The following is a 115,343-nucleotide window of genomic DNA, read 5'->3' on the forward strand; positions in this document are numbered from 1 at the left end:
GCGGCGATCCATCGGCAGGCCTGCTGAGAGTCGGCGTGCGTCCCGGGCTCGGCTCTCACCGGCGATGCCGAGGTAGGGGCAGTGTTCTGCGGGTGCTGCGTACGAGGATGTTATCCAATCGCAGCTGCTGATTATCCGCGAGGCGAATTTTGTCGTAGAGCACAGTGTGCGGAGTTCCGGTCAGCGAGGTGTGACCGGTTGCGGGCGACCTTTTCGGGGGTTTCGCTGGGTGTGGGCGATTCGCCGGCTGCTGGTGACGGCAGCCGACGAATCGGGCGTATCCCGTTGGCTCGCGTCGTGTGGGATGCGCGCGGGCCGTTACCGGTTGGTGCTTGCCGGGAAGGGCCCTGTTCGGCGACTCGTTGCCTGGGCAGCGTTCCGCCGTCAGGGCGGATTACCCGGCAAGGCGGATGGTGAAACCGGTGCAGCGTCAGGACTGATGCGCGTACACGTCAGTTCTGTCGGCGGCCGCGGATTCTCCCGGGAGTGGGGGGCGGTGTTCGTTGACGATTGCCGATGCGCCGCGTGGACGTCGTCTGTGCGGGGTATGGCCATGGACAGGGGAAAGTCGGCGGGAATAGAGAAGGAGAGAGGGCCATGAGTGGGCTGGAATCCGGTGCGGCGACGGGTACACGGGACAAGGACTACAACTTGATCTGGTTCGTCGAAGCGTCGTTGAGTAATGCGTTGCGTATGCAGACCTACATCGACGATGCCGAGCGTGACGGGGACGGCGAAGTGGCCGATCTGTTCCGTAAAGCCCAGAGCGAGAGCCCCAAGGGTGCGGAGATCGGGAAGAAGTTGCTTCTCGACAGGCTCGCCCAGACTGCCGTATGAGTCTGGTTCACCGTGCGTTGGGACTGACTGACCCCACACGGTTGCCAGAGGGGAGATCGTGATGATCAATGTTGCAGTGCTGGTGATCGTGTTGTGTATAGGGTTGGCTGTCGTTGCGCGCCTGGACTTCCGGGAGCGCTGATCGGCTGGGTGTGGCGGATCCGAACTTCCGGTATGCGGTGGTGACGGTCGGGTCTTCGGGGGATGCAGCATCGCACTCGACTCGCAGCCGAACAACCTTTCGCCGGTTGAGGGATGCCTGTCGCAGCGTTCGGGGATAGGAGGCGCGGCGGTGCGTCGCCCGTTTCGGTGCGGTTGGCGACACCAAAAAGTGTTGGAGTGCGGTTTGTTCGGGTCAGGTGTCCACCGTCGTGAGTGACAGAGTGCGGGTGAGGGCCTGTGTGCGACTCACCGAACCGTTCGCCGCGTGGGGTAGTTACCGAGGGGCCGGCGGGCTGAAACATCGGCGGTGGTGTATTCGGATGCGTGATGCGTCAGCATCCGCGGTCTAATGGTGGTTGCGTGGGTGCTGTGGTTCGTCGGGTTGTTTCTCGGGGCGGCCGAGATGCAGTTGGTGTGCGAAGAGAAGTGGGTAGCAGCACCACAATGTGATTGCCAGAAGTACGGCGCAGCCGCCGGCGATCAGGCCTGTGCTTTTGTTGACGACTACATCGAAAGTCAGGGTGAGAACGCCAGTCAGTGCGCCGCCGAGTAGGAGAAGGCCGGTGACGGCGAATCGTTGACCCTGCTCGACGAGGACGGGGAGGGCGTGACGCCTGAAGAGTAGGCGGTGCATGGCGACAGGTGATACGAGCACGATCGTCGCTGCCGTAGACATTGCCAGCGTGATCAGATACAAGTCCTTCTCGAAAGCTTGTAGATCCGAGAAGCGTTGTTGGAAGGGCAATGTCAGGAGGAAGCCGGTGAGGATCTGCATGCCGGTCTGGACTACCCGGAGCTCTTGGAGGATGTGGGACCAGTTGCGGTCGAGACGTTGGGTGGGTGTCTCGTGGCGGACGCGATAGTTCCATTCTGAATCGGCGCGTGGCGGTGCAGTGGCCTCGGGACGCGGTTCGGGGCGTGGGCGTTGCGGCCGGGCTCCGTCGCCGGTTGGTGCGTGTCCGGTGCTCATCTGGGTGAGCTACCCGCTCAGTGCGTGCGGAAAACAGGCTTCCCCGTGCCACGCGCAGGGCTGGGCACCTGCCACGTGAAGGGTAGGCAGTGATTCCTGTGGTGAGTTGTTCGTTGGGATCGTCGTGTGGTTGAGGTAGCGGGTTTTCGCAAGCTGCCCGTATGGGGGCGTTGCTCTGGTAGTCCTATGGGAGAGCCCCCAGGTGATGGGTGTGCGCAGAGCCGAAGGAAGTCATCATGACGCTGCCTTCGCAGGACCCAATTCGTATGGTCCAGACCCGCATCAGCCTTACGGGCAATCGCCTCAACAGCCCTACGGTTCAGCAGCCAATGTGCCCGACTCCCTGACTTGATTACGGGATCACCGACCTGGGGTACGCCGATACGAAACAACGAGTTCGGGAGGCGCTCAACGGATGAAGGATGTCAGAAAGGCGATGACGGAGACAGAGTTGGTCGAGGAGCTGCATCGACTCGAGAATCTCACGAAACGAAACCGATGTGAGCAGATCCGGCTAGAGATCGTGCACGACGAATTGGTCGGTCGCCAGACCGACTATCGCCGAATGGCCAACAACCATTAGTACGGAGTTCGATAATCCGAAAGTACTAGCGCACAGACTATTTCATTTGTCGGCGGCGTACAGCTTTGCCTGATTACCCGAAAGGATTCAGGCAATGCATACCGATTGTGCGGTTTATAATGGAAGGTGCGGGGCGGATAACTGGCCGCGCATCGAAAGAGGGTCATCTGAGTTGTGTGCTCAACGCAGATGGCGTTTCACTGCCCCGGCTCTGATGTGCAGAGCCGGGGTTACGGTTGCGGCACTGTCGAGCCGCCACAGCTGACCGTCCCTGCCGAGTGGTCCGTTCGGGGGCAGATCTGTTGCAGCTCGACAGAATCCCAGCCGTATCGTTCACCGATAACTTATATTATGTCATTCTATATATGAAAGTCGATGCACTGCAATGAAATACATCCACGGTGAACGTAAATCGTCAGTATCGAGTGTTGGCGCTACCAGAGTGAGAGCGGACGTCCCGCAGCCTCGGCCGCAGCGATATGCTCTTCGATGACATCGCTTCTTACGTGCTGTTCGATCCCGGTACGGATCGCGGTGGCGATGGCGCGAGTGCGACCCGCGGGTCCTCGAACGTCGGCGAGTGGGCTCGCGATGTTGCGTCGTCCTCGCTGACCCCAGGGAAGAAACGGCAGGCGACCAAAATGAAGGGCGACGGCGTATCCATGACCGAGATCGCCGAAGTGCTGAACACCGCCCGCAGTACTCTGTGCCGAAACCTGTAGCGGGAAACAACAGTCACGTTGCAATCGATCGGGCTACGACAATCGCCACCGCGATCCGCTCGGTGCCATCCCAAACCTGATACAAGCCAAACCCGGATATCGGACTTTCAAGCGCGAAGTCGCGTGAGCAATCAGTCGCTGCTCCTCTTCCGCATCCATACCCAAATCCTTCTCCGTCCAGGACAGAACCTCAATGGATCAGCGGTCACGAGCTACTGAGGCGGGGTTTGCGTAACGACGGAATTGGCTATCATTTCTTTGCTGCGGCGATTCTGAGTGGTCAGTTCAGTCGCGCACGGCCTGCCTTCCGGCTGTCGACTCGCCGGGGGTGGGCCCTTCCTCTGTACATCGAAATCGGACCCTGATCTCACCCTGAGGGCGGGGTCACCTTCGTTCGTTTGGTGGATTTCTGTCCAATTTGCGAGTTTGCCTGATGCTTGCCGAATACGTTCGATGAGTCGGATTCGATCGAGGGGTCGGAACCGACATGTAGTTGGTCATTCGTGTTGTGTGCTCAGCACGGGTGGCGTTCGATGGGAACCGGTCACAACTTGGCCAGGCCGGGTCCCCAACCTAGCGCCGGTCTGACCTGATCCCAGCCGTTGTATGGGGCACTGAGGATCCAGCCCTCGGTGGCGTACGGGTTCATCCACTTCGGGTGATGTCCGCTGGCGGTGTTGTCGCGACGATGGGGCGAAGAGTTCGCATTCTGAAGGTAAGGGATGGAGTCGGCCTGTGATTCATTCGTGCACATTGCCAATCTTGAACTCCGACCTGCGTTCTTGAATTCCGGCCTACGTTTTGTGTTCTCGATTCGGAACCGCCGACCGTCTCTTGAGGAGTCCTGATGCCCGCTGATTTCGCCGACCGCACCGATTTCGACAATGCCGGCCGTGGACTGGTTGCAACCCTCGAGCCCGCGCAGGTTCGCGCCGGCGACGGTCGGATTGTGTACGACGCAGCAGGATTCGCCCAGGCGACATCAGGAGATTGTCCTGACACAGTGAACCCCAGCTTGTGGCGTCAAGCGCAGCTGACTGCGATCCACGGATTATTCGAGGTCACCGGCGGCATTTACCAGATCCGCGGTTACGACCTGTCCAACATGACTCTCGTGGAGGGCGACACCGGCGTGATCGTGATCGATCCGCTCGTCTCCGCCGAATGCGCATCGGCCGGTCTGGCACTGTATCGAGAGCACCGTGGCGACCGCCCGGTCACCGCAGTCATCTATACCCATTCACACATAGACCACTTCGGTGGGGTGCTCGGCGTTGTCGATGCTGACACGACGGTGCCGATCATCGCTCCTGAACATTTCCTCGAACACGCGGTCTCCGAGAACGTCTATGCGGGCGGAGCGATGTTGCGGCGCGGGATGTTCCACACCGGCATCGTGCTTCCGGTAGGGGCGGACGGAACACTGGGCGCGGGCCTGGGGCCCAGTACGTCGACTGGAACCGTCGGACTCCTTGCACCGACCTTGGACATCACGCACACCGGCCAGGAAGAAACATTCGACGGCGTGCGCATGATTTTCCAAGTCACTCCCGGTACCGAGGCTCCCTCGGAAATGAACTTCTTTTTCCCCGACCACCGTGCATTGTGCCTGGCGGAGAACGCAACTCACAATTTGCATAACCTCCTGACGTTGCGTGGTGCGGAGGTGCGCGACGCCCGTAACTGGTCGCGCTACCTTGCCGAGGCAATCGAGATGTTCGGCTACGATTCAGACGTCGCCTTCGCCTCGCATCATTGGCCTACCTGGGGCACCGACAATCTGATCGGATACTTGACCGAGCAGCGTGATCTCTACGCCTACCTCCACGATCAGACGTTGCGCCAGCTCAATCAAGGTCTCGTCGGCAGCGAGATCGCCGAAGACTTCGAAATGCCGCCGGCCCTCGACGCGGCGTGGCACACCCATGGGTACTACGGATCAGTCAGCCACAATGTGAAAGCGATCTACCAGCGCTACCTCGGGTGGTACGACGGCAACCCCGCGCACCTCTGGCAGCACCCGCCGGAAGGAGCCGGTGCACGCTACGTCCGCGCGATCGGAGGCATCGAGGCGGCCGTCGCGCGGGCCCGCGAGTTCGCCGATGAAGGGGACTTACGCTTTGCCGCTGAGCTGGCAAGCCACGCGGTGTTCGCCGATCCGGGCCATGCCGGCGCGAAAGCGGTTCTGGCCGAAGCGTTGACACGTCTTGGTTACGGTTCCGAGTGCGCAACGTGGCGAAACAACTATCTCGTCGGGGCCAGCGAAGTCGATGGTCCGCCGCACCCCGCTGAAGTCAGCGCCGCCGGGATGGCGTCCGCGCTCACCATCACCCAAGTCTTCGACAGTGTTGCCATCCGGATCAACGGTCCGAAGGCGTGGGACACGACAGCGACGATCCGCTGGCACTTCACCGACGTCGACCAGTCGTATCGAATGGAGCTTTCGAATGGCGTACTGATCCATTACCCCACGGGGCGGTCCGATCCGGCTGATCTCGTAGTGACACTGACGAAGTCGCAGCTGCTCGGTCTGCTGTCCGGCTCTGGTAGCGACGGTATCGCGATGGACGGGGACGCTACGACGATCAGCAGAATTGTTGCCCTGACCGACCGACCAGATCCTGCATTCCCGATCGTCACGCCATAACGCACGAACATTACGAGCCGGATTTCTTTTGGCGAATACGCCAACCACCCCGCTTACTATCTCGCCTACCGAACTGCTTTGGGCGCGCCGCGAAGTACGGGCCCCGAATCGGCGTGGCTCGCGAGAGCTATCGCAGGAACGTGGTGCTAGCGGCGTGCATCAGCCATGCCCTCGCCACCGAAATCACAGCGACACCTGCTGGCGGCGGTCAGCGCATCCGTGGGCGTCGATTCTGCGGGTCGCTCGATGTCCACAACAGTTCCGATTGCGGGCAACGGCTTAGCCGAAGTAACTTTCGGTGACTAGACGGCTCCCGAATGGGTAGACATCAGTACGGGGATAACGCAACACCATGTCCAGCTCGGCGCTAGTGCGGCATTCGAGGCCCAAAGGAAGGCAAAATAGCCACTCCAGCCGTCGAATTAGCATTCGAAAACCCGGCGTAGATGACGCTCTGGCGCCAAATGAGCAGGGGCATAGCGACTGTCGATCACGGTCTTCATCCGCGCCGTCGCGAGGATTTCTATTTTGAGGTGAGAGTTGACGGCATGCATCAAAATCGTCCGGCGCGTTTCGACGGCGTGTTTGCGCTGTCAGCGGGAAGCCTCTCCGGTGTGGTTGTCGGCGCCATGAGTAGCAGCCTTTGGGAGGGGATCTCCACCGGTTCCGCGATTGCCGCAGCCTTTGTACTGGCACGCCTGCTCATACGGAGTTTACCCTGGCCATCGTTGACAGCGGGGGCGTAATCTTCGACCGTTCATCGGTACCGTTTGTCGGATTGGGAGGGATGCAAGCCGAAATCGGGTGGCTCACCCTCGCGCACGAAGTGACCGCCCGCGAAGCTGTCGCCCATGCTCGCCGTCGCGACCCGCCGCGCCTAGGACGCCGGACAGATCGCACCCTCACGGGTGAATCGGGTTTACGGCCGAGTCGAGCGCGCCGCCGCACTGCACGGAATCCGATTCCGATGGTGAACGCGCCGAGGGCAGAGACGATGGTGGATCCGCAGATGTTCACCGGATGCGTTCTCGCGGGATGCCCGAATATCGTGGCCGAGGACGGAGAAATCTGCTCGCAGTGCCGCCGCATCTTCGGCGACATGATCAGGCCCGTATCCGAGCGAGAGTGCACCGAGACCACCGAACCCCACGGCCCGCCGCGACCGGAGCGCAGTTGTTGACCCGACGCAATCAACGGTGCTGGTTGTGCGAGCAACGCCGCACCTGTACCCGGGTCGGTGGGCAGTGGGAGTGCTGCGACTGCACGCGGCCGGTGGAAAGGTGACGCCTGCCCGGCGGCCGGCCACCTTCGGTGTCCCCCGACATGAACTCCGCTGCGCTCCGTTCTGTGAAAAGCATTGATTTGTTTTCACTTCTGGCCTTCCGATTCTCGTCGGCGGTGACCTGCGCGCAACCCCTGGCGGCGCAAGCGCCGGCCGATGGCTCCGAGAAATTTTTGTCACTCGCACGCTCCCGCCAAAATTTTCTCGGCCCAGGGGTGGCACTCCGGCCCCCTCATGCCGACGCGATTCTCCTTTGCCAGAAGGCGAAAAAAATTGGCGGGGCACGAGGCCTGGTCACTGTCACAGCAAGGGGAACGACATGCAGAACATCCGTTTGAGGACCGCCACCGACGTTTTGGCCGCAATCCCGGCATTGCTCGGATTCGTCCCCGTCAATTCCGTCGTGATGATCGCTCTCACCGGATCACCGGCCACCGTCGCGTTCGTTGCGCGCACCGATGTCGTCGGCGCCGATGCGGCAGTTGACTACAGCACTGCACTCGAGCAAGCCGCAGCCACGTCGGTTATCTGGGTTGTCGTCGGCGCCGGTCCGGTGGCAGCCGCCGGACTCGATCAGATCGAGGCAGCTCAGCGCGAGCTCGACAGCAGGGGAATCCGCAGCGTCCGCACCCTTTTCTCGGAGTCTCTTGAGGTCGGAGCGAGGCGGTTCGACACCAACGGCGAGGTGCCTGATTAGCAATGCATGTCCTGCGTCTCATGCCATTAGTTGCCCTTTCGTGGGTTCGCTTCGGCCATGGGCCGGGCATCTTCGTTTCGTCCGTGTTGGCTGACTGGGTTAGGTGACCATTCAGAAGTCGTTTGTCCGAAATGTCGTCCCCATCGGGGACGCTTCAACCCCGAGCTTTCAGCGCCGCCCGCGCCGCATTGAACCCACCCATCCCGTGGACCCCGCCGCCCGGCGGAGTCGCGGACGAGCAGAGGTACACGCCCGGAACCCCGGTGGCATAGGGGTCGAGCCCGAACCGGGGGCGCGCGATGATCTGCCGCGCAGTGTTCGCCCCCGCGGAGATGTCGCCGCCCACATAGTTGGGGTTGTACGCCTGCATCTGCGGCACATTGCGCACGTGGACGCCCACGATCCGGTCCCGGAACCCCGGCGCAAACCGCTCGATCTGACGCGTGACTACATCGGTCGCGTCGCCCGGATAGCCATGCGGCACATGCGCATACGCCCACACGGGATGGATGTCTCCGACGGAACGGGAAGGGTCGGCCAAGAACTGCTGGCCCAACAGAATGAAGGGCTTGTCCGGCATCTGACCCCGAACGGTCTGACGTTCGACAGCAGCAGTTTGCGAAATCGTCCCGGACAGGTGCAGGGTGCCGGCCTTGCGGGCATGCGGATTCGTCCACGGCACGACGCTTCCGTCGGAGTCACCGCGCACGGCGTAGTCGACCTTGTAGGCGGCGGTGCCGTAGCGGAATTTGCGGTAGGCCCGGGCAATGCGATCAGGCTGCCGGCCGTCGAGCAGGCGCCCGGCCGCATCGGGTGCGATGTCGAGCATGACGATGTCGTAGTCGGCGATCTGGGAGTAGTTGGTGACCCAGTTCCCGGTTTCGATGGTGCCACCGAGGCTGCGCAGAATCGAGGCGAGCGCGGCTGCAATTGACCCCGAACCACCTTGTGCCACAGGCCAACCGTGAGCATGGGCTCCAGCAGTGAGCATCGAGCCGACAGCGCTGGACAGGGGAAGGGTGAGCGTCCCGAACATGTGCGCCGCGACGCCACCGAAGAGCGCCCGCGGTTGTGGCGTCTTGAACATCCGCGCGAAACCCGTCGCGGGAAGCAGAGCGCCCGTCCCGAAACGCGCGAGCATCAGCGGGTGCTTCGGAACGTGCACGATCGGCTTGAAGACGTCCTGCACCAACTCGTCGAAGTTCTCGGAGAGGTATCCGAAGACGTCGAGCCACCTCTTACCGTCGACACCCAGTCCCTCAGCGGTCCGGTTGATGTCGCGCCACAGAACCCCGGCGGTGCCGTCGTCGAGTGGATGGACCAGTTGGATCTCGGGCCACAGCCACGTCAGGCCGTGCTTGGCGAGCCCGAATTCGCGGTCGAGTTCCTTGAAGTAGGGAGACGCCAAAGCTGTGGGATGGAAGGCGGAGCAATCGTCGTGGACGAGTCCGTCGACTATGTATTCGCTACTGCGGGTGCCACCGCCGATCTTGTCCGCACCCTCGATGACATGGACGTCGATTCCTGCGCGGGCGAGTTCGATCGCCGCCGCGAGACCGTTGGGGCCACTGCCCACCACTACTGCTGTTGTCATTTGCGCTTCGCCACCCGTCTTCTCAGGTGTGAGCCTACGGAAATTACAGCAATGGCATTCTGCGAGCAAACAATTCAGGCCTAGACCTTGGTTGATCGATCAACTTTTGTTACAGTTCGAGGCGCACTGGCCGCAGCTGATTCTTATCGCTGCGGCCAGTTGTTGCATTCATCGCCCATCGCGCCTGTTTCCTGCGGATTCGGTATCCTGTGAATCGGAACTTCTCTGCACAGACGCAGCTCCGAAATCTGTCGAGGGGCCTTCTGGCTCCCTGCATCGCCGCAGTTCAGAGCAATTATAGGGCTACCTTAGTTGCGCCCGTGCCGGGGTTCTGAATTATCGTTTTCGTTACACGGTTGACTCACAAAAGTTTCAACCGACCGAAGACTCACGTCGCCGGGTGCCAGAACGCACACCATCGCGTCTGCGCAGGGCGGCTACTTCGGTGGTACCGAACACATCGTCGTGTCGGTGCTTTGAAGGACTTGCATTGCAAGTTGATGGCCATCAGCGCTGCTGGTCGTCGGTGCATCTTTATGGCATACGAAGGCTGGGTATGAAGCAACTTCCAGGCCCCCAGGGCCTCTATCACCCGTCCAATGAGCACGACTCCTGTGGAGTCGCATTTGTTGTCGACATGCATGGTCGCCGCAGCAGGGACATCGTCGAAAAGGCGATCACCGCTCTGGTCAACCTCGAGCATCGCGGCGCTGCCGGATCAGAACCCAACACGGGTGACGGTGCGGGCATTCTGCTGCAGGTTCCCGACAAGTTCTTCCGAGCTGTCGTGGACTTCGCGCTGCCCGCCGAAGGCGCGTACGCAACCGGTATCGCATTCCTCCCGCAGGGCGACGCCGATGCACACGAGGCTGCTGCTGCAGTCGAGAAGATCGTCGTCGAAGAGGGCCTGAAGGTTCTCGGTTGGCGCGAGGTCGGAACCGACGACTCCTCGCTGGGCGCACTGGCGCGCGACGCGATGCCGACGTTCCGTCAGATCTTCATCGGCTCCGAGGGTGACAAGTGCACCGGCATGGATCTCGAGCGTCGTGCATACGTGGTGCGTAAGCGCACCGAGCACGAACTCGGCTCCGAAGGCGCCGGCAAGGGTGGCCCGGGTAGCGAGACCGTGTACTTCCCCAGCCTGTCCGGCCAGACGTTCGTCTACAAGGGCATGCTCACCACCCCGCAGCTCAAGGGTTTCTACCTCGATCTGCAGGACGATCGTGTCGAGAGCGCACTCGGCCTGGTCCACTCGCGCTTCTCCACCAACACGTTCCCGTCGTGGCCGCTGGCGCACCCGTTCCGCCGGGTCGCTCACAACGGTGAGATCAACACCGTCACCGGTAACGAGAACTGGATGCGCGCTCGCGAGTCCCTCATCGACAGCGACGTCTTCGGTGGCCGCGAGAACCTGGACAAGATCTTCCCGATTTGCACCCAGGGCGCCAGTGACACCGCTCGTTTCGACGAGGTGCTCGAGATGCTGCACCTCGCCGGCCGCAGCCTGCCGCACGCAGTTCTCATGATGATCCCGGAAGCCTGGGAGAAGCACGAGAGCATGGACCCCGCTCGTCGGGCGTTCTACGAGTACCACTCGGCTCTCATGGAGCCCTGGGACGGACCGGCGTCGGTGTGCTTCACCGACGGCACCGTCATCGGCGCCGTGCTGGACCGCAACGGTCTGCGTCCGTCGCGTCTGTGGATCACCGAAGACGGCCTCGTCGTCATGGCGTCGGAGGTCGGCGTCCTGCCGATCGATCCGTCCACCGTGGTCCGCAAGGTCCGCCTCCAGCCCGGCCGCATGTTCCTCGTGGACACCGCGCAGGGCCGGGTCATCAGCGACGAGGAACTGAAGAACGAACTGGCTGCCGAGCACCCGTACCAGCAGTGGATCGACGAAGGTCTGATCCACATGGACGACCTGCCGGACCGTCCGTACACGTACATGTCGCACGAGCGCGTCGTGCTGCGTCAGCAGCTCTTCGGTTTCACCAACGAAGAGGTCAACCTGCTGGTCAAGCCGATGGCTCTCTCCGGTGCCGAGGCACTGGGCTCGATGGGTACCGACACTCCGATCGCCGTGCTCTCGTCACGCCCCCGGATGCTGTTCGACTACTTCTCGCAGCTCTTCGCTCAGGTCACCAACCCGCCTCTCGACGCGATCCGTGAAGAGGTCGTCACCAGCCTCGGCGCGACCATCGGCCCCGAGGGTGACCTGCTGCACCCGAATGCGGACTCCTGCAAGCAGATTGCGCTCCCGCAGCCGATCCTGCACAACGACGACCTGTCGAAGCTCGTTCACGTCAACGACGACGGCGAATTCCCGGGCTTCCGCAGCGTCGTGATCCGCGGCCTGTACCCCGTCAAGGAAGGCGGCGACGGTATCCGTCGTGCGCTCGAGGGCATCAAGTACCAGGTCTCGCAGGCAATCGAGGGTGGCGCGCGCATCGTCGTGCTCTCGGACCGTGAGTCCACCGAGGACTACGCACCGATCCCGTCGCTGCTCCTCACCTCGGCTGTGCACCACCACCTGGTTCGTGAGAAGTCGCGCACCAAGGTCGGCCTCATCGTCGAGGCCGGCGACGCCCGCGAGGTGCACCACATGGCGCTCCTCATCGGCTTCGGTGCCGCAGCGGTCAACCCGTACATGGCTTTCGAGACCATCGACGAGTTCCTGCAGAATGGCGAGCTCGAGGGTCTGACCCTCGAGAAGGGCATCGCGAACTACATCAAGGCCGCCGGCAAGGGTGTCCTGAAGGTGATGTCCAAGATGGGCATCTCGACGCTCGCGTCGTACACCGGTGCTCAGCTGTTCCAGGTCATCGGCCTCTCGCAGGAGCTGACGGACGAGTACTTCACCGGTCTGCAGTCGCAGCTCGGTGGCATCGGCCTCGACCAGATCGCAGCCGACGTCCAGGCACGTCACGCCGTCGCATACCTCGATCGCCCCGAAGAGCGCGCTCACCGCGAGCTCGAGGTTGGCGGCGAGTACCAGTGGCGTCGTGAAGGCGAGTACCACCTGTTCAACCCGGACACGGTCTTCAAGCTCCAGCACGCAACTCGCACAGGTCAGTACGAGGTGTTCAAGGAGTACACGACCATGGTCAACGACCAGTCGGAGCGCCTTGCCGCTCTGCGTGGTCTGTTCGACTTCAACATCGGCAAGCGGCCGTCGATCTCGATCGACGAGGTCGAGCCGGCCAGCGAGATCGTCAAGCGTTTCTCGACGGGTGCGATGAGCTACGGCTCCATCTCCGCCGAGGCTCACGAGACTCTCGCCATCGCGATGAACCGTCTGGGCGCCCGCTCCAACTCCGGTGAGGGCGGCGAACATCCGTCGCGCTTCACGCCGGACGAGAACGGCGATCTGCGTCGCAGTGCCATCAAGCAGGTCGCGTCGGGACGCTTCGGTGTCACCTCGCACTACCTGAGCAACTGCACCGACATCCAGATCAAGATGGCGCAGGGAGCCAAGCCCGGTGAGGGCGGCCAGCTTCCGGCTCACAAGGTGTACCCGTGGGTGGCCGAGGTTCGGCACTCCACGCCTGGCGTCGGCCTGATTTCGCCGCCGCCGCACCACGACATCTACTCGATCGAGGATCTCGCTCAGCTGATCCACGACCTGAAGAACGCCAACCCGCAGGCCCGCATCCACGTGAAGCTGGTCTCCGAGGTCGGCGTCGGAACCGTCGCGGCCGGTGTCTCCAAGGCACATGCCGACGTCGTTCTGATCTCCGGTCACGACGGTGGCACCGGTGCCACCCCGCTGACCTCCGTCAAGCACGCGGGCGCACCCTGGGAACTCGGCCTCGCCGAGACCCAGCAGACGTTGCTGCTCAACGGTCTCCGTGACCGCATCGTCGTGCAGGTCGACGGCCAGCTCAAGACGGGTCGCGACGTCGTCGTCGCTGCCCTGCTCGGCGGCGAGGAGTTCGGTTTCGCCACCGCACCGCTGGTTGTCTCGGGCTGCATCATGATGCGCGTCTGCCATCTCGACACCTGCCCCGTCGGTGTCGCGACGCAGAACCCGTTGCTGCGTCAGCGTTTCAGTGGCAAGCCGGAATTCGTCGAGAACTTCTTCATGTTCATCGCCGAAGAGGTTCGCGAGCTTCTCGCGGAACTCGGTTTCCGCACGCTGCTCGAAGCCGTCGGCCAGGTCGACATGCTGGACACCACGCGCGCTCTCGATCACTGGAAGGGAAGCAAGGCAGGCAATCTCGATCTGTCGCCGATCCTGACCCAGGTCGAGTCCGCGTTCATGGACCAGGACGTCCACTGCACCGGCACGCAGGATCACGGTCTGGACAAGGCACTCGATCAGCAGTTGATCGTCTCGGCCCGCAACGCACTCGACAAGGGTGAGGCGGTCTCCTTCGAGTCCGCGATCACCAACGTCAACCGCACGGTCGGCACCATGCTCGGCCACGAGGTCACCAAGGCGTTCGGTGGAGAGGGCTTGCCCGAGGGCACCATCGACATCACGTTCACCGGTTCCGCCGGTAACAGCTTCGGTGCTTTCGTGCCCAGCGGTATGACCCTGCGCCTGCACGGCGACGCCAACGACTTCGTCGGCAAGGGCCTCTCGGGTGGACGCATCGTCGTACGCCCGCCGCTCGATGCAGCGGAAGGCTTTGTCGCCGAGGACAACATCATCGGTGGCAACGTCATCCTGTTCGGCGCCACCAGCGGCGAGGCTCTGCTTCGCGGTGTCGTCGGCGAACGCTTCGCAGTCCGTAACTCCGGCGCCACTGCCGTCGTCGAGGGTGTGGGCGATCATGGTTGCGAGTACATGACGGGTGGAAAGGTGGTCATCCTCGGAGCCACCGGACGTAACTTCGGCGCCGGCATGTCCGGTGGCGTCGCGTACATCTACAACCCCGACAAGGCATTCGAGAAGAACCTCAACACCGAACTGGTGGACCTCGAGGATCTTTCGGGCGACGACTTCACCTGGTTGAAGGGCGCCATCGAACGTCATCGCGACGAAACCGGCTCCGAGGTTGCAACGCGCATCCTCGCTGACTGGTCGCAGCAGGTGGGTCACTTCGCAAAGGTGATGCCCCGCGACTACAAGAAGGTTCTTTTGGCCATCGCGGCCGCAGAGAAGGATGGCAAGAACGTGGACGAGGCAGTTATGGAGGCAGCTCGTGGGTGATCCAAGCGGCTTCCTGAAGCACACGTCGCGCGAACTTCCGGTTCGCCGGCCGGTGCCGTTGCGCCTGCTCGACTGGAAAGAGGTCTACGAGGAGTTCCCGAAGGAAACCCTCAAGACCCAGGCCAGCCGTTGCATGGACTGCGGAATTCCTTTCTGCCACAACGGTTGCCCTCTCGGAAACTTGATTCCCGAGTGGAACGACCTGGTCTACAAGGACCACTGGCACGACGCCATCGAGCGTCTGCACGCGACCAACAACTTCCCGGAGTTCACCGGTCGACTGTGCCCCGCACCCTGTGAGGCGTCCTGTGTCCTGGGCATCAACCAGGATCCGGTCACCATCAAGCAGGTCGAGGTCGAGATCATCGACAAGGCCTTCGACGAAGGGTGGGTCAAGCCGGTTCGCGCCGCGCACGCCACCAACAAGAAGGTTGCGGTTGTCGGCAGTGGTCCGGCCGGTCTGGCTGCAGCGCAGCAGCTGACCCGCGCCGGTCACGCAGTGACGGTCTTCGAGCGGGCAGACCGCATCGGCGGCCTGCTGCGCTACGGCATCCCCGAGTTCAAGATGGAGAAGCGGCACATCGACCGCCGTCTCGAGCAGATGGAAGCCGAAGGCACCGTCTTCAAGACCAACGTCAATGTCGGCGTGGACATCACCGCGGACGAGCTGCGTGAGCAGTTCGACGCAGTGGTTCTGGCCGGCGGCGCCACCGCAGCTCGCGATCTTCCGATCCCGGGCCGCGAACTGGACGGCATCCACCAGGCGATGGAGTTCCTGCCGATCGCCAACCGCGTGCAGTTGGGTGACCTCGACGCTCCCACCATCACCGCTGAGGGCAAGAAGGTTGTCATCATCGGCGGCGGCGACACCGGAGCGGACTGCCTCGGCACCTCGCACCGTCAGGGTGCGGCCAGCGTCCACCAGTTCGAGATCATGCCGCGTCCGCCGGAGACTCGCGCCGAGCAGACTCCGTGGCCGACGTACCCGCTCATGTTCCGCGTGGCTTCGGCTCACGAGGAGGGCGGCGAGCGTCTGTTCTCCGTCAACACCGAGAACTTCGTCGGTGAAAACGGCAAGGTCACCGGTCTCAAGGCTCACGAGGTCGAGATGAAGTCGGGTCGCTTCGAGAAGGTCGAGGGCTCGGACTTCGAGCTCGAAGCCGATCTCGTGCTCCTGGCCATGGGCTTCGTCGGTCCCGAGAAGCCGGGTCTGCTCACCGATCTCGGTGTCGACTTGAACGAGCGTGGCAACGTCGCCCGCACGTCGAAGTGGAACACCAACGTCGACGGCGTGTTCGTGGCCGGCGACATGGGCCGCGGCCAGTCCCTGATCGTCTGGGCCATCGCCGAGGGACGTTCCGCAGCAGCCGCTGTGGACACCTACCTCGAGGGTGTCACGGCCCTTCCGTCACCGATCCACCCGACAGCGGCTCCGCAGCGCTAGAGGCTCTCACAAAGCCGCACCCCACCGCATTCGGTGGGGTGCGGCTTTGTTTCTGCAAGCAATTCGCACGATCTGTAACAAACCTTCATCAATCGTGCATCGGACAGACACAACGCCCAGACAGTATGATTCCGGAGCACCGATAGTGGTGTATGGGTTGCTGAAGGTAAAACAGGGGAGTTTCATGCGTGCGAGGCGTCTCGTTGCGGTGTTGTCGGCACTTGCTGCGGCAGTAGTGGTACCGGTTGTCAGTGCTCCCGTGGCCTCGGCTGATCCCTGCCCCAGCCTGTACGTCGTGGCCATCCCGGGAACCTGGGAGCCCTCGGGCACCAGGCCCGGCGCCGGCATGCTCGCCCCGGTGACCAACGGGCTTCCGGGCTCCGTTCGCACCGATTACGTCACCTACTCGGCGACGGCCTTCCCGTGGGAGTCCAACGTCTACGCCAAGTCGAAGCAGCAGGCCGTCGACAATGCCCGCGGCATGATCGGCGCCATGGCCGCCTCGTGCGGTGACACTCGCTTCGCCATCGTCGGATACAGCCAGGGCGCCGACGCGGCAGGCGATCTCGCCGCCGAGATCGGAACCGGCATCGGCGTTGTCCCCCCGACTCGCGTCGAGGGCGTCGGCTTGCTGTCCGATCCCCGTCGTTCCGAGTCCGACGTCCTGATCGGCCCCGCTGTCGGCGGTAACGGTGCCAGCGGCCCTCGCATCGGTGGATTCGGTTGGCTGTCAGGCAAAACGGTGACGCTGTGCGCGGTCGGTGACCTGTACTGCTCGACGCCGAAGGACGATTTTGTGATGCGCCTGGCCGGATTCATGGCTCAGGCGTCCGATCCCACTCCGGCCAGTGCGCTCGCGCTGCGCGACGAAGCGGCCGTGATCGTCAACGATCTGATCACCGCAGGCGGGCTCCCCGCTCTGATGGCCCAGCTCGATCCGGGCGCGAATTCGCGTCGCATCGATCAGCTGGTCGACTTCTACGGCTCGCAGGTCCACACCGACTACACGCGTTACGTCGTTGACGGCGCAGGCAATTCGGCTACATCCTGGCTGCACGGCTGGTTGGCCGGCAAGGCCTGATCAGCAGTACGTCTGCTCCGCCGTGTCGACGTAGATCTCGGCAATGCGCTGCGAGGACATCGGCGTGATCTGTGAGTACACCTCGCCGACGGAGTTGAACTCCGCCAGCACTTCGGACCGAGGCATACCGTCAGCGAGAGCCTTGCAGGTGCCGTCGGCGTAGAGGATCTCTGCGGAATCCATTCCGGCGGGAGGGATCCCGGCCAGACGCAGAGCGGCGATGTACCGCTGCCCCTTCTCGCCGGCGTTCGCGACGATCTCTTCCGGTGACCGGGCGTCGATCGGTGAGTTTGCCGGTGGCGCTACCTGTGGCGCCACCGGCAGCGTTACCGGTGGGGGCGTCGATTCGACGGCGCTCGGCGCGGCTTCCGGAGTTGCGGCGGGTGGGCTGGTCGCCAGCGCCGACAGGGACTCGGGGGCAGCTGAACTCGACGTTGCCGCGATCGACGTGCTGGTGGCAGCAGATGTGGATTCCGCTGCGTCGCTGTCGGATTGGCTGCTGCAGCCGCTGAGGAGTAGGCCCGCTGCCGCGACGCAGAGGACCAGTCTGTTCGTGTTCATCACCCGTGAGTGTTACATACCGTACCGCTTATTTTGTCCGTTTTAAGGAAACTCCCTTTTGCCCTGTTTTTAAGTCGAAGTCCTGTGATATACATCTGTTCAGTTGTTACTTGTGAGTAGGAGCACACCGCAAAGACCTTGTCGGCGGCGGTCGAAACACAAGCAATGACTGCGAGTTTCGTCCCCCATCACATAAACGGCAGGGAGAAATCAGTGCAGAAATCTCACAAGAACGGCAACAGACGTCTCGGCACGCGCGTGGCCGTCATTGCAGGTACCGCAGGTGCGGTCCTCGCGTTCGCGGCGCCGATGGCCTCGGCTCAGGATCCGGTCGACAATTCGATACCCGGTGCCGCAGTGTGTCCGGCTACTGCCGAATCCTGTGTGTCGGTTGTGGTTCAGAGCGGAACCTTCGACAACAACGGCTTCAACCTCCCGATCGGAAAAGGCGACATGATCATCGCCGCCGAGGCCGGCTCCGGTGAAGGTGAGTCCACCGTTCTTCTCCCGCGCGACGACGGACACCACGGTGTCTACTCCAAGCCGTTGACCGTTCCGGGTGGAGTCCTCGGAATCGACCTGCCGTTCGGCAATCTGTTCGGCCTCGCCGCAGTCACCGCCGAGGTGGAGGCGACCGCTGCCCCGACCCTCAACGGCATCATCACCGACATGGATCTGAGCATCCCGGTGCGGATGAAGATCAACAACGCGTTCCTCGGCGACAACTGCTACCTGGGCTCCGCGGCTGCGCCGGTGAATCTTCGTCTCGCGCCTGACCCGTCGGTGGTACCGACCTACACGGTGCTCCCGGACAATGCACTGAAGGTGAGCCCGGTCGGGAACCAGGCCACCGGCTTCGCGCTGCCCGCCGCCAGTGGTTGCGGACCGTTCGGAGTGCTGAACCCGATCGTCAACTGGCGAGCAAAGGTACCGGCCACGTCGGGAACCTCGCTCAGCACGATCTCCGACGCCTACCTGTACCCGGGCGGCCTCACCGGTAGCGATCCTCTCGACGATCTCGGTGGCGGAACAGGATCCAGCGGTTCCAGTGGCTCGAGCGGTTCGTCCGGAAGCTCCGGTTCCTGAAAAATCGGAAGCCTAGACGCAGCGGTGGTGACGGAATGTCACCACCGCTGCGGCGTCCGACCTGTAATAACCTGTGCCTCAGGGTGGGCGAAGGCGGCACTCCATCAGGAGCACCTGCGCGGCCACGAAATCACAGGGGAGTCCTCAAACATGTTTCGAGACAGCGTTCTTGCCGGTCCGGTCCTGCGCCGGGGTGTGACGGCACTGGCAGTTGCGGCCGCAGCCACCATGTTTGTCGGTACTGCAGCGACGGCGGAGCCGGCAGCAGTTGTAGGTGAGGTGTCCGCGGACTCCATCGCGGCAGCCCGTGCGCAGGCCATCGGAACGACGGTCACCGTCGTGGGAACCGCGACTACGCCGTCCGGAGTGTTCGAATCCAGCTTCTACGACAAGGGCTTTGGTCTCCAGAGTGGCAATTCGGGCATTTACATCAGCGATCCGAACAATTCCGGGGTTGTTCTCGGCGATCGGGTTCAGGTCACCGGAGTCCTCGCGGATCAGGAAGGCCTGCTCGTCGTCCGCCCGACTACCGTCGAGGTAATCGGCACGACTACCCAGATCAGCCCGGCGCGACTGCCCCTCAATGCAATCGGTGAGGGCAGTGAAGGTCGTCTCGTGACGGTGTCCGGAATCGTGAGCGGACCCGTCGTCGACGATCTGCCGTACGGCCACAAGATCCTGGTCTCGGGCGCCGAGGGAAACACCGTCATCTTCGTCAACACACAGACGGGAATCGACGTCGATGCCGTCGCCGTCGGACGCCCGATCACCGTCACCGGTTTCAGTGGCCAGTACGCCAGCACCTACGAGGTTCTTCCCCGCTCGGAAGCCGATGTGCAGCAGGGTTTCACGGGCAGCCTGAGTTTCGGAAGCTGACCTAGATCTCGAACCGAGCTCCGACGCGCATCGACCCGGGAGACAACCGGCTGATGGTGCGTCCGAGCTTGGCTTCGACGGTCACGGGTACGACGGCCTTGTTCGTGCGAACGGCTTTCACGATGGCACTGGCCACTCGATCAGGAGTGAAGTTCCGCTTGCGGTAGAAGTTGTCGACCTTGGTCTGGTTCTCGAGCTGCTCCTCGGCGGTCGTGCCGGCGAACTCGGTGGTCTTGAGGATGTTCGTGTGAACGAGGCCGGGACAGATGGTGCTGACGCCGATGCCGTGTGGAAGCAGCTCTGCCCGTAGGCAATCCGAGAGCATGAATACCGCTGCTTTGCTTGTCGAATACGCGGTGAGGGCCTTCTGTGGTGTGTACGCGGCGGCCGAGGACAGGTTGACGACGTGCCCACCTGTTCCGCGGTCGATCATCATCGGGGTGAATGCCCGGCAGCCGTAGACAACTCCCCAGAAGTTGATGTCCATGACGCGCTCGAACTGGCGCTGCTCGGTGTCGGCGAACGTTCCCGAGAACCCGATTCCGGCGTTGTTGACGACGATGTCCGGTACGCCGTGATGTGCCGCGACGGTCTCCGCGAACCGAATCACGGCCTGTTCGTCGGACACGTCCACCTGATAGGCGTGGGCGCCGCCACCGAACACTGCTTCGGCGCCGCCCGCTTGCGAAGGGATGTTTACAAGTGCCGCAGTGTCCTGCGCGCTTTCGAGATTGATGTCGGAGACCACGACGATAGCTCCCTGGGCGGCGAAGGCGAGGGCCGTTTCACGCCCGATGCCGCTGCCCGCACCGGTGATCACCACCAGCGTGCCGGTGAGATCGCGCAGTCGACGCTGCAACTTCGTTCCGCGTCGCCAGCCGGTGACGTCCTTGAGTAGCCCCATTGGTTGCCCTTTTCGTGTGTACGTTTGTGGCGTGTGTCTCTAGCTGACTTCCCCTCTGCGAAAGGTATCCGATGAGCGAGCTTCGTGTAGTTGCAACCATCCCGGCCAAGTCCGGTTCCGAGGACGACGTCCGATCGGCTCTGACAACTCTCGCGGAGGCGAGTCGGTCCGAGGACGGCTGTGTGTCGTACGAGTTGTTCGAGTCAGCGGCTGCGCCCGGCACGTTCGTCACGATCGAAACTTGGCGCGGGCAGGAGGAGTTGGACGCTCACATGCAGTCCCCGCATCTGCAGGCCGCGCTGGCCGCCGCCGGACCACTTCTCGACGGCGCTCCGGCGATTCATCCGTTGAAAGGCGCCTGAATCAGAATGAATTCCTGACCTTCGCTAAGGGTCTGACCTGCGAATGTCGCTCGAAAACTGACCAATCGTCGCGCTCCATTCCACTGAGCGGGACCTGCGACTAATACCTGTGCCTTAAGTCACAAACTGTCTCGACAATGCTTCACATCACAGTTTCTGACCTGGAGGTTTTGAATGAGTCGCAGTTCTCGGCGCGGTCACCGCAAGGTTGCCGCCGTCGCGCTGGCAGTCTCCGCCGGCCTGTTCGTCTCGTCGTGCGCTGACAGCGGGAACGGGGGTGGGAGCGGCGACGCACCGGACTCCGGTTCGGGATTGTCCATCGGCCCGGTCAACGAGCAGTCCGGCGAGGGCGATCCGGTCAAGGGCGGCACCCTCACGTTCAGCGGGTACTCCGCCGTCACCAATCTCGATCCGGCGAAGACTCAGATCGCCGGTTCGGTCGCCGGTTCGGAGTTGGGCGCGATCTACGACACGCTCCTGCGGTACGACCCGGCATCCAAGGAATTCGTTCCGAAGCTCGCAGAGTCGATGGAGCCGAGTTCCGACTTCAAGACGTGGACCCTCGAACTGCGTGACGGTGTGAAGTTCAGCGACGGGACGCCGGTGGATTCGGCGGCCGTCTCGGCGAGCCTCAATCGCTACGTCACCAACAAGGGACCGCAGTCGAGTCTGTACGCGTCGAAGGTCGCGTCGGTAGACACTCCGGATCCGTCGACGGTCGTCTTCAATCTCGTCGACCCGTGGACCGGTATCGAGTCACTGCTCTCGACGGGCCCCGGCATGATCGTCGCGCCGAGCGCCCAGCAAGGTGATCAGTTCACCCCGATCGGCGCGGGTGCCTTCACCCTCGAGAAGTTCGCTCCCAACGAGGAATTGATCCTCGACGCTCGGGAGGACTACTTCGACGGTGCCCCGAACGTGGACAAGCTGCGGTTGATCAGCATTGTCGGTTCGCAGTCCACCACCGAATCGCTCAAGAGCGGCGGCACGGACGTCGCATACATGCGTTCGCTACCGAACGTGCTGGATCTGATCGACTCCGGCTACCCGGGCTTCGTCGACATTCCGTCGCTGTCGTACCTCTCGCTCGTCAACACGGCACCCGGTCGTCCCGGTGCCGACGTGCGCATCCGTCAGGCATTGGCGCTCGCAACCGATCCCGTCGCACTCGACAACCGACTCAACGAGGGCAAGGGTCTGCCCGGACAGGTCATCTTCCAGGACACCTCCCGCTGGCATAACGACGTCGCTCCGATCGGCGTCGACACCGCCAAGGCGAAGCAGCTTCTCGACGAGGCCAAGGCTGACGGTTACGACGGCAAGATCACATACCTGACGCTGCAGGAGAATTCGGCGCAGGCGATGGCTCTCGCACTGCAGTCGATGGCCAACGCCGTCGGATTCGATTTCCAGATCGAGTACGTCAACTCGGTTGCCGACGTCGTCAAGCGTTTGTACGCCGACCGCGACTTCGACATGGCAACAGGTTCCGCCAGCCTCGCGGAAGCCGATCCTTTCGAGCGTCTGTACTCCAATCTCAAGTCGGGTGGACGAAACAACGCCACGAGCTTCTCCGACCCCGAGATGGATACGCTGCTCGATCAATTGGGTGTCGCGACGTCGACCGACTCGAAGATCGAGGTGCTCGCCAAGATCCAGGAGCGCGCCAATGAGGTTGTGCCGTGGCAGGTTTACGGCAACACCCCGTGGCTCGGTGTGTGGGGACAGAACGTCCACGGCATTCAGCAGAGCCTGGACGGAATCATGTTCTTCGACAAGGCCTGGAAGAACTAGACACCTGAATGACTGAATGGACCCGAGAAGCGTCCCTGCGGGGACGCTTCTCGGCATCAGAGAGTGGGATAGATCAAGAAGTGAGATCGAGGGCAGCGCGGACGATGCTGTCGGAGTCGAGGCCGTGGTTTCGGTAGACGTCCTCGAGCGAACCGACCTGACCGAACCGGCTCACTCCGAGCGCAGCACCCGGAACGTTGTTGATTCCCGTCAGGAACGCGAGGGTGTGCGGGTGCCCGTCGAGAACGGTCACCATCGGCGCGGACCGGCTACTCGGAAAGACCTGATCCAGGATCCACGACGGACCGTCCGCGAGACCGCGCCGAGACTGGAGTGCTTCGAAGAGCAAGCCGGGGCTGGTCACGCAGACGACGTCGGCGGAAATGCCCTGCTCGCCCAGTCTTTCGGCTGCGACCAGTGTTTCGGTGACAGTGGCACCCATGCCGACCAGGGTGACGGCCGGATCAGGGTTGTGCCGCAGTGTGTACGCGCCGGCCACCACCTGACGTCGACGGCGTTCTCGCGCAGCCGGATCGGTCGGTACCGCGGCCAGGGCCTGATCGACCGGACGGGTCGACAGGCGCAGGTACGACGAGCTGCCGTCTGGTCGGCCCAGGCGTCCGATGCTGTCGAGGAGCGTCCACTCCACGTCGACGGCGAATGCCGGTTCGAAACTGGTGCAACCCGGCTGTTCCAGTCCGATGGACGGGGTCTTGATCGACTGGTGCGCACCACCTTCGGCGGCCAAGGTGACGCCCGACGGAGTGCCGACCATGATCGACTGTCCACCGGCGTAGATGCCGTACGACCACGGTTCGAGAGCCCGCTCGATGAAGGGGTCGTACATCACGCCGATAGGGAAGAGTGGCTGGCCCCAACGACTCCAGGTTGCACCGAGTTCGCCCATCAGTCCGACCAGGTTGGTCTCGGCGATACCGAGTTCCATGTGCTGACCGGTGGGCTTCTCACGCCAGTGCATGATCGTTTCGGCGTCGTCGGCAAACCAGTTGTGCCGCTCGTCGGGGGACCAGACCCCGACCTTGTTCAGCCAGCCTGCGAGGTTGGTGGTGGAACTGACGTCCGGGCTCAGTGTGACAACACGTTTCGCGGCGTCCGGCGCTTCGCGGCTCAGGTCGAGTAGTACCCGGCCGAGAGCTGCCTGAGTGGTGGACGTGCCGGAGGGCGTACGGCCGATGTCTTTCGGAACTGCCGGGGGCACCAGATGCTCCACCTTCGGGCGAGTCAGGCGCCCAGCGGTTTCGGCGCAGATGCGGCCGGACGGGCTGTCGGTCTCGAACTGTTCCCAGGGCTTCGACGGATCCATGCCGAGTTCCGCCGCCAGGTGCTCGAACTGCTCGGCGGTGAGCAGCGACGAGTGGTTCTGCGGATGACCCTGCGTCGGCAGACCCCGACCCTTGATCGTGTACGCGATGATCACGGTGGGACGGGTGTCGTCGATCTGTGCGTACGCCTCTCGCAGAGCGTCGAGGTCGTGGCCACCGAGATTGCGGATGGCCTCGAGCACCGTGGCGTCGTCGAGGTCGTCGATCAGCGCCGTGATCGCGTCGGCGTCCGCCGCGTCGCCGGGCAGTCTCAGACGTACCTCGTCGGCCGTGCATCGCAGCAGGCGCTGGTACTCCGGATTCGGCATGTCCAGGATTCGTTCGCGCAACGCGGTGCCGCCCGGCCGGGTGAACAGTGATTCCAGCAGCGCACCGAACTTCACGGTGATGACCTGCCAGCCGGCACCCGAGAACATGCGCTCCAGGCGGGTTGCCGCGATGTTCGGCACCACCCGGTCGAGTGATTGGCGGTTGAGGTCGACTATCCACACGATCTCACCCAGTTCGGCAACCGAATGATCGAGAACTGCTTCCCACACCGCGCCCTCGTCGAGTTCGGCGTCACCGACCAGGGAGTACTGACGCCCGGTTCCGGCGCCGCCGAGGGAGGCGTCGACGTATCGGCGAGCGATGGCGCCCCAGATGGGAGCCGTCGCGCCGATGCCCACCGAACCGGTCGAATAATCCACCGGATCAGGATCTTTCGATCGACTCGGGTAGCTCTGCAGGCCCCCGAATTCGCGCAGAGTCGTCAGGTAGGACTCGTCGAGTTCACCGAGGAGATAGTTGATGCCGTGGAGCACCGGCGCCGCATGCGGCTTGACGGAAACCCGGTCGCCGGAACGAAGTTGGCCGAACCACAGGGACGTCATGATCGAGACCATCGACGCGCACGAGGCCTGATGGCCGCCGACCTTGAGCCCGCTGGGATTCGGACGGACACGGTTGGCGTGATGGATCATCGCGGTCGACAACCACAGAACGCGCTTCTCGATCTCCGCCAGTGACTCGGGAGCGTTCTGGTCGATGTTGGGGCTGTTCACGGCCGGTCCTGCCTTCAGTAGTGGACATCGATCACCGCACCGCCTGTACCCCAGATCGTGGGGCCGACGATGTGGTTGTGATGTTTGGCAGGACTTCCTGAGGCCGAACCGTTCGGTGCGGCAAAGTCCAGCCGCACCTGTCGATCTGTTGTGCAGATTCTGCGTCAAAGTCCATCATCGGCATACAGATTGAGCAATAGCTACCCGGTGGATTGAGCAATGTGCGCAACACCGAGGGCTGTGCGCCGTGACAGGTGGGCACTATGCGCAGTGCACCGCCAGTCGCGCGCGGTCAGTCCATCAGGTCGTGGACGTAGCACCAGCGCCAGGATTCGCCGGGCTCGTGTGAGCGCATGACCGGGTGCCCGGTTTCGCGGTAGTGGTTGGTGGCGTGCTGATGAGGGCTGGAATCGCAGCATCCGACGTGGCCGCAGGACAGGCACATGCGCAGGTGAGACCAGTTATCCTCGCCCAACTCGGCGCACTCCTGGCAGACGCCGGGCGTCAGCGCCGCCGGGTCTGTTTCGGGCGCATTGGTTAGTTCCTCGCAACCGGTGGGAGCGGGTGCGGGCCGCTGTGTGCGAGCTGCTGCTCGCTTCAGGATTTTCTTCATCGCCTTCCATACTGCATGCTGCCAGGGTGAACGGCATATTACTGGGGGTTGTAGTAGCGGCGTTGCTGGTGGCGGCGGTCGCGCGAAGGTTCGGGCTGTCTTCGCCGCTGATCCTCGTCCTGGTCGGTTTGATCGCCTGTCAGATACCGGGTGTTCCGGAATTGGAACTCGATCCCGACCTCGTCCTGTTCGTCGTGTTGCCTCCACTTCTGTACTCGGCAGCACTGGACAGTTCATACCTGGCTTTGCGCTCGAATCTGCGTCCGATCGGATTTCTCGCGGTGGGGCTTCCCCTGGCGACGACGGCTGCGGTGGGCTTTGTCGCCTACCTGATCGTGCCGGAGTTCTCGATAGCGGCTGCTCTGGTTCTCGGCGCCATCGTGGCGCCGCCGGACGCGGTGTCCGCGAGCGCAATCGGACGCAAGCTCGGCCTGCCGCGCCGAATCATGACCCTGCTGGGCGGGGAGAGCCTGCTCAACGACGCCACCGCTCTGACGGCGTACAAGGTCGCTCTCGCGGCTGCCGTCGGTACGGGTGCGACGCTGATCGGCGGCTTCGAGACCTTCCTCGTCGCGGCGGTCGGTGGAACGGTGATCGGCCTCGCGGTGGGGTTCGTCATCTCGAAGGTTCGCGGCAAGCTCCAGGATCCGGTGATGGAGAGCGGAATCGGATTGGTGGTGCCGTTCTTCACCTACCTGGCTGCGGAAGAGGTCCACGCGTCGGGCGTCATCGCGGTCGTCGTAGCCGGATTGTTCCTCGGCCAGCGCTCCACCCGTGCGAGTTATGCGACGCGTTTGCAGGACACGGCAGTGTGGAGGGCCGTCGACCTGATCCTGGAGTCGTTCGTCTTCCTGTTGATCGGTCTCCAATTGCCCAGTGTCGTCAACGGATTGCAGGGGTACAGCACTTCGATCGTCGTCTGGGCGTCGGTTGCCGTTCTCGTGACCGTCGTGGTGGTGCGGATCGCCTGGGTGTTCCCGTTCACGTACGTACCGCGCTGGCTGTCGCCGCGTATTCGAGCGAGGGAGCCGGAGATTTCGGCGCGGGCGGTGTTCGTCGTGTCGTGGGCCGGTATGCGAGGGGTCGTGTCGCTGGCAGCTGCCTTCGCCATTCCGCTGACGGTCAACAGTGGGGAGGACTTCCCGGGGCGGTCGCTGATCCTGTTCCTGACGTTTGTCGTCGTGGTCGGCACGCTGTTGCTGCACGGCCTGACGTTGCCGTGGGTGATCCGTGTCCTCGGCGTGCAGGGGGACGAAGAGCAGTCCGACGCCCGCGCCGAGGCGGCCGCTCAGGACAAGGCTGCACGGGCCGCTGCGGCGCGGCTGGACGAGTTGGTCGGAGCCGACGCCGACGACGTCCCTCAGGTCCGCAATCGTGCCGCGGACATCTTGCGAAGCTGGAACACCCACCGCGCGAACTCGGCGTGGGAGCGACTGGGACGCAGCGACGAGGATCTGGGGGAGAGCCCGTCGAACGCCTTCCGCTCGCTGCGCCTCGAGATGATCGATGCCGAGCGAGGCGTCTTCATCGCCGAACGCGATGCCGGCCGGATCGACGACGAGGTCCTCCGGAAGGTACTTCGCGAGCTCGATCTCGAGGAAGCGACGCTCGACCGGGACTAGACCGGCTGGTCTGCTGTCCACGAAGGTAACCGCTGGCCAGGGTCGGTTTACCTGACTGTTGAGGCCTGCAACTTAACCGATTCCACTGAGCGAGACTCGATCCAATTTTCTGTGCCTCCCATCACAGACTGTTTCGTGTTCAACATCACGTCACGGTCTTACCCCGCCTTGGAGGCATTCGAATGAGTCGTAGTTCCCGCCGCGGAAGTCGCAGATTGGCTGCGGCTGCGCTGGCGATCACCGCAAGTATGTTCCTGGCGTCGTGCGCCGACAACGGCTCGAGCAATGGCGGCGGCGAATCCGCTGATTCCGGTTCCTCGCTGAAGATCGGCATGGTCAACGAGCAGGCTGATCCCGGCACTCCCACCAAGGGCGGCACGCTGACGTTCAGCGGTTACTCGGCGGTCACGACTCTCGATCCCGCGAAGGCTCAGGTTGCCGGCGCCACCGGTGGCAGCGAGCTCAGCGCCATCTACGACGTGCTCATGCGTTACGACCCCATCGGGCAGAAGTTCGAGCCCAAGCTCGCTCAGTCGCTCGAAGCGAGTTCGGACAGCAAGACCTGGACGCTGAAGCTCCGCGACGGTGTGAAGTTCAGCGATGGTACAGCTCTCGACTCGAAGGCCGTCGCCGACAGCATCAACCGCTACGTCACCAACAAGGGACCTCAGTCGAGCCTGTGGGCTTCCAAGGTTGCCTCGATCGACACCCCAGACGCGACGACCGTAGTCTTCAACCTCGTTGATCCGTGGACAGGCATCCAGTCGATGCTCGCCACCGGACCCGGCATGATCGTCGCCCCGAGCGCCCAGCAGGGTGACCAGTTCACCCCGATCGGCGCCGGCGCCTTCACCCTCGAGAAGTTCGCTCCCAACGAGGAACTGCTGTTGGCTGCTCGCCCCGACTACTACGACGGCGCACCGAACATCGACAAGCTCAAGCTGATCAGCATCGTCGGCGCTCAGCCCACCGCCGAAGCACTCAAGACGGGCGGCATCGACGCCGCGTACATGCGTACGCTCACCCCGATCCTGGATCTGATCGAGTCGGGTTACCCCGGCTTCGTCGACATCCCGTCGCTCGGTTACATCGCCAACGTGAACATGGCCCCGGGCCGCCCGGGCTCGGATGTCCGTGTCCGCCAGGCGATGGCGCTGGCCGTCGATCCGGAGACGCTCAACACCCGCGTCAACAACGGCAAGGGACTGCCCGGCCAGGAGATCTTCCAGGACACCTCGCGCTGGCACAACGACGTCGCACCGATCGGCGTCGATCCCGCCAAGGCGAAGGAACTGCTCGATCAGGCCAAGGCCGACGGCTACGACGGAAAGATCACCTTCCTCTCCATCCAGGAACCGTCCGCACAGGCGACGGCTCTGGCCATCCAGGCGATGCTCAACGCAGTCGGCTTCGACGCTCAGATCGAATACGTCACCGGTGCAGGTGATCTGGTCAAGCGGATGTACGCCGATCACGACTACGACATGAGCACCGCAGCACTGAGCCTCGCCGAGGCCGATCCCTACGAGCGTCTGTACACGGGCATCAAGTCCGGTGGCCGTAACAACGCGACCGGCTACTCCGACGCCGAAATGGATGCTCTCCTGGACAAGTTGGGCGTCGCAACCACCGACGAGGACAAGAAGGCAGTCCTGGCCCAGATCCAGGAACGCGCCAACGAGACCGTCCCGTGGCAGGTGTGGGGCAACGTCGCCGCACTCGACGTGTGGAACCAGAACGTTCACGGACTCGAGCAGAGCCTCGACGGAATCGTGCTCTTCGACGGAGCTTGGAAGTCCTAGAGAGCCTGAAGTTCACAGCCGGCCCCGCGCCCGTATTGCAGCGGATCGGGGCCGGCTGCGAACGAAGAAATGAAATCAGAGGAACTGCTGTGTATTGCGAGCTCGCTGTCCGAAGGAGACGAAATCGATGAACATCGGCGCAATAGGTAAGAAATTGGGCCAGCTCGTCATTGTGATCCTGATCGTCAGCTTCGGAACCTTCGTGCTGGCATCACTGATCCCCGGCGATCCCGCTGTCTCCGTTCTCGGTGAAGGCCGAACGCCTGCCGAGTACGAGGAAGTTCGGCAGCAGCTCGGACTCAACGATCCACTCCTGGTTCGCTATTGGGACTGGCTGACCAGCGCTCTCCAGGGCGACCTCGGCAACTCGCTCGTTCCCCCGCAGCAGGACGTCCTCACCGCGATCAGTTCCGCTCTCCCCGTCAGCGTTCAGTTGGCAGTGATGGGTCTGGTCATCGCACTCGTCGTCGCAGTTCCGCTCGCACTCTGGTCGGCGCACCACGAAGGCGGCGTCATCGACCGCGTCATCAGCGCCGCGACATTCGGTGTTCTTTCCGTCCCGAGCTTCCTCGCCGGTCTGTTGCTGATCATGGTCACCGTCAACTGGCTCGGCTGGTTCCCGCGATCACAGTGGGTGCGCATCGGCGACAGCCTCTCCGGAAACCTCTCACACGCAATACTTCCCGCGATCACCATCAGCCTCCTCGAGATGGCGATGTTCACTCGCGTTCTCCGATCCGACCTGGTGACGACGCTCCGTGAGGATTACATCCTCGCGTCGAAGGCCAAGGGAATGCCCACGCTGCGAGTGCTTTTCAGTGACGCGCTCCGCCCGTCGTCGTTCTCGCTCATCACGATGATGGGTCTGGCTCTCGGCGGCATGATCGGCAGCACCGTGATCGTCGAGACGCTGTTCTCGCTGCCCGGAATGGGCACGCTCATCGTCCGCGCAGCGCAGCAGGGTGATTCGCCGATGCTGCTCGGCGCGGTGGTCGTGATCGCGGTCATCTACGTCCTCGTCAACAGTGCGATCGATGTTCTGTACACCTATCTTGACCCGAGGAGTCGTCGTGTCCATGTCTGAAGTGACGCCAGACGGAGCGGCCCCGTCGCCGGCCCCGTCCGAGGTGATGACATACCGGCAGCAGACAGTCCTGCTGGCTCCCGGTCCCGTCGAAACGCTGGAACAGCCCAAGAATCTGGTCCTGATCGGATCGATTCTCACAGTGGTCGGCGTTGCGCTGCTCGGCACCGCACTCTTCGGTTCAGCGATCATGATGACCGTCCGCATCGTGCTCGCGCTCGTTGCCCTGGTTTTCCTCTTCAAGGGTCTCGGCAAACTCGGTACGTCCAAGTGGGGCAGTCAGTTCGATCTCTCGTACTGGTTGGCGTGCATCTGGCTGGTCGCGCTGATCCTGGCCGCGATCTTCGCGCCGCTGCTGCCGCTCGGTGAGTACAAGGACACGGTCAAGACCTTGGCCGAGCCGGGCTTCGCCTCGCCGAGCCTGCTCTCCGATCATCCGTTGGGTACCAACAACTTCGGTCTCGACCTCCTCGCCCGCGCCCTGTTCGGTGCGCGCGCTTCCTTGACTGTCGCCATCTGCGCCGTGCTGATCGGCATGATCATCGGTGGCACCATCGGCGTCATGGCCGGTTACTTCCGCGGCAAGGTCGACGCAGTCGTCGGAATCCTGACCAACTCGCTGCTGGCCATTCCTTCTCTGGTGCTGCTCATCGCACTGGCCGCGGTGCTCACGTCGAACCTGCGCAACATCACCCTCGCACTGTCGATTCTCTGCATTCCCAGCATGGTTCGAATCGCCAGGGCAAACACCATCGTCGTCGCCCAACGCGAGTTCGTGCTTGCCGCGAGAGCCATGGGCGCCACCAAATGGCGCGTCATCTGGCGCGAGCTGGTTCCCAACGTCCTCGTTCCCGTCGCCGCGCTCGGACTGGTGGCCGTCTCCGGCCTGATCGTCGCGGAAGCATCACTGAGCTTCCTCGGACTCGGTATCGCACAACCTGATCCGACCTGGGGCAACATGATTGCGGAAGGTCAGGGCGGGATCGTGGAGAAGCATCCGTTCATCGTCCTGGTACCAGGCGTCTTCCTCTTCCTGACGGTGTTCTCCTTCAACCTCATCGGCGAGAAGTATCGGAGTAAGCTGTGACCACTTCAGCTCAGCACGGCGTTCCGCTGCTGCAGGCGGACAACATCAGAACCGTATTCGCCACTCCCCGTGGCCAGTTGCGAGCAGTCGACGGTGTCTCGATCCACGTCTCCGCCGGCGAAACTCTCGGCATCGTGGGTGAATCCGGTTCCGGCAAGTCGGTTCTCGGGCGCACCATCATGGGACTGCTCCAGAAGGGTCCGGCTCTCGACATCAGCGGGACGGTGACGTTTGCCGGCCGCGACATGTCGACGATGAAGAAGTCGGAGATGAAGCACTTCTGGGGACCCGAGATCGCCATGGTCTTCCAGGATCCGATGACCTCGCTCAATCCGTTCAAGCGCATCGGTACCCACATCACCGAATCCTTGAAGTTCCACCTGGGTCTGAAGAAGGACGCGGCCCGCGATCGCGCAGCGGAACTCTTGTCGATGGTGGGTATCCCCGAGCCCAAGCGTCGGCTCGACCAGTACCCCCACGAACTTTCGGGCGGTATGCGACAGCGCGTGGTCATCGCGATGGCCCTGGCCTGCGAGCCGAAACTGCTGATCGCGGACGAGCCGACCACCGCTCTCGACGTGACGGTGCAGAAGCAGATTCTCGATCTGCTCGCCTCACTCAACGACAAGCTCAACATGGCCGTCATCCTGATCAGCCACGACCTCGGTGTGGTCTCGGGTCGATCGGATCGCGTCGCTGTCATGTACGCCGGTTCCGTCGTGGAAACGTCGGCGACCGAAGAGTTGTTCACTCGTCCTCGCCACCCGTACACCGAAGCGTTGATGGCTGCGATTCCGCGACTCGAATCACCGACGCACACAGTGCTGCAAACAATTCCGGGTGGGCTCCCGGACATGACGAAGCCGATCACCGGTTGCCGCTTCGCCGCTCGCTGCCGGTACGCCCAGGACGACTGCCTGACCGGCGACCCGGCCCTGGCTCCCGGCGGCCCGGGGGACAACACAACCGAAAGCCACACGTTCGCGTGCCACTACCCGGTCGACACCCCTGAAGGCACAACGGCATTGGTCGCCAACGAGAAGGCCGGCACTACCGCAGCGGGCCTGACGCTCGCGGTGAAGGAGATGGTCTGATGACTGCATCAGTGGATACCAGGAAGTCCGAGACGGTGGACGCGGCCCTGACGGTCGAGGACTTGGTCGTCGAATTCAACGTCGGCAAGGGCCAGACCGTTCACGCCGTGTCCGGGATCAGCTTCACCGTCGCTCCGGGCGAAACCTTGGGCGTGGTTGGTGAATCCGGCTGTGGCAAGTCCACGGCGGGCCGGGCGATCATGCAGTTGCCCTCACCGACGTCGGGCTCGATCCGCCTCGGAGAGACGGAAATGACGGCACTGGGCGCGGAAGAATTGCGTCGCAGCCGCACTCAGTTGCAGATGATCTTCCAGGACCCGATCTCCTCCCTGAATCCCCGTCGCAAGGTCAAGGCTCTCATCACCGAGGGTCCGTCGATCTGGGGTGGAAAAGACAAGGCTGCCATCGAAGCTCGGGCGCGCGAGGTTCTTGCCGAGGTCGGGCTGGACCCGGACATGGTGTGGGACCGAACCCCACGCGAACTCTCGGGTGGTCAGTGCCAGCGCGTGTGCATCGCCCGCGCATTGATGCTCGACCCCAAGGTCCTGATCTGTGACGAGCCGGTCTCGAGTCTCGACGTCTCCGTGCAGGCGCAGATTCTGAACCTGCTCGAGGACGCGAAGAAGCGTCACGGGCTGTCGCTGCTGTTCATTGCGCACAACATGGCCGTCGTGAAGAACATCAGTGACCGCGTGATGATCATGTACTTGGGCCGCGTCTGCGAAATCGTTCCCGCAGAAGACATGCAGAACCGCGCGCTGCACCCGTATACGCAGCTACTGCTGGCGTCGATTCCCGATCCCGACGCCACCGTCACTGCGGCGCAGAACGTCGAGCAGAAGGTCATCGAACTGCCCTCGCCGCTCAATCCGCCCAGTGGCTGCCGCTTCCGCACGCGGTGCCCGCTGGCTACTGATCTCTGCGCCGAGGTAGTTCCCGAGCTGCGTCTCGTCGAGGGCGGCCATCAGGTGGCGTGCCACAACGTGTGACTACACGCGAAGCATGTTGCGTACGTGACCGGTTTCGTTGATCGACCCGACCCTGCGGCTTCCGTTTCGCGACACGAGAATGCGCGTGACGGACACGTACTCGATCGGGAAGGTCAACGGGCGCTCCAGTCCGAGCAGTTCCTGCAGAACGATGTTGACGACGCCGCCGTGGCAGAAGATCGCCACGGTGGCGTCGTTGTCCGTTGCCGCGACTATCTCGTCGATCGCACCGAGGACTCGCGCACGAAAGGCGTCGCCGTCCACCGACTCGGGGAGCCAGCCGGCTTTGATGCGCGCATAGGTTTCCGGCGCCCGCTCCAGGACCTCGTGCATCGGGATGTAGTGCGGCTGCTCGTAGTCGTATTCCGCCAGACCCTCGCGCTGGGTGACCGGAAGGCCCAATATCTGCGCTACCGGGGCTGCGGTCTCGAGTGCGCGCTTTTGCGGGCTGCTGAAGAGTCCGGTGATCCGGTACGGCGCCAGTGCTGCGGGCAGCCGTAGTGCCTGGGCACGACCTTCGTCGGTCAGCGAGGGATCTGCGCGGCCTTCGGTGACCTCGGCCAGTTCGGGGAGCGCGTGTCGGATCAGGAGTAGTTGCACCTACGTCACCTTGCCATGTACAGATCGAACGCCACCACGAGGTTTCGGCCGTCGCGTTTTGCCTGGTACATCGCGTTGTCGGCGATATCGAGCAGAGTCTCCATGCCCGGCATCGCGCGATCGGCCCAGGCGACGCCGATACTGACCGTTCCCGCGAAACCGCGAATGGATCGCGCGTGGGCCTCTTGCGCCTCTCTGATGCGCTCCGCGAGCTGGATGGCTTCCTCGAAGGTGCAGTCGGCGGCGGCGACGGCAAATTCTTCACCACCCAGTCGGCCGGAGAGTCCCAGCCCTTCGGTAGCGGCGAGGAGGGTGTTTCCGAACTGTTCGAGGACCGAATCGCCGGTGAGGTGGCCGAGGTTGTCGTTGATCGATTTGAAGTGGTCGAGATCGAGCATCATGACGGCGATTGGTCGTTGCGCCGCGTGCTGGGCGTCGAGGAGTTCCTGCGATTGGGTCCAGAACGCGTGGCGACTCAGCGTTCCGGTGAGGGCGTCGCATTCGGCGATGCGTTGGAGTTCTCGCTCAGCGCGCCGCTGTGCGCCAGTGGCGACGGCTACGGCGATGGGGGAGAGTGCCATCAAGATGACGGAGATCCGGGTGGTCACCCCCTCACTGAGTAGGTGCACCGGATCTGCCAGTGCCAGACGTCCCTTACCCGCCATGACCAGTGCCCACGCGCTCCATCCGGCTGCCAGGAGCGAGGTGCTGAACAGTGAGACACGCATTGCGCACCACAGGAGCGCCGGCATCGGCAGCAGCAGCGCAAGGGCTCCCTGGACCTCCAGGGCGAGTGGCAGACAGGCCAGGAGAGCGGCCAGAGGTGCCAGGATCTGTGCGAGCCGCCTCAAGCGCAGACTCTGCCGCACGGACGGCCCGCAGGTTCTTCGAATGTGTTCGAGCGTCGGTGCCGACAGAACGATCGGCAGCACGATCAGATACGTACACAGATCGGCGAAGAACCACCCCACCAATTCCGTTGCCGCACCGCTTCCTTCGTGGAGTTGAGTGCGTAGTGCGCTGGCGGACCCGGCCGTGAACGACGCCAGAACCGAGATGAGGAAGATTCTGGCCGTGTACTTCGTCTCGGAGATTCGCCGTGGAAAGCAGCCGAGCAAGTTCGCGGCGATCAATCCTGTCGTGACGCCGACCAGATTGATCGCATTCAGTTCGAAGGCCCTCTGCACGGGGCTTCCGGTCGCAAGATCCGCCGTCAGCAGCGCGGCGCCGCCGACAGCGAGTCCGATCGGCGCAAACGAGCGCGGGTTACGGAGGAGAATGCCCAGAAGGATCGCGTTGGCGGGCCAGAAGGTCGACAGAAAACCGGGCGGACGGGCGGCGATGCCCGCCAGGGCGACAACGAGGATCGCCACGAAAATCAGGCACGAGCGCACCCGACGTGTCGAACGGTCCATGGTCAGCCTGTCGTAGAAAGCAGAAGCTGTCCGAGACTAGCAATGATCCGGCTACTGTCCGAGTTGTAACTTTAAGTGTCATCCCCGACGGTTCGGCTGCGTGAGGCGCCGAATCAAGTTCGCCAACTCCTCGGGCTGATCGATCATCGCGTGGTGATGTGCCGGGCGCAGGACGTGAAAACTCCCGCCGAGGTAGGTGGCGAGTTTCTGCTGCTTTGCCATCCAGGCGATGGACCAGGGAGTGGTGTGGCCAGTGTGTGCGGCGACGACGCTGAGGTCGATGTCGGGCAGTGGATGCTTGCTCGAGCGTCGTAAAGCGGTGAGCTCCAGCGCCATATCGGTGTACGCGACGTATTCGATCATCGCCGCTTCCAGATAATGAGGCTCGCGGTAGATCTTCCGGACCCATTCGAGAGTGGCTTCGGACGACCCACTCGGCGGCACGGACTGGTTGAGGATCTTGCGCGTCGTCGTACCGAGGAGTCGTTGGAGCCCGGTGGTGCTGAACGAAGCCGCGGCGGCTCGGGAGGCGATCAGCAGCAGGTCGCGGGGGAAAAGACGTTTCGGCTCCTTCTCGGCACTGGAATCGAGGAGGAGCATCCCCGCCGCCCGATCGGGGAACAGGCGCGCGAAGCCTTCGACGTAGAAGCCGGCGATGGAGTGGCCGACCACCACGGCCGGACCACTCAGTCCCAGAGTGTCGAGCACGTCGCGGATCCGCTGAGCTTCGCCGCGGACGGTCGGAACTTCGGAAGTAGGCTCGCTGAGCCCGAAGCCCGGGCGATCGAAGCGGACGACGGTGTGATCCGACTGAAGATGACGCGCGCAGTCATCCCAGTCGAACCAATTGCCCGCCAGCCCACCGCACAGGACGACGACGGGGCCGTCGCCCTCGGCAAGAACATGCAGTCGGCTCTCGCCGACCTGCAAGATCTCGCCCGGTGGTTTCACGTGGAACAATTCCGGCACGCGAGAATCCGGACTACTGACGCGGTTTCGCGAGGGGGAAGGCCAGCGTCTCGCGGATGCTGCCACCCGTGATCAGCATGACGATTCGGTCGACGCCCATCCCGAGACCACCCGTCGGCGGCATCGCGTGTTCGAGGGCTTGGAGGAAGTCTTCGTCCAATTCCATCGCTTCCGGGTCGCCGCCGGCCGCGAGCATCGACTGCTCGGTGAGCCGGTTGCGCTGATCCACAGGGTCGGTCAGCTCGCTGTATGCGGTTCCGAGTTCGACGCCCCACGCCACCAGGTCCCACTTCTCGGCGACGCCGGGGATGCTGCGGTGCGGCCGGGTGAGCGGCGACATCGAGGTGGGGAAGTTGGTGTAGAACGTCGGGAACTCCGTGTAGTCCTCGACCAGATGCTCGTACATTTCCTGCGCGATGGCGCCGGTATCCCAGCTGGACTGGTACGGGATCTCGTTGGCGTCGCACAACTTCTGCAGGTCTTCGAGACTTGTCTCGGGGGAGACGTCGACACCAAGTTTTTCGGCGACGGCGCCGTGCATCGTCTTCACCGGCCACTCACCGGAGATGTCGACCTCGACCAGTTCGCCGTCCGGGCCGGGACGCATGATGATCTCGCGACCGAATGCTGCGACGGCCGCCGCCTGGATCAGCTCGCGGCACATCCGCATCATGCCCTCGTAGTCGCTGTGGGCTTCGTATGCCTCGAGGATCGTGAACTCGGGATTGTGTTTGAAGTCGACGCCCTCGTTGCGGAACACGCGGCCGATCTCGAACACCTTCTCCATACCGGCGACGCACAACCGCTTCAGGTACAGCTCGGGTGCGATGCGGAGATAGAGGTCGAGGTTGTACGCGTTGATGTGTGTCAGGAACGGAGCGGCATTCGCGCCGCCGTGCACCTGCTGCAGAATCGGGGTCTCGACTTCGAGGTATCCGCGACCACCGAGTGAATCGCGCAGCGACTTCACGACGGCGCTTCTAGCCTCGAGAAGTTCGCGGGCCTTCGGGTTGAGGGCGATGTCGAGGTACCGCTGGCGGACGCGGGTCTCGGGATCCGAGAGGCCCTTCCACTTGTCCGGCAGCGGGTGCAGGCACTTGCCGTTCATGCGCCACTCGACGGCGATGAGCGACAGCTCGCCCTTGCGGCTGCGCCCGATGGTTCCGCTGACTTCGATCAGGTCACCGAGATCGAACTCGGCAGCGAACTCCGCCAACTTCTCGCGGCCGACGTTGTCCTGGTCGACCAGAACCTGGATGTCGCCGGACCAGTCGCGCACGTCCGTGAACACCACTCCGCCGTAGTCGCGGACCCTCAGCAGGCGTCCCGCGATTCGCACGCGGGTGCCCTCCGGTGACTTCGCTGCGGCCGCGATCGTGTGCGTCGGTGGATAGGCGACGGGGTAGGCGGCGATCCCTTCGTCGGCCAGTTGCGCGAGCTTGTTCATGCGCACGCGGACCTGCTCGGGTCGACGCGGACCGTTGGTCGTGAACGTCGGCGCCGAGTCCGGCGGGCTGCCGTCGGCGTGCAGTCCTTCGGACGTCACCAGAGCTGCGGGCACTGCCGCATGCGTACCGGTGTGCTTGACGACCTGGCTGGACTTGCGCCCGAAACTGGGCAGCACCACAAAGCCTTCGGCGATGGCCGACGCGAATCCGACGCGCGGCAGTTCGCGGTTGTCCTCGAAGCAGAGGAAGCGCGGCGCCCAATCCGGCTGGTATTTCACGTTCGAGCGGTACAGCGCTTCGAGCTGCCACCAGCGGGAGAAGAAGACGAGCACCGAGCGCCAGATGCGGAGGATCGGGCCCGCGCCGATGCGCGAACCTTCCTCGAACACCGAGCGGAACACGGCGAAGTTGAGCGAAACTCGCACGACGCCGATCTCGTCCGAACGTGTGGCCAACTCCGAGACCATCAATTCGACGACACCGTTGGGCGCCGTCGGCTTACGGCGCATCAGGTCGAGCGAAACACCGTTCGGTCCCCACGGCACGAGCGAGAGCATGCCGACGACGCTTTCGTCCTCGGTGCCTTCACCCATGACGGCTTCGACGAGGAGGCAATCGCCGTCGAGGTGATCGCCCAGTCGGCCGAGCGCCATGGAGAAGCCGCGCTCGGTGTCGGTGTCGCGCCAGTCGTCGGCGCGGATGATGACGGCCGCCATGTCCTCTGGCGGGATGTCGCGATGGCGTCGCATCCGCACGGTGACGCCGTGACGCCTGACGCGGGTGACCGCCTGGCGCACCGGGCGCATGTCGCGTCCGTTGAGATTGAACTCGCGGGTGCGCAGGATCGCTTCGTCGCCGAGCTGCAGGACGCTCAGGCCCGCCTTCTTGTATGCCGTCGCCCCGGTTTCGCTGGCGCCCATGACGGCCGTCGCCCAGCCGTACTGCGACGCGAGCCCCTGCCACGCTTCGATGGCGTGCGGCCACGCTTCGGGATCACCGATGGGATCACCACTGGCGAGGCAGACGCCGATCTCGACGCGGTACGTGATCGCGGCCTTGCCGCTCGGCGCGAAGATGACCGCCTTGTCGCGGCGGGTGGCGAAGTAAGCGAGAGAGTCGTCGGCACCGAAGTTCTGGATCAACCCGCGGATCGCGGACTCGTCGTTTCCGGTGAGGGCGTTGTTGGAGCGTTGCGCGCGGAAGAGCGTCATGACGGCGGCGAGGAGCGCGATGGCACCGAGGAGACCGAGGACCGTGTTGACGAAGACACGCGGGTGGCCGTCGAACACCTCGTTGTCGACCGAAGCCGCCGCGGTGACGCGGTTCAAGGCCCACAGGAATCGCTGGTTCTGCGGTAGGTCGCCCGGGAAGAGTTCGACAAGGCCCCAACCGATCACGGTCGCGACAGCCATGCCGCCGATCAGCACGCCGAGTGCTTTCCAGCCGGCGCCGCGTCGTACGCGTGTGTAGAACTCGGGCCTCGCCGCGATGAGGATTCCGATCACGACAAGCAAAACGACAACGGCCACGGCGTTGTTCGGGTTCTTGTCGACGATCGCGGAGGCGATGTTGGTGAGGGTGATCAGTGACAGGTAGATCGTCAGCAGCCACCAGGCGATGCGCTTGCGGCTCGCGAGGGCGGCGGCGAGCAGGGCGACGACGAGCGCCCACGACAGGCTCGTATCCGGTGCGTCGAAGTAGTAGCTGTCGATGTATTCGCGTGGGACGCGGAGGATGTGCCGCAGTACCGGCGAGATGCTCCACAGGAACACCAGTACGGAGAAGACTCCGAGGATCAGTCCCGAGATATGGGGAACCTGGCTGAACCGCCCTTTGCGGAATCGACGCGCCTGGCGCGGATTTTCGGGTGGCGATTCCACCAACTCTGCAGTGGTGTCCGATACCTCGGTCAATGGTGCCATCGAGCTTCCTCTCCTACCGGTCGATCAGATCCTCACGCTAAGTGTGGTCTGTCGTGTCCAGTTTTGTGGGAGGAGGAAGATGATTGACATGACCGACAACATTCCAGCAGTACCCATCCGCGACGAAATGATTCGGCTCGGTCAGTTTCTCAAGCTCGCGAACCTCATCGAATCGGGCGCGGAGGCGAAGGAAGTGATCGCCGACGGCATGGTTTCGGTCAACGGTGAGGTCGAAGATCGTCGGGGCCGCCAGCTTCGTGACGGCGATGTCGTCGAGATCGGCGGGATGGCCGCCAAAGTGGAAGCCCCCGCCTGATCCCGCGACTTCTGACTAGCTCTCGCGAACGACGACGCCGTCCTGGTCGCTGTAGACGATCTCGCCGGGGTTGAAGGTGACTCCGCCGATTTCGATCGGCACGTTCTTCTCGCCCGAACCGGTTTGCGTGCTCTTGCGCGGGTTGGTGCCCAAAGCCTTGACGCCGATGTCGAGGGTGCGCAGGATCGCGGAGTCGCGGACGGCTCCGTTGACGATGACGCCGGCCCAGCCGTTGTCGACGCCGCGGCCGGCAATGATGTCGCCGACCAGAGCGGTGTGGATGCTCGCGTCACCGTCGACGACGAGGACTCCGCCGTTGCCCGGTTCACTGAGGGTCTGCTTCACGAGCAGGTTGTCCTGGAAGCACTTGATGGTCGTGATGGGGCCGGCAAACACTTCACGTCCACCGAACTGGGTGAACTGCGTGTCGCAGCTACGGATGTCGGGTCCGATCTCGTCGGCAAGGTCAGCGGTCGCTACAGGCTCGGTCATGCCCCACAGGATAGTCGGCGAGGTTGGCGCCTAGTTGTCGTCGGGGAGTATGCCGTTCAGCACTATGTCGGCAAGAGAATCGGCAAACGGTCCCGGGTCCGAGACGTCACGAACCGACAGCGCGAAGATGGCCGCGCCCGCCATGATGTCGAGAAGAGCGTCGGCGTCGACGCCGCTTCGGATGTCGCCGCGCTCTCTCGCCGCCTCGAGTCGACGGTTCAGCTCGACGCGGACTCCGGCCAGTTGCCGCACCACGAGAACGTCGCGTAATTCCGCGTTTGTTCGCACTTCGCTCATCAATCCGGGAGCAGCGGCTCGTGTGGCGGGAGCTGCGAACAGAGCAACCGCGCCGTGCACCAGCGCGCGGATCTGATCCGTGATCGTGCCCTCGGTGCCGAGTTCGGTGTCGATGTCCGCGCCCTGTTCGACGTCGAGTACGGGATAGATCGCGTCGTTGACGATGTGTGCCTTCGACGGCCACCGACGGTAGATGGCTGGACGTCCTACTCCCGCACGCGTGGCTATGGCGTCGATGGACGTGCCCGCGTACCCCTTTTCCTCCAACAGTTGCCTGGTCGCGTCCAGTACTGCGTCGTCGATTGCAGGGTTTCGCTGCGGGCCCAGGCGGTGCTGAGTTTCGGAATCTTTGGACATTTTGGGCAAATCCCTTGCGGTATCGCTGTGATGGCCGTTACATTCTGTCACGGCTTTAGTCGATACATATTGTATCGACAATCGGCACGTGCGCATCGGCGCCACCGAACCACGAGGAGTGGTGATGAACCTTCGAACCGAAACAGAAACCTCCGGCGAAGATCCCGACTACGCCGAATTTGCCAGGCCCGGCGAATCCCGCAACGACCCGGCGGAGATGCGGCGCAGCCTCGAAGGCTGGCTCGCGACCGTGCTGTGGCGAGGTTCGAAACCTTCCGTGACCTCGGTCGAAGTGCCGGCCGCGAACGGCATGTCCAACGAAACTGTGCTTTTCGATGCGACGTGGATCGAGGACGGGATTCGAGCCGAGCATCGCTTGGTCGCCCGTATCGCCCCGCGGGACAGTGCGGTACCGATCTTTCCGTCTTACAACCTGGACCAGCAGTTTCGGGTCATGAGCGCCGTCGCCGCTCACACGTCGGTGCCGATCCCGCGGGTGTACTGGTCCGAGAGCAACCCGGACGCGCTCGGCGGCGAGTTCTTCGTGATGGAACGGCGTGAGGGCGAAATCCCGCCCGATGTCATGCCGTACACGTTCGGATCCTGGCTCTCGGAAGCTTCGGCCGACGACTGTTCTCGACTCCAGCAGTCATCGGTCCGGGTGCTCGCCGAGCTACACGCTATGGCCGATCCGCACCTCGCACTCCCCGAGTTGTGCCGCGATGGTGCCGAACCGACTGGGGCAGAAGCACTTCGCGCGCACCTCGAGGACCAGCGGCGCTATTACGAGTGGGCAACAGCCGACGGACCAGGATCTCCTTTGATCGAGCGCGGTTTCGACTGGATCGAAGCGAACTTTCCCGTCGATGCCGGTTCCGCAGTGCTCTGCTGGGGTGACTCGCGGATCGGAAATGTCATCTACCGCGACTTCGAGCCGGCGGCGGTCCTCGATTGGGAGATGGCCACACTGGGGCCGCGTGAGCTGGACCTCGGCTGGATGATCTTTCAGCACAGGTTCTTCGAGGATCTCGCTGCCATGGCCGGACTCCCCGGAATGCCGGACTTCCTTCGTCGCGAGGACGTGGCAGAGGCCTACGGCTCGCTTTCCGGCCACCCGGTTGCGGATCTAGATTTCTACATCCTTTACGCCGCGCTGCGGCACGCGGTGATCATGTTCCGAGTCCAAAGCCGCGCAGTGGCTTTCGGTCAGGCCGAATTCCCCGACAACCCGGACGAGATGATCCTGCACCACAAAACACTCGAAGCCATGCTCGACGGCACCTATTGGGAGTCGCTCGCAACATCCCCGCTCACAACAGGAGATGCACGATGACACTGTCCCCGCTCGACGACTACCCGGTACATCAGATCGCCGAGACCATCCGCCACGTGGGCACCTCGGATCGAAACTTCTACGACCGTTACTACTTCAACTGCCATGCAGGCGTCGACGGCGACACCGAGCCACTGTTTCTCATCATCGGTCTCGGTCAGTACCCCAATCTTGGTGTATGCGACGGCTTTGCGGTTCTTCGGCGCGGCGATGACCACATAGTCTTCCGGGCATCCCGAGCCTTGGGTGACGATCGTATGGACCTGTCAGTAGGCCCGCTGCGAATCGAAATCATCGAGGGTCTGCACCGCCTACGTGTGGTGTTGGACCCGAGTCCCGAAGCGCCGGACCTGAGCTTCGACCTCACCTTCGAATCCGACGGTCCGGCTAATCTCGAGGCCAGACATTTCCATCGCCAGCTCGAACGAGTCACCTTCGACACGCAACGATTCGTGCAGACCGGAACATGGTCCGGATCCTTGACCGTCGACGGCGACGTCATCCCGGTCACCCCGGAGACGTGGCGGGGTAATCGCGATCGGTCCTGGGGTGTGCGACCGGTCGGCGAAGCGGAACCGCCTGGACGCAAGGCAGATCCGGCGATAGCCGGCAGTCAGAACTTCTTCTGGATTTACTCGATCATGCAATTCGGCGACTTCACCATCGTCACGATCGTCCAAGAAGATCAGCAGGGACGCCGAATCCTCGAAGATGCGACTCGCGTCTGGGCGGACCGCTCGCGCGAGCCGGAGTGGTTGGGTCGACCGGACCACCAGCTCACGTTCATTTCCGGTACTCGCGAGGTGAAGAGCGGAACTCTGTACTTCCGGCGCCCCGGTGCACCAGGCGAATCCGACCACATCCTGGAGATCACCTGCGAACCGATACTGCCCAACTACATCGGTGTCGGCACGGGCTACGGACTCGAGCAGGATTGGCGCCACGGGATGTGGCAGGGCGAACTGGTGGTTCAGGGCCTGCGAGAGAAGGTTTCGGACATCGAACCGTGGAAGAAGATGCTGTGCCCGGTCGACAACTTGGCTCGGTTCACCCTCGTCGAGGACGGCGTAACCCGCACCGGGACAGGCCTGTTCGAGGTAGCAGTGATCGGACCTCACCAGCGGTACGGATTTACCGGCATCGGTGACGTCGCTCCGTAACTCCAGATCACCACACCACAAATCCCAAACTACAGAGAAAGGCACTGCACATGTCCACACGCACACGAATGTTGTTCGCTCGCACTGCGAAGGCTGCCACACTTGTTGTCGCCGGAGGCCTGTTGTTTGCCGCTCCCGCCACGGCCATCCCGCTCGACCTGGGCTCTCTCAACACAGGCTCGCTTGGAGCGGTCGATCTCGGCTCGCTCGATCCTGTCCTCGCGCCGACACCGAACTTGGCCTCCGTGGCCAACTTTCGCGACGTCGCCGGCAACGACGGTAGGGGATACGCCACCGTCGACGGCTCACACCTCAAGCGCGGCGTCATCTACCGGTCCAATGCGCTGACCGCGACCACCGACGCAGACAAGACGACACTCACCGGCCTCGGACTTGCCGACGCCTATGACCTGCGCGGCGCAACCGAGATCTCCAACCCGTTCATCGGTGGCGCGGACAAACTCCCGGACGGTGTGACGTACACGAACATCCCCATCGAGTTCAAGGATCTCACTCAGCTCGCCACAACTATCAAGTCGCCGGAAGAGGCCAAGCAGTTCTTGGTCGACACCAACCGCAGTTTTGTCACCGATCCCGTTCGCCGTGCCGGCTTCAAGCAGGTCCTCTCGGACATCGCTGCGAGTGACGGGGTGCAGTTGTTCCATTGCACCTCAGGCAAGGACCGCACGGGTTGGACCGCGATGTTGCTGCAGTCCATCGCCGGTGTCCCCGCCCAGACGATCATGGACGACTATCTGTTGAGCAACACCTACCTTCAGGCGACCAACGAGAAGATCCTTGCGCAGATCTCTCAGGCCCTGAGCCCGCAGGTGGCGACCAATCTCGAGCCGGCCCTCGGTGTCGACGCTTCGTACCTGGAAGCTGGACTCGCGCAGGTAGCCAGCGATTACGGAACCGTTGACGGTTATCTCACCGAAGGTCTCGGACTCACTCCGGACACGATCGCGCTTCTGAAGGCCAAGCTGGTCGGCTAGTTTCTCGCTGCTAAAACGCTTGAACGAACGAGTACCAGTCGCCGTCGAACTCCTGGTATCCGATCTCGCCGTCGCGGCGGGGCTTGCCGAGATATGGTGCGCCGTCAGGTAAGTACGCCAATCCGATCGAATCGATTAGACCACCCTCGATGTGGAAGCGGCACCCGTTGCCGACGGGCCAGACCTGCAGGACCCGGTAGACGCCAATTGTTTGGTTGTCCATCGACTTCTGGCAATCCGCGGCCACTGCTTCGAGCGAATCTTTCGACAATGCAAACGCAGCACGCGAAGGGACGGACAAGGTCACGAGCGCACCGGTGACGAGCACGATCACCGGCGCGATCGTGCTCAAACGCAGAGTTTTGTACTTCATCCAGCCAATCAGGCTGAGTATCAACCACACTCCGCCCAAACCGAGCAGTACTGAGGCTGCGAGCGCAAAGAACGGAAAGTACACAACCGGCGGCATGAAGGACCACACGATGACGCCGCATGTGAGAGTGACAAGCACTGCGGTGACAATCGCTGTCACCTTCCACCAGGATGCCGGACCTCCACGCTCAGTTGTCGGATCACCGTCAGTCATCGGACAACCCTTGCACAACGCGGTAACTGCGGAGCGGCAACGAATGGAATTGTTCCACTGATTTACGTCGTGGTCGTCCTGCGTGGATCCGAAAATTGAACACTTTCGGCCCGGTCAGTGCGCTGACGCCTGAGGGTATGGTCGGATTGTGAACCAGGATCTGATCATTCGCCGCTACGTATCCTCGGATGAGGATGTGGTCGTCGACCTGTGGTCGCGCGCTGCCCGTGAAGCCCATCCGTTCCTTGCGGGTGAGGGGACGGGCGAACGCGAGCAGAAGATGCGAGAGGTTTATCTGATTCAGGCCGACAATTGGGTCGCTGAGCACAACTCCGCTGTCGTTGGACTGTTGGGAATGATCGGCTCCGAAATCGGGGGACTGTTCGTCGCGCCGGCGTCACAAGGGTTGGGCGTCGGGCGGGCGTTGGTCGAACACGCCACAACCATGCACGGCGAGGTGACACTCGAGGTCTACACCCTCAACGATCGCGCCCGCAGGTTCTATGCGCTGATGGAGTTCGAAGAAGAGGGGCGTCGACACGACGCCGAGACGAACCATGAATTGATCACCCTTCGTCGTACTGGTCGCGACTCCTCCCTCATCTAGGCATGAGAAACGCGAATCAGCCCGGGTGCCAGGAGTTCCACCACTCCACGATGGGAACCTGCTTACGCTTGGGCCTGCTGGTCTGCCTGCAGGTGCTTGACCGGGCATCCCGTGGGGAAGGTGCCGAGGTCTTCGACCTTGTAACCGCTCGGGTAGCTGCGGATGTTGGGCAGTTCGCGGGCGAATTTCCGCTTCGTACGCACGGGGAAGAACCGCAGCAGGCGCGCGCGGACCTTCAGCGCACCGCGTGAGACGACGCGCATCGCAGTGCTCGGGTGCCTGTAGTGGAAGGCGTCGAGTAGGTGATCGTCCATGAGAGCGAAGGCGAATCCCTTGACCAGAGCCTTCGGTGCCAGGTTGTTGGGCGGGAAGGTGCACATCAGGTCGAGGGTGGAATCAGCGACGGCTCGGGCGCCGGGATCGAATGAAAAGTGTTCGCGCTCATAGTCGTCGAGAAGTTTGACGAAGCCCTCGTAGGTGTCAGGAGTGTCTTTGATGTTCATGTACCGACCCAGGTGGCGGTAATAATTCGTCGACCCGACGATCTCGTTGTCGGTCATCTTCCGCCAGCCGTACTCGTCGAGCCATCTGACCGGCGTGACGACGAAGGTGGCCAGGACATAGAGCATGTCGTCGTTGGAGATGTCGTACGAGCCGTGCATCTGATTCATTCGACGCACGCTCTTGCGGCCTTCGGTGCTGCTGAGGCCGTGCTCGAGGATGGCGTCGAGGATCAGGCTGGTGTCGTCGTAGCGCTTCTGAACCTTGTCGGTGAACTCGCCTGTGGAGAAGAGGAGCTTGCCGATCGAGGGGACAGCGTATGTGCGGAACAGTGCGAAGCTGAGCGCCTGATTGATGTCCCAGGGAAACTCTTGCGCCGCGAGAATGCGCGACATCTCTTCGTAATCGGTTTCGGGATCGAGTTGATCCGTGCGACTGCGGAGGTCGTAGCGCTTCATCTGAACACTCCCTGGGACTGGTCTGCGCGCGGCAGAGATAGGTGTGAGCTGCACCACCGACTGTAGTTCTGACAACACGCGTTGTCTAGGGGGTGTGAATAGTCGTCTTTCCTTCGTTTCGGGCGTTGTACCAGGGGTATCCGGAAAGTGTTGTCGACCCGAGGAGCAGCTATGAGCGTCACACGCACGGCCGGGGTTTTTGCGGCCATCGGACTACCGATTGCCGCGAGCGTCATGTTCGCCGGAGTCGCCTCGGCTGATCCGCCCCACCCTTTCGGCGGCGCCGCCGTCACTATCGGGTGTCCGAATCAGGGGTCGCTGGCCTCGTTGACCGGGCTCACCGGCCAGTCCGGGCCAGAATCCAATCCGCCCATCGCCAAGGGTGACATTCGCTTCGATTCGTTCCCGGCCGCTGCACCCATCCCGGCGGCGGGTCAGGTGACTGTTGCGTGGGTCAACACCGACACGGGCAAGTCCGGAATCGTCGACCTGGTCGGTACTTATCCGTACCTGTCCGCGACGGTGAACACCGGCGTCGGCAATGTCGTTGCGACGGCGTTCGGTTCGATCAACTGGGGCAGTAGTCCCATCTGCCAGTCGAATCCGACGATCGGCAGGTTCATAGCCTGATCTTGAGCCTCATCGTCGCGGCCTGGACGGGCACAGGGTTGGCGGTATCGCGTGATTATCTGTCATCTCGGAGATACCGCCGGGTCCGTCCCATCCCATATTCTGAAACATGTTAGGTGAAAGCATATTTCAGGGATGGAAAAGGTGGCGACGTGAACGGGTCGAGCGCGCGTCAGTTGATGAGCCAGATGCTCGTCGAAAAACGAAACAGTCTTGCGCCCGAAAAGGTCGGCATGCGCTGCGAGGGTGCTCGCCGAATGCACGGCCTCAGTCGGCGCGATGTCGCGCAGATTGCCGACATCAGCTTCAATCACTATCAGCGGCTGGAACAGGGTACGTCCGTTGGTGTTTCGGCTCCGGTCATCGTGGGGATCTGCGACGCCTTGTTGATGGAAGACGACGAGAAGGCGCGCATGCTGGCATTGCACCAGGTATGGGCGCGCCCTCGTCGACCGCTGGCTGGATCCCGAGTTGCCGGATCTCAGGCTGCCGGTGAAATCTCCGGCAGGCAGCGGGCCAGTTCGTCCGGCGTGTAGAAGAAACTTCCGGCGCTCACCGGAGCGCACGGGGCAGCAAATGCTGTCTCGCGCTCGTTGTAGAGCATTCGGACCAGACGCTTACCCTCCGGTCCGGCGTACACGTCCCACTGCACGTTGGCGGCCATCGGGCTGACCTGCGATCCGCGCCAGGGGTTGTTCGCATAGGTGTAGAGGTCGCCCTCCGCCTGCGAGACGGTGCTTCCCGGCAGTTTCAAGAGTGCCGCGAAGGGGATGATCGTTTCTGCGTGTGCAAATCGGAAATCCGCTCCCGGGACGGCGTCGTCGCCGGTATGTTTCTGCAGGCCGCGCAGGAACTCGTCGCGCAGGACAGTTGCCATCCGGTAGGTGACGTCTTCACCGGTGAAGCCCGGGCCCTTGGCGTAGAAGTCCTCGGCATCGTTCGTGTATGCGAGCCACTGCGCGTCAGCAGGTTCGATGAACCGCTCGAAATTCCACTTGCCTTCTTCGGCCATGCCCGGAGTGATGATGTACGTGTTGTACAGCATGTACGCGGCGTCGACTTCGTTGTCGATCGTGCTGGAACCCTTGCCACGGTCGACGAGTGAGAACTCGCCCGCGCTCAGGCGGTTGACGAAGTCCTCCGAGTAGAGCCTGAGCATCATGTGCCGTGAGACCTCGAGGGTGCGCGGCAGATCGGCGATCTGGTCGTCGACGGCTTTCAGTCGAGGATCGGACTCTTCGTAGTCCTTGTAGTCGGCATTCGCATCCGAGTCGTGGAAGTAGAGGAGATCGGCATCATTCGTCACCGGTGCAACATCATCGGCGACGGCTGGAAACGCACCGGTCAGCCCTTGCGCGAAGTTCTCGGCGCTGTCCACGGCACGGTCCACACCCGACGAGGTCAAGGTGATGGTGCCCTGTTGCGCTGCGATGGCGTCGAACAGTTGGGGGAGGCGTTCAGTGACCCGCGCGCCGAGCTGTCTGTGTTCGGTGATCCCGCGTCCGCTGAGGTTGCCGTACCCCAGCTTCTTGTTGGCGGCCATGAGATCACGGAGGGCCGGGCCGAATTCCTTGCCGACGGGAGTCAATGCGTTCTCGGCTTCGGCGATTTCCCACAGCTGCAGGCTCAGGTCGTCGTACTTCAGGCTCGACAGTGCTCTGGAACCATGGCGCGCAACACTTTCCGTGTACACGGGGGAGTATCCCGTCGGCGGCGCCTGATAGTCGGCGATGCGCTGGCCGGGAGTGTAGGGCGTCTTGGACGTGAAGCCGCCGTCGCTGACGGTTGGTATCTCTGTCGAACCGGAGCTCGAACCGGCGTCGAGCGAACCGAACGGTGACGCCGTGGCGATGGACTGGACGCTGCTGGTGACAAGCACTAGTCCGACAGCGCCGGCAGCGGCCAGCACGCCGAAGCGTGAGCTTCGCATGGTGAGTTGATCCTCTCCGTCGGTGCCGAGGTGACACGACGGAAGGAAAGTTAGAACAGCTAAGCGTCCGAATTGCACCTATTTGCCCATGTGCAGATGGACGCGGGGTTACAAGTTTCGGATTCGCAGAGCTCAGGAGGGTTTGGCGGCAATCCCGATCGACACGGAGAGCGACAAAGCGATGAGGGTCATGGCCAGCCACTGGTAGCTCTTGGGCGTGGGCTGCTTCTTACGTCCGAACTTGCTCACTGATGTCTCCCGTTTGTCCGTGGGTACTCAGCACATATTACTGTTCCATTACCCCAATGGCGCGGTCGACCGGAAACTGTGCGCGATCAGACAGCAGGCGGACCGCGAAGTCCGCCCGCTGCCCCGCGATCAAGAGATCGTGCGCAGTTCCCGTCGCAGTATCTTGCCGGTGACGGTCTTGGGCAGTTCCTCCACCAGCACCACGGAGCGTGGGTACTTGTACGCCGCCATCCGCTGCTTGCAGTGATCGATCAGATCTTCCGGGGTGACGGACGCCCCCGCGACGAGGCTGACAAACGCCTTCACCGTCTCACCGCGGTATTCGTCGGCGATCCCGACGACTGCCGCCTCACGGACTGCGGGATGCTCGGCAAGAACGTCCTCGACTTCGCGTGGCCACACCTTGTAGCCGGACGCGATGATCATGTCCTTCTTACGGTCGACGACGTAGAACCAGCCGGCTTCGTCCATGAACCCCACGTCGCCGGTGTGGAACCACCCGTCGCGAATGGCCGACGCACTCTCCTCCGGCTTGTTCCAGTAACCGCGCACCACCTGTGGACCTCGGACGACCAGTTCGCCGATCTCTCCGATCGGCAGGACCGCACCGCCCTCGTCTTCGATGCGGACCACGGTGTTGGGTACGGGAACGCCGACAGACAGTGCTCCGGATGTTGGGTCGACCGGCGTATCCGCACCAACGGGAACGGCATGGGTCGGCGACGTGGTCTCGGTCAGCCCGTAGATGTTGTGCAGCGCAGCACCGGTCATGGCGCGGACGGCCTCGGCGGCAGTCGGCGAGATGGGTGCGCCGCCGGAATACAGCAACCGCATGGAGGAGAAGTCTTCCGGCGCGCAACCCGGAGTGTTGAGCAGTGCCGTAAAAGCAGTGATGGCGCCGACTGTGAATGTCGGTTGGTGCTCACGAATCGCGTCGAGCATCACCTCGGGCTGGAAGCGATAGGCAAGCACCAGCGGCATTCTCGCCAGGACGGACACCGCGATGTGACCGATCAACCCCGTGATGTGGAAGAGCGGTGCAACTCCGAGAACCGTGTCTTTCGGGGTGAGCCCCAACCAGTCCCGGTACACCTGGGCGTTGAAGGTCATGTTCGCGTGAGAGGTCATCGCTCCCTTCGGCGGACCTGTGGTTCCCGACGTATACGTCAGTACCGCAATGTCTTCCGGTGCAGCGTCGGTAGTGATCGGATCGCCGAGACGATGCTGGTCGATCAGCGTCGCGAGATCGTCGGTACCGAGGTCCTTCTTCACGATTCCGTCGAAAATCCTCGGATCGTTGCGGCTTTGGTACTCGAGTTCCGAGGTGGTGATGACTCGCCTGACCGGCGAGTCGGAGACGACGTTGCGGCCGACGGACTCGTAGAGCCCCTCGAGAGCGATCAGAACCGCTGCTCCGGAATCTTCGAGTTGGTATCCCAGTTCTCGTTCACGGCTCATCGGATTGATCGAGACTGCGACGCCGCCGGCTTTCCAGATTCCGGCGAGGGCGAGCACGAATTGCGGAACGTTCTGCAGGAAGAGTGCGACACGGTCTCCCTTCGCCAGACCACCTGCTCGTAGTGCGCGGGCCAGGGCGTCACTCTGCTGATCCACTTCAGCGAAACTGAGTTGACCGTCGAAGTACTTCACAGCCGTGGCGTCCGGATCAGAGCGGACCGCCGCTGCCAACATTTCGAGCATTGTGGGCTGTTCGACGTCGATGTCGGGGGGAACGTCGTTGCGGTACAACGCCAACCAAGGGCGATCTTCGTATGTCATTTGATGGCAACCGGATTCACGGGAGAGCCGCTGGCCTTGGCAACCTTGAGCGGTGCGGCGACGTACAAGAACGTGTACTGGCCGTCGGACGCGCAGTCCGCGGCCAGCTTCTCCAGATCGCAGATCTCGGTGAATACCACTCCGAGGTTGCGCATCAATGCGTTGTGGAGAACCAGTGCCACACCGTTTTCGGGGTCGGTGGTGACCTCGTTGGCAATGGTGTCGGTGACGAGGTTCGGAATCTCCATGTCCTGGAACCACTGGACGAGTTCGGGGCTGTAGATCAAGCCGGGCTCGCAGAAGCCCTCGTAGAAGGCTTCGCCCTGGTCGAAGAACAGCTTGAGGAAGTTGGTGCGGATGACGAGAATGTCACGCTTCTCGATGGTGACGCCCTGCGCTTCGGCACAGGCCAAAAGATCATGGTGCGTGAAGGTTTCGGCCTTGTCGAGGTTTTCCTTGCCGCGGAACTTCGCCATGTCGAGAAGTACTGCGCGTCCGACGACGCCGCGGTCGGCAATCGGTTCGACGCTGGCCTTCTCCAGGCCGCCGACAGTGGTATCAGCGGAGTATCCGTTCCACAGGGCGCCGTCGTACCAGACGTGGCCGAGTGCGTCGTACTGCGTCGAGCCCTGCAGGAACGCGTCGATCTTGTCGTCCGCGTAATGCAGGCCGCCGGGGAAGTTGGGGGCGTCGTCGCCGTCCCAGCTGCTCTCGTCGAAGATCTGTGTGCGCTCGGCAGGGCTGCGTCCCGGCCACACCGGATCACCCTTGGGGTCGCCGATGAGCCGTTGAAGCGTGAACACGGAACCCTGCTTGATGGTTCCGACGCCACGAAGCACCTGTCCGGCGTCGAGGTAGTTCAGTGAACCGACCTCGTCGGACTCTCCCCACTTGCCCCAGTTGCTGGGTGCGTCGCGCAGGAGTTCTCCAAGATATGGCGCCTCGGTCATGGTGATTCGATCCTCTCGCTACCGACACCGAACGATCGCTCGGGCGGACCTGGGTCTTTGTGATCCACATCATGTTCAGGCCGATAATCAGTAGTCAACAGGTTCACCGATTGCCGTGGTCATCGCATTGTTGGAAATCCAATGTTCGGGAATACTGAACACTGTGACCGAATTCGAGAATGCCGTCCTGATCGGAGCGTCGATCCGGCAAGCGCGGCGTCACAGCGGGCTCTCGCTGCGTGAATTGGCCAGGCGTCTCGATGTCAGCCCGGCTACCCTCAGCGCTGTCGAGACCGGAAAGACCAGAGTCAGCGTCGACCGGTTGGCGGCAATCGGCGGGATTCTCGGAGTGCGTTTCGACGCTCTGCTCCCGGCTGCGATAGTGCGTCCGCCGGAACAGCCGCGATGGGGAGGCGACGACGCCGACCCGGACGCACATTTTCGCCCGAACGAGTGGCGAAGGTTCGGTCCGAGTTCGTTCGATCCGGTGTTGGCTGCAGCGCTCGCGGAGATGGTGAAGACCGGATATCACGGCGCTGCGATGCGTGAGATCGCCAAACGTGCGCAGATGAGTGTTCCGGGTCTGTATCACCACTATTCCAGCAAGCAACAGATGTTGGCCGAAATTCTCGACCTCACCATGGCTGAACTGAACACGAGATCGTTGGCGGCTATCGACGAGGGCGAAAGTCCCTCCGAAAGGCTGGCTTTCCTCGTCGAATGTGTGACCTTGTTCCATATCTATCGGCGTGATCAAGGATTCCTCGGCGCCAGCGAAATGCGCAGTCTCACAGCCGAGAACAGGTTGCGCATCACGGAATCACGCAACTACCAGCAATGGTTGATGACGAAGCAGGTGGACGACGGAATCGCCGCCGGTGTGTTCGGGACGGATCGGCCGCGACAGGCCGCGCGTGCAATAGTCGTGATGTGTGTCTCTGTCGCGCAATGGTATCGGCCGAGCGGACCACAAACGCCCGAGGAAATTGCACGCGACTACGCGCGTTTTGCACTGGATCTGGTGCGCCTTCAGCGACCGTGACGGACGTCATCCGGTTCGGGTGATGCGCCAGCGGGCAAAGGGGTCCATGCTTGGAAGGTATCCGTACCGCGACTCGAGTAAGGAACGAAACCCAATGTCTTCCAAGCTGTCTCACAAGGCCTACATGATCGGTGCCGGCATCGGAAACCTCTCGGCTGCCGTCTATTTGATTCGAGACGGTGAGTGGAGCGGTGAGGACATCACCATCATGGGGCTGGACATGCATGGAGCGAACGACGGCGAATCTGCCGCTACCTTCCAGCACCAGTACGGTCATCGCGAGCTGGGCAACGACGCGGGCTTCATCAATCGTGGCGGTCGCATGCTCAACGAGGAGACCTATGAGAACCTCTGGGACGTGCTGAGTGTGGTTCCGTCGCTGGACAACCCGGGAAAATCGGTGACGGATGACATTCTCGATTTCGACCACGCGCATCCAACGCACGACGTCGCACGATTGATCGATCGCGACGGCATTCGCAACAAGGGTGAAAACGACTACAAGCACATGCAATTCGACAACAAGGATCGGTACTTGTTGACGAAGCTGATGACGATGCCGGAGTCGGACGAGGCAAAACTCGACGACATCAGTATCGAGCAGTGGTTCGAGGACACTCCGCACTTCTTCACCACCAACTTCTGGTACATGTGGGAGACCACATTTGCTTTCAAGCGGGTGAGTTCGGCGATGGAGCTGCGCCGGTACATGAACCGAATGATTCTCGAGTTCAGTCGCATTCAAACTCTTGCCGGTGTCACCAGATCCCCGTACAACCAGTACGAGAGCATCATCTTGCCGATGCGGGCCTTCCTCGAAGGCAAGGGCGTGAAGTTCGTCAACGAACTGAAGATCACGGAGTTCGTGTTCAAGGACACCCCGCTACGAGACGAGATCATCGTGACGGGACTCGATTACGAAAACGTCCGCACCGGTGAGAAGGGCCGAATCGACGTGGCGGAGGGCGATTTCGTCTTCGACACCAACGGCAGCATCACCGACAGTTCTTCGATCGGCGATCTCGACACCCCGATCGTCGAAGACATGGGATACGCACCGAGTGCGCTGCTGTGGAAGCAGGCCACCGAGCATTTCTACGATCTCGGGAATCCCGACAAGTTCTTCGGGGACCGGGCGCAGAGTGAGTGGACCAGCTTCACCGTCACCACTTCGTCACACGAGCTCATCAACGAGATTTCCCGAATCACCAAGCAACTCCCCGGAAATGCGCTCAACACATTCGTGGACTCGAACGTGCTTCTCTCGATCGTGGTCCACCATCAGCCGCACTACCACGCGCAGAAGGAGAACGAAGGAGTCTTCTGGGGTTACTGTCTGTTCCCGCGCAAGGACGGCGACTACGTGAAGAAGCCGTTCATCGAGATGACCGGGCGGAAAATGCTGGAAGAGACGCTCGGACACCTCGAGGCGCTCGACGAGAGCGGTGCGCTCGCCGCGCGTCGACAAGAGATTATGGACAGCGTCGTGAATTCGATTCCCAGCCATATGCCTTACGCCAGTGCGCTGTTCAATCGGCGCGCCGTCGGCGACCGGCCGCTGGTGGTGCCGAAGCACTCCAAGAACCTGGCGTTCATCAGTCAGTTCGCGGAGCTGCCGTTCGACATGGTGTTCACCGAGCAGTACTCGGTGCGCTGCGCTCAGGTAGCCGTCTACAAGTTCCTGGGGATTCCAGAAGACAAGCTCACCAAGATGCATCACTACGAGAAGGATCCGAAGGTCCTCGCCAAGGCCGCAGTGACGATGTTCCGCTGAGGGGTGCTCAGCGACCGTGCCGCTTCTCGTAGTCCTCGCGAGTGCGATCGGCACGGCGCTGGGCCTTCTCGTCGAGCAGTTCGGGATCGAGTCCGTGGCTCAGCAGGCGGTGACGGCGGTAGATGGTCCCGAGCGCCACGACGAAGTACGCGAGCGGGATGAGCAACAAGGCCATCATGGCCAAGGGAATCCAGATCGGTCCCGGGATCAAGAGGAACAGCAGAAGAATCAGCGTCGCCGGCACGGTGAAGCGGATGATGTAGCGGGCCTGGGCACCCGGTCCGACCAGATCGTTCCGCACCCAGTCCTGGTACCGGTCGGGGAGCGTCTTCCCCAGGAGGTATCCGCAGTACTGAGGAAAGTTCGGGCGAGTCTGTTCGGCCATGGCATCCAGGATAGTGCCTGGTACTGCCGCTTACACCGGTGCCTTGAACGTGCGTCGGTAGGCGCTCGGTGAAACGCCGAGCGCCTCGTTCATGTGTTGACGCATGGATGTCGCAGTCCCGAAGCCGGTTCGAGCAGCAATCGCATCGATCGACAGATCGGATTCCTCCAGTAGTTCCCGCGCCCGATCGACACGTCTGCTGGTCAACCAGCGGTTCGGTGTGGTTCCGACTTCGTCGCGGAATCGACGGCTGAACGTGCGGACGCTCATGTTGGCGCGCGTCGCCAGGTCCGCCAGGGTGATCGGGTCGTCGAGATGTTCGAGGGCCCAGTGCCGAGCGTCGGCAGTCGATTCCGAAGGCTTGTCGGCCAGGGGGCGTCGGATGTACTGAGCTTGGCCACCGTCGCGCCACGGCGGTACGACGCAACGCCTCGCGACGGTGTTCGCCACTTCCATGCCGTGGTCACGCCTGACGATATGCAGGCAGAGGTCGACTCCCGACGCCACCCCGGCCGAGGTCAGGATGTGGCCTTCGTCGACGAACAGCACGTCCGGATCCACGTTCACCTTGGGATAGACACGCTGGAAATGGTCGGTGTTGCGCCAGTGCGTCGTGGCGCGGAGTCCGTCGAGCAGACCCGCCGCGGCGAGGATGTACGAACCGGTGCAGATCGAGACCAGCCGAGTGCCCGGCTGGATGTGTTGGAAAGCTGCGGCCAACTCGGGGGAGAGGTAGCCGTCTTCGTAGGCCGGACCCAACTCGTACGACGCGGGGATGACGACGGTGTCGGCGGTGGCGAGCAACTCGCTCCCGTGGTCGACCGAGATGCTGAAGTCTGCGTCGGTCTGCACGGGATTGCCGTCGACGGTGCACGTCAGGATCTCGTACAGCGGCCGATCCTCGACGTCGAGGGCACGTCCGAAGATGCGCGCCGGGATGCCGAGTTCGAAGGGGATGACTCCATTCAGAGCCAGTACGACGACGCGATGCGGACCAGACATGGCTTGATTCTTTCATATATTGGCAATCTGGCCACTGTTCTCGATCGAATCCGAACTGCAGAATTCTCTCTGTGACTTCTGAGACCGCTCTCCCCGAATCAGGCCAACAGCAGGTGAGCCCGCCGCGCTTTCACCGCGCCTGGTCCGTCGCGATCGTGGCATTCCTGGCGTTGGTCGGTGCGGCGAGCTTCCGCGCTGCCCCATCGGTGCTGATCGATCCGCTGCACGAAGATTTCGGGTGGTCGCGCGCCAGCATCTCGGCGGCCGTCTCGGTCAACCTGATTCTGTACGGGTTGACCTCGCCGTTCGCTGCTGCCCTGATGGAAAGGTTCGGCATCCGGGCGGTTGTCACTTCGGCGTTGGCGCTCATCTCGCTCGGCAGTGGTCTCACCATCTTCATGACCTCGAGTTGGCAGCTCATTCTGCTGTGGGGTGTCTTCGTCGGTCTCGGTACCGGTTCGATGGCGCTGGCGTTTGTCGCCACCGTCGTCGATCGCTGGTTCGTCGAGAAGCGTGGTCTCGTGACCGGCATCCTGACGGCCGGTGGTGCTGCCGGTCAGCTGGTGTTCCTTCCGGTCCTGGCGAAGATCGCCGAAACGTACGACTGGAAGAGCGTCGCCTTCACAGTTTCGTTTGCCGCACTGGCCGTTGTGCCGTTCGTTCTGCTGTTCCTGCGTAACTATCCGTCAGACGTGGGTACGACGCCTTACGGAGCGCCCGCCGATTACGCCCCACCAGCCAAGCCTGTCTACCAGCGCGGCGGCGCCGGAGGCCGGGCGATCTCGGTGCTGGTGATGGCGTCGAAGACCAAGGTGTTCTGGCTTCTCGCCGGTACCTTCGCGATCTGCGGCGCGAGCACCAACGGCCTGATCGGCACGCACTTCGTCCCGGCGTCGCACGACCACGGAATGCCGATCACCACGGCCGCGTCCCTCTTGGCGTTGATCGGAATCCTCGACATGGTCGGCACCATTGCTTCGGGTTGGTTCACCGACCGGATGGACTCGCGAAAACTTCTCGGCATCTACTACCTGTTCCGCGGAATCTCGCTGCTCTTTCTGCCGTTGTTGCTCGCCAACACTGTGAATCCACCGATGATCGCGTTTGTCATCTTCTACGGGCTCGATTGGGTGGCGACGGTTCCGCCGACCGTCGCGCTGTGCCGTCAACACTTCGGCGCCGACGCTCCCATCGTGTTCGGTTGGGTGCTGGCATCGCACCAGATCGGTGCGGGTCTGGTGGCCTTCTTGGCCGGCCTCGTTCGTGATCAGATCGGCTCGTACGACGCTGCCTTCTTGGTGGCCGGCGCGCTCTGCGCGATCGCCGCAGTCATGTCGTTGTTGATCGCAAAACGTCCGAAAGAGGCAGTATTGGTTGACTCTGTCTGATTCGGCACTGTGATCGGTACCACCGACGGGGTAAGTTGTGTGTAACTCCAAGAACTACTCACCAGTAGGGGTACTGAAATGCCTGCTCCGTCCGCTGCGACCTTCTCGCGGCTCGCCGATCTGATCGCCATCGACAATGTTGCCGATCGCCCGACGAAGTCCATCACCGAGGTGTTCACCGGCAAGGAGCTGGCGACCATCCCCGTCGGCACCGCCGACGACGCACTTGCGGCCATCGCCCGTGCCCGCGTCGCCCAGAAGGAATGGGCCAAGCGCTCCGTCCTCGACCGCGCTGCCGTCTTCCACCGCTACCGCGATCTCATCCTCGAGAACCGCGACGCCCTCATGGACATGGCTCAGGCCGAGACCGGAAAGTCGCGTACCGCAGCTCAGGAAGAAGTCCTCGACATCTCGATGACGTCGCGTCACTACGCACGTGTGGCGCCGAAGCTGCTGCGCCCGCGTCGCGTCTCCGGCATGCTCCCGGGTCTGACGAAGACCGTCGTCCGCTACCAGCCCAAGGGCGTAGTCGGCGTCATCTCGCCGTGGAACTACCCGATGACGCTGGCCGTGTCCGACGCCATCGCCGCGCTGCTCGCCGGTAACGCCGTTGTCCTCAAGCCGGACAGCCAGACGCCGTACTGCGCGCTCGCCTGCGTCGAACTGCTCTACAAGGCGGGTCTGCCTCGCGACCTCTTCGCCGTGGTTCCCGGGCCGGGCTCCGTCGTCGGCACCGCCCTGGTTGAGAACACCGACTACCTCATGTTCACCGGTTCCACCGCGACCGGTCAGCTCCTCGCCGAGCAGGCCGGCCGTCGGCTGATCGGCTTCTCCGCCGAACTCGGTGGCAAGAACCCGATGATCGTCGCGGCCGGCGCAGACCTGCGCGAGGTCACCGACGCCGCTGTGCGTGCGTGCTTCTCCAACTCCGGTCAGCTGTGCATCTCCATCGAGCGCATCTACGTCGAAGAGTCCATCGCACCCGAGTTCATCCGCATGTTCGGTGACCGCGTCAAGAAGATGAACCTCGCCGCCGGATACGAATTCGGAATCGAGATGGGCAGCCTCGTCTCCGAGGCGCAGGTCAAGGCAATCTCCGCTCATGTCGACGACGCAGTGGTCAAGGGCGCCACCGTCATTGCCGGTGGCAAGGCTCGGCCGGACATCGGACCGCTGTTCTACGAGCCCACCCTGCTCACCGGGGTTCCCGAAGACGCCGAGTGCTACCGCGACGAGACCTTCGGGCCGCTCGTCTCGATCTACCCCGTCAAGGACGTCGAAGAGGCCATCGCTGCGGCCAACGACACCGAGTACGGCCTCAACGCCAGTGTGTGGGCGGGAAGCAAGGCTGCCGGTGAAGCCATCGCAGCGCGCATCCACGCCGGCACCGTCAACGTCGACGAGGGTTACGCACCGACCTGGGGCAGCACCGCAGCACCGATGGGCGGTATGGGTGTCTCGGGCGTCGGTCGTCGTCACGGCGCCGAGGGGCTGATCAAGTACACCGAACCGCAGACCGTTGCCACCACTCGCGTCATGAATCTCGGTGGACCGCGCGGACTTCCGGCCAAGGTGTGGGCAAAGCTCATGCCTCACGCCATCAAGATCATGTCCTGGGTTCCGGGCCGGTAACGGGTGGAAACCGCCAGCGCGTACATCGAGGCAACGCCGGTATCGGTGTGGAAGGTTGTCAGCGACATCGAAGGTATGGGTCGCTTCAGTCCTGAAAATACCGGTGGAACATGGACTTCCGGAACTCCGGGCACTGTGGGTGCAAAGTTCAAGGGCACCAACAAGCATGGTCTGATTCGGTGGAGCACGCACTGCACGGTGGTCGACGTGGTCGACTGCCGGAGGTTCTCCTTCGAATCGGACGAGCCGAAAGCGCGGTGGACCTATGTGCTCGAGCCTTCGGGAACGGGCACCGTGCTTACCGAGACTCGTGAGATCTATGCGACGCCAGCGCTTTACGTGCGCATGATGTCGGGTAGCGGCCTACTCGGTCGGGGTCGAGATCAGCTGATGCAGACCGGAATGGAAACCACCCTGGCGCGCATCAAGGCGTTTCTGGAGAGCTAGAAACTGACACAAGTGGGGCTGCACTCGATTCGAGTGCGGTCCCACTTCTGTTGTTGGAGATCTAGTTTGCAGTGCTGATGAGCGCAGCGTCGATCAGCGCGGTGTAGACACGCTCCGGTTCTTCGGCGATGCGATTGAGTACGTACAGCCACCACTGTGTTCCGAAGATGACGTATTCGCGTGTGGTGAAGCCCGCTCCTCGGAGTGCGTCCAGTTGCTCGGTGCCGAGGCCGAGCAGCATCTCGAACTCGACGTGCTCGCCTCTGAGCTTCGAATCATGTTCGGCGCGTAGTGCTTCGAGGATGTCACGGTCATGTGTCGCGATGGAGACCTGGTGACCCGAGTCGACGATTCGGGCTGCGTAGTCGAGATACGCGCTGCGCAGTTCGGCACTACCGCGTGGGTAGGCGACGGACTCGGCTTCGAGGAAGGCGCCCTTTACGAGACGGATGCGACCGGGTCGGTCCAGCAGAGCGGTGAGATCCTTTGCCGTGCGGTGCAGTCGGGCCTGAACGGTGATCCCCACGTGAGTGAACCGCTCGGCCAGTCGCGCGTGCATGTCGAGGACCAGGTCGGTGCGGTCGGACGCTTCGGCGGAGATGATCAGCTCGGCACCGGCGCGTTCAGTGGTCTCGGCCAGGCGCACGACATTGCGAAAGCACTGCTCTGGATCGATCACCAAGCCGATGTGCGAGAGGTCGAACGACACGGTGCTGTCGACGCCCGACGTTCCGATCCGTTCCGCCAATTCCACGAACACATCGGTTTCGGCGTTCGCGAGTTCGGGATCCCGGACGCTTTCCCCGGTGTATTCGATGCTCGCCTTGTGTCCTCGCGCGAAGATCGAGGGGAGTCGGTCGAAAGCGTCGTCGATGGTTTCGCCGCCGATGTAGCGAGCGGCGACTTTCCGTGCGAGTGCTGCCGTCGCAGCGTCCGCCATGGTGCGTTCTTTCAGGGATTCGTCGAGTGCGAGGCGGCGTAGGACGTCCGCGGCCTGGGCTTGTAGATCCGTGTTCACGGCTTCAGCGTATCCGGACGAGGGTGCGGGAATTATTCTACGAACCCTTGCGTTCGATCTATTGTCGATATATCGTCGATACGTCAAACAAACACAGACAGTCCAGGAGGACAACATGTACGCCCCACACAACAACCCAGAAATGCAAGAACGTCGCGAGCATGGCCGCCGAGGCCCGCATCGTGGACACGGTTTCCGTCGAGGATTCGAGGGCGAGCGACCCGAGGGTCGCTTCGAAGACCGAGCAGAAGGACGCCCCGAAGGCCGGCGCGGTCGACTTGACCAGCGCGGACACGGTCGGCCTCACTTCGGTGAAGCCGGCGCAGCGCTCCGTCCCGCGATGGGCCTACTCCGAGGTGCCGCTGTCGCGGTAGCCGCAGGTGGGACCGCCGAGCAGGTAGCCAAGGCCGAGGCAATTCTCGCCGAGGCACGCCGAGCACTGTTCGAGATGCTGGCGGAAAAGCCGGCTGACGCGCAGCAGGCTCACGCAGAATCTACCGCCACGCTGCCGGCAGAGTGATCACGGCGCTCAGGCGCCGACGGTGACTTCCTCGCTGTTCATGCCGGAAACGTGGCCGTCGGCGCCCTCTCGCCAGTACCCGACAACATTGTGCTTGTCGCGAGCAATTCCTCGAACTTCCCTCAGATGCTTACGAATGCGACGGCTTGTTGCGCTTTCGCATGCCACCCACGCGTAGATGTCGGCCGATTCGGATTCGGGAAACTCGACCTTCTCCACAGCCTCGAACAGTGCGCTCGGCGCCTTTCCGAGGCCACTCCCCACGAGCCACGTGTACGTGACGTCGCCGCGAGTGACAAATTCCTGTCGATCCTCTTCGGTTTCGACCTCGATGATCGCCTGTGCGACATCGCCTTCACGAAGTTCTTCGACAATCCTGCCCAGTCCGGGGAGACCCGTGGCGTCTGCGACCAGCAGCTGCCAGCGAGGACCCGCCGGTGCTTGGTAGTGGGACCGCGAACTGTCCGACCAGAAGACGCCTAGTAGGTGACCTGGTTCGGCCCGCAGGGCCCAATCCGCTGCAATACCGCCAGGGTGCACGACGAAGTCGATGTCCAGACGTCGGCCGCCGTCGTGCACCTTGCGCACGGTGTAGTGCCGCCACGGTGGCTCGGTTCCGAGATCGGCCTTGCCGTAGTCGGGATTGTTGAAGTAGTCGTATTCTGCTTCTGTTTCACCGGGTTTCGGGAACGCGAGGTCGATGCGCTCGTCGCCTTGTCCGCCGGTCGGCCAGTGCCAGTCGCCTTCTGCCTCGATGCTGATTCGCCGCATGTGCGGGGTCAGGGACGTGACGGTGACAACGCGGGCGGGTTCGCAGAAAGACATGCCTCGACCCTATGGGTCCGGCGTGTCGAAGTGGAGACAGATGCTGTCGCAAGACGGACATCGAGCGCAGCCGAAAAGGCCAGCGTATGCCCCGGGGCATGATTCTTCCCCGGTGCACACGCTGGCCTTTTCAGTTATGTCGGTTCACGCCGCTGTCGGTGGGCTGTTCCCGCCGATCGGCTGCTGATACGGATCGATCGACATCGGTGGGTAGAACACCGATTTGCGATCCGGGCCGATCTCCACCCGCCACTCCGTGTGGTGCAGCGTCCGATGGTGATGACCGCACAACAAGATCAGATTGTCGAGATCTGTTGGGCCGCCATCGTTCCAGTGAACAATATGATGGGCATCGCACCACCCCGATGGTGTCCCGCATCCCGGAAACGCACACCCACCATCACGAACCGCCAACGCCCGCCGCTGGGGTACCGTCGCGGTCCTTGCTTCTTTGCCGCAGTCGAGCGGAACACCGTTCTCGTCCAGGAGGATCCGGGTGACGGTGCAGTCGCACGCCAGCATCCGGGCAGTATCGATACTGATCGGGCCCACCCAATCCGCCCACGCGAAACCCAGTTCCTGAGTCGACGGCAACATATCCTTCATTGCTTTGAGGTCGGTCATGTCTTTCGCCGACGCAGTCACCGTGATGTGCGGTTTCACCCCGCCCTCGATCGGACCCAACCCCGCCCGCTCATACCGCCGCAGTAGTTCGCAAAACCCGTCCGCCCGCCGTAGCGCCGGCGTGCGGGTGTCCTTGACCCCGTCCTTCTCCGGTGTCGGAGTCGACAGACTCGACAACAACGTGATCAGACGGGCCCCGTTCACAGCATCCAGATCACCCTTCACCGACACGCGCCCGTACAGGCCTTTCGAGGCGTAGAACTCGTTACGCTCCGAATCCTCGCCGACCGGGACGCCGTCCTCGCGCTTGCCGTACTGCTTCTCGATCCGCCGGATCGCCGCCCGCACCGCATCGCAATCCGCAATGTTCTGCGACGCCAAACCCAACAGGATCCCGCGAGCCTTGTCCACATCCGCCGGCGTCATGTTCTTGGGCGGATGCTGACAAAACGACGCCACCTGACGGGCTTTCAACGCATCCACGTCACCACGATGAAACGCATCCGCCACAACAGGTTCGAGCATCAACAACCGCGCCAACCCGACCAGCAGACTGCACTCACCGATCTCCAGATTCGTCGAACCATGCAACCACTGCGCGATCGCCCGAAAACCCTTCCCACCGAGAACCTCCCGGGAAAACATCTCCACGATCAGCAACACCATCCGCGACTGCAACTCGTGCCGGACACGCACCAGATCCAGAACCTCACCCTTGAGGTCCTCGCCATCCAGTTGCCACGCATCCCGACTGTCCATGCTCAAAGTTTAATCGAACAAAGTTTCGAACACAAGAGAATCGCAGGCGAAAATAGCTGCTGTTCAGCTACTTTCGACAATTCGGGCAAATGTCAGATCGAACCCAGCTCCCGCGCACGAGCTACCGCCGACGTCCGCGACTTCACTCCCAACTTGCCGAAGATGTGAACCAGGTGCGACTTGACCGTGGTCTCACTCAGGAACAGTTCTTTGCCGATCTCTCGGTTGGAGCGACCCGCCGCCACCAACTTCAGAACTTCGATTTCCCTTGGGCTGAGGCTGGTTTCGGGTTTGCGTACCCGAGTCATGAGCTTCGACGCGATGGCGGGGGAGAGAACGCTGTCCCCGCTCGCAGCGGCGCGGACGGCTGACAGCAACTCGACCGGTGGTGTGTCCTTGAGTAAGTACCCGCTGGCCCCGGCCTCGACAGCGCTCAAGATGTCTGCATCCGTGTCGTAGTTGGTCACGACGAGTACGTGCGGCGGATTCGGCAGCGCGCACACCGCGCGGGTGGCGTCGACGCCCGTCTTCCCGGGGCCGAATCGCAGGTCCATGAGCACGAGGTCGACCGGCGTGGTGGCGCAGAAGGCTATGGCTTCCTCGGCGGTGCCCGCTTCGCCGACTACCTCGATGTCGGCTTCGCTTTCGAGCAGCGCTCGTAACCCGGCGCGCACGATCGCGTGATCGTCGGCGAGCAGCAGGCGGATCACGGTTCGCCGACTTCGAGAGGAAACGTCACCGCGACGGCCGTGTGTCCCGGCTCGGACTCGATGGAGAAAGTCCCGCCCTGCAGTTCGACGCGCCGGCGAATTGCATTGAGGCCGAAAGATTCCGCCGGGCCACGTTCGAGAACTGCCACGTCGAAGCCGCGACCGTTGTCGACCACGTCGAGGCTGACGGTGTCATCGGAATAGGTCAGTGTCACAGCCATTCTGGTTGCATCGGCATGGCGGAGAACATTGGACACCGCGCCCTGAGCGATGCGCACCAATGTTGCTTCGAGGGGCATCGGCAGCCGCACTGCCTCGCCTTCGACGACGGAGCGCGCTTCCAGTTCAGGACTGCTCGCGCGTTCGCAGATTCGACGAAGCGCGTCGGCGAGCGACTGACCGTCCAAGGCCGCGGGCGTCAATTCGGCTATGAGTTGGCGGGTTTCGGCAAGACTGTCCGCGGCAGTTTCCCGTGCGAGGCTGATCTGACGGATGGCCGGGCTGTCCGGATCGGCGCGTTCGGCAGCGTGAAGGAGCATCTGGATGCTCGAAAGTCCCTGGGCCACGGTGTCGTGAATCTCGGCGGCGAGTCTTTCACGTTCCGCGAATTTTCCGGCATCGCGAGACGTCGACGCCAATTCTTCACGAGTATTCATCAACTCGTCGATGAGACGACCGCGCTCGGCTGCCTCGCGGTACAGCGCTTGATATCCGAGGCCGATTGCAACCGCTACGGCAGCGCCGATGATCGGGCCGACGGCGCCGGCAATCGTCCATCCACGATGCAGGCCGGTGCCGACCACGGCGACAGCCGTTGCCGCGGTGACGGCGAGAAGACTCCAGGGGCGTCGCAGAATATGGAGATAGAGGAAGAAGAGTCCGAACGCGAGGTAGGCGGCGTCGGCGGATACCGCCATCGTCGCGATCCAGACGAGGGTCAGCACGGCCAGCCACCAGCGGGCAGCGTTGCCGCGCAGCCTTTTGGCGACCCCGAAAAGATAGACGGCAACAAAGATCACGGCCAACGCGATGATTGTTGCGGTCAGGTCGGATTCGTCGATCAGCGCTCGAAGAAACACCACACCGGCCAGCGCCATGACAAGGACATGCAGGCCCAGTTGTAGGCCGGCGAAGACAGGCGTGAGCGGCGATCGGTGCATCTCGCCCAGCTTAGCGAGGTTCGGGCCTGGTTCATCCATCAAAAGTTGTAAACCGGGATGGTTCTTTCGAGCGCTGGAATGTCGATCCGAGGTGCGATGGAAAGAGTCTGCATCCGCGAGAGCGTAGAGGCAAGCACAGGAAAGGAATTCACAGTGTTTGTCGCAATGAGGGACTTACGGGCAGCGCGAGGTCGTTTCGCGCTGATCTCCGTCGTGGTTCTGTTGGTTGCACTTCTGGTCAGTTTTCTCAGCGGGTTGACTGCAGGACTTCGCCATCAGAACGTGTCGGCCATCGAGGCCATGAATGCCGACACGGTGGTGTTCGCCGACACCGGAGCCGGGGCGTCGTTCGACGAGTCGGCGCTCACGCAGGACCAGGTCAACGCTTGGACCTCCACGTCGAAGGACGTCGATCCCATCGGAATCGGTCGCGGGAAAGCGGGATTGGCCGACGGAAATCAGAAGTCGGTGGCCCTGTTCGGCGCTGATGGCGGTTTCGGTGACGTGACGCCGTCGGCGTCAGGCACGGTGGTGTTGAGCGAAGGTGCCGCCCGCGAACTGGGGGCGGGCGCCGGCGATCAGGTGAGCGTCGGTACGAAGCAGTTCACCGTCAGCGCCGTTCGCGGTGACGACTGGTACAGCCATTCGCCCGTCGTCTGGATGACGCTCGACGACTGGCAGGCGGCCAATCCGCGCGGCGGAGTTGCGACAGTACTGGCTGTCACCGGAGCCTCTGACGCTTCCGCAACGGACAAGGCGGCTGCGACGACGTCGACGACGGTCAGCGGTTCGCTCGACGCGATCGGTTCGTACAAGTCGGAGAACGGGTCGTTGACGTTGATGACGCTCATGTTGTTCGCGATCTCAGCCCTGGTGATCGGTGCGTTCTTCACGGTGTGGACGATCCAGCGAACTCCGGACATCGCGACGCTGAAAGCGCTCGGTGCGACTACCGGTTCGCTGGTGCGCGACGCGCTGGGTCAGGCGCTCATCGTTCTGATTGCCGGTGTCACCGTCGGAATCGGGCTGACGGCCGTGGCCGGATCGCTGATCGGTGACGCCATGCCGTTTGTCCTGGACGCATCCACCACCGTCGTACCTGCCGTGGCATTGATCGGGCTCGGTCTGCTCGGCGCGGCCTTTGCACTTCGATTCCTCTCGACCACCGATCCACTCACAGCATTGGGGAGCGCACGATGACCATGACAACCGGCACCACAGTTCTCGACATCCAGAACGTCGATCTGACGTTTCCCGATGGGCAATCGCGGGTGACGGCGCTGGACGACGTGTCTCTGCGACTGCACCGCGGCGAGATCGCCGCGATCACCGGGCCCTCGGGTTCGGGCAAGTCCAGCCTGTTGGCGGTGGCGTCGACGCTGATCCGTCCGGATTCCGGGCACGTCTATCTCCGGACGCCGGAAGGCAGCACCGACATCGCTGCGCTGAGTCGGCGGGCGGCGTCGGAGCTGCGACGCTCGTCGATCGGCATCGTCTTCCAACAGTCGAACCTCGTGTCTTCGCTGACTGCACTGGAGCAGCTCGAGGTGATGGCGCATCTGGGGCAGTCCGTGTTCACGTCGCGGGCCCGTCGCAAGGCCGTGAAATCAAAAGCGATGGATTTGCTGGACGCTGTCGGGCTCGCGGATCAGAGCGGAAAACGGCCGTCCCAGCTGTCGGGAGGGCAGCGACAGCGCGTCAATCTCGCGCGAGCATTGATGAACGATCCGCAGCTTCTCGTGGTCGACGAGCCCACGAGTGCGCTCGATCAGGAGCGCGGTGCCGCTGTCATGGATCTGATCATCGGGGTGGTGCGGGAACGCGAGGCGGCAACCCTTCTCGTGACACACGACCGAAGTCACCTGTCTCGGATGGATACTGTCTATCGTGTTGTTGACGGTTCCTTGGCGGAGGATCAGGAGGCGCTCGCGGCGTGACTCAGGCGGGCACGATTCGGGCATTCGTCACTGCATCCGGGCGGGAAGTCAACCCGCGATTTGCTGGGCAGTTAGACTGTTGTCGACTCGGGCAACTTGAGAGGACGTGTTATGGAACGCCGCCGCAACGTTGCGCAGCCGCCACAATCGCCGATTGCGGATCTGGAGCAGATGCCTGCCCTGATTCTCCTCGACAGGCTTCCGGTGCCGGTCATGGCCGTTCACCGCGATGGCAGCATCGTTTTTGCCAACCCGTCTTTCGCTGACATGCTGGGATATCCCAAGAAGGCCGTCTCGGCGTTGCGTTTGCAGGACATCCTCTACGACAAGGATGCCGACGACGTCAGTGCAGAGCAGGCCCATCGTGAACTGAGTTCCGAGCCGGGCTCGGTCAAGGAGTTCGTGCACTCCGACTCCACGTTGGTGCGCGCGACGGTCAGCCAGTCTCTGCTCCGACGGGGCGACGACACGATCACCCTTGCCGTCCTCCACGATCTGACGGAGCGCCTGTGGAACAACCCACGGCACATCGACGACAAGCCCACCAAGTAATCCCAGCTACTTCCGGGATTTGACGGTTCGGTCCAGGCCGAGGGTGGCGGCAAGGGTGTTGACCACCCATTCTTCGTACTGTTGGCCGGTCCAACCCGCGCCGACCACGAGGTCTGTGTAGGTCTCGGGACTGAGCAGCGTGAGTGCGACGTTCACAGCTGTTTCGAGGTCGACGGTTGGCGCTTTTTCGACGATGCCGACCATCAGATGTTCCTGCACCGTGCGTCTCTGAGTGCGGTTGATTTGCCACAGACGGGCGGCGTCCTCGTCGGCGGAAGCTGCGGCCCGCAGTGCCAGCAGGATGTCTGCGGTGCGTTCCAGAATGAGCCGTCCGTGGTGAACCTGAATCCGGAGTTGTCCGAGTGGATGTGGGGCGCCGAGTGCTGCCGCCACCCACGGACGGTCGAGAGTTGCCGTCTTTTCCTCGTCGCCCGCAACGGCCACGTCGAGTAGTGCTGACAGCACGCTCGGCTTGTTGCCGAACACAAAATAGACACTCTGCACCGACACGCCCGCCGCCGCGGCAAGCTGCTTGATCGTGGCGGCCGCGTAGCCGGGATCGACAAAAACCTCACGCGCTGCCTCGATGATCTTGCGCCGCGCCGACGTGTCTTCCCGAAGAACCTCAGTCATGATTAGAGTTTAACTCTAGAGTCGAACTCTAGCGACTCGGGAGGCGAAGTAATGACGAAGGTTCTTGTACTCGGTGGCTACGGTGCCGTCGGGATTCCCCTGATGAAACAACTCGCGAAGGTCCCCGAAATCTCCGCGTACTCCGCCGGCCGTGACCCTGCCCGCGCGGACGTCGTCGTTGATCTTAAAGAACCAGGCGCGTATTCGACTGTGGTTCGAGACTTCGATGTCGTGGTGAATGCGTCGGGTTTCGAGGATGTTCGCCTGGCCGACGAAGCGGTACGCGGTGGGGCGGCATTCGTCGACATCACGGCGACCTCGAGCTACTGCGAAGAATTGGAAGCGGTCGACGGACCCGTTCTGATGGGCGTCGGGTTGGCGCCGGGATTGACCAGTGTCCTTGCAACCGAGGCGCATCGACTCGGCGACGGACCCGTGGACATCCTGATCGGCCTCGGCGGTGGAGAACTACACGGGCCGGCCGCAACGGCGTGGACGTACGGGATGTTGGGCACGAGGTTTCCTGATCCCGACGGACGATCGATTCGCAACTACACCGGGATGAAGACGTTTCGAATACCGGCCGATGCGACCGGCTACCGCACCGGTCCTGCTGTGCGGGCCGACTTTTCGGACCAGCATGCGTTGACGCGAGACCTCGGTGTTCCGGTCAGGACGTACCTGCGATTGGACACGTCCACCGCGACGCTCGGACTTGCGGCCATGACGTGGGCACCCGCGCTACAGAAGGTCGTGCCGAAGAAGCTGTGGGGCTCGGATCGTTGGGTAGCGATGGCCCGAGCGGATACCGGCCCGGCGCTGTGGGTTTCGGGGCGTAGCCAGTCGGTCGCGACGGCAGCTATCGCCGCGCGCGCCGTGCAGGTGATTCGGGATGCCGCGATCTCGAAGCCGACGTGGTTCCACGCGGTGGAAACCACCGAGTCGTTGCAAGCGGCGGTTCCCGAACTGTCAGTGCGGCAATGGGATGGTGCGAGCCGATCGTCCGGCAAGACTGTCCACTAGTCGGGGCGAGCCGAGAAACGGCAATCCGGCGGCCGCATTGGTGAGACAACCGAGTACGACGACGCGGACGACGTGCAGGCCGGCGTGGAGAACATCAGTTGTGGTGAGATCGACCCATGCCGGCCGGAAACCGGCTGCCGTCAGAGCGCTTTCGGTGCCGGCGGCTGATGTCAGAGAGTCGAGTCCCACCTCGCCGACGACGGCACCGACCAGCTCACTCTCGAATCGTGCTTGGATCTCCGGGTCCAGGTGAAGTTGCAGGTGGCATCCGTAGTCCATCACGTCGGCAAAATCCGATCGGTAGGCGCCTGCATAGCTTCGGTCAGCTCGCCAAGGCGCAAGCGGACTGGTCGGGGAGGCCGCGGCTCGACCGATGCCGCTCTCCGGGTTGTCGTAGTCGGCGGAAAGCAGCTGCAGCTGAAGCGCTTCGCCGAGTGACTTGAACGCAGCCGTCTGCGCTTCTTCGTGGCAGGCGGTACCGATGGTCGAGTATCCGGTGAGTCCGTCGTGGACGAGGGCGCCGAGCACCGGGATCCCGAAATCGCTGTCGAATGACAACCACCTGGTCGAGAGGGTGCCGTGATTCCCCAGTCGCCGAAGCACCTCGGGAATGCCGGTGACGATCCGAACGCCGCGTCTTCCGTTCCAGGACAACGTCATCGCGTCTCGTTCGACTATCTCGCGCAAGGCATTGTCGATTGCGAACTTCACCGAGGGTCCGGCGGCGAGACCCGCCTGAGCCACCGGAGAGATCGCCGGACCCGTCCGGGCGACGAAATGAGGATACGAACCCCAGACGAGTTCGGCCGGTACCCAGATATCCGAACCCGTGATCAGGTCGGCTCCGCGAGTCCAGTCCATCTCCAGATCGTCGGTTGGTTCGACGAACGGGAACTGTGGCCGCGCGTACTGGGCAGTGTCGAAACGCGCGAGTTGTGACAGGTCGATGCTTGCTCCGATCAACGCTTCGGCGGACTCGCGGACGATCGGTTTGGCGACGATGTTGCCGCAATACCGTTCCACCGCTTCGCCTATCGCAGCTGCGGTAGGCCGCGCACGGTCACCCAGATCGAAGCAATATCCGGCGCCGGCCGAGTCACTGGACCAGGGTGAAAAGCGTGCTGAATCACTGACATACGAGTGAATCAGCTTGAACTCGGGCGGAAAGTGCTGGGGAACAACGGCGTCGACCAACTCTCGAATGATCCCAGTTCGGCGGTCGACGAGCGAAGATGTCATGCGAGGGGGACCGGCAGATGCAGATGGGTGGTCGATGCGCTGGTCAATCTGCTACCTCCAAGAAGGGGAAAAGCTGCTGGGGCGTTGTTGTACAGGCCCGGAGTCAGGATGCGGACGACGTGCAACCCGGCAATCGAGATGTCGCCGGTGGTGAGATCGACGGAAATCGGCTGGTGTCCCCGTGACATCAGAAGCGCTACGAGAGAAGCCAGATCCAACGGCGCTTCGTCGGGAATCTCTGATACCGAGAGTGTTTCGGTGTAGTCGAAGAGATGTTCCTCTGCGGCCAGGGCCATCACGGGATCGAGATAGAGTTGGGCGACGGTCGGCAGATCGACGATGTCTTTCCATTGCGGATCGAACTCGTCCCGGTAACGACGGTCGGCCCGAAAGGGTTTGTACAGGTGCGCCGGCAGCGTTCCGTCCGCCACGCTGCGCCAGGTCGGCCCGTCGGGGTCGGCGAGGTCGATCGTGATGGCAAGTACGGCATACGCCTCGACAAGCGCCTTCGAGACTGCCGCCTCCACCGTCGGTCGACAAGCTGTGCCCAGCGCGACCAGTCCACGTCGGTCATCGCGGATCCACGCTGCGGCGACGGGAATGCCGAAGGGGGAGGGAAGCAGCAGCACTCGAACGCTCCGGGTCTGGCTCTCCAGATCCCCGAGTTGGCGGTGCGCAGGCAACCGCTCCCAGTCGGAAAGCTCGATCGCCGGCTGTGACCGGTCCCCGCACCACCACAGCGCGGTGGCATCGCGTTCGAGAAGTTCCAGCAGAGCTGACATCTCGGCCTCGTCGCGTGAGCGTCCCGCTGCGATTCCGGCGTACTGCAACGACGCGATCGGTGGCTCGCAGCGACGGGTGCCTGTGTAGTACCCGAGATAAGTCAGGGCCGCAGGCACGTAGGTGGGCACCTTTTCGTCCATGGTGTGACCCAATGCCCAGCGAATGTTCAGATCAGAGGTGAAGGGAACAAAGGGGAATCCGGGAAGGCGGTACTGATCCTCGCTGTACAACGCAAATTTCGCCGGATCGACGACCCGTGAGCCGGCCAGTTCCAGCGCTGATGCACTGCTGCGGACCAGATCTTCGGGGACCACGTTGCCGCAATATCTTTCGACGGCCTCACCGGTTGCCGCCCCGCGGGCCGCTGCATCGTTGCGTATCGAAGCCCCGAATCCGTAAGGGTCCGCGCGAAACAGTGAACCGCTGCCGCCGAAGTTTCTGGTGTCGGCCACCCTCGCGGCCCAACCGACCCAGCCCGTCGGCATGTCCGAGCGAATGTGTGGTTCCAGTGAGGTCAGCACGCCGCTCCGGGCGTCGACCAGCAAGTCATCCACCGTCAGTTCCTCCGAGTATCGGCAGGGTCAACGACCCGGAAAATGATTGGTGCAGTGCGGTACTGCGTGTTCCTCGATAGCGATCACCGTCTCCGAGATTGCGTGCGAGGCGGGGGAAGTCCGATCCGGCGATCCGCAGCGACAAGACATCACCCGCGCGCACTGTGTGCAACACGGGATCCAGATCGATTGTCACCATCGTCGGCTGCAGGCTGACACCCGCGCCACGTGCGATCGATCTGGTGACTCCAGCGGGATCGACGACGCTCAGTTCGGCGATCCAATCGGCTTCGCCCTCGGGCGAGTGCACTTTCAGCTCCACCGATGGTGTTCCGGAGAGTGCGGAGTCGTGCTTGATATCGAAAGTCAAGACAACACAGTTGTTTCGGTCCCGTGAGGCGTCATACAGGAAGCTGTAGGCCGCATCCTTGCGATCTGGTTCGAGATGAACGCGATTCGCACCCGTGACATACGGTTCGGTCGACCATTCGCCGACACCCCGGTCGAATACCCGATTGATGGTCAGGGGCCGCGCAGCGAATACCGATTCCATCCACTCGACCTGAAGGCGGCCGAAACTTGTCTCGCCGACCATTCCAGGGCGGAGGTCGTGCGCCCAGGGGCCCACGATCAAACTCTGCGGCCCGCGCCCCACGGACGTGAAGTGCCGCAGTGTCTCCCGAATCATCGCATCGTCCCAACCGCCGATGTGCAGCCCGGCGATGTCGAGTTCGGAGAGTTCGTCCGCGGACACCAGATCATCGCCACCGAAGTCTTCGCGTTTACGAGCGCGAAGGATCGGCGTCAACCAGCCCGGTGAATCGGAGGTCAGGCCGACCTCCTCGATCATCGACTGCACCGGGAGATGTTCCAGCAAAGACGAATCCGAACGCATCAGTTCAGGGATGAAACCCTCACGAGAGGAAGACGAATCTCCGTGCTCGCCCCACCACGCCAGATGCTCGGCGAGGAGAAGTATCCCCGAGGGATCACGTTTGACGCGGTCGCTTCCGATGGTCGGCACCTTGGAGACGACGCCGTCTACACGAAATGACCGATCGGCGCTGTTGGTCTCGGCAGCAAATGCCCAGGCGGTTCCGGCCGCATACGAAGCCCCGCTTGCGATGACGCACTCCGGTGTCCACGGCTGATCCTGCAGCCACTCGGCAAGGGCGGCGCTGTCCTCGCGCTCGTGGACGTACGGTACCCAAGATCCGGTGGAATCGTGCCGTCCACGTACGTCCTGACAGATGAAGGCAATTCCTCGTGATCGCCATTCGAGCCCCTCCGCCAGATGCCATCCACGCCCGTACGGGGTGCGGATCACGATCAGTCCCCGCGGTGAAGAATCCGGTGGGAGAAGCACATCCGTAGCCAACGAAGAACCGTCTGCCGCCGGGATCTTCACTCCGAGTGAGATCACCGGAGCGTCGGCGCGGGTTCGAGAACGCCGCCGGGCAGTGGTAGCACGGGATGGCGAGTCATCATGAGGGTTCGCGGATTCATCCGGATCTGGTGGTGAAGGTGTGATGGCGGTGCGCCATGTACACCAGCCACGACGTCCGAACATGCAAGCGCACTGGCCATTGCGGCTGCGGTGGGTTCAAGTTCGAGCGGGCGAGGTTCGCTGCCGGCGAGGTGATTCCACAGTGCCTGCAGATGATTCGGGACGCGCGACGCGGCAAGCCGTCGACCGCAGACGTCCCGGTAGCTTGCGCTGCCGATACCGTCGAAGAAGGGTCCGATGCAGATCTCACCCAGCTCCGCGTGGACGGTTTGCCACGGTGTTTGGTTTCGGCGGCACCAGGTATCGAGTTCCGACCACTCGTCGTGAGGAGGAGCCCCGGCAACCGACAGTACGAGGTCCGACGACGCAACGTCGTCTTCGATTGGCGCAGTGGTGGATACGACCTCGAGATGCGGAAGAGCCTTGGAGAGCAGGGCGATGCAAGCATCGGCAACAGGTCCGATCCCGTCCATCAGCACACGCTGTGGACCCGGAATCTCCGGCGCTTGACCCGGAACAACCAGCACGCCGCGAGAGACGAGGGCGTCGGCGATCTCGATAGCTCCCGGGCCGAGCACCGAACCAGAGCGCCTGAGAAAGTTGTCGAGTTCCGCGAGGTCTTCGGCCGGCGCGCCGATCGTGACCGCGTTCTCGTCCGGTGTCAGGTAATGCCAAGCACCATCCGTGGTCGGATACAGCTGGTGTCCGTCGGCGAGGGCGTACACGGATCTCCTTGTCGGTGCCCGCACCCGACGAGTCGGATGCGGGCGGGGTCATCGGCAGATCAGACTGTCGAAACAGTCTGGATCAGGGGAGGTTTCAGCTCTGGAAGCTGAACGGGTTGTCGACGAGGGCGTTGGTGCCCACACCCTGCAGAGCGTGTGCGGACGTTGCCTCGGCAACCGGCTCGAAGGTGAACGGGTTGTCGACGAGAGCGTTGGTGCCGACGCCCTGGAGTGCATTGGCCGGAGCCGAGTTGGAGACGCTGTCGAACGAAATGTTGCTCATTGTCATCCCTTCCGTAATGGAAACCATTTCCATTACGATGCCACCGTACGAAAGATCGCGACGGAGAGCAACAGGTACAAGAGAGTGCATACATGAGCGAGACCCCGACGACGGGATCCGTCGAAGCGCAACCACATGTCTTTCGGGACAGATCGTTTCGATTGTTCTTCACGGCTCGTACGATTGCCGTAGCCGGTGCGGCGGTCACCGGAGTGGCCATGCCGATCCTGGTGTTCGACATCAGCCGGTCTCCGTTTCTCACCTCGCTCGCGGCTGCGGGGACGGTTCTGCCGTATCTCGTGTTCGGCTTGTTCGCCGGCGCCGTGGCAGACCGAGTCAACCGGCGGACGGTCATCCTGTGTGCGCAGGCCCTAGCTGCACTTGCTTTGGCGAGTATTCCGGCAGCGCAGGCACTCGGCGTATTGACGGCGTGGCATGCCGTCGGCGTATCGATGTGCATTGGAACGTGTTTCGTGTGGTTCGACGCCGCTGCTTTCGGAGCGCTGCCTGCTCTGGTCGGTCGGCAGAGGATACCGGCGGCCAACAGCGCGCTGTGGACGTCCAGCACGCTGATCGATGTTGTCTTTCCGGCGATAGCCGGCGTGCTTGTGGCCTCGATCGGCCCGGCCTACGCATTGGGTGCTGATGCACTGGCTTACGTACTGGCCGGGCTGGCCATGGCCTCGATCGGAGCCTCGTTTTCGATGACTCCTGCGGCGCCGAAGAAGTCGGGAACCGGAATTGCGCGTGACATACGCGAAGGCCTCAACTTCCTCTGGCAGTCGCCGCTTCTGCGGGCCTTGACCGGCGTCGGCTTCGTCAATTCGCTGACGCAGGGTGCGGTTACGGCGCTCCTGGTGGTGTACGCATCCGAGAGGCTTGGGATTTCGACGTCGAGTCCGATGATCGGCGCCGTGTGGACGGCCGTCTCCGTGGGTGGAGTGGTCGGGGCAGTCTTGCTCCCACGCCTACCGGCGCAGTGGCCGGTCGGGGCGATCACGGTCGGGGCGCTGACCATCGGCCCGGTGGTGCTGTTCGTCGTTGCGACAACCGGCAATACCGGCGCCGCGATCACGGCGCTCGTCGTCTACTCCGGCTGTGCGACCGTCACCATCCTCAATGGCATCGGTGCACGTCAGCGCCTGACTCCAGATCGTCTGCAGGGGCGCGTGAACACCACGGCGAGGATGGTCGCCTGGGGTGGTTCGCCGGTCGGCGCCTTGATTGCCGGGGCAATCGCAGGACGCTGGGACATCGGCACCGCCTACCTCGTTGCGTGCATCTTTGCGCTGGTCGGGGCGCTCTTCGCGTGGGCGAGCGCGCTGCGGACCGACCCTTATCCGCACAAATGAGCATGTGACTATTAATGAAAACGACTGTCGTTATGGTTAGATCCACCTGTTCATGACTGCGAACCCCACCGACTCAGGAGTGCGATGACGCTGACCAGCGAGGCAGCACCACGAGTGCCGTCGTGTCCACATCCCGTCGGTGAGCGCGGGTACGTCCCGTTTCTGTTGGCCACGGCGGTTGTGCTTGTCGCGGTCTCCACCGTCGCGGTGTGGTCGGGTGCCGCGTCGGTGTCCTTTGCCGACGTGTTCGCGGTGTTGTACGCACACGTCGGCGGTCCGCCGGTCGACCCGCTGCTCGATCGGATCGTGTGGGGATTGCGGGTACCGCGCATTCTGATTGCGGCATTGGCGGGCGCCGGATTGTCGTTGGCCGGCGCCGTGCTGCAAGCGTTGGTGCGCAACCCGATTGCCGATCCGTACATTCTGGGCGTGGGTTCCGGAGCATCCTTCGGTGCAGTACTGATCATGACGACCGGCATCGGCACCGGCCTGTCGATCGGTGTCCCGGTGGCAGCCTTCCTGGGGGCCATGATCTCCCTGATCGCGGTTCTCGTACTGGGTCGGCGAGAGGGAATGCTCGTCCCGCTGCGCATGGTCCTGGCCGGAGTTGCCATCGGCTATCTGCTCTCGGCTGCAACAAGTTTTGTGCAGTTGCGCGCCGATCCGAGTCAGCTTTCGGGAGTGCTCTTCTGGTTGCTGGGCTCGGTGAGCGGGGCCAGTTGGTCGGATCTCGGTGTGCCCGCCGCGGTGATCACCGTCTGTGCGGCAATTCTGTTGACACAATCGCGCCAACTCAACGCGTTGGCCATGGGAGACGAGAGCGCGCAATCGGTCGGCGTGGACGTGCGCCGTACCAGGTTGCTACTACTGGTGATCGCGTCGTTGCTGACCGCGGTTGTCGTATCCGTCGCCGGGGGAATCGGTTTCGTGGGGCTGCTCGTGCCGCACGCCGTACGACTTCTGGTCGGTTCCGATCACGGCAAGCTGCTCCCCGCGACCGCGTTGGTTGGTGCCACCTTCCTGGTGATCGTCGATCTTGCGGCTCGGATGTTGGATGCGCCCAACGAATTACCACTCGGGATCATCACCGCCGGATTGGGTGCACCGTTCTTCCTCTGGTTGCTTCGACGGGACGGCGGTGCGCAGTCATGAGATTGTCGGCCAGCGGAATTCACGTCGTTCGGGGCGGACGCCTCGTGGTTTCGGGTGTAGACCTCGAAGCGCCCGAGGGAAGCGTGGTCGGACTCGTCGGACCGAACGGCAGTGGAAAGTCCTCCCTCCTGCGCGCGTTGTATCGCTCGATGAAGCCTCGAAGCGGAATCGTGAAGGTGGACGAGGTGAATGTTTGGGACGATCTCTCGCCTCGATCGGCGGCATGCATCATCGGTGTTGTGGGGCAGGAGCATTCATCCGATTTCTCGTTCAGTGTCCGCGAGGTGGTTGCAACGGGTCGGACGCCGCATCACAGCGCGTTCTCTCGACTCGGCGAGATCGACCGAGACATCGTCAGCGCCGCACTGGTGCGAACCGGCATGCAGGGCTTTGGATCACGTCTCTTCGCCGAACTGTCCGGCGGAGAAAAACAGCGTGTGATGTTGGCCCGGGCGATCGCTCAACAACCGTCGGTGCTGGTCCTGGACGAGCCCACCAACCACCTCGACATCCGTGCTCAACTCGAATTGATGGAATTGGTCGCCGAACTCGGTACCACGACGATTGTCGCGATCCATGAACTCGCTTTGGCCGCAGCGTATTGCGACTACGTCTGTCTGCTCTCCGGCGGGGTAGTTGTCGCGACAGGACCAACGGCCGAGGTCCTCACCGAGGACCTGCTGTCCGAAGTATTCGGGGTTCAGGTGCATCTCGGCACTCATCCGTTGACCGGGCGCCCCCTGCTCTCGTTCGCACCTCCGCTCCTACACACGAAAGAAGCAGTGTCTTGAAATCCTCGATACGTACTGCCGCGCTGATGTGCTCGGCCGTTACCGCCACTGCAGTACTGACCGCATGCGGAAACTCCATGGCGGATTCGGCGGCGTCGGCGTCCGAGAAGATCACCGTCACCAATTGTGATCGCGAGGTCACGGTGCCCAAGACGGCGGAGCGGATTGTCTCGCTGTATCCGTCGATGACGGAACTTCTCATTCAGCTCGGCGCCGCCGACCGCATTGTCGGACAATCGAATACCGACCTCTCTCCTCCCAGCCCCGAACTCGCTGATCAGTTCGCGGCCGTGCCGGTACTGAGCACCGGAGTTCCCGCGAAAGAAGCATTGCTCGACGCCCGTCCGGATCTGATCGTCTCCGACGGGGAATACTGGTTCGACGGTGACCGATTGCAGACCATGGACGAATTGCGTGACCTCGGCATCCCGATCTTCGTGAACAGCGGCTACTGCCACAAGGCCGTCACCGAAGGGCGGATCGACGACGTCTGGTCCGACCTCGACGGTCTCGGCGCCTTGACCGGAACAAGTGACGCGGCAGCAACCCTCCTGACCGACGGCAAGAAGTCCCTCGCAGCAACCGAGGCATCTGTCGCCGGGCAGGAGCCGGTTCCCACTGTGATGGTTCAGGTTTCGGAGGGACAGTCCTATGCTCTGGCCAGGGGCCTCTACAGCAGTGTGCTCGAGGCCGCCGGGGGAAGCAATCTTTTCGAGAACGACCTTCCCGACGGAAAGTACTTCGGCCAGGTAGCCACGGAATCGGTGCTCGCGAAGTCGCCGAAGGCTGTCCTCGTCGTCTACTCCACCGAGTCGGCTCGGGAATCCACCCTGGATGCTGCGCGGACGGCATTTGCCGGAACCCCCGCCGCGGCGTCGAATGCGATCTTTGCCGTTCCGGAGGCGTGGTTCGCCGGCGAGTTGGTCTCGATCGACGGGGCCGGCGAGGTGTCTCGCCTGCTGCACCCGGGTTCGTGACCGCACTCGAGCGAATCGAGGCCGTCGTATCGCTGCATGCAGTGTTGGACCGGACGGTGAGTCCGTCGGAGCTACCGTTCGACGAGCATGCACTGCCGCCGGTGACGTGTGAATCCGTGGAACTGCCGGCCGCGACGCCACTGCCGGCCTGCGGGTTCGCGGACGTCTTGCAGGCACGGCGGAGCCGCTACGACCCCGCACAGACGGCACTCCGAGCAGGCGAGCTGTCAAACGTGTTGCACCACAGTGTTGTCAGCAGCCCGACGGCGGGCGGGATGCGCGAACTGACGCTGTCGTTTGTTCTCAGCCGACCCGGAGACGAGCTCGGAGCCGGGGTATACCGATATGCCCGAGGCCGTGCCGAAGCTGTCCGGCCAGGCGACGTGCGAGAGCACCTTCGAGCGAGCCTTCTCCAACCCGAGTTCGTCGACGTGTTCCCGGTTCTTCTGTTTGTGGTCGCCGACGTCGAAGCTCCGCTCGAGAAGTACGCGATGCGGCACTACCGCACGATGCACGTGGATGCCGGTGTGCTGGTTCAGAATCTGTACCTCGTGACCGAGGCGATGGGACTTGCGGGCTGCGCCATCGCAGGATTCACGGATGCGCGAGTGGCATCTCTGTTGAATCTCGCGACGACGCAGCTTCCCGTCATGGCTTTTGCACTCGGGAGGCGCAGCTAGGTCAGGCGAGAATACGTGCCTTCTGGGTCTCGAACTCGGCCTCGGTCAATACTCCCGCATTCTTGAGTTCGCCCAGCTTGGTGAGCTGTTCGAGCTTCAAGTCCATCGATGCTGCCGGAGCTGCCTGCGGTGGCAGGGGTGGTAGATCGGGAATCGGCGGCACCGGCTGGGCCTGCGCTGCGCGAGCCTGATCTTCGGCGGCCCAACGGGTCCGCTGACGGCGCTGAACATTGCCGTGAATGGAGCTTGCGACGGCTACCCGGCCGGCTCGCCTCAAGAAACTCATGCGTCCTTCTCCGTATTGCCTGGTGCGGTGTTGTCGAGTGCGGTGGCAAGTTCGTCCAAGCTCAGGTGACCTTCGGTGACAATCTTTGCGCCGCTGCGTGTCCACGCGTCGATCACCGGCAGTATGGCCAGTTCCTCGTAAACGAGCACGGCGGCAACACTACCGGTGGCCAACTCGTCACCAACGGCGGCGATGTCGCCGGCGTCGAGCAGTCCGGAGGCTGCGCCGTCGAACTGCGCCAGATCGAAATCTGCGAGTTCGAAGGTCGATGCCGGTACGACGGCCACTGATCCATCGGCGGCTTTGGTGACGAACTCGAGGTCGAGGATGCGGATCACGCCGGAGTCGACGAGAGTGAGCAGCTGCTCGAATCCTGCGGAGGTCGGTGCACCGCCGGGAAACTCGACGGCAACGTATTCGATCGGACCGAATTGGTCTTGGTTGGACATCGGTTACTTCTTGCCCTTCGTGGGTTGCGGTTCTTCCAGAGCAGGTACTTCGTCGGGCATGCGGCCGGCCGGAATGATGGCGAGCAGGGAGAGTCCGGCGAGGACGAGTAGCGAGGTTCGCAGGGCGCGCAAGCGCGCTTCGGTGTTGATCCGGATGGCTTCGTCGATCTGTGCTTGTGTCGCCGAGGTGTTTTCGAGCGTCACGACGAGTTGATCGTTGGGGACGAAGTTGACCTGGTCGAGATTGATCCCGGACTCGACCTTGAGTGATGCCGGGATGGTGGGGTTGTCGATCAGCTGCGAGCTGACGAGGGAACCGAGGATTCCGACGGCGAAGACGCTGGCCACCGCGATGCCGACGCTGCCGGACATGTTGTGTACCAGTCCCCGCCAGGCACCGACGTCGCCGGCCAGTTCCTTGGGAGCTGCGGTGAGGAGGGTGTTGAACACCAGCGCAACGATGGCGCCCTGCCCGAGGCCGAGGGTGATCAGTCCGATGACGACAAAGATCTGATGCCAGTCGCCACGAATGGTGAAGGCCAACAGGATGAGTCCAGCGGCAACGACGACGAACCCGGCTCGTGCGATCAGACGCGGGGAGTACGTCTTGTACAGACGCGCGACGACGGTGCTCGCGATGAAGATCGAAAGTGTGTACGGGATGATCGAGAACGACGTCTGCAAGCTGCTGCGGCCCTGGATGATCTGCATGTACAGCGGAATGAGGAAGTTGGCCGCGGTTCCCACGAACATCATCGTCGCCATGCAAATCGTGGTGGCGCGCTCGGCGCCGGTCTTGAGGACGTCGAGGTTGAAGAGCTGAGGCTTGTTTTGCGCCTTGCGGCTTCGCGTCCACTGGAAGAATCCCTGCGCGCAGATGGTGCCGAGGACGATCAGGATGGCCGCGGGTGAAACACCGATGACCGAGAACGGCGCAGCGTCGGTGGCCAGGATGACGCCCCACGAGTTCAGGCCGCTGAAACCGAAGCTGAGCAGGATGACGGCAACGGCAGCAATGGCGGCGCCGGCCCAGTCGATGGTGATGTCCTTCTGCGGGGGAACAGGTTTGACCCGGAAGCTCAGGATCAGGTTGACCACCGCGAGAGCCACGACGAGGGCGAACGAGTATCGCCACCCGATCGTCGTCGCGAAGGAACCGGCGATGAGCAGCGCCAGCACACCGGCCGCCGGGATTGCTGCTGCCAGGTAACCGATGGCCTTTGCCTGCTGATCGCCACTGAAGTTCGTGGCGATGAAGACCGTCAACGCAGGAGCGATGAGGGCGATCACGGCGCCGGATGCAGCTTGGGCCACGAACAGCATTGCCGGGCTCTGACTCAGGGCGACCGCGGCCATTGCGAGGCCGTGAATCGCGACGGCAATCTGGAAGACCAGACGCGTTCCGTAACGGGCGCCGATCTTGGCCCCCAACAGAATGAAGGCAGCCATGGCGAAGGTGCCCGCGGTGATCGCGGTGCCGACACTTGTTGCGGGCGTGTCGAGATCGGTGGTGATGCCGGCCATCGAGACGGTCAGGGCGTTGACGGCGAACGACGCCTGAATCTGGGTGAGGACCACCACGATGAGTGGTAGCCAGGAGGCGGTGCTCACGGCGGCCGTTGTGGCGGCCGCGCCAGGCTTTACGGACATGATGGGTCACGCCTTCCTCGACACTGCGTGTACTCGCGACGTGCCCGGATCAGCCACGCACGGCTACATTAGCCGGAATTGTGCTGAATGGTCGCCTGCAAGTGGTTGGTTTCTTCGCGGTAGACCACCATCTCCCGGTGCAAGGCGCGCCGGAAGCGCGGTTGCTCGGCCAGCAGTACCGCCAGCACGGTCAGCAACAGCCACGTCGCGGCCGCGCTCGCGAGGAGCAGCAGGACCGGAATCCACGGACCGCCCATCTGCTCGAGCAGCGTCGTCTTTGCCCAGACGCGCCAGTAGAGCATCAGATTGACGATCAGTCCGACACCGTACGAGATGACGAAGGACAGCAGGAACTGCTTCCACGTGCCGTCGTGGCGCCGCGCCGTCATCGGTTCTGCCCGCAGCGGCAAGCTCACCGACATCACGTTCGCGACCCCCAACCAGAGCAGGATCATGGTCAGCACCTGGCCGCACGCCTTCACCAGGTCGGCACTGCTTCCGGAGCGCCACGCGAGGACGGCGCTGAGCAGGAACCCGGCGCTGCCGACGAGGAGCAGCATCACCGCGTTTTTCGCGACGAGCACGTGCCAGAGCCTCGTTCCACCGGACAACGCAGCGCGCACGCGGCCGGCGTCGAAGCTGAGCGCATTGGTGCACACGACGCTTCCGACCACACCCGAGAGTGCGTACAGCGCAAGATAAGGCAGTCGATCTTCCTTGGCGTCCCACTGGAAGAGGCGAATGAATGCCAGGTACGCCAAGCCCATTCCGAGGCTCAGCCCCAGCCGAAATGCGATCGACCGAGGCTTACCACTCACCACGTGCCGTGCTTCCTCACGGATCCGGGAGCCGAGATCCTGCACGTGCCGGACGACGGGGTTGCCCGAGTTCAGCGGGACGTAACCGCGGATCGCGGCGGCGACGGTATCGGTGTCACCGGCATCGAGCGCGGCGACGCGTGCTTCGAGAACCGCAAGGTGGGCGGCGCGCAAGGCTATCCGTGCGGTGGTCACCGCGGCGACGGCGTCGGCCTCGGCCTGCGCGGCGGTGCCGATGCCGGCGTCGGCGGGCAGTGGCGGCTGCAACGTCGTGATCAGTTCGAGTTGACGCGCCATGTGCGGCGACGGTGACAACCCGCTGTACGACGGTCGGCTCAGCGCTGATCGTTCGTCGTCGAGCGAATCACGGACGGCCGCGGCAGCCTTGCGGACGGCTGCCGGGTTGTGCCAGCGCACCGACCGGGCGTCACGCTCGGCGGCGACGGCCCGGGAGGCAACCTCGGTCAGATCCTCGACCGCTGTCAATGTCTGCTCCACTCGGTTTAGGTTGGTTTCATGACCACCAACTCGGAAAAGGAAGATCTCCAGCGGTACCTGCAGGCAGCACGTGATGCGCTCGTCTGGAAGCTCGACGGGCTGTCGGAGTATGACATTCGGCGCCCGATGACCCGGACAGGGACCAACTTGTTGGGTCTGGTCAAACACATGATCGGCGTCGAGCTCGGGTATTTCGGTCCTACGTTCGGCCGTCGGGTTCCCGATCTCCCCGCGTGGTTGCGTTCGGAGGAACTCAACGTCGACATGTGGGCCCGCGCCGACGAGTCCACTGCCGACATCGTCGAAACCTATCGCCGCACCTGGGCTTTCGCCGACGCCACGATCGAGGAGCACGATCTGGACGCCCCCGGCTTCGTGAAGCACTGGCCGGAGGATCGTCGCGACGTCACACTGCACCGGATACTCGTTCACGTTGTCACCGAGATCCATCGGCACGCCGGCCACGCGGACATCGTGCGGGAGCTGATCGACGGCGCCGCTGGGATGAAGGCGGGCGACAACAATCTGGCTCCCGGTGATGAGGCGTGGTGGGCCGAGTACACCGACCGTCTGGAGACGGCGGCACGCGAGGCCCACCACGCCTGAACTACTCGAATACCGCTGCTGCGCCGATCACCACGACAACGATCACGAAGTTGATCAGTAGCAGTGGCCAGACGAAGCGCAGGAACTTGTCGTAGCCGACCTTCGCCATGGCCAACCCGCCGACAACGACGACGTTGGTCGGGGCAACCATCAGCATCAGGCCGTGGCCCATCTGGAAGGCGGTGATGACGAGTGCTCGGCTGACTCCGGCAAAGTCGCCCAGCGGCGCGAGCAGCGGCATCGCCAGGGTGGCGTGACCGGAACTGGACGGGATCAGGAACGCCAGCGGGATGTTGACGAGCATCACCAGGATCGCGAAGACCCCCGCCGAAGCGCCGCTGACCAATTGCTCCATCGCGTTGAGGATGGTGTCGAGGGTTTCGGTGTTGGTCATGATCACCGAGACGCCGCGAGCGAGCAGGATGACGATCGCCGGTCCGACCATGTCGCCGGCTCCACGCGTGATCAGGGAGACGATCTTCTTCTCACCCATCTTCGCGACTATGCCGACGAGAACGGCGGCGAGGATGAACAGCATCGCCAATTGCGGGAACCACCAGTTCAACTCGAACCAGTAGGGCTCGGTTGCCGTGACGTGATACGCGTCGTACTCGGCCGGACCGGTGGTGGCGCCGAAGATGCTCGACCACGGGATGACGGAGAAGATCATCAGTCCGAAGGTGAGTCCGGTGATGAGCAGTACCAGCTTCTGAGTTCCGGTGAGCTTGCCGTCGATGTCCACCGGCTCGGCCGGCTCTTCGTCTTCGTCGTCCGCGATGTCGAAGCCGACAAGCGACTTGGACGGATCCTTCTTCACCTTTGCGGCGTAGCGGAGAACGAATACCACTGCCACAGCGGTCAATACGATCCACAGGATCACGCGCAGCACGATGCCGTCACCGATGGAGACGCCTGCCTCACCGGAGGCGACGCCGATCGAGAACGGATTGACGGTCGACGCCATGTTTCCGACCAGAGCGCCGAGGATGATCATGGTGGCCGCGACCATGCGGTCGTAGCCCAGTGCCGTCATCAGCGGTATGAGCAGGGCGTAGAAGCCGAACGTCTCGACCGAGAAGCCCATTGTCGAACCGAGCAGTGAGAACAGCACCATGATGACGGTGATGAGCAACCAGCCCTTGTCGCTGAGCTTGGTAGCGAGTTGGGAGACAGCGGTTTCGAGACTGCGGGTGGCAAAGCTGACCGAGATGAACGCACCGAGCGCCATGATGAAGAGGACTACGCCGACCGAACCGAAGAGCCGTCCGATGTTGTCGGTGTCGACGAACCCGGTGATCGAATCCTGTACGCCGTAGAGGCCGTTGACGGGGGAGAGGATCAGTTGCTGGATTCGTTCCCAGAACGACAGCGGAGACGTGACGGTTTCGAAGCTGCCGGGAACGGGTGAGCCGTCCACGTCGACGCCGAAGCGTCCGGCCGGAATGAACAGTGCTGCAATCCATACCAGGACGGTGACGATCGCGAGCATCGTGACCGCGCCGGGGAACTCGAACTTCTTCTTGGCCGGAGTAGGTGCGGACCCCGTGTCGGTTTCGGTGCTCATTTCTTCCCCTCGAAGGTGTCGGCGTACTCCTGGAAGAACAGTGCTTTGGCGACGACGGCCTTCTCGAGCTCGTCGAGCAGGACGCGTTCGTTGGGGCCGTGGATGTTCGCGTAACCGTCGGTGGCGCCGAACAACAGCTTCTCGGCGGTGGGCACTGCTGTATCCAAGGCCATCACGAGGGGGATCGAGCCGCCGCCTGCCATCAGCCCGGCCGGCTCACCCCACGACTGCGATAGTGCAGACAATGCCGCGTCGAAGGCCGGTCCACCTTCGGCTGCCGCAAACCCGTCGCCGGTTTCTCCCGCGGTGACGGTCAGTTGCAAACCGAAGGGGCGCAGGGCTTCCAGGTGCCGGACCAGAGCAGCCTGCGCCTCGGTGGCAGGTTGGCGCGGGTGTACGCGCAGATTGATCACGGCGCGGGCCGTGCTTGCGACGGCGTTGACCGCACCGTCCACAGGGGGAGCGTCGATTCCCGTCACGGTGATGGCCGGGCCCGACCAGATGCGTTCGCCGATGCCGCCGGTTCCGAGCAGCGGAAGCCCGTCACGGATCTCGGCGAGGGTGCGGAACTCGTCCTCGGTGTATGAACTGCCGGTCCACGGTTCGCGCATGAGGCCGTCGACCGCCACGTCGCCGTTGTCGTCGTGCAGCGACGCCAGTGCGCGGATGAGCGCGAGGCGGGCGTCCGGTGCGGCGCCGCCGTAGAGGCCGTTGTGCTTGTCGGCTCCGAGAGTGGTGAGTTCGACGATCACCTGGGCCGATCCGCGCAGTGCGACGGTCAGGGTCGGTGATCCGGGTCGAACGCTCCCGACGTCGGCGATGACCATTGCGTCGGCCGCAAACAATTCGGGGGCTTCCGGCGGATAGTTGTCGAAGGGGCTGCCGAATTCTTCCTGGCCTTCGATGACGAGCTTGACCGTCACTGGCGGCTTTCCGTCGAAGACGCGAAGCGCGCCGATCATGCCGATGACGTTTGCCTTCGAATCTGCCGTACCGCGGCCGTAAATCGCGCCGTCACGCTTGCTCGGTTCGAAAGGCGGTGAATCCCAGAGTTCGACGTCGTCGGCGGGAACGACGTCGTAATGCGAATACATCAATACGGTCGGGGCTCCCTCTGGACCGGGAACTGTTGCAATGATGACCGGCGCAGTTTTACCTGTTATTTCGAGTTTCTCTATCTTCGTGACTCCGGACTTCTCCAATAGAGAAACGATCAGGTCGTGAGCCTCGAACAGGGGCTCGCTGGGGAAACCTTCTGTTGCTATCGACGGAATACGAACAAGTTCGACGAGTTCCGACTCCAGTGCCGGCATCAAAGCTGCAACTGTTTCCTTGATTGTGGAATAGGAGGGCGAGGCGGATTCTTCCGGCACGGAATTGACTCCTTCTGGGAAAGGCGAAAAACATTAGAGGCAGAGTCTTACACCCGATATGCGGGGTGTGAAAGGGTGACCCGAACAAAAAGCCGAAGTGGGGCGCCGGGCTCGCGATTCTTGACATTGACGTCAACGTCAACACACACTGTGACGGTGACCACCAGTGAAACGCAGGAGCGAGCGCGGACAGCCCGCAAACTCGGCGACGGTCCACGCCGTGCCGGACTGCTCGACACCGCTGCCCTCTGCTTCGGCGAACTCGGATACGACGCCGTGACGGTCGAGACGATCACGACCAGGGCTGATGTGTCCCGGGCGACCTTCTACGCGTACTTCTCGTCGAAGGACGAGGTCTTCCGCGCCGTCGCCGAAATGATGTGCCGACGCTTCCTCGACGCTCAGCACATGGAGGGCCCGGCGGCCGAGGATCTACGCGAAGTTCTCCGAACGACCACGTCGGCGTTCATCACGGCCGTGTACACCTACGGTGACCTGCTCGCGGTGATCGAGCATCGGGCGCGGGTGGATTCCGAGGTCGAGCGCAGTTGGTCGGCGGTTCGCGAAAAGCTCGTGAGCCGCTACGTCCGCTTTGTCGAACGGATTCGACAGGTTCACGACGTAGATCCCTGTGTTTCGCCCCCGGTGCTCGTTCAGATGATCTCGGACGCACAGATGGCCGGTGGAGCACGACTGAGTAAGGCGAGTGTCGAAGAGCAGAACCAGTTCATTGCAGATATGACGACGATGTCCGAGCGGTTGATCGGGTTCGAAGAGTCGAAATAGATTTTTTTACGAATGGAGTGATCGGTGGCAGAACAAGACGTGCTCGAAGCGGCTCTGGCGGAGATCTCTGCGCTGCAACACGCGCATTGGCCCGCCGGCATTCCCCGCGCCGTCGAGTATCCGCTCGAAGGTGGGGGACTTGTCGATTACTTGCGGCATTGGGCGATCGAGCGGCCGGATACTCCTGCCATCGTCTTCTACGGCCGGGTCATTACGTATTCCGAATACGACGAGCTTTCGGATCGTTTTGCCGGATGGCTGCTGTCACTCGGAGTCGAACGCGGCGATCGCGTCGGCGTTCACCTGGTCAATTGCCCTCAGTTCCATATCGCGATGCTCGGCATTCTCAAGGTCGGTGCGGTTCACGTGCCGATCAATCCACTCTTCCGTGAACATGAATTGATTCACGAACTCAACGATGCCGGCGTCAAGGTCCTACTGACGCAGAACACCTTCTCGAAGTTGGTGAAGAAGGTTCGCTCACAGACTCCACTCGAACACGTCGCGAAGACTGCAGTGTCGGACATGCTGACGGCGATCCCGACCGTCGAACTGCCCTTCGAGGTCGACGATCCGCGCCTGAGCGACTGGCAGTCGATCATCACCAGTGAGCGGGCGACTCCTGTCGCCACCGAACTCGATTCCCTCGCCGCCCTGAACTACACGGGCGGAACGACGGGAATGCCCAAGGGCTGTGAGCACACTCAGCGCCACATGGTTTACACCGCGGCCACCGCGACGCTTGCGGGCGGTGACCAGGTGGGTGCCAATCCGCCGGTGTCCCTGGTGTTTCTGCCGATCTTCTGGATCGCAGGTGAGGACTTCGGCATCCTGGTTCCGCTCGTCAACGGCGGAACCGTGGTCCTGCTGAATCGTTGGGATGCGGAGACCACGCTCGACGCTGTCGAGGCTTACGGCGTGACCTCGCTGGTCGGAACTGTCGACAATTACGTCGAACTGATGGACACGCCAGGATTCGCGGAGCGAAATCTCTCGACACTCCAGAACGTCATGGCAGTTTCGTTCGTTCTCAAACTCGATCCGGCCACGCGCCAGCGGTGGCGCGAGGCTACCGGCGGCGTTCTGCGCGAAGCGAGCTACGGCATGACCGAAACCCACACCGCGGACACGATCACCCTCGGCTTCCAGGACGGCGACTACGACCTGAAAAGCGAGCCGGTGTTCTGCGGAATTCCGGTGCCCGGCACCGACGTTCTGATCGTCGATCACGACGGCAGGCCGGTTCCCGTCGGCGAGCACGGGCAGATCATCGTGCGCAGCCCATCCATCCTTTCCGCGTACTACCGCAACGAGGGGGCCACCGCCGACGCCATCCGTGACGGCTGGCTGCAGACCGGTGACGTCGGAAAGTTCAGTGAGCGTGGCGGTTTGCACTATTTGGCGCGGAACAAGGAAATGATCAAGACCAACGGCATGAGTGTCTTTCCCTCCGAGGTGGAAGCGCTGCTCATGCTGCACCCGGCGATCGAAAAGGCTGCGGTGGTGCCGAAACCGGACCCGGACAAGGGGCAGGTGGCTTTTGCGTTTGTCCAACTGGTCGAGGGTTCCGACACTGTGGCCGACGAGATCGTCTCGTGGGCGAAGGAGAACATGGCCACGTACAAGGTGCCCGAAGTGGAAGTGCTCGAGGCGCTTCCGATGACAGCGACAGGAAAGGTGCGCAAGGGCGATCTGTTCGAGCGCACTCAGGGGGACAAGTGAGACTGCTGATTGCGAACCGCGGCGAAATTGCGCTGCGGATCATTCGAACTGCCCGTGAACTCGGGATCGAGACGGTGTCGGTGTACGCCGAGGACGACGCGTCCAGTCCGCACGTCGCGGCGGCCACGGAGTCGGTGCCGCTCGGAGCGTCGGGCGCATCCGCGTATCTCGATCAGGGGGCTTTGCTGAAGATCGCGGCCGAAACAGGCGCCACGCACGTGCACCCAGGTTACGGGTTCCTCAGTGAGAACGCCGAATTCGCGCAGGCGTGTACCGAGGCGGGCATCGTCTTCGTCGGCCCGGACGCCCAGGTTCTCCGGACTTTCGGCGACAAGGCCAGTGCCCGCACCGCGGCTGTCGACTCAGGAGTGCCGGTCCTGCCGTCGACATCGGCGAACGCCGACCTCGACGAGGTGCGTGAATTCTTCGAGCGCAATTCCCGCGGGATCATGATCAAGGCGCTCAGCGGCGGCGGTGGCCGCGGCATGCGCGCGGTGCGTGACCCGAAAGCACTCGACGACGCGTACCGTGTGTGTGCGGCCGAAGCCCAGTCGGGATTCGGCAGTTCGGCACTGTTCGCCGAGGTACTCAGTGAGCACGCTCGGCACATCGAAGTGCAGATCGTGGCGGCACCGGGGCAAGGTGGAACCCACGCGCTCGCTCTGGGTGACCGCGATTGCAGCGTCCAACGTCGCCATCAGAAGTTGATCGAGGTTGCGCCCGCGCAGGGGCTGTCGGGGGCCCTGCGCGATCGTCTTCACGCTGCGGCGGCGAGGCTGTGCGCCGAGGTCGGCTACCGCGGCATCGCGACGGTCGAGTTCCTCGTCGAGGAACGCGGCTTCGTCTTCCTCGAGGTCAATCCCCGAATTCAGGTGGAGCACACGGTGACCGAGGAGGTCACCGGAGTCGACCTCGTCTCCGTGCAGCTCGCGATCGCGGACGGAGTTCCGTTCGAGAACTTGGACTTGCCAACAGGGATCATCGCTGTCGAGAAGGGCTCGGAGACAGTCGGATCCGTGGCAAACGCTTCGGGAATCGCGATCCAGACCCGCGTCAACATGGAAACCATGACGCCGGACGGCAATGCGTTGCCCTCGTCGGGCACGCTCGACAACTTCACTCCTCCGGGCGGGCCCGGCGTGCGAGTGGACACCTTCGGTACGGTCGGACTCTCGCCGAGTGCGCGTTACGATTCGCTCTTGGCAAAGGTGATCACCCACACGCGTCGATCGGATTTCCCTGCCGCGGTGCGCAAGTCGATTGCCGCTTTGAGTGAGTTCGCCATCGGCGGCGTAGCGACCAACATCGAGTTCCTGCAGGCAATACTGTCGGACAAGGACTTCCGCGACGGCCTGGTCGACGTCGACTGGTTGGGTTCTCGATTGGCGGACCTCGTCCCCGACGTTGGCCCACAAACGCCCTCCTCGTCTGTGGACGTGGCACCGGACGAGGATGTGGTCCGTGCACAGATGGCGGGCATCGTCGTCGAACTCGCGGCAGTCGGTGACGGCGTCCATGCGGGTGGCCAGGTTGCCGTCCTCGAGGCGATGAAGATGCAGCATGTTCTCTCGGCGCCCGGTGATCTCGAAGTGGTCCGGGTCCTGTCGTCACCGGGGAGGTCGGTGGGTGCGGGCGAACCGTTGCTCGTCGTCCGTAGTGCAAGCGCGGGATCGAAGCTCGCCGAGGTCGACGAGGTGGACCTCGACGACGTGCGTCCCGATCTCGCGGAGATCATCGCTCGCCACGAGGTGACCCTGGACCCGGCCCGGCCCGCAGCCGTGGCGAAGCGTCACAAGCTGGGACGCCGGACTGCTCGCGAGAACGTCTACGACCTGGTCGACGACGACAGCCTGGTCGAGTACGGCGCTCTCGCGCTGGCGGCGCAGCGGAGTCGGCGAAGCGAGGAAGACCTGATCGCCAACACTCCTGCCGACGGGTTGATCGGCGGAGTGGCGACCATCAGCGGCGGCGAGAGCGTCGTGATCTCGTACGACTACTCGGTGCTCGCCGGTACCCAGGGCATGCGCAATCACGCCAAGACCGACCGCCTGCTCGAGATCGCCGATCGCAAGCGAGTTCCGGTGGTGCTGTTCGCGGAAGGTGGCGGCGGTCGCCCCGGTGACACCGACGCCGGCGCCGGGGCGGGCCTCGAGCTGGGAACCTTCCGCGCCATGGCGGCGCTGAGCGGGCGGGTGCCCATGGTCGCCGTCGTGTCCGGGCGCTGTTTCGCAGGCAACGCGGCCCTGGCCGGCGCGTGCGACGTCCTGATCGCGACACCGGACGCCAACATCGGGATGGGTGGTCCTGCCATGGTCGAGGGCGGCGGGCTCGGAAACTTTCGCCCCGAGGACATCGGCCCCATCGACGTGCAGCGCCGCAACGGCGTCGTACACCTGGTCGCTGACGACGACGCTCATGCGGTGGCGCTGGCCAAGCAGTACCTCGGCTACTTCCAGGGTGCGAGCGGAGAGTGGACCGCTCCGGATCCGCGGCTCTCGCGGCATGTGGTGCCGGAGAATCGCCTGCGCTCGTACGACGTTCGTGGAGCGATCGACGCAATCGCGGACGTCGACAGCGTCCTGGAACTGCGTCGAGACTACGGACGCGGTGTAGTAACCGCACTCGTTCGTGTCGAAGGAGTTCCGTACGGTGTGCTGGCGAACAGCAGCGAGCATCTCGGCGGCGCGATCGACGCGGAAGCCTCGGACAAGGCTTCGGATTTCCTGGAACTGCTCGAAGCGCACCGCATCCCTCTGGTGACGCTGTGCGACACACCGGGATTCATGGTGGGCCCGGATTCGGAGGAGGAGGCGACGGTTCGAAGGTTCGGCAGGTTCTTCGTTGCCGGTGCTCGCCTCACCGTGCCGTTCGGAACGATCATCCTGCGCAAGGGTTACGGGTTGGGCGCCATGGCAATGGCCGGTGGTTCCTTCCACGCCCCCGAGTTCACGGTCGCGTGGCCGACGGGCGAGATCGGGCCGATGGGTCTGGAAGGTGCTGTGCGTCTCGGTTTCCGCAAGGAACTCGAGTCCGTCGAAGATCCGGTGGCTCGGGAAACGCTGTTCGGTCAGTTCGTGGAACTGGCCTACGCACAGGGCAAGGCGCTGATGGCGGCGACCACGTTCGAACTGGACGACGTCATCGATCCGGCCGATACCCGCGGATGGATCAGACAACTCTGCAGAAACAGTTGAGATCCTGCTGATTCGAGCTGTTGCCGCACGTGGGCGGGGCAACTAGCCTTGCCCACGTGTCGGCTGCGCGAGATAACGTCCTGATCATTCATTGGCACGACCTGGGGCGGCACCTCGCGAGTTACGGTGTCGCCGGGGTCAACAGCCCCCATCTCGACCGGCTGGCGGCAGAAGGCATCCGGTTCACCGACGCACACGCGACGGCGCCGCTGTGCTCGCCTTCGCGCGGATCGCTCTTCTCGGGCAGGTATCCGCACAACAACGGTCTGATCGGGTTGGCGCACCACGGCTGGGAGTACCACGCTGAGGTGCAGACGCTCCCGCAGATCCTCTCCGACAACGGTTGGTACACCTCGCTCTTCGGCATGCAGCACGAGACTGCGTATCCGAAGCGACTGGGCTACCACGAGTACGACGTCACCAACTCGTTCTGCGACTACGTGGTTCCGCGTGCCCAGAACTGGCTACGACGCTTCCCGCCCGAGCCGTTCCTGCTCACCACGGGATTCTTCGAAACGCATCGCCCGTACCCCGCCGATCGCTATACCCCGGCGGACACCGCAGCCCTGGAGGTCCCCGGATACCTTCCGGACGTGCCACAGGTGCGCGAGGATCTGGCCGAATTCCACGGCAGCGTAGAGGTGGCCGACGCCGCGGTGGGGGAACTGCTCGCGACCCTCGAGGAAGAGGGGCTCGACGAGAACACCTGGGTCTTCTTCCTCACTGATCACGGCGCGGCGTTCCCGCGTGCCAAGTCGACGCTCTACGCCCCGGGTACCGGTATTGCCTTGATCGCTCGGCCTCCCGCGCGGTATCGCAGTGGCGGAAAGGAATACGAGACACTGTTCAGTGGTGTGGATCTTGTTCCGACCATTCTCGATCTGCTCGGAATCGACGTCCCCACCGAGGTGGAAGGGCGCTCGCACGCCGATGCCCTCGTCGACCGCGGAACTGAACCGTCCGAACCCGTTCGTACTTCCCTGTTCACGGAGAAGACCTTTCACGACAGCTTCGATCCCATTCGTGCGGTGCGAACCAAGGACTACAGCTACATCGAGAACTACGCCGTCCGCCCGGCTCTGGATCTACCGCTCGACATCGAGGACAGTCTTTCCGGAAAAGCGCTCGGCACCGAGCATCTTGCGGTACGCGCACCCCGGGAGCTGTACGACCTCCGTGCCGACCCGGACGAGAAGATCAATCTGATCGATCGACCGGAAGTCTCGGCAATACAGGCGGAATTGTCCTCGCAGCTTCACACGTGGCGCGCCGAAACCGACGATCGTCTCCCGGACGAGGCATTGGGAAGCGCGATGGCGGTGCACCGCATGGCGGCGTACCTCGAGAAGATCGGTGTCCGACCCAACGTGCGGTCCGCCTACAGTGCGGACCGCGGTTACCTCGAGTCGGACACCGAAAATCCCTAGGGCCTTGCGGCTTCGCGCTCTTCCAACAATGCGATGACCCGCTCGACCAGCTCGTTGATGTCAGCGCCGGTTGTGTCGAATGCCAGGTCCGGCTCCTCCGGCGTCTCGTAAGGCGCGTCGATTCCGGTGAGCCCCTTCAGTTCACCCGCCCGCGCACGAGCGTACAGGCCCTTGGGATCTCGACGTTCGCATTCTTCGACGGGAGTGGTGACGGCAACTTCGAGGAAGGTGAGTCCGGCAGCTTCGTTGAGAGCGCGCGCAATTGCTCGATCCGAACGCAGCGGCGAAACCATCGACGCGATCGCCACGACGCCGGCGTCGGCGAACAGTCGAGTGAGATGACCGACGCGTCGGATGTTCTCGGCTCGGTCTCCCGGCGAGAACCCGAGATCGTCGGAGATACCGTGGCGGACGTTGTCACCGTCCAGCAGATACGCGGTGCGTCCCGCGTCGACGAGCGCACGTTCGACAGCGACTGCGACGGTGGATTTTCCGGATGCAGGTAGGCCGGTCAACCAGATCGTCGCGCCCCTCTGGGTGGTAGACGCCCATCGCCGTTGACGTTCGAGTGAGGACGGATGCCACTTGATGTCGTTGCGGGTCTGCTCGCCGGGAACGACGACGCGTGGTTCGAGAATGGTGCCGGCGCCGACGGTGTCGTTGCTCTGCTCGTCGATCAGGATGAAGGCGCCAGAGTCCCGATTGTGGTCGTAGGTGTCGGCGACCACCACGGAACTGGTTCGGAGCGTGACCGTTCCGATGTCGTTGAGTCCCAATTCGACTGGGCTGTCCTGCTCGTCGAGCGTTTCAGGATCGAGACGGGTGTGCAGTTCTTGGACGGTCGCTCGCACGGTCCTGGACGTGTGTTTGAGCGCTATCCGATCGCCCGCGCGCAACGGTGTGTTGGACAACCAGCAGATCGTGGCTTCGAGTTCTCGGGCCAGAACCGGCAGATGAGCCTGCGCACCGCCACTGACCAGAACGTCGCCACGTCCGACGTCGATGTCGTCGGCCAGTTCCACCGAAACCGACAGTGGTGCAACGGCAGTACTGCGGTTGTCGTCGAGAGTATCCAGACTGATCACGGTGCTCTTCGATCCGGACGGCAGGACCACTACCTCGTCTCCGACGCTCAGTGTGCCTGCCGAAATTCGGCCGGTGTACCGGCGCCGATTCTGCGGATCGGGGCGCGAAACCCACTGCACGGGAAGCCGAAGTTCCTCGATGTGGGTCGCGGGCGCATGGAGTTCGACGCCTTCGAGGTACTCGAGGAGCGTCGGTCCCTGGTACCACGCGGTGTTCGCGGACCGCGTCACGACATTGTCGCCGGCTTTCGCGGAGACCGGTATGGCGAGTACGTCCTCGCGTCCGACTTGCCGCGCCAAGGCCCGCAATTCTTCCTGCACCTGAGCGAATCTCGCTTCGTCGAAGTCCACCAGATCGATCTTGTTCACCACGGCTACAAGGTTCGGAACACCGAGCAGTGCGGCGATTCTGGCGTGCCGACGCGTCTGACGCAACACGCCGGTCCTCGCGTCGACCAGCAGGACCGCTACGTGAGCGTTGGATGCTCCGGTGAACATGTTGCGCGTGTAGCGTTCGTGCCCCGGGGTGTCGGCGAGTACGTAACTTCTGGTCGGGGTGGAGAAGAATCGGTACGCGACGTCGATCGTGATGCCCTGTTCACGCTCGGCACGTAGTCCGTCGGAGAGTGCAGCCAGGTCGGCGACACCGTGCTCGTCGGTCACGGAATCGAGGTGATCGGTTGGCAGGCTGTCGGTGTCGTGCAACAGTCGTCCGATCAGCGTGCTCTTGCCGTCGTCGACGCTACCCGCCGTTGCCAGCCGCAGGAGTTGGCGAGTGATGGTGGTCGTCATCAGAAGTAGCCCTCACGCTTTCGGTCTTCCATCGCGGCGACCGACGTTCGGTCGTCTGCGCGAGTCTCGCCTCGTTCGGAAACCGTCGCGGCCGAGATTTCGGTGACGACGTCGTCGATGGTGGTGGCATGAGATCGAACGGCGCCGGTGATGGTCAGATCGCCGACGGTTCGATATCGCACCCACTCGGTCGTTGCCGCGGCGTTCTCGGCGTCGGTGCTGAATTCGGAAGCAGCGAGGAGCATTCCGTCACGCTCGAATACCCTCCGCTGGTGCGCGAAATAGATGGACGGCAGTTCCAGTTCCTCCTGGGCTATGTAGCGCCAGATGTCGAGCTCGGTCCAGTTGCTCAGCGGGAAGACACGAACGGACTCGCCGCGTCTGATCCGACCGTTGTAGAGCGACCACGGTTCGGCCCGTTGCGCTCGCGGGTCCCACTGGCCGAACTCGTCACGGAAGCTGAGGACTCTTTCCTTGGCGCGCGCACGTTCCTCGTCCCGGCGGGCGCCGCCGAACGCGGCGTCGAACCTTCCAGCTTCGAGAGCGTCGAGCAGGGTTCTGGTCTGCAGGCGGTTTCGCGATCCGCTGGTCTCGGTCGACTCCTGCACTCGACCCTGGTCGATCGAATCCTGAACGGAAGCAACCAGAAGTGTGTGCCCGCCCTCCTTGATTCGGCGGTCGCGAAATTCGATGACCTCCTCGAAATTGTGACCGGTGTCGACGTGCAGGACCGGGAAAGGGAGTGGGGAGGGCCGAAACGCCTTCTCGGCCAGACGAAGCAGGACTATCGAGTCCTTGCCGGCCGAGAAGAGCAGTGCCGGTCTCTCGAGTTCTGCCACCACCTCTCGAATGATGTGAACCGCTTCGGATTCGAGAACTCGGAGTTCGTCGACGACATCGGTGACGGTGCTCATGTGACGGGATATCCGTTCTGTTCGGCGTCGATGCGATAACGCTGCACCCATTCGCGGGATCGTCCGTCGCTCTGACGACGCAGCGGCGGTGGCGGGGCCAGTTGTCCGTCGAGGCCGAGGGAGATGAGGGTTTTTGCGACCACGGATTGCGGGTCTTCGGTGAGATCGCGGAACCCGACTTCGATGGGAGAGATGTCCTCTTCCTCGAACCAACGCTTCCATTGGCGTTCCTGCTCACCGAGAATCGTCACCAGGTGCGCGATTCCGACTGCGTTGTACTGCGCACCGTCCGAGAGATTCGGTGGAGTCGCGTCGTCGCGCCAAACCTGTGTCTGCACGGCGCGCCACATCGACACAGCTTGAGCGACGACATCTTCTCGATAGACATGGATGAACTGCAGGTCGTGATCGAGGGTGTCGTGGAGTGCGGAACGTAGGTCCGTCCCACTGCGCCAGGGCAATCCGGCCGCGCGATCGAGTAGGAGCGGCGTCTGGTTCCACATCAGCTTGCCACCCCAGACTCCGTTGGGGGTTCGGCCGAGTTCGAGAAGTTGTGTGCGCCACTGTTCGGAGGTGCGAGTGTCCGGCGTGCCCGGGTGGAACGGGGCGAGCAGACCCAGGACGGACTCGTCCGTGACGTCTTCGAACCACTGCCTCGGTTGCGGCGATCGCGAGGTCTCGGGGAGGTACTGGAAGAACTCTTCCGGCTCACCCGCGACCCCGGTTGCTCGCAGGGATTCGACCAGCAAAGTACTGCCGCTGCGCTGCGAAGCGCAGACGAGAAACGAGCGTTGGGCCTCCGTCATGCGAGCAACGCTAAGGGGGGCCGGAAACCGCCGCAAGCTGGGAAAATAAACTCACGTAGAGGTTAAATCTCGACGTGAAACGTTAAATGTGCGGGTCACGAAATGTCGCGCTGAGGCACGTCTTACGCAGTTGTCGCAAGGGCCGCGGCAAGCCCGAAGGCGATGGCCATGAAGACAACTTCACCGATGGCGCGACGCAGGGATCCGTCCGAACTCATGCGGTGTGCAGCGCTCGCGACCACCCATGTCCGGCGCCACCACCATCCCAGGGCGACGAGCAGTCCGATCGCCACGATCTTGGCGAGGATCACCCGGCCGTATGCGGTGTCGTAGAAGGCGGAGAGTGAGTCGAGTCGCACGACGGCGTTGACGATACCGGTGACGACCAGCGCGAGGACGCATCGCCAGGCGAGAGCGGAGTACTTGGGCAACCAGATCGCCCAGGCACCGCGCGACGGTACGGCAAGCGCGAGTGCGGCGAGCACGCCGAACCACAAGGCCGCAGCGAGGACGTGAACGGCGTCGAGGATCGATCCGAAGCTCTGCTGCGCCATGTGCCCGGTGATCGGGCGGGCAGCGAGCGCCAACGCGGAGACGACCAATGCCGGTGCGACGGGCACCGTCTCGGGATTGGTGAATCCGTAGATGCCGTAACAGACGACGGCAAACGCGCACGCGATGATCGCGACGCCGACGCGGCCGACGTTGACCTCGGAGACGAATGCGCCGAAGTGCCCGATGGTCAGCGAGGTGACCGGGGCGCCGTCGGCCGCTGCGGCATTGAGCACGAGGAGCGTGATCTCGGCGACGAGCCACACTGCTGCCACCGCGGTGAGCTGAGTCCACATGACGGCGGGGGTTGTTGCCGGGCGGCGTTCACTGCGGCCCATCCAGGCGAGCGTCGCGATGCCGAGCGTCAACGAACCACATCCGATCGCGAGAACGCGGACCGTGCTCGACGATTCGGGTCCCGACGGGCTGGCGAGGCCCCAGGCGATCAGGACTCCCAGCAGAGCTGTGGGTACGGCAAACAGCAACCACCACCTGTTTGCCGTACCCGTCACGCGATCAGCTCGACTTCGGCTTACGGAGCACGAAGAACAGCGCACCGCCGAACACGACGACGCCGGCGACGATGAAGATCCACACCGGCATGCTGCCGGACTCCGACTCACCCGTACTCGACGCGGCGGCAGCGCCGGGAGTGCCCGACCCCGCCTCGGTGAGGGTGAACGTCAGGGTTCCGTTGACGGGGTGACCGTCAGCGGAGGTGACGCGGTACGCGATGGTGTAGACGCCGGTCGGCCCGAGATCGCCGAGGTCTGCACTGACAGTGGGTCCTTCGACGGACGGATCGCTCTTGGTCCAGAGGTTGCCGTCCGGGCCGGTGACCGTCAGCGCCGCGAACTGTGCCTGCAGAGCCTCGTTGAACGTGACCGAAACCGTGTCAGGCGCAACCTGAATGGACGCACCGTTTTCCGGGTTGGAGCCGACCACCGCGGAGTGTGCACTGGCCGTGCCCATTCCGAGCATCGTGGCCAGCATCGCGAGCATGCCGACGGCGATGACCTTGATCCGGGTACTCATCAGCGCTTGCTCCTGACCAGTGCGCCGAGGCCGAGTGCAGCGCCCAAAGCGCCGAGCACCAGGCCGACGCCGCCTAGCCAGCGGGCGGTGTTGTCCGACGAAGAGTCAGCGGCTTCGGATGCGGCGGACGTCTCGGCAGTGTTATCGGCAGAGGGGGCTCCGTGGGCATCGCCGGTGGACGCGGCGAGAGTCAGCGTCGGGGCGGGCTTGTCCGGCTCGCTGCCGTCGGCAAGCTCTTCCTGATCCCAGTTGACGACGTTGCCGTCGCTGTACGTCTGGACGGCCTTGAACTCGACCTCGTCCTGCTCCGGCAGCGGGCCGGCAGAAAGGACGAACTGCTGGAACTGGCCGGGGGCGATTCCGACGCCGGGGTCGGCGGTCCACGTCACGGACTTGGCGACCAACGAGGTGGGGTCCTTCTCCACGACGGCGGTCCAGCCGGGCATCGGTTCGGTGCGTGCCGACTTGAGGTCGGGGAGCGCCACCGTCAGCTTGGTGGTCGAAGCGGTGTCGGATTCGGTGGGCACGCGGAACGTGAGAACGGAGTATCCGCCCTGCGCAGCTCCTGGTGCGACAACGCTGACGTGTGCTGAAGCAATTCCGGCGGCCAGCAGCACGGCGCTGCCGGTAGCGACGGTCGTGACAACCGCGCGCGAAATCAGGGTGTTCTTCATGTCGGGAAGTGTCCTCTTGGTCTGGTGAAGGGGTGGGGCGTTCTACGAATCTTCAGACCAGGGCAGGAGGACCGCGCCGCGAGATGCTGGCGCGAAGTAGAGCGTCGACAGGTCCGTGATGGATTCCGGTCGAGACGGTGTGGCCGCGGGAAGTGACAGCGGCGGGAGCCAGAGACGCCAGGACGACGTGGAGAGCGTGGGTGACAACGCGGTAGAGGCGCTCGGCGGCCAGGACCGCCACCGCACAAGCGACGGTGGCACCGGCGTGAGCACCGAGCATCACCAATCCCGGAGCGGGCGAATGAGCGTGCTCGGAGAGCGTCATGGTGGTGTGCGCGGCCAACTGACCCAGACCCAGAGCAACGATCAAGGCAGCGGGCCCCCGTGAGAGGGCGGGAAGGGTGGCCGTCACGGCGCCGACGGTTGCGCAGACGGCGAGCAACAGGGTCAGCGACGACGACTGTGGCAGCTCGCCTCCGCCGATTCCATGCGCGGCAACAGCGAGAGCAGCCGAAGCGGAACCGACAGCTGTCCCCCGGAGGGTCGCGGTCTGCTCGGCTGCTCTCACTGGCGTTCTCAGGTCTAGCGCACGCCGAGACGTGCGAGCAGATCTGCTTCGACGCCGTCGAGTTCGGAAGAAATCGCCTGGTGAGCTGCTTTACGGCGAGCCTGCGGCATCTGCTCGGCAGCGCGAACTGCCGTGCTGAGGTCGCCGAGGCGCTCACGGATGGCGGCGGCGAAACGCTGCGTCTCCGCGTCGTCGGGCTTGCGGCTGAGGATCTCGGTGACCGAGCTCTCGGCGCCGGCGATACGAGCGCTCAACTTCGCGCCGTGACCGGTGTAGTCACCGAGCTGGTCGACGGCGATGCCCATCTTCTGTGCACGCGTGGTGTCGAGCTGGGCGCGCACCGCCGTGGCTGCGCGGTAGGCGATCGGCAGGAGAACGGGGGCAAGCAGACGTGCCACTCCCAGGTACTTACGCACCTTGGCGACGGTCAGGCCCTGATTCGCAGCGGCCTTCTCCTGCGCCTTCAGGGTCGCGATCTGCGCCTTTTCGATCTTGTGCTGTGACTCGATCTCGGCTTTCTCCAGCTTCTTGAGCGACTTGGTCTCGACCTTGTCGCGCTTACGCTGGCTCTTGGCGTTGAGCTTCGCCTCGACCTCAGCCTTGTGCTTGAGAGCCTTTGCCTCCGCCTTGCGGGTGGCACGAGACTTTCGCTTCTTGAACAACCCCATCGAAAAGGACCCCGTTTCCAGGTGTTTGTGTGTTGCCAGGTACCTGCGCTTCGGCTTCAGCCTAGGGGAGCACATAATCTTCGTCATCGTGTGTTCCGTTAACAACCCCGCGCCCCAGCTCCCGATCATCGATTCGGGGGCGTTGACCCGATGCCGTCATCGGGTGCGTCTGGACGGGTTGTTTCCCGGGAAATCGGCTTCGGAACCCGTCGACACCGGCATCAAGCAGCGCCAGGATGCCGCGATCGCGAAGCGCGCGGAGATCGCCGAACTCGTGATCGGTGCTGCTCCCGAGCGTTGGGTGAAGATCAACCCCGACCAATCGGCGTCGGCTCAGGCTCGTGACACTCTCACTGCCTGTGAGGCCGGCGCAGACCGGATCTGGGGCGCGGTCTTGCCGGTCGAGCGCGACACCGGACGCAAGGGCCGCTGCGAAATGCTGATCCGTGACGACGAGGGTGGCGGGTACATCCCCGTCATTGTCGTCAATCACAAGGTGACCGATCCCGGCCAGGGCGCGATCACCTCGGGGCTCTTCGAATGGGAGCCAGCGGCCGATCCCAAACGCAAGGTCCGCAGTCAGGTCCGCGATCAGATGCGCGTCGCGCAGGTCTATCGGATGCTCGAGCGTCGTGGGCTGGCGAGCCCATCGCTGACGGCAGGCGCGATCGGATACAACGGAGACTGCATCCTCGTCCACGACCTCAGCGCGATTCTCGACGATTACGACGAGCGTTTCGCCGACCGTATCGCTGTGGCCCGCGGTGAGGTGCTGACGTCTCCGTCACAGGTGAGCGAGTGCAAGTCGTGTCCGTGGTGGACCGAATGCAAGCAGGAGTTGGTTCGCAACCGCGACGTCAGCCTGGTGGCTGTCGGATCGCGGGCCGAGCTTCTGCGCGACGTCGGCTGCAACACGATCGATCAGCTGGCCGCCTGGGACGGTGAGCCGCTCGAGGATTGGCCGCACGGAAATTTCGACGACGCAGTCGTGATCGCCAAGGCGTGGTTGGCAGATGCTCCGTTGGTGCGGCGGTTCGAGAAGATCTCGGTGACTCGGGCGGACATCGAGATCGACGTCGACATGGAGAGCTATCAGGAGCACGGCGCGTACCTGTGGGGGACGTTGCTCAATGTCGGTGGCTTCTCGATGTATCGAGGATTTGCGACGTGGGATCCGTTGCCGACGCGTGACGAGGCGCGGTCGTTCGCAGAGTTCTGGGGCTGGCTGATGGCGGAGCGTGCCGCGGCCGCTGCTTCGGGTAAAACCTTTGCCGCGTACTGTTATTCGCGTTCAGCCGAGGACAAGTGGTTGTTGGATTCGGCGCGCAGGTTTGCCGGTGAACCCGGGATTCCGAGTAAGGACGAGATTCGCGAGTTCATCGACAGTCCGCAGTGGGTCGACATCTATCAAGCGGTGAGTGATCAGTTCATCTGCCCGAACGGCAAGGGGCTCAAGAAGATTGCGCCCGTCGCCGGCTTCAACTGGCGTGACGCCGAGGCCGGGGGTGAAGCGTCGATGGCGTGGTACCGCGAGGCGGTCGGCTACGACGGTGAGCCGGACGAGACGCAGCGGACACGCATCCTGCAGTACAACGAGGACGACGTCATTGCCACCAAGGTCCTCCGTGAGTGGATGACGGACCGCGCGGAGAAGGAAATTCCGCTGGCTTCCGAGTTGTAGCGCTGATCCGTTCTGTCGCGATTGTCTGAAACATCCTATTGAACAGTATGTTTCAACTCGTAGTTTCTCGTCATCGTGTGTCCGGAACCCGCATCCGCGCTACCTTCATCTGGTCGGCTCCACGATGGAGGGTGTTGCATGCTGAGCAGGCTGACTTCGAGTGCGAGCGACGCCGAACTGTCTGACGTCGAGCGGCGCGACCTCTTCGCACGCCAGATACTGCAGGTGACGACGGTCGCGCCACTGGCCAACATGGTCAATGTACTCAGCGTGTGCGCTTTGCTTGTGTATGTCGTACCCCCCGGTCACAACGAGTTTCGGGTGATCTGGGGTTCTGCGGCCTTCTTGGTCGTCCTCAATTCGGTGCGCGTCTGGATACCGCGAGTCGTCCTGAAGGGCCGGTACACGCCCAAACATACGACGAGGTACGACTACTGGGCGCTCATGCTCGAGGTGATCCTGCTCGGGCTTCTGCTTGTCGTTCTCGCCGCCGCGATGCTTCCCGTGACGGACAACTCGCGAAAGCTTGTGCTTCTAGCGACATTCGCCGGAGTCATGGGCGCCGGCGCCGTAGCATTGTCGACGGTTCGGTCGATAGCGGTAGCGTGGATTCTGGTGCACAGCATCGGATTGCTCGTCGTTATCCTGCCCAAGAGAACTACGGAATACGCTGTCCTCTCGTTCCAGTTGGTCGTTTACTCGGTGACACTGATTATCGGCGTCGTGTACCTCTGGGCGTCGTTCCGAAGTCGTTGTCTCGCCGAGTTCGAGGCTGCTGCCGAGCGCCAGACGGTCAGTTTGCTTCTCGACGATTTCGAGGGTGGGTCACGCGACTGGCTGTGGGAAGTCGACACCACCGGGACGTTGTCGCACACCTCCGCTCGGCTGTCGCAGATCTCGGGAGTTCCCGTCTCCGAACTGCGAACCCTGTCGCTGCGCGGATTGTTGGATCGGCTCGACGTGGGTTCGACGAAGAGTGGCCGAGCCGCGGTCCAGGTCATCGGAGATCACCTCGACCGCCTCATGCCGTTTCGAGAGGTCGTCATTCCCGTTCGTGTCGACGGCGTCGACCGATGGTGGTCTCTGTCGGGTCATCCCAGGCTATCCGAGGCCACGGAGTTCGTGGGTTGGCGAGGCGTGGGCTCGGACATCACCGAGAAGTACAACTACGAGCGGCGAATTCTGTGGCTTGCTGCAACCGACGGACTGACCGGGCTTCCGAATCGCCGGACGTTCGGCTCGGAGCTGTCCGACGCGCTCGGCACCGTCCGAACCGGCGAGGAAGTCCTTGTCGGAATCCTCGACCTGGACAATTTCAAGTCGGTGAACGACACGTTAGGGCACCCTGTCGGTGACAAATTGTTGATTTCCGTTGCTGCACGGCTCAATCGGGTGGTCGACGGCGCCATGTGTGCGCGAATCGGTGGTGACGAATTCGGCGTCGTCTTGCGGGGAACAGGGGACGGCGAAGAGGTGTTCGCTCGCTATCTGGATGCATTGCGTGAGCCGTTTTACGTGCGGGGGAATCGCATCGAGGTTCGTGCATCGATCGGCTATGCCGGCGCACCCGCAGATTCCGAAGATACGGACACGCTTGTCATGTCCGCCGACCTGGCGCTGTATGCGGCAAAATCCGCCGGCAAGAACCGGGTAGGAAGATACTCACCGGTGCTGCGGGCGCGGGCCAGGGAGCGAGCATCGGCCCTGCAAGAACTTGGGCTTGCGATCGAGTCTCGGCAGTTCGAGCTGTACTACCAACCGCAGGTTCGTGCGGACACCGGCCGCGTCGAGGGTTTCGAGGCACTGCTTCGCTGGAATCACCCGGTGCGGGGCGTGCTTGCACCGCACATTTTCATCGATGTCGCGGAGGAGACCGGCTTGATAGTCCCTCTGGGGCTTCAGGTACTGAACATGGCGTGCGCCGAAGCCGCGACGTGGCCCGACGACACTTACGTGACGGTGAACGTCTCTCCGGTGCAACTGATGTCGTCCGGGTTCGGATCGGCCGTGAACGATGCGCTGGAGGCAAGCGGTCTGTCCGGCAAACGGCTTCAGCTGGAAATCACAGAGACGGGAGCAGTGGAGGAGCTTGCCGTCGCCGAGTTGGATCGCCTGCGTGCCACCGGAATTGCGATTGCCCTGGACGACTTCGGAACCGGCTATTCGTCTTTCGAGAGTTTGAAGAAACTGCCGTTGGACATCCTCAAGATCGACCGGTCGTTCATCACCGAACTGAGCGAGGGTGATTCGGCAGTTGTCACTTCGGTGGTCGAGGTGGCGAAGGCGCTCGGTATGCAGTCATTGGCGGAAGGCGTGGAGACGGCCGACCAGCTGAGGCTCTTGCTTACCGCCGGTTGCGAATTGGTTCAGGGTTACTACATCAGCCGACCGATGCCGGCGAAGGAAGTGGCCGAGTACCTCAGCGCAACTGCCCACTCTAACGGTGGGTATTTTCATTCGTTCTGACAACTGTGCGCCTTTATTAACCGCGGGCGGTTAATAAAGGCGCACAGCAGGGAGGTTAGCGCGGCGCCATGCGCAGTGCGCCGTCCATGCGGATGGTCTCGCCGTTGAGGTAGTCGTGCTCGACGATCATCTGCGCGAGCTGCGCGTACTCGGACGGCTGGCCCAGGCGGGACGGGAACGGAACGCCGGCCTCGAGGCCCTTGCGGTACTCGTCGGTGACGCCTGCGAGCATCGGGGTGTCGATGATGCCGGGAGCGATCGTGTTGACGCGGATGCCGAACTGCGCAAGGTCACGGGCAGCCGGAACCGTCATGCCGTGCACGCCGCCCTTGGAGGCGGAGTACGCGATCTGGCCGATCTGGCCTTCGAAGGCAGCAACGGAAGCGGTGTTGATGACAACGCCGCGCTGGCCCGACTCGTCGACGGCCTCGGTCTTGGCGATGGCGTCGGCGGCCAGGCGCATGACGTTGAAGGTGCCGAGCAGGTTGACGGTGATGACCGTGCGGAACAGCTCGAGGTCGTGCGGACCCTTCTTGGACAGGATGCGTCCGGCCCAGCCGACACCGGCACAGTTGACGACGATGCGCAGCGGGGAGCCCGACTCGACGATCTGGTTGATCGCTGCTTCGACCTCTTCGCCGCTGGTCACGTCGGTGGGGATGAGGGTGACGCCGGCGGGGACGTTGTCGCCTGCGCGCTCGATCGACGCGGGCAGATCCAGGCCGAAGACGGTAGCGCCGGCGTCGGCGAGGCGCTTGGCTGTTGCGGCGCCGAGGCCTGATGCCGCTCCGGTGACCAGTGCTGCGGTTCCCTTGATTTCCACTTCGTGTGCTCCTCGAGTTAGCGATCGGTAAGGCGGTGGTACGTGTCGAGAACCATAACGCGAGGGTGTATGTGAGGGCGAACGCGCGAGACCCGCGTAGGGCTGGGTACCTTGGACGCGAGGTCTGAGAGCAAAGCACCGGACGAGAGGGGACCTGCGTGAGCAAGGCGCCTGTGCGTCCCGCCGCTTCTGTCGAGAATTTCGAGCGGTTGCAGCGCGACCCTCTCTTCGAAGATCTTGCCGAACTGATTGCCGAGGTTCTCTCCTACGCGTTCGACGCTCCGGCCGCCGTCGAGATCGAACAGTGGACGATCAGTTGCCTGCCGTCGACCAACCGATCGGCGGAGCGCCATCGCTTGTTCACGCTCAATATCGGTCCGATGGAGATTCTGAGCGTCGAGTGCCATCTGGTCGGCGGTAAGCCGATCGAGCACGTCATGTCCGTGTACGTATCCAGTTCGGCACTGGAATCGCGAACCGGCTGCAGCATCGAAGAACTCGACGCCAAGCACGATCTGGTCGCCATCAGACGCACCGAGTTGGCGTCCGCCGACGGCGACGGGACCGTGATCGACTGCAGTCTCGAGGACTCGGATGCGTTGGAACAGTTTGCTCAACTGCCCGTCGACATGACGACGGTTCGTCCGCTCGCGGAGCATCTTGTTGCCAAGGGCAAGGGCCCATTTCGGCAGTATCACAACGCCGGGTTCGCCAAATATGTACTGGAAAGGTCGCTCGACCATGCTTGATCAGTTGCCCATCCGACTCCCGCGTGTGCTGCGAGACGGGGACGATGACGGCGCGGTCGACGTGCTGCAGGAATATTTCACGAGGCCGCTCCGAAAGACCGGTTATCTCCGAACCGGTGCGTTGTGGGATTCCTGGGATCCCAGTGGCAATCGCGATCGTGATGCGAACATCTTCACCGCGGAAGATCTTGTTGCGGTGACTCTTCTGTCGGTTCAGGTTCCGGCGCAAGGAGCCTTCTTCCTGCTCGGGGAGAACAATGCCGAACTGAACCGACTCCTGGCGGACGTGGGCCCGGATCGCGATCTGTCGAACGAACCCGATCCCTTCACTCCGGAATCCCCGGTGTGGCGGTTGGAGACGGCGCTTCGAGAGATTCACGGCGTCGGGCGAACCATGGCGTCCAAACTGATCGCGCGCAAGCGTCCGCGACTCTTCCCGATCTACGACGACGTCGTCGGGCGGGAGTTGGGAACGAAGGCTGCCCATCTGGAACCGGTACGAGAGGCCTTGCACGACGGAGAATTACACGTGCGATTGCTCGACTTGCGAGTTCGGGCCGGACTGGACGATGCCATTCCGGCGATCCGGGTGTTGGATGTGCTCGCGTGGATGCAGGGTAAGGGATACAAACCGGCACTCTAGCTTTCTTGTCGGTGGGTGGGTTTATTGTCGAATGTATGTTCGATAACGGGTCGACGGGCGGTGTGGGGGCAGTCGTCGATGACGGCCGTCCTGTCGTCGATCCACTCATGTTGCCGGACATGCTCTTTGCGACGGCGCAGAGCGAGAACATGCTAGCCGCGCAAAAGGTGCTCGGTGCATCCATGTTGTCGGAGTCGAGATTCAACGCCGAACTCGACGTGTCCGGTGATGTCGACAAGGCGTGGCGGATCGCATGCAACGAGATCGCGGTCATGCTCACGTGCTCGCGTCGTACTGCCGAAGTCCACATCGAGATCGGTGATGCCCTACGGGAGTTCCTTCCGCTCACCAAGGTCGCCTTCGCTGCCGGCGAGCTGGACTATGCGCGTGTGCGCAAGATTGTCGACGGACTCACCGGGGTCGACCCCGAGGCGATCGCAGCACTCGAGCGCCGGGTACTTGCCTCGGCGCACCGTCTTCCGCCCGGGCAACTGGAGCGCGACATCGAGCGCCAGCTCTTTGCCTACGATCCGGATGCTGCCGCCGAACGTCGCCGGAAGATGCTGGAACACCGCGATGTTCGCACGCGAGCAGACCGTCACGGACTCGCCCAGTTGCAGGCAACACTCAGCGCGACCGAGGCCGTCGAAGCGCTTGGCCTGATCAACGAGGCCGCCGGAAGCGTCTGCAACCACGATCCACGAAATGTCTCGACCCGTAGGGCCGACGCACTGGTCGCTCTGCTGCACGGCGAACAGGGGCTGACTTGTCAGTGTGGCAGCGAAACGTGCGAGGCAGCATCCACAGCAGCTCGATCGACTGCATCCTCACGTCGGAAGCCGTTGTTGCACATCGTGTGTGATCTGGCGACGCTCCTCGGATTGACGTCAGATCCCGCGAGCATCGACGGATACGGGCCGATCGATCCTGATTTTGCTCGCGAGCTCGCCGCTGATTCCACCTGGCAGGCCTTGTTCGTCGATTTCCGCGCCCAGGCCGCGGGGAATCGACCGCGTCGGCAGCATGCTCCCACTGTCCCGCCGCTTGTCACCCGACGTGATCGCCCAAGTCGCGAACCGAACGGCTGCGGGGATCGGATTCGGGCAATGCAACGGTTGGTCGCGCGATCCCCGGACATCGTTCGAAGATCGGATGGGCATGGCACCCAACCCGATCCGCCTCCCGGCGCGCTGACCTATGCTCCGGGAGCGGCTCTGGCCGCATTGGTGCGGGCCGTCGACGGTCACTGCCGGTTCCCTGGTTGTTCGGTGCCCGCGAACAGGTGCCAACTCGACCACATCACCGAGTTCGATCCTTCCGATCCGAGACGCGGTGGGTGGACCATTGCGAGCAACCTCCAATGCCTGTGTCGTCATCACCATCAGGTGAAGACATACAGGTTGTGGACGCCGGTGATGCTGGAGGACCGTGCCATTCACTGGACCGATAAAACCAGCGGGTTGACGGCTGTCACGGTTCCGGAGAGGATCTGACTTCGAAGATGGTCTCCAGACCGTCTTCCTCGTCCCACTGCTCACCGACTTCGCAAAAATTGTACTGGCTGATCAGATTTCGTGATGCGATGTTGTCCGGACTGATGGTCGCTCGAACGGTGTGTACTTCGGATTCGCGACTCGCGACGTCGAGAAGTATCTCGAGGGCGGCCCGTGCGTAGCCCTGGCGCCGGAACGCCGGGTCGATGCGATATCCGACCTCCACCATCCCGCGCGCATCGGGGCGACCGTGGAATCCGGCCAACCCCACCGGCGTCGAGGTGCGGGCATCGACTGCGATGCGGGTGATCCACGAGCTGTCGAGGGGATTCTCTGCTATCTGCTTGCTACGGTAGCGCCACAAGCCCTGGCATTCTTCGCCGAGGAGATACGGGGTCAGGAGGTCGGGTGCGAGTTCCATTGCAAGAGTGGCGTTGTCTTCACCAAGTGCGTGGAGGGCGAGTGATGGAACCTGGACCAGTTGAAGTCCACGTCCGCCGAGTGTCCAGGGTAGTTCGGTGACTGTCACAGGTCGGCGATCGGCGTCGACAGCGTTATGTCGACGCCGATGCTCCGGAGGTTGCCGTCGAGAACCTGCCAGATGGAGCGTTCGAGGAACTCGGCCAATTCTGCGCTGGTCACATCGGAACCCGGCTGGCTGAGCCAACGGTTGACGCTGACGTCGACCAATCCGATGACGCCGAAAGCCAAGGGCTCAGCCATCTTCGACGGTTTGCCACGGCTGGTGAGGATCGTGCCCAACAAATTTCCCAATTGGACGGCGATTGCCGTCTTGGTTCCGGTCACCACTTTCGAACCGGTGGCCCGCGTACTCGGCGAGCCCTTGCCTAAAAAGTGGTGCAGTCGTGGATATTTCACAATGTACTGGAGGTAGGTCTCGACGGCCCGTGAGATGGCCTCGCCGACGGTGCCTTGTGGAGTGAGGGTGGGGGTCAGGTCGGTCATCATCATCTCGAGGATGCGGACTCGCAGCTGCTCGTCGAGGTCGGCTCGATCCTTGAAGATCCGGTAGACAACGGAACGGGGGACGTCGGCGCGCTCGGCGATCTGCTGGACGCCGACGTCGGCGCCACCTTCGTTGACTGCATCGAGTGCTGCGTCGAGGATCCGCGCTTTGCGCTGCTCCTTGTGATCGTTCCAGCGAGTGCTGCGCCCGTCGGGCTGCGCCGACTCGGCTGTTTTTGTCATAAATCGAACGATACTCACCCCGCCATTGACTGGACAAGATGTCTCACATACTTTGGTGGGACAGCGTGTCACACACAGATACCGTTCTCTTCAGGAGTGGCAATGAGTAACAGGGTTTTTGTCGTCGGCGTCGGCATGACGAAGTTCGAGAAGCCGGGAGCCCGCGAGTGGGACTACCCCGACATGGCACGCGAGTCGGGTACCAAGGCGCTCGAAGACGCGGGTATCGACTACACCGAGGTCGAGCAGGCATACGTCGGCTACGTCTACGGCGAGTCCACCGCAGGTCAGCGCGCTGTCTACGAGCTCGGTCTGACAGGTATCCCCATCGTCAACGTGAACAACAACTGTTCGACGGGATCGACCGCGCTCTACCTCGCCACGCAGGCGGTCAAGAGTGGTCAGGCCGACTGCGCACTCGCGCTGGGCTTCGAGAAGATGCAATCCGGGTCGCTCGGATCCACCTACGACGACCGCGAACAGCCCCTCATGCGGCACCTCCTCGCTCTCGCCGAGCTGCAGGAGTTCGCGATGCCGCCCGCTCCGTACATGTTCGGCGCGGCCGGCGTCGAGCACATGGAACGCTTCGGAACCACTGCCGAGCAGTTCGCGAAGATCGCCGTCAAGAACCACAAGCACTCGCTGAACAACCCGTACGCCCAGTTCCAGGACGAGTACACCCTCGAGCAGATCCTCGAAGCACGCCAGATCCACGGGCCGCTCACCAAGCTCCAGTGCTCGCCCACCTCGGACGGATCCGGTGCGGCGATCATCGCCAGCGAAGCATTCGTCGAGAAGCACGGCCTCGCTGCTCAGGCGATCGAGATCGTCGGGCAGGCCATGGTCACCGATATGAACAGCACTTTCGAGGACAAGAGCGCCATCAGCCTCGTCGGCGCAGACATGACCCGCAAGGCCGCCGAGAAGGTGTACGCCCAGGCCGGGATCACCGCCGACGACGTCGACGTCATCGAACTCCACGACTGCTTCTCCACTAACGAGTTGCTGACCTACGAGGCACTTGGACTGTGCGCCGAAGGTGACGGCGGCAAGCTCGTCGACGCCGACGACACCACCTATGGCGGACGCTGGGTGGTCAACCCGTCCGGCGGCCTCATCTCGAAGGGCCACCCCCTCGGAGCAACAGGCCTCGCGCAGTGCGCCGAACTCACCTGGCAGCTCCGCGGAACCGCGGACAAGCGTCAGGTCGACGGCGCGAAGGTCGCCCTCCAGCACAACATCGGACTCGGCGGTGCAGTTGTCGTGACCGCATACAAGCCCTACGCACGCTGAATCACACCCTCAACCCGCTAGCTATCCACTAGGAGTTTCATCATGGCTTCCGTTTCCGTCTCCGCCGTACTGCCCGCATCCCCCGAGAAGACCTGGGATGCGCTCTCCGATCTGTCTCGCTGGGAAGAGTGGCTCACCATTCACCAGGGCTGGAAGAGTGAACTCCCCACCGAGGTGGCTTTGGGCGCCAAGTTCACCGAGGTCGTCTCCGTGATGGGTATGGCCAACAAGATCGAGTGGACCGTCGAAGAGGTCGAGGTTCCGAAGATGGTCAAGATTGCCGGTACCGGAATGGCCGGCGTCACCGTCGAATTCGTTCTCTCGGTCGAGGCCGACGGTGCGGGTTCGAAGGCAACCGTCGACGCCAGCTTCAAGGGCACCATGATCGTCGGGCCGATCGGCAAGGCAGTTGCCAAGAACGCCAAGGCTGATCTCGAGGCCTCGCTGGCCAAGTTCGCCGAGCTGGTCGGGTAACGGCTCGATGACGACACCGAAGACCAACGCGGTCGAATTCGATACGTCCGGGCTGGACGTATGGACCGATCCGGAGCACTTCGAGGTGACAGCCGAGCGCATCGCCGAATATGCCGCTGCCACAAACGACCCCATCGAGCGACACCTGAAAGGTGAGATCGCTCCGCCGGTCTTCGCGGTGGTACCCGTCTTCATGTCGATGGCACCCGCTGCGCTGTCGGTGGCGCCGGTCGAACTGCTGATGAAGCTCGTTCACGGTGAGCAGGACTTCCTGTTCCACCGTCCGATCTACCCTGGCGACCATCTGGTCGCTCGCGCCAAGCCCATCGGATTCGAGGGCCGGGACAACGGGTCCACCGTAGTCATCTACGTCGAAACCAAAACCGACAAGGGTGAATTGGTCAACGAGCAATGGATGACAGCGTTCTTCCGCAAGGTCGACGCGGGCCCCGGACTGGGCGAGAAGGCTCCCGAACACCGATTCGACGACGCTCTTCGCGCTGGTAGTCCCGCAGCGGTGGTGAATCAGCACATCGACGAGGACCAGACGTTCCGGTACTCACCGGCTTCCGGCGATCCGATGCCGATCCACCTTGACGAGGAGATCGCTCGGATGTCCGGGCTCCCCGGAATCATCAACCACGGACTGTGCACGATGGCGTTCACGTCGTGGGGAGCCCTGACCGAACTGGCAGGCGGCGAGACCGAGCGGTTGCGCCGTCTCGCAGTGCGATTCGCGAAGCCTGTGCTCCCGACCCAGGACATCGAGACGGTGTTCTACAAGTCGGGTTCGGCAGACGGAGCCACGTCGTACTCGTACGAAACCAGCGCGGTCGGTGACCTGGTCATCAAGGACGGCCTCGCGGTCATCGCCGACAAATGAGTCTTCATGTCCGACAACTGAACTGATGGGAATTTGAACTGATGGGAAGTCTCGACGGTCGCGTAGCGATCATCACCGGAGCAGGACGCGGCATCGGCCGTGAGCATGCGCTGCTCTTCGCTCGTGAGGGTGCGAGCGTCGTGGTCAACGACCTCGGCGGCGCAAACGACGGTTCCGGTGCAGATGCCGGCCCCGCGCAGCAGGTAGTCGACGAGATCGTTGCCGCAGGCGGCAAGGCCGTTGCCAACACCGACAACATCGCCACCTGGGACGGTGCCGAGGGCCTCGTCAAGCAGGCCGTCAGTGAGTTCGGCCGACTCGACGTCCTGGTCAACAACGCCGGCATTCTTCGTGACGCCTTCATCGCGGGTATGGACGAGAGCCAGTGGGACGCAGTCATTGCCGTGCACCTCAAAGGGCACGCAGCGACACTGCACCACGCTGCCGCATACTGGAAGGACCAGAGCAAGGCAGGCGAGACCGTCAACGCTTCGGTCATCAACACTGCTTCGGCTTCGGGTACCTTCATGCCCAATGCGGGCCAGGGCAACTACGGCGCCGCCAAGGCGGGCATCGCAGCCCTGACGTTGGTGGCCGCTGACGAGCTCGATCGATACGGCGTGCGCGTCAACGCAATTGCGCCGATCGCGCGTACTCGACTGACGCTGGCGACACCCGGTATGGGTGCGCTCTTCGCGGCCGAGGTCCCCGAGGGTGAGTTCGACGCGTTTGCGCCGTCCAACATCTCGCCGCTCGTGGCCTATCTCGCGGCGGCGGACTGCAAGCTCACCGGCAAGGTGTATGCCGTTCAGGGTGGGGCCATCACGGAACTCGCCGGCTGGCACGGTGTGAACACCATCGAGAGCGAGGGTCCCTGGACCACCGCTGACCTCGCAGAACGACTGTAAGCGCATGGCACGCAACGCATACGAACTCGGCCTCGGGCTGAGTGAGGAGCACACCGCGCTTGCAGATTCGGTGCGCTCCTTCGCCGAGCGCACCATCACCACCGAGCAGGTACGCGCGGCCGTGGAGTCGCGGACCGAGGACAAGTTCCCCCAGTTCTGGACGGCACTCGTCGGGCAGGACCTTCTTGGGCTCGCGGTTCCGGAAGAGCAAGGTGGTCACGGCGCCGGCCTGCTGACCTTGGCGGTGGCACTGGAAGCATTGGGCCGCACAGTCTCTCCCGGCCCGTTCGTTCCGACGGTATTGGCAAGTGCCGTTCTCGGTGTCGCCGATTCCAAGGCGGGACCCGAGTTCCTGCCCGGTCTGATCGACGGAAGTCGTACGGCAGCAGTCGCCTTGGGTGCACCGTTGGCGGCCGAGTCGTCGGACGGTGGGTACAAGATCACGGGCGCACTCGACGGTGTGCTCGGTGGTGAGCACGCCGACGTACTTCTGGTTCCGATCCAGTTGCCCGAGGGCGTTCGCTACGCGGTGCTCGAGAGCAGCGCAGTCGCGATCACCGTGCAGGACAGCATCGACGTGCTGCGCGGTAGTGCGCGGATCGAAGCTGACAATGCTCAGATCAGCGCCGAACGGGTACTCGACGGTCTCACCGAGGCGCGGGTACGGTCCATTGCCGCAGTCGTTCTCGGCGCCGAAGACGTCGGCGTCATGTCCTGGTGTGTTTCCACTGCGTCGGAGTACGCCAAGACCCGTGTGCAGTTCGGGCGACCCATCGGCCAGTTCCAGGGCGTCAAGCACAAGTGTGCGCAGATGGGCATTGCGCTCGAGCAGGCACGCGCCGTTGTGTGGGATGCGGCAAGCGCATTGGACAAGGGCGACGACACGGCAGATTTTGCCGCCGACATCGCCGCAGTCATCGTGCCGGACGCCGCAGTGCAGGTAGCGCAGGACTGCGTGCAGGTTCACGGCGGCATCGGATTCACGTGGGAGCACGACGCACACCTGTACTACCGCCGCGCGCTCTCGATCCGCGGCATTCTCGGCACCCGCGAGGATCGAGCCAATCGTGTTGCGCAGCAAGCACTTGACGGTGTCAGCCGGGCTTCGGTTCTCGAACTGCCGCCGGAGGCAGAGGAGATCCGCGGCGGCATCGCGGCCGAGCTTGCCAAGTTGGTCGAGCTCGACGAGGACGACCAGCTGATCGCGCTCGGCGACGGCGGCTGGGTTCAGCCTCACCTGCCGAAGCCGTACGGGCGCAGCGCCGCTCCGCTCGAGCAGATCGTCATCTCCCAGGAGATCAAGGCTGCGGGTATCTCGATGCCGCAGCTCCTGATGGGCACCTGGGCCGTGC

At 63.0% G+C, this 115,343-nt stretch carries 104 protein-coding genes (2 of these 104 running past the window's edge); 56 read left to right on the top strand and 48 right to left on the bottom strand.

What is annotated here, in order from left to right; translation table 11 throughout:
- Positions 1–59 carry the 5' portion of a hypothetical protein gene (locus ACVZUB_RS00315; protein ID WP_256082775.1) on the bottom strand. It extends 67 nt beyond the left edge of the window, so only the first 59 of its 126 coding nucleotides appear in the window; its start codon is at positions 57–59; the stop codon falls past the left edge of the window.
- 538 nt (positions 60–597) lie between these two features.
- Here ACVZUB_RS00315 and ACVZUB_RS00320 point away from each other — a divergent pair.
- Positions 598–837, top strand: coding sequence for a hypothetical protein (locus ACVZUB_RS00320; RefSeq protein ID WP_042445260.1), 240 nt, complete (start codon positions 598–600; stop codon positions 835–837).
- Positions 838–1,345: 508 nt separating this feature from the next.
- Here the strand turns inward: ACVZUB_RS00320 and ACVZUB_RS00325 are convergent.
- Positions 1,346–1,969, bottom strand: a complete 624-nt coding sequence (locus ACVZUB_RS00325; protein WP_223304630.1) for a DUF6328 family protein — start codon at positions 1,967–1,969, stop codon at positions 1,346–1,348.
- Positions 1,970–2,384: 415 nt separating this feature from the next.
- Here ACVZUB_RS00325 and ACVZUB_RS00330 point away from each other — a divergent pair, with 415 nt between their 5' ends.
- From ACVZUB_RS00330 to ACVZUB_RS00350, 5 genes are all read left to right on the top strand, one after another.
- Positions 2,385–2,552: a hypothetical protein gene (locus ACVZUB_RS00330; protein WP_156888899.1), complete on the top strand. Its 168-nt coding sequence runs from the start codon at positions 2,385–2,387 to the stop codon at positions 2,550–2,552.
- 479 nt (positions 2,553–3,031) lie between these two features.
- Complete coding sequence (locus ACVZUB_RS00335) at positions 3,032–3,274, top strand: helix-turn-helix domain-containing protein (RefSeq protein ID WP_054781540.1); 243 nt, start codon at positions 3,032–3,034, stop codon at positions 3,272–3,274.
- 847 nt (positions 3,275–4,121) lie between these two features.
- The gene (locus ACVZUB_RS00340; RefSeq protein ID WP_063315320.1) at positions 4,122–5,921 is read left to right on the top strand and encodes an alkyl/aryl-sulfatase; all 1,800 of its coding nucleotides are present in this window, start codon (positions 4,122–4,124) and stop codon (positions 5,919–5,921) included.
- Between the two features lie 787 nt (positions 5,922–6,708).
- Positions 6,709–7,101 carry a hypothetical protein gene (locus ACVZUB_RS00345; RefSeq protein ID WP_054781538.1) on the top strand — a complete coding sequence of 131 codons (393 nt, stop codon included), beginning with the start codon at positions 6,709–6,711 and terminating at the stop codon, positions 7,099–7,101.
- A 421-nt stretch (positions 7,102–7,522) separates the two neighbouring features.
- Entirely contained in the window at positions 7,523–7,900 is a 378-nt protein-coding gene (locus ACVZUB_RS00350; RefSeq protein WP_063315319.1) for a DUF4192 family protein, read from the top strand.
- A gap of 154 nt (positions 7,901–8,054) precedes the next feature.
- On the opposite strand, the gene ACVZUB_RS00355 is transcribed toward ACVZUB_RS00350, so the two are convergent.
- Positions 8,055–9,494, bottom strand: a complete 1,440-nt coding sequence (locus tag ACVZUB_RS00355; RefSeq protein WP_482628060.1) for a phytoene desaturase family protein — start codon at positions 9,492–9,494, stop codon at positions 8,055–8,057.
- Between the two features lie 556 nt (positions 9,495–10,050).
- On the opposite strand from ACVZUB_RS00355, the gene gltB reads away from it, so the two are divergent.
- The 3 genes from gltB to ACVZUB_RS00370 all read left to right on the top strand — a co-directional run bounded on the left by gltB (position 10,051) and on the right by ACVZUB_RS00370 (position 17,174).
- A complete protein-coding gene (gltB, locus tag ACVZUB_RS00360; protein ID WP_482628061.1) occupies positions 10,051–14,649 on the top strand; it encodes a glutamate synthase large subunit in 4,599 nt (1,532 codons plus the stop codon).
- The gene (locus tag ACVZUB_RS00365; protein ID WP_003943594.1) at positions 14,642–16,093 is read left to right on the top strand and encodes a glutamate synthase subunit beta; all 1,452 of its coding nucleotides are present in this window, start codon (positions 14,642–14,644) and stop codon (positions 16,091–16,093) included. The genes gltB and ACVZUB_RS00365 overlap by 8 nt, the downstream gene beginning before the upstream one ends.
- A 184-nt stretch (positions 16,094–16,277) precedes the next feature.
- On the top strand, positions 16,278–17,174 hold the full coding sequence (locus ACVZUB_RS00370; RefSeq protein WP_007735797.1) for a cutinase family protein: 897 nt from the start codon (positions 16,278–16,280) through the stop codon (positions 17,172–17,174).
- On the opposite strand, the gene ACVZUB_RS00375 is transcribed toward ACVZUB_RS00370, so the two are convergent.
- On the bottom strand, positions 17,175–17,735 hold the full coding sequence (locus ACVZUB_RS00375; RefSeq protein WP_482628062.1) for a DUF732 domain-containing protein: 561 nt from the start codon (positions 17,733–17,735) through the stop codon (positions 17,175–17,177). It lies immediately after the preceding gene.
- 213 nt (positions 17,736–17,948) lie between these two features.
- On the opposite strand from ACVZUB_RS00375, the gene ACVZUB_RS00380 reads away from it, so the two are divergent.
- Positions 17,949–18,821, top strand: coding sequence for a hypothetical protein (locus ACVZUB_RS00380; protein ID WP_003943530.1), 873 nt, complete (start codon positions 17,949–17,951; stop codon positions 18,819–18,821).
- A gap of 150 nt (positions 18,822–18,971) precedes the next feature.
- On the top strand, positions 18,972–19,697 hold the full coding sequence (locus ACVZUB_RS00385) for a hypothetical protein (RefSeq protein ID WP_064073640.1): 726 nt from the start codon (positions 18,972–18,974) through the stop codon (positions 19,695–19,697).
- Between the two features lies 1 nt (position 19,698).
- Here ACVZUB_RS00385 and ACVZUB_RS00390 read toward each other — a convergent pair whose 3' ends face one another.
- Positions 19,699–20,601 carry an SDR family NAD(P)-dependent oxidoreductase gene (locus ACVZUB_RS00390; RefSeq protein ID WP_003943614.1) on the bottom strand — a complete coding sequence of 301 codons (903 nt, stop codon included), beginning with the start codon at positions 20,599–20,601 and terminating at the stop codon, positions 19,699–19,701.
- A gap of 71 nt (positions 20,602–20,672) precedes the next feature.
- Here ACVZUB_RS00390 and ACVZUB_RS00395 point away from each other — a divergent pair, with 71 nt between their 5' ends.
- A complete protein-coding gene (locus ACVZUB_RS00395; protein ID WP_003943546.1) occupies positions 20,673–20,963 on the top strand; it encodes a putative quinol monooxygenase in 291 nt (96 codons plus the stop codon).
- Positions 20,964–21,137: 174 nt separating this feature from the next.
- Complete coding sequence (locus ACVZUB_RS00400) at positions 21,138–22,757, top strand: ABC transporter substrate-binding protein (RefSeq protein WP_042453342.1); 1,620 nt, start codon at positions 21,138–21,140, stop codon at positions 22,755–22,757.
- 73 nt (positions 22,758–22,830) lie between these two features.
- Here ACVZUB_RS00400 and ACVZUB_RS00405 read toward each other — a convergent pair whose 3' ends face one another.
- Both ACVZUB_RS00405 and ACVZUB_RS00410 read right to left on the bottom strand, forming a co-directional pair.
- The gene (locus ACVZUB_RS00405) at positions 22,831–25,143 is read right to left on the bottom strand and encodes a transketolase-like TK C-terminal-containing protein (protein WP_081557163.1); all 2,313 of its coding nucleotides are present in this window, start codon (positions 25,141–25,143) and stop codon (positions 22,831–22,833) included.
- A gap of 292 nt (positions 25,144–25,435) precedes the next feature.
- The gene (locus ACVZUB_RS00410) at positions 25,436–25,756 is read right to left on the bottom strand and encodes a UBP-type zinc finger domain-containing protein (protein WP_081557164.1); all 321 of its coding nucleotides are present in this window, start codon (positions 25,754–25,756) and stop codon (positions 25,436–25,438) included.
- 26 nt (positions 25,757–25,782) lie between these two features.
- On the opposite strand from ACVZUB_RS00410, the gene ACVZUB_RS00415 reads away from it, so the two are divergent.
- The 6 genes from ACVZUB_RS00415 (at position 25,783) to ACVZUB_RS00440 (ending at position 33,434) form a co-directional block, all read left to right on the top strand.
- On the top strand, positions 25,783–27,378 hold the full coding sequence (locus ACVZUB_RS00415) for a Na+/H+ antiporter (protein ID WP_030536674.1): 1,596 nt from the start codon (positions 25,783–25,785) through the stop codon (positions 27,376–27,378).
- Positions 27,379–27,560: 182 nt separating this feature from the next.
- Positions 27,561–29,180, top strand: coding sequence for an ABC transporter substrate-binding protein (locus ACVZUB_RS00420; RefSeq protein ID WP_003943605.1), 1,620 nt, complete (start codon positions 27,561–27,563; stop codon positions 29,178–29,180).
- A gap of 127 nt (positions 29,181–29,307) precedes the next feature.
- Positions 29,308–30,264 (top strand): ABC transporter permease, encoded by a 957-nt coding sequence (locus ACVZUB_RS00425; RefSeq protein WP_003943571.1) that lies wholly within the window; start codon positions 29,308–29,310, stop codon positions 30,262–30,264.
- Positions 30,257–31,351: an ABC transporter permease gene (locus tag ACVZUB_RS00430; protein WP_007735813.1), complete on the top strand. Its 1,095-nt coding sequence runs from the start codon at positions 30,257–30,259 to the stop codon at positions 31,349–31,351. The genes ACVZUB_RS00425 and ACVZUB_RS00430 overlap by 8 nt, the downstream gene beginning before the upstream one ends.
- Positions 31,348–32,445, top strand: a complete 1,098-nt coding sequence (locus tag ACVZUB_RS00435) for an ABC transporter ATP-binding protein (RefSeq protein ID WP_021342346.1) — start codon at positions 31,348–31,350, stop codon at positions 32,443–32,445. The genes ACVZUB_RS00430 and ACVZUB_RS00435 overlap by 4 nt, the downstream gene beginning before the upstream one ends.
- Positions 32,445–33,434: an ABC transporter ATP-binding protein gene (locus ACVZUB_RS00440; RefSeq protein ID WP_058227385.1), complete on the top strand. Its 990-nt coding sequence runs from the start codon at positions 32,445–32,447 to the stop codon at positions 33,432–33,434. The genes ACVZUB_RS00435 and ACVZUB_RS00440 overlap by 1 nt, the downstream gene beginning before the upstream one ends.
- Here ACVZUB_RS00440 and ACVZUB_RS00445 read toward each other — a convergent pair whose 3' ends face one another.
- The 4 genes from ACVZUB_RS00445 to lysX form a co-directional block, all read right to left on the bottom strand.
- On the bottom strand, positions 33,435–34,034 hold the full coding sequence (locus ACVZUB_RS00445; protein WP_003943544.1) for a histidine phosphatase family protein: 600 nt from the start codon (positions 34,032–34,034) through the stop codon (positions 33,435–33,437).
- A 5-nt stretch (positions 34,035–34,039) separates the two neighbouring features.
- Positions 34,040–35,449: a GGDEF domain-containing protein gene (locus ACVZUB_RS00450; RefSeq protein WP_003943555.1), complete on the bottom strand. Its 1,410-nt coding sequence runs from the start codon at positions 35,447–35,449 to the stop codon at positions 34,040–34,042.
- Positions 35,450–35,527: 78 nt separating this feature from the next.
- Positions 35,528–36,418, bottom strand: a complete 891-nt coding sequence (locus tag ACVZUB_RS00455; protein WP_007735816.1) for an alpha/beta fold hydrolase — start codon at positions 36,416–36,418, stop codon at positions 35,528–35,530.
- Positions 36,419–36,431: 13 nt separating this feature from the next.
- On the bottom strand, positions 36,432–39,788 hold the full coding sequence (gene lysX / locus ACVZUB_RS00460; RefSeq protein ID WP_003943575.1) for a bifunctional lysylphosphatidylglycerol synthetase/lysine--tRNA ligase LysX: 3,357 nt from the start codon (positions 39,786–39,788) through the stop codon (positions 36,432–36,434).
- An 88-nt stretch (positions 39,789–39,876) separates the two neighbouring features.
- On the opposite strand from lysX, the gene ACVZUB_RS00465 reads away from it, so the two are divergent.
- Entirely contained in the window at positions 39,877–40,104 is a 228-nt protein-coding gene (locus ACVZUB_RS00465; protein WP_003943569.1) for an RNA-binding S4 domain-containing protein, read from the top strand.
- A gap of 15 nt (positions 40,105–40,119) precedes the next feature.
- Here ACVZUB_RS00465 and rraA read toward each other — a convergent pair whose 3' ends face one another.
- Positions 40,120–40,596, bottom strand: coding sequence for a ribonuclease E activity regulator RraA (gene rraA, locus ACVZUB_RS00470; protein ID WP_003943552.1), 477 nt, complete (start codon positions 40,594–40,596; stop codon positions 40,120–40,122).
- A gap of 30 nt (positions 40,597–40,626) precedes the next feature.
- Positions 40,627–41,250: a TetR/AcrR family transcriptional regulator gene (locus ACVZUB_RS00475; RefSeq protein WP_003943532.1), complete on the bottom strand. Its 624-nt coding sequence runs from the start codon at positions 41,248–41,250 to the stop codon at positions 40,627–40,629.
- A gap of 124 nt (positions 41,251–41,374) precedes the next feature.
- Between ACVZUB_RS00475 and ACVZUB_RS00480 the strand changes: the two genes are divergently transcribed.
- From ACVZUB_RS00480 to ACVZUB_RS00490, 3 genes are read left to right on the top strand one after another with little or no spacing between them, the layout of a single operon-like run.
- Complete coding sequence (locus ACVZUB_RS00480; protein ID WP_081558731.1) at positions 41,375–42,583, top strand: phosphotransferase family protein; 1,209 nt, start codon at positions 41,375–41,377, stop codon at positions 42,581–42,583.
- Positions 42,580–43,743 (top strand): Rv3169 family protein, encoded by a 1,164-nt coding sequence (locus tag ACVZUB_RS00485; protein WP_047272689.1) that lies wholly within the window; start codon positions 42,580–42,582, stop codon positions 43,741–43,743. The genes ACVZUB_RS00480 and ACVZUB_RS00485 overlap by 4 nt, the downstream gene beginning before the upstream one ends.
- A 50-nt stretch (positions 43,744–43,793) precedes the next feature.
- Positions 43,794–44,738 carry a tyrosine-protein phosphatase gene (locus ACVZUB_RS00490; protein WP_047272690.1) on the top strand — a complete coding sequence of 315 codons (945 nt, stop codon included), beginning with the start codon at positions 43,794–43,796 and terminating at the stop codon, positions 44,736–44,738.
- A gap of 10 nt (positions 44,739–44,748) precedes the next feature.
- Here ACVZUB_RS00490 and ACVZUB_RS00495 read toward each other — a convergent pair whose 3' ends face one another.
- Complete coding sequence (locus tag ACVZUB_RS00495; RefSeq protein WP_232329960.1) at positions 44,749–45,324, bottom strand: hypothetical protein; 576 nt, start codon at positions 45,322–45,324, stop codon at positions 44,749–44,751.
- Positions 45,325–45,472: 148 nt separating this feature from the next.
- Here ACVZUB_RS00495 and ACVZUB_RS00500 point away from each other — a divergent pair, with 148 nt between their 5' ends.
- Positions 45,473–45,931 (top strand): GNAT family N-acetyltransferase, encoded by a 459-nt coding sequence (locus tag ACVZUB_RS00500; protein WP_042920782.1) that lies wholly within the window; start codon positions 45,473–45,475, stop codon positions 45,929–45,931.
- 62 nt (positions 45,932–45,993) lie between these two features.
- Here the strand turns inward: ACVZUB_RS00500 and ACVZUB_RS00505 are convergent, their stop codons facing one another.
- Positions 45,994–46,890 carry an oxygenase MpaB family protein gene (locus ACVZUB_RS00505; protein WP_054780980.1) on the bottom strand — a complete coding sequence of 299 codons (897 nt, stop codon included), beginning with the start codon at positions 46,888–46,890 and terminating at the stop codon, positions 45,994–45,996.
- A 171-nt stretch (positions 46,891–47,061) separates the two neighbouring features.
- On the opposite strand from ACVZUB_RS00505, the gene ACVZUB_RS00510 reads away from it, so the two are divergent.
- Both ACVZUB_RS00510 and ACVZUB_RS00515 read left to right on the top strand, forming a co-directional pair.
- Entirely contained in the window at positions 47,062–47,520 is a 459-nt protein-coding gene (locus ACVZUB_RS00510; RefSeq protein ID WP_003943607.1) for a hypothetical protein, read from the top strand.
- A 152-nt stretch (positions 47,521–47,672) separates the two neighbouring features.
- Positions 47,673–48,056, top strand: a complete 384-nt coding sequence (locus tag ACVZUB_RS00515) for a helix-turn-helix domain-containing protein (protein WP_482628063.1) — start codon at positions 47,673–47,675, stop codon at positions 48,054–48,056.
- Here ACVZUB_RS00515 and ACVZUB_RS00520 read toward each other — a convergent pair.
- The 3 genes from ACVZUB_RS00520 to ACVZUB_RS00530 all read right to left on the bottom strand — a co-directional run bounded on the left by ACVZUB_RS00520 (position 48,002) and on the right by ACVZUB_RS00530 (position 52,428).
- Entirely contained in the window at positions 48,002–49,450 is a 1,449-nt protein-coding gene (locus ACVZUB_RS00520) for a histidine-type phosphatase (RefSeq protein WP_047272693.1), read from the bottom strand. The two genes, ACVZUB_RS00515 and ACVZUB_RS00520, sit on opposite strands and share 55 nt — an antisense overlap.
- A gap of 378 nt (positions 49,451–49,828) precedes the next feature.
- Positions 49,829–51,478, bottom strand: coding sequence for a class I adenylate-forming enzyme family protein (locus ACVZUB_RS00525; protein ID WP_081557165.1), 1,650 nt, complete (start codon positions 51,476–51,478; stop codon positions 49,829–49,831).
- Positions 51,475–52,428 carry a cyclase family protein gene (locus ACVZUB_RS00530; RefSeq protein ID WP_003943547.1) on the bottom strand — a complete coding sequence of 318 codons (954 nt, stop codon included), beginning with the start codon at positions 52,426–52,428 and terminating at the stop codon, positions 51,475–51,477. The genes ACVZUB_RS00525 and ACVZUB_RS00530 overlap by 4 nt, the downstream gene beginning before the upstream one ends.
- A gap of 163 nt (positions 52,429–52,591) precedes the next feature.
- On the opposite strand from ACVZUB_RS00530, the gene ACVZUB_RS00535 reads away from it, so the two are divergent.
- A complete protein-coding gene (locus ACVZUB_RS00535; RefSeq protein ID WP_231782780.1) occupies positions 52,592–53,470 on the top strand; it encodes a TetR-type transcription factor C-terminal domain-containing protein in 879 nt (292 codons plus the stop codon).
- Between the two features lie 46 nt (positions 53,471–53,516).
- The gene (locus ACVZUB_RS00540) at positions 53,517–55,244 is read left to right on the top strand and encodes an oleate hydratase (protein WP_482628064.1); all 1,728 of its coding nucleotides are present in this window, start codon (positions 53,517–53,519) and stop codon (positions 55,242–55,244) included.
- 7 nt (positions 55,245–55,251) lie between these two features.
- On the opposite strand, the gene ACVZUB_RS00545 is transcribed toward ACVZUB_RS00540, so the two are convergent.
- Together ACVZUB_RS00545 and ACVZUB_RS00550 are read right to left on the bottom strand one after the other, a co-directional pair.
- Positions 55,252–55,629 carry a DUF5313 family protein gene (locus tag ACVZUB_RS00545; protein WP_003943558.1) on the bottom strand — a complete coding sequence of 126 codons (378 nt, stop codon included), beginning with the start codon at positions 55,627–55,629 and terminating at the stop codon, positions 55,252–55,254.
- Positions 55,630–55,659: 30 nt separating this feature from the next.
- Positions 55,660–56,631 carry a GlxA family transcriptional regulator gene (locus ACVZUB_RS00550; protein ID WP_054827480.1) on the bottom strand — a complete coding sequence of 324 codons (972 nt, stop codon included), beginning with the start codon at positions 56,629–56,631 and terminating at the stop codon, positions 55,660–55,662.
- 71 nt (positions 56,632–56,702) lie between these two features.
- Between ACVZUB_RS00550 and ACVZUB_RS00555 the strand changes: the two genes are divergently transcribed.
- From ACVZUB_RS00555 to ACVZUB_RS00565, 3 genes are all read left to right on the top strand, one after another.
- Entirely contained in the window at positions 56,703–58,019 is a 1,317-nt protein-coding gene (locus ACVZUB_RS00555; RefSeq protein WP_030536659.1) for an MFS transporter, read from the top strand.
- 78 nt (positions 58,020–58,097) lie between these two features.
- Entirely contained in the window at positions 58,098–59,651 is a 1,554-nt protein-coding gene (locus ACVZUB_RS00560) for a succinic semialdehyde dehydrogenase (protein ID WP_003943578.1), read from the top strand.
- Between the two features lie 3 nt (positions 59,652–59,654).
- The gene (locus ACVZUB_RS00565; RefSeq protein WP_030536658.1) at positions 59,655–60,098 is read left to right on the top strand and encodes an SRPBCC family protein; all 444 of its coding nucleotides are present in this window, start codon (positions 59,655–59,657) and stop codon (positions 60,096–60,098) included.
- Positions 60,099–60,159: 61 nt separating this feature from the next.
- On the opposite strand, the gene ACVZUB_RS00570 is transcribed toward ACVZUB_RS00565, so the two are convergent.
- On the bottom strand, positions 60,160–61,116 hold the full coding sequence (locus tag ACVZUB_RS00570; protein WP_312639422.1) for a proline dehydrogenase family protein: 957 nt from the start codon (positions 61,114–61,116) through the stop codon (positions 60,160–60,162).
- Between the two features lie 115 nt (positions 61,117–61,231).
- Here ACVZUB_RS00570 and ACVZUB_RS00575 point away from each other — a divergent pair, with 115 nt between their 5' ends.
- The gene (locus ACVZUB_RS00575; protein ID WP_228232358.1) at positions 61,232–61,636 is read left to right on the top strand and encodes a hypothetical protein; all 405 of its coding nucleotides are present in this window, start codon (positions 61,232–61,234) and stop codon (positions 61,634–61,636) included.
- Positions 61,637–61,645: 9 nt separating this feature from the next.
- On the opposite strand, the gene ACVZUB_RS00580 is transcribed toward ACVZUB_RS00575, so the two are convergent.
- From ACVZUB_RS00580 to ACVZUB_RS00595, 4 genes are all read right to left on the bottom strand, one after another.
- Positions 61,646–62,461 (bottom strand): siderophore-interacting protein, encoded by an 816-nt coding sequence (locus ACVZUB_RS00580; RefSeq protein WP_007735878.1) that lies wholly within the window; start codon positions 62,459–62,461, stop codon positions 61,646–61,648.
- Positions 62,462–62,605: 144 nt separating this feature from the next.
- Positions 62,606–63,844, bottom strand: a complete 1,239-nt coding sequence (locus ACVZUB_RS00585; RefSeq protein WP_482628065.1) for an HNH endonuclease signature motif containing protein — start codon at positions 63,842–63,844, stop codon at positions 62,606–62,608.
- 92 nt (positions 63,845–63,936) lie between these two features.
- A complete protein-coding gene (locus ACVZUB_RS00590; RefSeq protein WP_003943536.1) occupies positions 63,937–64,554 on the bottom strand; it encodes a response regulator in 618 nt (205 codons plus the stop codon).
- Positions 64,551–65,753: a sensor histidine kinase gene (locus ACVZUB_RS00595; protein ID WP_003943587.1), complete on the bottom strand. Its 1,203-nt coding sequence runs from the start codon at positions 65,751–65,753 to the stop codon at positions 64,551–64,553. Before ACVZUB_RS00595 ends, ACVZUB_RS00590 begins: the two co-directional genes overlap by 4 nt.
- Before the next feature lie 114 nt (positions 65,754–65,867).
- Between ACVZUB_RS00595 and ACVZUB_RS00600 the strand changes: the two genes are divergently transcribed.
- The 3 genes from ACVZUB_RS00600 (at position 65,868) to ACVZUB_RS00610 (ending at position 68,203) form a co-directional block, all read left to right on the top strand.
- Positions 65,868–66,914 carry an ABC transporter permease gene (locus ACVZUB_RS00600; protein WP_042920776.1) on the top strand — a complete coding sequence of 349 codons (1,047 nt, stop codon included), beginning with the start codon at positions 65,868–65,870 and terminating at the stop codon, positions 66,912–66,914.
- Positions 66,911–67,651: an ABC transporter ATP-binding protein gene (locus ACVZUB_RS00605; protein WP_003943539.1), complete on the top strand. Its 741-nt coding sequence runs from the start codon at positions 66,911–66,913 to the stop codon at positions 67,649–67,651. The genes ACVZUB_RS00600 and ACVZUB_RS00605 overlap by 4 nt, the downstream gene beginning before the upstream one ends.
- Before the next feature lie 111 nt (positions 67,652–67,762).
- On the top strand, positions 67,763–68,203 hold the full coding sequence (locus tag ACVZUB_RS00610) for a PAS domain S-box protein (protein ID WP_482628066.1): 441 nt from the start codon (positions 67,763–67,765) through the stop codon (positions 68,201–68,203).
- 6 nt (positions 68,204–68,209) lie between these two features.
- Here ACVZUB_RS00610 and ACVZUB_RS00615 read toward each other — a convergent pair whose 3' ends face one another.
- Entirely contained in the window at positions 68,210–68,836 is a 627-nt protein-coding gene (locus ACVZUB_RS00615) for a TetR/AcrR family transcriptional regulator (protein ID WP_003943606.1), read from the bottom strand.
- 51 nt (positions 68,837–68,887) lie between these two features.
- On the opposite strand from ACVZUB_RS00615, the gene ACVZUB_RS00620 reads away from it, so the two are divergent.
- Positions 68,888–69,859, top strand: coding sequence for a saccharopine dehydrogenase family protein (locus ACVZUB_RS00620; RefSeq protein ID WP_042453287.1), 972 nt, complete (start codon positions 68,888–68,890; stop codon positions 69,857–69,859).
- Here ACVZUB_RS00620 and ACVZUB_RS00625 read toward each other — a convergent pair.
- From ACVZUB_RS00625 to ACVZUB_RS00645, 5 genes are all read right to left on the bottom strand, one after another.
- Entirely contained in the window at positions 69,806–71,098 is a 1,293-nt protein-coding gene (locus ACVZUB_RS00625) for a YcaO-like family protein (protein ID WP_165638693.1), read from the bottom strand. The genes ACVZUB_RS00620 and ACVZUB_RS00625 overlap by 54 nt on opposite strands.
- The gene (locus ACVZUB_RS00630) at positions 71,095–72,435 is read right to left on the bottom strand and encodes a YcaO-like family protein (RefSeq protein WP_075831737.1); all 1,341 of its coding nucleotides are present in this window, start codon (positions 72,433–72,435) and stop codon (positions 71,095–71,097) included. The genes ACVZUB_RS00625 and ACVZUB_RS00630 overlap by 4 nt, the downstream gene beginning before the upstream one ends.
- Complete coding sequence (locus ACVZUB_RS00635) at positions 72,428–73,858, bottom strand: CocE/NonD family hydrolase (protein WP_165638694.1); 1,431 nt, start codon at positions 73,856–73,858, stop codon at positions 72,428–72,430. Before ACVZUB_RS00635 ends, ACVZUB_RS00630 begins: the two co-directional genes overlap by 8 nt.
- A complete protein-coding gene (locus ACVZUB_RS00640; RefSeq protein ID WP_081557173.1) occupies positions 73,855–74,667 on the bottom strand; it encodes a hypothetical protein in 813 nt (270 codons plus the stop codon). Before ACVZUB_RS00640 ends, ACVZUB_RS00635 begins: the two co-directional genes overlap by 4 nt.
- Positions 74,668–74,761: 94 nt before the next feature.
- Positions 74,762–74,950, bottom strand: coding sequence for a streptamidine-related RiPP repeat protein (locus tag ACVZUB_RS00645; protein ID WP_003943543.1), 189 nt, complete (start codon positions 74,948–74,950; stop codon positions 74,762–74,764).
- Between the two features lie 92 nt (positions 74,951–75,042).
- Here ACVZUB_RS00645 and ACVZUB_RS00650 point away from each other — a divergent pair, with 92 nt between their 5' ends.
- The 5 genes from ACVZUB_RS00650 (at position 75,043) to ACVZUB_RS00670 (ending at position 79,902) form a co-directional block, all read left to right on the top strand.
- Complete coding sequence (locus ACVZUB_RS00650) at positions 75,043–76,302, top strand: MFS transporter (protein WP_054827487.1); 1,260 nt, start codon at positions 75,043–75,045, stop codon at positions 76,300–76,302.
- Between the two features lie 84 nt (positions 76,303–76,386).
- Entirely contained in the window at positions 76,387–77,454 is a 1,068-nt protein-coding gene (locus ACVZUB_RS00655) for a FecCD family ABC transporter permease (protein WP_047272720.1), read from the top strand.
- Positions 77,451–78,245: an ABC transporter ATP-binding protein gene (locus tag ACVZUB_RS00660; RefSeq protein WP_064688022.1), complete on the top strand. Its 795-nt coding sequence runs from the start codon at positions 77,451–77,453 to the stop codon at positions 78,243–78,245. The genes ACVZUB_RS00655 and ACVZUB_RS00660 overlap by 4 nt, the downstream gene beginning before the upstream one ends.
- Positions 78,242–79,222: an ABC transporter substrate-binding protein gene (locus ACVZUB_RS00665; RefSeq protein ID WP_081557174.1), complete on the top strand. Its 981-nt coding sequence runs from the start codon at positions 78,242–78,244 to the stop codon at positions 79,220–79,222. Before ACVZUB_RS00660 ends, ACVZUB_RS00665 begins: the two co-directional genes overlap by 4 nt.
- Positions 79,219–79,902 carry a SagB family peptide dehydrogenase gene (locus tag ACVZUB_RS00670; RefSeq protein WP_165638696.1) on the top strand — a complete coding sequence of 228 codons (684 nt, stop codon included), beginning with the start codon at positions 79,219–79,221 and terminating at the stop codon, positions 79,900–79,902. Before ACVZUB_RS00665 ends, ACVZUB_RS00670 begins: the two co-directional genes overlap by 4 nt.
- Position 79,903: 1 nt before the next feature.
- Here the strand turns inward: ACVZUB_RS00670 and ACVZUB_RS00675 are convergent, their stop codons facing one another.
- The 4 genes from ACVZUB_RS00675 to ACVZUB_RS00690 all read right to left on the bottom strand — a co-directional run bounded on the left by ACVZUB_RS00675 (position 79,904) and on the right by ACVZUB_RS00690 (position 83,603).
- Positions 79,904–80,188 (bottom strand): SHOCT domain-containing protein, encoded by a 285-nt coding sequence (locus tag ACVZUB_RS00675; protein WP_007735909.1) that lies wholly within the window; start codon positions 80,186–80,188, stop codon positions 79,904–79,906.
- The gene (locus ACVZUB_RS00680) at positions 80,185–80,637 is read right to left on the bottom strand and encodes a DUF6325 family protein (protein ID WP_007735911.1); all 453 of its coding nucleotides are present in this window, start codon (positions 80,635–80,637) and stop codon (positions 80,185–80,187) included. Before ACVZUB_RS00680 ends, ACVZUB_RS00675 begins: the two co-directional genes overlap by 4 nt.
- Before the next feature lie 3 nt (positions 80,638–80,640).
- Complete coding sequence (locus tag ACVZUB_RS00685; protein WP_050657053.1) at positions 80,641–82,287, bottom strand: MFS transporter; 1,647 nt, start codon at positions 82,285–82,287, stop codon at positions 80,641–80,643.
- Positions 82,288–82,355: 68 nt separating this feature from the next.
- Positions 82,356–83,603 (bottom strand): hypothetical protein, encoded by a 1,248-nt coding sequence (locus tag ACVZUB_RS00690; protein WP_042453265.1) that lies wholly within the window; start codon positions 83,601–83,603, stop codon positions 82,356–82,358.
- Between the two features lie 18 nt (positions 83,604–83,621).
- On the opposite strand from ACVZUB_RS00690, the gene ACVZUB_RS00695 reads away from it, so the two are divergent.
- A complete protein-coding gene (locus tag ACVZUB_RS00695) occupies positions 83,622–84,209 on the top strand; it encodes a DinB family protein (protein ID WP_003944177.1) in 588 nt (195 codons plus the stop codon).
- 1 nt (position 84,210) lies between these two features.
- Here the strand turns inward: ACVZUB_RS00695 and ACVZUB_RS00700 are convergent, their stop codons facing one another.
- Complete coding sequence (locus tag ACVZUB_RS00700) at positions 84,211–85,773, bottom strand: YfcC family protein (RefSeq protein WP_050657054.1); 1,563 nt, start codon at positions 85,771–85,773, stop codon at positions 84,211–84,213.
- Entirely contained in the window at positions 85,770–87,146 is a 1,377-nt protein-coding gene (locus ACVZUB_RS00705; protein WP_080726737.1) for a M20/M25/M40 family metallo-hydrolase, read from the bottom strand. The genes ACVZUB_RS00700 and ACVZUB_RS00705 overlap by 4 nt, the downstream gene beginning before the upstream one ends.
- Before the next feature lie 150 nt (positions 87,147–87,296).
- Between ACVZUB_RS00705 and ACVZUB_RS00710 the strand changes: the two genes are divergently transcribed.
- The 4 genes from ACVZUB_RS00710 to ACVZUB_RS00725 are packed head-to-tail and all read left to right on the top strand — an operon-like array spanning position 87,297 to position 94,275.
- Positions 87,297–87,932: a TetR/AcrR family transcriptional regulator gene (locus ACVZUB_RS00710; protein ID WP_019746323.1), complete on the top strand. Its 636-nt coding sequence runs from the start codon at positions 87,297–87,299 to the stop codon at positions 87,930–87,932.
- A 24-nt stretch (positions 87,933–87,956) separates the two neighbouring features.
- Positions 87,957–89,654 (top strand): AMP-binding protein, encoded by a 1,698-nt coding sequence (locus tag ACVZUB_RS00715; protein WP_081557176.1) that lies wholly within the window; start codon positions 87,957–87,959, stop codon positions 89,652–89,654.
- Positions 89,651–92,848, top strand: a complete 3,198-nt coding sequence (locus ACVZUB_RS00720; protein ID WP_081557177.1) for a carboxyl transferase domain-containing protein — start codon at positions 89,651–89,653, stop codon at positions 92,846–92,848. The genes ACVZUB_RS00715 and ACVZUB_RS00720 overlap by 4 nt, the downstream gene beginning before the upstream one ends.
- Before the next feature lie 56 nt (positions 92,849–92,904).
- Positions 92,905–94,275 (top strand): sulfatase family protein, encoded by a 1,371-nt coding sequence (locus ACVZUB_RS00725; RefSeq protein WP_003944134.1) that lies wholly within the window; start codon positions 92,905–92,907, stop codon positions 94,273–94,275.
- On the opposite strand, the gene cysC is transcribed toward ACVZUB_RS00725, so the two are convergent.
- The 8 genes from cysC to ACVZUB_RS00765 form a co-directional block, all read right to left on the bottom strand.
- Complete coding sequence (cysC, locus tag ACVZUB_RS00730; protein ID WP_482628067.1) at positions 94,272–96,152, bottom strand: adenylyl-sulfate kinase; 1,881 nt, start codon at positions 96,150–96,152, stop codon at positions 94,272–94,274. The genes ACVZUB_RS00725 and cysC overlap by 4 nt on opposite strands.
- A complete protein-coding gene (cysD, locus tag ACVZUB_RS00735) occupies positions 96,152–97,066 on the bottom strand; it encodes a sulfate adenylyltransferase subunit CysD (RefSeq protein WP_482628068.1) in 915 nt (304 codons plus the stop codon). The genes cysC and cysD overlap by 1 nt, the downstream gene beginning before the upstream one ends.
- The gene (gene stf0, locus ACVZUB_RS00740; protein ID WP_007735934.1) at positions 97,063–97,872 is read right to left on the bottom strand and encodes a trehalose 2-sulfotransferase; all 810 of its coding nucleotides are present in this window, start codon (positions 97,870–97,872) and stop codon (positions 97,063–97,065) included. Before stf0 ends, cysD begins: the two co-directional genes overlap by 4 nt.
- Positions 97,873–97,994: 122 nt before the next feature.
- Positions 97,995–98,936, bottom strand: coding sequence for a copper resistance D family protein (locus tag ACVZUB_RS00745; protein WP_003944164.1), 942 nt, complete (start codon positions 98,934–98,936; stop codon positions 97,995–97,997).
- Between the two features lie 4 nt (positions 98,937–98,940).
- Entirely contained in the window at positions 98,941–99,459 is a 519-nt protein-coding gene (locus ACVZUB_RS00750; protein WP_003944137.1) for a copper resistance CopC family protein, read from the bottom strand.
- A complete protein-coding gene (locus ACVZUB_RS00755) occupies positions 99,459–100,133 on the bottom strand; it encodes a YcnI family copper-binding membrane protein (protein ID WP_064688015.1) in 675 nt (224 codons plus the stop codon). Before ACVZUB_RS00755 ends, ACVZUB_RS00750 begins: the two co-directional genes overlap by 1 nt.
- 52 nt (positions 100,134–100,185) lie before the next feature.
- Positions 100,186–100,701: a hypothetical protein gene (locus ACVZUB_RS00760; protein ID WP_003944165.1), complete on the bottom strand. Its 516-nt coding sequence runs from the start codon at positions 100,699–100,701 to the stop codon at positions 100,186–100,188.
- 14 nt (positions 100,702–100,715) lie between these two features.
- Positions 100,716–101,369, bottom strand: a complete 654-nt coding sequence (locus ACVZUB_RS00765; RefSeq protein WP_003944178.1) for a DUF6474 family protein — start codon at positions 101,367–101,369, stop codon at positions 100,716–100,718.
- Between the two features lie 124 nt (positions 101,370–101,493).
- Between ACVZUB_RS00765 and ACVZUB_RS00770 the strand changes: the two genes are divergently transcribed.
- Both ACVZUB_RS00770 and ACVZUB_RS00775 read left to right on the top strand, forming a co-directional pair.
- Positions 101,494–103,050 carry a TM0106 family RecB-like putative nuclease gene (locus ACVZUB_RS00770; protein WP_099696942.1) on the top strand — a complete coding sequence of 519 codons (1,557 nt, stop codon included), beginning with the start codon at positions 101,494–101,496 and terminating at the stop codon, positions 103,048–103,050.
- Between the two features lie 138 nt (positions 103,051–103,188).
- Entirely contained in the window at positions 103,189–105,516 is a 2,328-nt protein-coding gene (locus ACVZUB_RS00775; protein WP_158170481.1) for a putative bifunctional diguanylate cyclase/phosphodiesterase, read from the top strand.
- A 55-nt stretch (positions 105,517–105,571) separates the two neighbouring features.
- Here the strand turns inward: ACVZUB_RS00775 and ACVZUB_RS00780 are convergent, their stop codons facing one another.
- A complete protein-coding gene (locus tag ACVZUB_RS00780; RefSeq protein WP_003944195.1) occupies positions 105,572–106,339 on the bottom strand; it encodes an SDR family NAD(P)-dependent oxidoreductase in 768 nt (255 codons plus the stop codon).
- Positions 106,340–106,497: 158 nt separating this feature from the next.
- Here ACVZUB_RS00780 and ACVZUB_RS00785 point away from each other — a divergent pair, with 158 nt between their 5' ends.
- From ACVZUB_RS00785 to ACVZUB_RS00795, 3 genes are read left to right on the top strand one after another with little or no spacing between them, the layout of a single operon-like run.
- Positions 106,498–107,088 (top strand): hypothetical protein, encoded by a 591-nt coding sequence (locus ACVZUB_RS00785; protein WP_054188683.1) that lies wholly within the window; start codon positions 106,498–106,500, stop codon positions 107,086–107,088.
- On the top strand, positions 107,081–107,731 hold the full coding sequence (locus tag ACVZUB_RS00790; protein ID WP_482628069.1) for a DUF6308 family protein: 651 nt from the start codon (positions 107,081–107,083) through the stop codon (positions 107,729–107,731). The genes ACVZUB_RS00785 and ACVZUB_RS00790 overlap by 8 nt, the downstream gene beginning before the upstream one ends.
- 35 nt (positions 107,732–107,766) lie before the next feature.
- Positions 107,767–109,224 (top strand): HNH endonuclease signature motif containing protein, encoded by a 1,458-nt coding sequence (locus ACVZUB_RS00795; RefSeq protein ID WP_482628070.1) that lies wholly within the window; start codon positions 107,767–107,769, stop codon positions 109,222–109,224.
- Here ACVZUB_RS00795 and ACVZUB_RS00800 read toward each other — a convergent pair.
- Positions 109,202–109,753, bottom strand: coding sequence for a GNAT family N-acetyltransferase (locus ACVZUB_RS00800; RefSeq protein WP_064073615.1), 552 nt, complete (start codon positions 109,751–109,753; stop codon positions 109,202–109,204). The genes ACVZUB_RS00795 and ACVZUB_RS00800 overlap by 23 nt on opposite strands.
- Entirely contained in the window at positions 109,750–110,433 is a 684-nt protein-coding gene (locus tag ACVZUB_RS00805) for a TetR/AcrR family transcriptional regulator (protein WP_482628071.1), read from the bottom strand. Before ACVZUB_RS00805 ends, ACVZUB_RS00800 begins: the two co-directional genes overlap by 4 nt.
- A 102-nt stretch (positions 110,434–110,535) precedes the next feature.
- Here ACVZUB_RS00805 and ACVZUB_RS00810 point away from each other — a divergent pair, with 102 nt between their 5' ends.
- The 5 genes in view from ACVZUB_RS00810 to ACVZUB_RS00830 are tightly spaced (at most 42 nt apart) and all read left to right on the top strand, a layout consistent with a single transcriptional unit that may run on beyond the window.
- A complete protein-coding gene (locus ACVZUB_RS00810) occupies positions 110,536–111,726 on the top strand; it encodes a lipid-transfer protein (protein WP_007735955.1) in 1,191 nt (396 codons plus the stop codon).
- 42 nt (positions 111,727–111,768) lie between these two features.
- Positions 111,769–112,200, top strand: a complete 432-nt coding sequence (locus ACVZUB_RS00815) for a type II toxin-antitoxin system Rv0910 family toxin (RefSeq protein WP_003944139.1) — start codon at positions 111,769–111,771, stop codon at positions 112,198–112,200.
- A gap of 7 nt (positions 112,201–112,207) precedes the next feature.
- Complete coding sequence (locus tag ACVZUB_RS00820; RefSeq protein ID WP_019746344.1) at positions 112,208–113,083, top strand: MaoC/PaaZ C-terminal domain-containing protein; 876 nt, start codon at positions 112,208–112,210, stop codon at positions 113,081–113,083.
- 41 nt (positions 113,084–113,124) lie between these two features.
- Positions 113,125–113,991: an SDR family oxidoreductase gene (locus ACVZUB_RS00825; protein ID WP_007735961.1), complete on the top strand. Its 867-nt coding sequence runs from the start codon at positions 113,125–113,127 to the stop codon at positions 113,989–113,991.
- A gap of 4 nt (positions 113,992–113,995) precedes the next feature.
- Positions 113,996–115,343 carry the 5' portion of an acyl-CoA dehydrogenase family protein gene (locus ACVZUB_RS00830; RefSeq protein WP_482628072.1) on the top strand. The gene runs 851 nt beyond the window's last position, so only the first 1,348 of its 2,199 coding nucleotides appear in the window; it begins with the start codon at positions 113,996–113,998; its stop codon lies off the right edge, out of view.

Source organism: Rhodococcus sp. OS5 (assembly GCF_056837585.1).

Excerpts from the sequence above, each read along its gene's own strand:
- ACVZUB_RS00320 (WP_042445260.1), top strand. The coding sequence starts at position 598 with ATGAGTGGGCTGGAATCCGGTGCGGCGACGGGTACACGGGACAAGGAC.
- ACVZUB_RS00695 (WP_003944177.1), top strand. The coding sequence starts at position 83,622 with ATGACCACCAACTCGGAAAAGGAAGATCTCCAGCGGTACCTGCAGGCA.
- ACVZUB_RS00325 (WP_223304630.1), bottom strand. The coding sequence starts at position 1,969 with ATGAGCACCGGACACGCACCAACCGGCGACGGAGCCCGGCCGCAACGC.
- ACVZUB_RS00425 (WP_003943571.1), top strand. The coding sequence starts at position 29,308 with ATGAACATCGGCGCAATAGGTAAGAAATTGGGCCAGCTCGTCATTGTG.
- ACVZUB_RS00810 (WP_007735955.1), top strand. The coding sequence starts at position 110,536 with ATGAGTAACAGGGTTTTTGTCGTCGGCGTCGGCATGACGAAGTTCGAG.
- ACVZUB_RS00765 (WP_003944178.1), bottom strand. The coding sequence starts at position 101,369 with ATGGGGTTGTTCAAGAAGCGAAAGTCTCGTGCCACCCGCAAGGCGGAG.
- ACVZUB_RS00480 (WP_081558731.1), top strand. The coding sequence starts at position 41,375 with ATGAACCTTCGAACCGAAACAGAAACCTCCGGCGAAGATCCCGACTAC.
- ACVZUB_RS00610 (WP_482628066.1), top strand. The coding sequence starts at position 67,763 with ATGGAACGCCGCCGCAACGTTGCGCAGCCGCCACAATCGCCGATTGCG.
- ACVZUB_RS00820 (WP_019746344.1), top strand. The coding sequence starts at position 112,208 with ATGACGACACCGAAGACCAACGCGGTCGAATTCGATACGTCCGGGCTG.
- ACVZUB_RS00345 (WP_054781538.1), top strand. The coding sequence starts at position 6,709 with ATGCAAGCCGAAATCGGGTGGCTCACCCTCGCGCACGAAGTGACCGCC.
- ACVZUB_RS00450 (WP_003943555.1), bottom strand. The coding sequence starts at position 35,449 with ATGGACCGTTCGACACGTCGGGTGCGCTCGTGCCTGATTTTCGTGGCG.
- gltB (WP_482628061.1), top strand. The coding sequence starts at position 10,051 with ATGAAGCAACTTCCAGGCCCCCAGGGCCTCTATCACCCGTCCAATGAG.
- ACVZUB_RS00645 (WP_003943543.1), bottom strand. The coding sequence starts at position 74,950 with ATGAGCAACATTTCGTTCGACAGCGTCTCCAACTCGGCTCCGGCCAAT.
- ACVZUB_RS00335 (WP_054781540.1), top strand. The coding sequence starts at position 3,032 with ATGCTCTTCGATGACATCGCTTCTTACGTGCTGTTCGATCCCGGTACG.
- ACVZUB_RS00355 (WP_482628060.1), bottom strand. The coding sequence starts at position 9,494 with ATGACAACAGCAGTAGTGGTGGGCAGTGGCCCCAACGGTCTCGCGGCG.
- ACVZUB_RS00680 (WP_007735911.1), bottom strand. The coding sequence starts at position 80,637 with ATGTCCAACCAAGACCAATTCGGTCCGATCGAATACGTTGCCGTCGAG.
- ACVZUB_RS00400 (WP_042453342.1), top strand. The coding sequence starts at position 21,138 with ATGAGTCGCAGTTCTCGGCGCGGTCACCGCAAGGTTGCCGCCGTCGCG.
- lysX (WP_003943575.1), bottom strand. The coding sequence starts at position 39,788 with ATGGCACCATTGACCGAGGTATCGGACACCACTGCAGAGTTGGTGGAA.
- ACVZUB_RS00410 (WP_081557164.1), bottom strand. The coding sequence starts at position 25,756 with ATGAAGAAAATCCTGAAGCGAGCAGCAGCTCGCACACAGCGGCCCGCA.
- ACVZUB_RS00495 (WP_232329960.1), bottom strand. The coding sequence starts at position 45,324 with ATGACTGACGGTGATCCGACAACTGAGCGTGGAGGTCCGGCATCCTGG.
- ACVZUB_RS00615 (WP_003943606.1), bottom strand. The coding sequence starts at position 68,836 with ATGACTGAGGTTCTTCGGGAAGACACGTCGGCGCGGCGCAAGATCATC.
- ACVZUB_RS00465 (WP_003943569.1), top strand. The coding sequence starts at position 39,877 with ATGACCGACAACATTCCAGCAGTACCCATCCGCGACGAAATGATTCGG.
- ACVZUB_RS00390 (WP_003943614.1), bottom strand. The coding sequence starts at position 20,601 with ATGGGGCTACTCAAGGACGTCACCGGCTGGCGACGCGGAACGAAGTTG.
- ACVZUB_RS00700 (WP_050657054.1), bottom strand. The coding sequence starts at position 85,773 with ATGAGCACCGAAACCGACACGGGGTCCGCACCTACTCCGGCCAAGAAG.
- ACVZUB_RS00505 (WP_054780980.1), bottom strand. The coding sequence starts at position 46,890 with ATGAAGCGCTACGACCTCCGCAGTCGCACGGATCAACTCGATCCCGAA.
- ACVZUB_RS00660 (WP_064688022.1), top strand. The coding sequence starts at position 77,451 with ATGAGATTGTCGGCCAGCGGAATTCACGTCGTTCGGGGCGGACGCCTC.
- ACVZUB_RS00440 (WP_058227385.1), top strand. The coding sequence starts at position 32,445 with ATGACTGCATCAGTGGATACCAGGAAGTCCGAGACGGTGGACGCGGCC.
- ACVZUB_RS00350 (WP_063315319.1), top strand. The coding sequence starts at position 7,523 with ATGCAGAACATCCGTTTGAGGACCGCCACCGACGTTTTGGCCGCAATC.
- ACVZUB_RS00605 (WP_003943539.1), top strand. The coding sequence starts at position 66,911 with ATGACCATGACAACCGGCACCACAGTTCTCGACATCCAGAACGTCGAT.
- ACVZUB_RS00790 (WP_482628069.1), top strand. The coding sequence starts at position 107,081 with ATGCTTGATCAGTTGCCCATCCGACTCCCGCGTGTGCTGCGAGACGGG.
- ACVZUB_RS00540 (WP_482628064.1), top strand. The coding sequence starts at position 53,517 with ATGCTTGGAAGGTATCCGTACCGCGACTCGAGTAAGGAACGAAACCCA.
- ACVZUB_RS00530 (WP_003943547.1), bottom strand. The coding sequence starts at position 52,428 with ATGACCGAGGCGCCATATCTTGGAGAACTCCTGCGCGACGCACCCAGC.
- ACVZUB_RS00545 (WP_003943558.1), bottom strand. The coding sequence starts at position 55,629 with ATGGCCGAACAGACTCGCCCGAACTTTCCTCAGTACTGCGGATACCTC.
- ACVZUB_RS00655 (WP_047272720.1), top strand. The coding sequence starts at position 76,387 with ATGACGCTGACCAGCGAGGCAGCACCACGAGTGCCGTCGTGTCCACAT.
- rraA (WP_003943552.1), bottom strand. The coding sequence starts at position 40,596 with ATGACCGAGCCTGTAGCGACCGCTGACCTTGCCGACGAGATCGGACCC.
- ACVZUB_RS00775 (WP_158170481.1), top strand. The coding sequence starts at position 103,189 with ATGCTGAGCAGGCTGACTTCGAGTGCGAGCGACGCCGAACTGTCTGAC.
- ACVZUB_RS00330 (WP_156888899.1), top strand. The coding sequence starts at position 2,385 with ATGAAGGATGTCAGAAAGGCGATGACGGAGACAGAGTTGGTCGAGGAG.
- ACVZUB_RS00795 (WP_482628070.1), top strand. The coding sequence starts at position 107,767 with ATGTTCGATAACGGGTCGACGGGCGGTGTGGGGGCAGTCGTCGATGAC.
- ACVZUB_RS00595 (WP_003943587.1), bottom strand. The coding sequence starts at position 65,753 with ATGGATGAACCAGGCCCGAACCTCGCTAAGCTGGGCGAGATGCACCGA.
- ACVZUB_RS00625 (WP_165638693.1), bottom strand. The coding sequence starts at position 71,098 with ATGACATCTTCGCTCGTCGACCGCCGAACTGGGATCATTCGAGAGTTG.
- ACVZUB_RS00510 (WP_003943607.1), top strand. The coding sequence starts at position 47,062 with ATGAGCGTCACACGCACGGCCGGGGTTTTTGCGGCCATCGGACTACCG.
- ACVZUB_RS00580 (WP_007735878.1), bottom strand. The coding sequence starts at position 62,461 with ATGTCTTTCTGCGAACCCGCCCGCGTTGTCACCGTCACGTCCCTGACC.
- ACVZUB_RS00395 (WP_003943546.1), top strand. The coding sequence starts at position 20,673 with ATGAGCGAGCTTCGTGTAGTTGCAACCATCCCGGCCAAGTCCGGTTCC.
- ACVZUB_RS00490 (WP_047272690.1), top strand. The coding sequence starts at position 43,794 with ATGTCCACACGCACACGAATGTTGTTCGCTCGCACTGCGAAGGCTGCC.
- cysC (WP_482628067.1), bottom strand. The coding sequence starts at position 96,152 with ATGACGACCACCATCACTCGCCAACTCCTGCGGCTGGCAACGGCGGGT.
- ACVZUB_RS00485 (WP_047272689.1), top strand. The coding sequence starts at position 42,580 with ATGACACTGTCCCCGCTCGACGACTACCCGGTACATCAGATCGCCGAG.
- ACVZUB_RS00560 (WP_003943578.1), top strand. The coding sequence starts at position 58,098 with ATGCCTGCTCCGTCCGCTGCGACCTTCTCGCGGCTCGCCGATCTGATC.
- ACVZUB_RS00385 (WP_064073640.1), top strand. The coding sequence starts at position 18,972 with ATGTTTCGAGACAGCGTTCTTGCCGGTCCGGTCCTGCGCCGGGGTGTG.
- ACVZUB_RS00430 (WP_007735813.1), top strand. The coding sequence starts at position 30,257 with ATGTCTGAAGTGACGCCAGACGGAGCGGCCCCGTCGCCGGCCCCGTCC.
- ACVZUB_RS00585 (WP_482628065.1), bottom strand. The coding sequence starts at position 63,844 with ATGGACAGTCGGGATGCGTGGCAACTGGATGGCGAGGACCTCAAGGGT.
- ACVZUB_RS00420 (WP_003943605.1), top strand. The coding sequence starts at position 27,561 with ATGAGTCGTAGTTCCCGCCGCGGAAGTCGCAGATTGGCTGCGGCTGCG.
- ACVZUB_RS00825 (WP_007735961.1), top strand. The coding sequence starts at position 113,125 with ATGGGAAGTCTCGACGGTCGCGTAGCGATCATCACCGGAGCAGGACGC.
- ACVZUB_RS00550 (WP_054827480.1), bottom strand. The coding sequence starts at position 56,631 with ATGTCTGGTCCGCATCGCGTCGTCGTACTGGCTCTGAATGGAGTCATC.
- ACVZUB_RS00650 (WP_054827487.1), top strand. The coding sequence starts at position 75,043 with ATGAGCGAGACCCCGACGACGGGATCCGTCGAAGCGCAACCACATGTC.
- ACVZUB_RS00755 (WP_064688015.1), bottom strand. The coding sequence starts at position 100,133 with ATGAAGAACACCCTGATTTCGCGCGCGGTTGTCACGACCGTCGCTACC.
- ACVZUB_RS00805 (WP_482628071.1), bottom strand. The coding sequence starts at position 110,433 with ATGACAAAAACAGCCGAGTCGGCGCAGCCCGACGGGCGCAGCACTCGC.
- ACVZUB_RS00475 (WP_003943532.1), bottom strand. The coding sequence starts at position 41,250 with ATGTCCAAAGATTCCGAAACTCAGCACCGCCTGGGCCCGCAGCGAAAC.
- ACVZUB_RS00370 (WP_007735797.1), top strand. The coding sequence starts at position 16,278 with ATGCGTGCGAGGCGTCTCGTTGCGGTGTTGTCGGCACTTGCTGCGGCA.
- ACVZUB_RS00525 (WP_081557165.1), bottom strand. The coding sequence starts at position 51,478 with ATGACATACGAAGATCGCCCTTGGTTGGCGTTGTACCGCAACGACGTT.
- ACVZUB_RS00620 (WP_042453287.1), top strand. The coding sequence starts at position 68,888 with ATGACGAAGGTTCTTGTACTCGGTGGCTACGGTGCCGTCGGGATTCCC.
- ACVZUB_RS00375 (WP_482628062.1), bottom strand. The coding sequence starts at position 17,735 with ATGAACACGAACAGACTGGTCCTCTGCGTCGCGGCAGCGGGCCTACTC.
- ACVZUB_RS00750 (WP_003944137.1), bottom strand. The coding sequence starts at position 99,459 with ATGAGTACCCGGATCAAGGTCATCGCCGTCGGCATGCTCGCGATGCTG.
- stf0 (WP_007735934.1), bottom strand. The coding sequence starts at position 97,872 with ATGACGGAGGCCCAACGCTCGTTTCTCGTCTGCGCTTCGCAGCGCAGC.
- ACVZUB_RS00340 (WP_063315320.1), top strand. The coding sequence starts at position 4,122 with ATGCCCGCTGATTTCGCCGACCGCACCGATTTCGACAATGCCGGCCGT.
- cysD (WP_482628068.1), bottom strand. The coding sequence starts at position 97,066 with ATGAGCACCGTCACCGATGTCGTCGACGAACTCCGAGTTCTCGAATCC.
- ACVZUB_RS00575 (WP_228232358.1), top strand. The coding sequence starts at position 61,232 with ATGTACGCCCCACACAACAACCCAGAAATGCAAGAACGTCGCGAGCAT.
- ACVZUB_RS00520 (WP_047272693.1), bottom strand. The coding sequence starts at position 49,450 with ATGCGAAGCTCACGCTTCGGCGTGCTGGCCGCTGCCGGCGCTGTCGGA.
- ACVZUB_RS00685 (WP_050657053.1), bottom strand. The coding sequence starts at position 82,287 with ATGTCCGTAAAGCCTGGCGCGGCCGCCACAACGGCCGCCGTGAGCACC.
- ACVZUB_RS00675 (WP_007735909.1), bottom strand. The coding sequence starts at position 80,188 with ATGAGTTTCTTGAGGCGAGCCGGCCGGGTAGCCGTCGCAAGCTCCATT.
- ACVZUB_RS00815 (WP_003944139.1), top strand. The coding sequence starts at position 111,769 with ATGGCTTCCGTTTCCGTCTCCGCCGTACTGCCCGCATCCCCCGAGAAG.